Here is a 112,256-nt window from a genome sequence, read left to right as displayed (position 1 = left end):
TGCCGCACCGACGGCCACGGGACGGTGTGCCGGATGATCAGGTCGAAGATCGGGATCTCGATCGCGGAGAGCCCGATGAAGACACCGAGGATCGGCTTCACCACCCCGACGTAGCTGAACGCCTCGGCCCCCGGCGCGACCACGAGGGGCCGGCGCAGCAGCCAGCGGCCGAGGCTGCGCCACATGCCCACCTCGTACGCGACCGCGCGCCGCAGCAGCGTGACGGGACGACTCTGCTTCGGCACGGCCACCTCGCCCTCCAGGTCTTTTGCATTGCAGTTGCAACGTAACCAACGGGCGGCGGCGTGTCAATGCAGTCGTATTGTGAAAACATGGGGGCATGCCGAAACGGGTCGACCACCGGGAGCGCCGCAAGCTGATCGCCGACGCGCTGATGCGGGTGGCCGCCGAGCACGGGCTGGAAGCGGTCAGCCTGCGTCACGTGGCGACCGAGGCGGGCGTCTCCTCCGGGATGGTGCAGCACTACTTCCGCACCAAGGACGAGATGATGACCTTCGCGCTGTCGGTGGTCCACGAACACTCCGAGGCCCGGGTGACCCGGGCGGTCGCGGCGCTCGGCGACGCCCCCTCCCCGCGTACCCTGCTGCGGACCATGCTGGTCGAGCTGCTGCCCCTCGACGAGTCGCGCCGGGCGGACGGGCGGGTGGCGCTGGCGTTCCTGGCCTACACGGCGGTCCGCCCGACCGTCGCCGCCGCGCTGCACCAGGAGACCGCCGGGCTGCTCGCCTTCGTCGCCGGGCAGATCCGCCTCGCCCAGGCGGCCGGGACGGCCGACCGCCGCGTCGACCCGGACCGCGCCGCGGTCGGGCTGCTGGCGATCATGGAAGGGCTGGGGGTCTACCTGCTCGGCGGACACTACTCACCGGAGACCGCGCTCGCCGCGCTCGCCGCCCAGCTGGACCTGGTCCTCGGCCCCGACGAACCGGGGAAATGACCGGCGCGGCCGGCCGCTCAGCCGAGCCGGGTCAACCCGCCGGCCGCCCGCTCCACGATGAGACACCGGTCCTCGACGTAGTCGATGCCGGCCTCCTCGGCGATCCGCCGCGCCTCGGCCGAGACAATCCCCAGCTGCAACCACACCGCCGGGGCGCCGATCGCGACTGCCTGCCGCACCACGTCGACCGCGTCCCGCGCCGGGCGAAACACGTCGACCAGGTCGACCGGGTGCGGGATGTCGGCCAGCGACGGGTACGCCTTCTCCCCGAAGAGCTCGTCCACCGTCGGGTTGACCGGGATGATCCGCCAGCCGTACCGCTGCATCTGCAACGGCACGCGGTGCGCGGCCTTGGCCGGGTCGCGGGACGCGCCCACGACGGCGATCACGGCGGCATCGGCGAGGATCTGCTGGGCGGAACGCATCAGCCAACTCTAATCCCGCGACCGCCCCGCGTGCCGGCTCCGGCCGCGGTCGACCCGGCGGTGCAGCCGGGGTGAGTTCCAGCCCGGTTCCGATCGCCGCCCGCGCCGCCGGGCTGACCAGGTAGCGGCCAGGTCCAGTGCATCCCAGGGGACGTCCACCTGCGGATGTGGACGCCGGAGCTCGTCGGTCGTCGGCCGGTGCCACCGCCGGACCAGCGTGCAGCCGACGAGGACGGCGACCGGCAGGTACGCAAGCACGCCGAGCGGCGGGTGCCGGTGCCGTAGCCACGGGACGACCGGCCAGCCCCAGAGCAGACCGATGGCAGCGGCAGCCACCGTGGTGACCCGCTGGCGGCGCAGCGACGCGCGTCGATGATCTCCCGCGGCGGCAGCGTAGACCCGGCCGGTCAGCCGCCCGTCGCGAGCGCCTGCCGCAGTCGCGCGTACTCCTCATGGGTGCCGATGGCTGCCCGGTGCTCGGGGTGCGCGGCGTAGTGCCCGATCGCGGCGGCCAGTAACGCCGGCGCCACGGCCAACTCCCGGACCGGCAGCTGGACCCGCCGACGGGTACCCCCCCATCCCCGCCTCCTGACCAGGTCGGGGCGGGCCACCGGCAGCCGCAGGGCGAACGCCGGCGTCGACCCGAGCGGCGCGGCCCGGTCCAGCGCTTCCCACGGGACGACGACCAGCGGGTGCGGGGCGCCGGAGGCCACGCCCTCCGGGGTCAGCTCGACGAACGGCGCCCGCCGCCAGTACGCGGCGATCAACAACACGGCGGCCACCGGGTAACAGACGACGAACGGCCAGCGAAGCGGGTCCTCGACCGCCCGGTGCGCCGTGTCGACTCCCATGTAGGCGAACCAGCCACACAGGAGCGGCAGGACGTCGAGCGCGGTCCGCGGCGGCGCGAAGAACGCCCGCTCGCTCCCGTCGACCCGCAGGCCCTCGGTGCCGGGTCGCCGGAACAGCCCGCGGAGCAACGCCCCGAGGAAGAGGAGCGGCGGGAACAGGGTCAGCAGTTCCAGGGCGCCGCCGACCGACCCGGCCCAGATGGACAGCAGGCCGGAGCCCAGGCCCACCGTCACCGCGACGAGGACGGTGGTCCGGTGGCGGCGCAGCGCCACATCGATGATCTCCCGCACGCGGGGCAGCGTAGTGCGGCCCGGCTACAGAAGCGACAGCTGCTCGGCGGCGGGCGGCGCGGGGGGTGGGATGGGCAGGCGGCGGTTGTCGCCGACCTCGGCCCGGTGCAGCCCGTGCCGGCGGGCCGCGATCCGCACCCGCGCGGTCAGCTCCCGTTGGTACGCCTGCGGCGCGTACGCGCCCGCCTGGTAGAGCTGGCGGTAGCGGGGGACCAGGTGCGGGAACTCCCGGGCCAGCCAGTGCGCGTACCACTCGCGGGCGCCGGGGCGCAGGTGCAGGGCCAGCGGGGTCACGCTGGTCGCCCCGGCGGCGGCGGTCGCCGCCACGGTGGCCTCGATCGAATCGTCGTCGTCGCTGAGCCCGGGCAGGATCGGCGCCATCAGCACCCCCACCTCGAACCCGGCGTCGGTCAGCTGCCGGACGGCGTCCAGCCGTCGGCGTGGGCTCGGGGTGCCCGGCTCGACCGTGCGCCACAGCGCCTCGTCGACGAAGCCCACCGAGAAGGAGAGGCCGACCCGGGTCACCTCGGCGGCCTGGCGCAGCAGCGGCAGGTCCCGCAGGATCAGCGTGCCCTTGGTGAGGATCGAGAACGGGTTGGCGAAGTCGCGCAGCGCCTCGATGATCGGCGGCATCAGCCGGTAGCGCCCCTCGGCCCGCTGATAGCAGTCCACGTTGGTGCCCATCGCGACGTGCGCGCCGCGCCAGCGCGGGGCGGCCAGCTCGCGCCGGACCAGCTCACCGGCGTTGACCTTGACGATCACCTTCCGGTCGAAGTCCGCCCCGGCATCCAGGTCGAGGAAGGTGTGAGTGTTTCTCGCGTAGCAGTACACACAGGCATGTGAGCAGCCGCGATACGGGTTGATCGTCCACTCGAACGGGACGCGGGACTCCCCGGGCACCCGGTTGATGATCGACTTGGCCCGTACCTCGTAGAAGGTCATCCCGGCGAAGCCCGGAGTGTCGAAGGTGCGGGCGATCGCGCCGGGGAGCGCCAGCGGCAGGGGTGGAGCCGCTGGCGCTGCCCCGTCGGGAATCCCCTCGTCCGGGGGAGCGGAGAGGTTCTCCCAGCGCATGACCCTCATTCGAACATGCGTACTAAGGATGTGCAAGTGACCCGCCGAACACCGGTGCCCGGCACGCGTCCGGTGGGTGGAGGATGGGGGCATGGAGACGTCGACCTTCGTGTATGACGGCGACTGCGCGTTCTGCAGCCGCTGCGCCGAGTTCATCGAGCGCCGGATCCCGACCGGCGCCCGCGTGCTGCCCTGGCAGTTCGCGGACCTCGCCGCGCTCGGCCTGACGGAGGCCGAGTGCGAGGAGGCGGTGCAGTGGGTCGGCGCCGACGGCTTCCGCGCGTCGGGCCCCGACGCCATCGCCAAGCTGCTGGGCGCCAGCGCGCCACTGTGGCGGGTCGCCGGGGCCGGCCTGCGCTTCCCGCCGGTGCGGGCCGCCGCCTGGCCGGCGTACCGGTGGGTGGCACGGAACCGGCACCGGCTGCCCGGCGGCACCGCGGCGTGCTCGCTCCCTCAGGAGGCCCGCGAACGCCTCTACGGCCCGACCGCCCGGCCCACCGCCGGCTCCTGACCGGCTACGGCGTGGCCGGTCCCACCGCCGGCTCGGGGCCGATCAGGGCGGCCGGCGGCGATGCCTCGTCCTCCGGCGCGGTGGGCCGGCCCCGGTGGGTGAGGAGCTGGCGCGCCCACACCACCGGGCGGACCTTCTCCAGCGGCAGGAAGCTGGTCATCGCCACCAGGTGCGGGGCGAACGAGATGGTGATCGTCGCGACGGTGACCAGGTGGAACGAGTAGAAGTAGCCCACCGTCGCCAGCCGCCACCGTTGGGGCAGCACGAACACCACCGGGCTGAGCAGTTCGAAGGCGAGGATGCCGAACTGGGCCACGATCAGCAGGTGCGGCACCTGGGCGATCACGTCCGCCAGGTCGGTGCCGCGTCGGATGATCGCGCGGGCCAGCACCGAGCCGGTCGCCCAGTCCAGGCCACCGAAGCGGAACTTGGCCCAGGCCGCGAGGAAGTAGGTGCAGATCACCCCGATCTGGGTGACCCGCAGCGCCCAGCCGCCCGCCTCGGTGCGGGTCGGGTCCCCGTGCCGGGCCCGACCGGCGGTAGGGAGCGCGGCCAGCGCGACGAGCAGCCCGATCCGGTCGTGGTCCACCTTGCCGTAGCTCATCGCGACGATCATCCACTCGAAGTAGAGCGCGAAGACCGTCCAGCCGAGCAGCCGGGGCGCCCGTCCGGTCGCGGCGAGCAGGGCCAGCACGAGCAGCGCCCAGAAGATCGTGCCGACCAGCGCCGGGGTGGGGGTGGGCAGCGGGAGCAGCCGGCCGATCAGCAGCGGGTGGTACAGCTCGCCGGGCACGTCGACCCGGGTGCGGACCCACGGGGTGAAGACGACCAGGTCCGCGGCGACGAACAGGTAGACCAGGGTGCGGAAGGCGGCCACCCGGCCGCGGGGGACCGCCTCGGTCAGCCAGTCGGTCATCGGGTTGCCTGCCAGCGTACGGCCGTCTCGTCGGTCCACCGGCCGGTCGGTCGGCCGCCCCGGATGCCGTACCAGCGGATCACGATCCGCACCTCTACCAGCGCGGGCGCGGCGGGGTGGCGTTCGGCGTACGCGTCGGCGACCTGACGCAGCAGCGTGGGGTCGGCGCTGTAGCGGCCCTGCTGGCCCTCGATCTCGGCGCGCCGGATGCCGGTGGCGTCCTGGCCCAGTTCGACCACCGTGCCGGTGCGGTCGACGCCCTCGACGCGGGTGTCCGGGGCGGGTGCGTTCGGCGGGTCGGAGGTGGAGTACATCCGGAACGGCCCGAACGGGAAGTCGTCGTCGGTGCCCCGAACGGTGCCGACGAGAAGCAGTGCCAGCCCGAGCCCGGTCACGCCCAGCCGGACCGCGCGCCCGCGGGTGGTCAAGGTCTCCATCGGTTGGGGACGATACGGGATCCAGGCCGCCGAACGGTGTCCTTCCGTCGTCCACTCCTCGCTGACCGTGTCGCTGACCGGGAGGAGTCCGGGGTGGTAGGCGTGAGCCTCCGGAAACGGCGCCGGCCGGGCCCCCGAGCGGGGACCCGGCCGACGCCGGAGCGGTGGTGGATCAGTGCTTGTGTTCGGCCATCTGCTTGCGAACGTCGTCCATGTCGAGCTGCTCGACCTGCTCGATCAGGTTCTCCAGCGCGGACTCCGGCAGGGCGCCGGGCTGGTTGTAGACGATCACGCCGTCCTTGATCGCCATCACTGTCGGGATCGAGCGGATGTCGAACTTGGCGCCCAGTTCCTGCTGCGCCTCGGTGTCGACCTTGCCGAAGACGATGTCCGAGTGCTTCTCCGATGAGCGCTCGTAGACGGGGGCGAACCGCTTGCACGGGCCGCACCAGTCGGCCCAGAAGTCGAGCAGGACGATGCCGTTGCTCTCGGTCACCTCGTCGAAGTTGGCCGTGGTCAGCTCAACCGTTGCCATTGCACTCTCCGATCAGCGCGGATTACCTACGTCCACTGGAACCAGGGCGGGTGTCGTCGAATTCCCGACGGCGCCCCGTCGAAACACCGGGTGGCGGAACGGTGACCTGCGGCGGCATCGAGTGGGATCTGTCTATCCCGATCTGCGGAACGCAAGTGCACGACGCAGTTGCGTGACCAGATGTGATGGGAGCGTTTCCACGGAGATCAACCCGGTCGGGCGCTACGTATCGGTAACTTGGGCCTTGACAAGGAGTGATTAGCCCCGTGGAGATCGCTCCTATGGGCGGCCTCGGTCACGCTAGGTAATGTTACAAAAGGATAAATGTGACGCCCGTCTCTGTCCGACCGGCGTCGGTGTACGGCAGAATCTCTCGCATCAGAGCGTGGGCGGCGGGTGCCGGGGAGGGCCCCGCCGCTCATTGCGTCTCCCCCCGGTTGTGGCCGGTGTGACATTTCCTCGCCACCAGCGCCCCGGCGGTCCCCTTAACAAGCGGTAAGGCATGCTGTCCCGAACTCCATCGCCGCCCGTCGAAGGGGACAAGGATGCAGTTCGGCCGCTACTACGAGGAGTTCGAGGTCGGCGCGGTCTACCGGCACTGGCCGGGCAAGACGGTCACCGAGTACGACGACCACCTCTTCTGCCTGCTCACCATGAACCACCACCCGCTGCACATGGACGCCCACTACGCCGAGACGGCGAGCCAGTTCAAGCGCAACGTGGTGGTCGGCAACTACATCTACTCGCTGCTCCTCGGCATGTCCGTGCCGGACGTCAGCGGCAAGGCGATCGCCAACCTGGAGATCGAGTCGCTCCGGCACGTGGCCCCCACCTTCCACGGCGACACCATCTACGGCGAGACGACCGTGCTCGACAAGCGGGAGTCCTCCTCCAAGCCCGACCGGGGGGTGGTCGCGGTGGAGACCCGGGGCTACAACCAGGACGGCACGATGGTCTGCGTCTTCCGCCGCAAAATCATGGTCCCCAAGAGGGAGTACGCGGCCGCCGCCGTGCCCGAGGGCGTCGACCCGGAGCGGCCGAGTTTCCCCGAGCCGCGCTGACCCCACGCGTACGCCGAAGGACCTCTTCCCCGCCAGGTTCTGCCAGGGAAGGGGTCCTTTCTCCAGATCCGGGGCATATGCTGGCGCCGGAGGTCCCCATGAGCCACTCCGTCGCCGGAGAGCCGCCCTCTGCCGGACGCCGTGCCGCACCGCTGACCACCGCCGTCTACTCCACGGCGGAATGGGACCTGCTGACCGGCCTGCCGGGTCGGGTTCTCGTCGCCGCCGCCTCCCCGGGCCCCGGGCGCCTGCCCCGGGGGGTGACCGCCGGGCTCGCCGGTCTGGACGCCGTGGCGGCCGGCCGGGCCTTCGACAGCGACCTGGTCCGGGCCGTGGTCGCCGCCATCTACGCCCGCCACGACGGGGCTTCCACCGGGCGTGAGCGGCTCACCGACGTGGTCGACCTGCTGGCCGCCTGCCGGGCGGCGGCCCGCGTGCTCGAACGCCGCGCCGACCCGGCTGACTCGGCGGCGTACCGGCAGTGGGTGGAGTCGGTGGCGGCCCGGGTCTGCCGGGCCACGGCCGGCGAATCGAGCCCGGCCGACCGGCGGTTCCTCGACCGGCTCGCCGGTGCCCTCGGATTGCGGTGAGCGGGGTCCCGCCGGGCATGGCGGGCCCGGGCCGTACCCTCTGGAAACCGTGACCGGTGACCAGCTCGACGTGGGTGTGGGGCCGTGGCCCGGCGACCTGCCGGACGACCCGCGGTACGACCCCGACCTGCTCGCCGAGGGCGACCGGCGCAACGTGGTCGACCGCTACCGGTACTGGCGGCGGGAGGCCGTGGTGGCCGACCTGGACCGGCGTCGACACGACTTCCACGTGGCCATCGAGAACTGGCAGCACGACTTCAACATCGGCACGGTGGTCCGCAACGCCAACGCCTTCCTCGCCGCCGAGGTGCACATCGTCGGCCGCCGCCGGTGGAACCGGCGGGGCGCCATGGTGACCGACCGCTACCAGCACGTCCGGCACCACCCGACCATCGAGGAGTTCGTCGACTGGGCGACGGGCCAGCGGCTGCCGGTGGTCGGCATCGACAACCTGCCGGGCTCGAAGCCGCTGGAGAGCAGCACCCTGCCGCGTCGCTGCGTCCTCCTCTTCGGTCAGGAGGGCCCCGGCCTTTCGGACGCCGCCCGGTCCGCCTGCGACCAGCTCTTCTCCATCGCCCAGTACGGCTCGACCCGCTCGATCAACGCCGGCGTGGCCAGCGGCATCGCCATGCACGCGTGGATCCGCGCCCACGCCGCCCCGCCGCCGGACTGAATCCGCCGGCCGGCCCGCCGGCTCCGCTTGACGGACCGCCCGCGCGGGGTGACGGTGGGGGTGTGAGTGTCGCGATGAGTTGTCCGAGATGTGCGGGCCCGGTACGGGAGCCGGACCTGATGCACGGTGAGTCACGCTGCCTGCGGTGCGGCCCGGTGTCCCCACTGTACGTGCCCGAGCACATCGGCGCCGAGATCGTGGCGAGCGTGGTCGAGCAGGTGACGGCGGCCGCCGATCCGCCCGACCGGCCGGGCGTCCCGCTCTGGTGCCCCTGGCCGCTCCCGCCCGGCTGGACGCTGACCGGGGTGGCCTGGGCCGGGGACGAGCGCAGCGGCGTGCGGGCCACGGCGGTGTCCTGCGCCGGTCCGGCCCCGCTCGACGGTGGACCGGCCGACCTGCTGTTCGTGGCGGAGGAGCCGGGCGTCGGCCTGGGCTCCCGGTTCGCCGGCCTGCCGGGCCCGGACCCGGGGCCCGAGCTGGTGGCGGCGTTGACCGATCCGGGCCCTGGCCACGCCGAACGCGTACCGCACGCCAAGATCCGGGTGGGCGGCCATCCCACTCCACTGTGGCTGGTGAATTCCCCGACAGATCGAAGCGCATACGCCGGCGAAGCTCGGGGAATGTGGCTGCATGCGATAGCCTGGCCGGCGAGTGCGGGTCACCTCCTCGCGGAAGAAGTCGTGCTGCACGACCTCGCCGAGTGGACTCCGCCCGAACTCGTGTACGGCGCACCATCTCCGTACCTTCACGGAGCGGCCTGACAGGCCGGTCCGGGTGGGGCCGGAGTACGAACCGCAGATATTCACTGTACGACACCATACTGGTACTCTGGGTACCCCCGGTGATAATGGGGCCCGGCGCCGCGCGAGAGGATGGCCCGCCATGGTCAAGAAGGTCCTCACCTGGGCCCTGGTCGCATTCTTGATCTTCTTCGTCGCGTACCGGCCGAACTCCGCCGCGGACGTCGCCAAGTCGCTCGGCGGCGGCATCATGGACATCGCTCAGGGCTTCGGCGACTTCTTCACCAGCCTCGTCGCCTAGCCGCCGATGGGAAGCCCCTCCGGTCCACCCTTCGACCCCGACGATCCCGACCGGGAACGCCGGGAGCGCGACACCGAGCCGATCCCCCGGATCGGGCCCGACGACGGTCCCGGCTACGGCTCCGGCGCGGGCCTCGGCGACGGTCCCTCCCTTTCGGACGATGTCGGCTACGGCCCGGGCCCCGGCTACGCCGGCCAGGGACAGTCCGGCCGCACCTGGATCCGCGACCCCGAGGCCGGCTACCAGCAGCCGCAGATCTCCGAGGATGAACTGGCCGGCCTGCGGGCAGGCGCGGGCGGCATGGCGCCCCGCCGGGTGCTGCCGCTCGAGGACGAGCCGAGCGTGCTGGCCGCCCGCTACCTGTTCCCCACCGAGCGGTTCCGGGGCGAGTGGAAGCGGCACTGGATCTACATCGCCAAGCCGCTGGTGGTCGGCATCGCGGCGACCTTCGTGCTCGGCTACCTTTCCGGCTTCCTCGCCGGGCGGGACGTGGGCACGCTGACCACCGTCGCGGTGCTGCTCTGGTTCGTGGTGATCGGCTGGGTCGCGTGGCAGGTCGCCGAATGGTGGTACAACCGGTTCATCCTCACCAACAAGCGGGTGATGGTGGTGGACGGCATCATCACCCGGCGGGTGGCGATGATGCCGCTGGTCCGGGTCACCGACATGAAGTACGAGCAGACGCCGAGCGGCCGGGCGCTCAACTACGGCACCTTCGTGCTGGAGTCCGCTGGCCAGGAACAGGCGCTCCGCGAGATCAAGCACCTGCCCAACCCGAACGAGCTCTACCTGCGTGTGGTCGAGGAGATGTACGAGCCGCAGGCGGTCGAGGCGCGGTTGGGCAAGGAGGCGGACGAGGCCAAGGCCGACGACGGGGCGTGAAACTTTTCGTCCGAACATCGGAGGAACTGCGCACCATTTGCCGTCGACCCGGCCCTCGCGGCCGTGGCAGCCTGCTCTGAAGGACGGGGCGCGGAGGTGAGCGGTGGCGAGCAGGGACCAGCTTGAGGAGGAGTTCCGCGAGTTCGTCGCGGCCCGCTCCGGCGCGCTCCTGCGCACCGCCTACCTGCTCGCCGGGGACTGGGCGACCGCCGAGGACCTGCTCCAGACCGCGCTGACCAAGACCTACCTGGCCTGGAAGCGGCTCGGCGGGATCGAGGCCATCGAGCCGTACACCCGCCGGGTCCTGGTCAACACCTCCACGAGTTGGTGGCGGCGCCGCTGGCACGGTGAGCGCCCCACCGACGTGCTGCCCGAACGGGCCGGTGTCGACGAGATCGAGCAGCAGCTCGACCGGGACGCGCTCTGGCGGCACCTGAGCGCGCTGCCCGCCCGGCAGCGGGCCGTCCTGGTGCTCCGCTTCTACGAGGACATGTCCGAGGCGCAGACCGCCGCCCTGCTGGAGATCTCGCCGGGCACCGTCAAGAGCCAGACCTCGCGGGCGCTGTCCACCCTGCGCCGTCGGCTCGGTTCCCAGGCCGCCCTCGGCCTGCCGGCCGAGCCGGAGACGTCGCTCGCCCGGCCGGCACCGGGTACCCCGGAGCGCCCCCGACCGGCGGCGGCCCCGAACCCCACCACCGCCCCGACCCGCGCGGTGGCCCAGCCCGCGCCCGCGGCCCGGCCGCCCGCCCGCACCGGCCGCCCGGCCGCCGCCCGGGCCGCCACCGTCCCGGCGGAGACCCGATGAGCCGGACACCGAACCCCTGCGACAACCAGACCGAGGGTCCGAAGCGTCCATTCGCCGTGACGCAGGACGAGCTGGAGCGGGCGCTGCGGGAGACCTTCGCCCGCCGGGTCGCCGCGTCCGGGCCGCTCGCCGCCGACCCGGCCGCCCTGGCCATCCGCCGGGCCAACCGGACGGTACGCCGACGCGCCCTGACCGGTCTCGCCCTGGCCGGCGCGGCCACGGTGCTGGTCACCACGGGCATGGCCCAGCTCGACGACCGGCCCAGCCAGCAGGGCACGCCGACGGTGGTGCTCGGCGATCCCGGCAACCCGTCGGCGTCGCCACTGCCGACCGCGTCGGTGCCGGCGCCGCCGCTGAGCGGGCCGGTCCGGGCCGAGCTGGATCTGATCATCGGCTCCTGGCTCGACGGCAGCGGCGGCGAGCGGCGGGACCTCACCGGCGTGGGCCCCGTCGACCGGGCGCAGCGGGTCGCCGACCACGGGGGTTGGCTGGTCACCTCGGTGGAGACCGCCGCCGGTCGTACCCTCTGGTGGGTGTCGCCCAACGGCAGCGCGCCGCAGGTGCTGCTGGCCGGCGCCGACGCGATCGCGCTGGCCCCGGACGGACGGCAGGTCGCCTGGCGCGACGGCCCGGACGTGCTCGCCGCCGGCCTGGTCGGCGGCCAACTCGTCGCGACGGTCCGCACGCCCGCCCCGGACGGGACGGTGCCGGTCGGCTTCGCCGGCGACGCCGTCCTGATCCGGCAGCCCGGGCAGGGTGGCTTCACCGTCTGGCGCCCGTCGGCCGGCGTGCTGCCGGACGCCGCCGAGCGGAGCGTGCTGAACGTCTACGGCGTGCTGCCCGACGGTCGGGTGGTCGCCCAGGTCTCCGCCGGCACGCCCGGCCGGCCCTGCCTGGCCCTGCTCGACCCGGCCCGCGGCCTGGCCCCGGCGCGCACCGGCTGCGGTCCGGAGCTGGGCACCGACGGCCGCGGCGGGGTCTCGGCCGACGGGCGGTGGCTGCTGGTGAACGGCGTCGGCAAGGGTGCGCTCCTGGTGGACCTGCGCACGCTAGGCGCGACCGTGTCGGCCCGGGCTGCCGGGCCGGCGGTGACCGGCGTCGTGGCCTGGACGCCGACCGGGACCGCGCTCCACGTCGACGGCGCCGGCGGGCTCGTCCGGGTGCGGGCCGAGCGGGTGCTGGCCGGCGAGCGGCCCGGCGCCACGGCGGTCGCCGGCGTCGCGCCCGGCGACCGGCCGGTCCTGGTCAGCGACACCGTCTCCTGACCCGTCGGCCCGCCCGGCCGGGGGTGGCCGGGACCGGTAGCGTCGACGGATGACCGCGGCCCCCAGGATCGACCTGCACACCCACTCCACGGCCAGCGACGGCACGCTCACCCCCGCCGAGCTGGTCCGGGCCGCCGCCGACGCCGGGCTCGACGTCGTGGCCGTCACCGACCACGACACCACCGCCGGCTGGGACGCCGCGGTACGCGCGCTGCCGCCCGGGCTCACCCTGGTCCGCGGCGCGGAACTCTCCTGCCGCTGGTACGGCGTCGAGTCGGCGATCCCGCTGCACCTGCTCGCGTACCTCTTCGACCCGACCGAGCCGGAACTGGTCGCCGAGCTGGCCCGGGTACGGCTGGCCCGGGAGGTGCGCGGCGAGCGGATCGTGGACCGGCTGCGGGCCGACGGCATCGACGTGAGCTGGCCGGAGATCCTGGTCGGCGCGGGCGGCGGGACGGTGGGCCGGCCGCACATCGCCCAGGCGCTGATCCGGGCCGGATTGGTGGCGACCACCACCGAGGCGTTCGGGCCCGAGTGGCTGGGGGAGCGGTACCGACTGCCCAAGGAGGACATCGAGGTCTTCCGGGCGGTGGCGCTGGTGAGGGCGGCCGGCGGTGTCCCGGTCTTCGCCCACCCCCGGGCGACCCGCCGGGGTCGGATCGTGCCGGACGAGCTGATCGTCGAGCTGGCGGCGGCCGGGCTGGCCGGCCTGGAGGCCGACCACGAGGACCACTCGCCGGCCGAGCGGGCCCACGTGCGCGGGCTCGCCGCCGAGCTGGGCCTGCTGGTCACCGGGTCGTCGGACTTCCACGGCACGCACAAGACCGTCCGGCTCGGCGCGCACACCACCGATCCCGAGGCGTACGAGCGGATCGTCGCCGCGGCCGGCGGAGTGACCCCGGTCGCTTCGGGCTGACCCCCCTGGACGGCACGGCTACCGTGTCCGGGTGGATCTCAAGCTGTTCGGCGAGGTCTTCGTGACCCTGCTGGTGATCGTCGACCCGCCGGGCATGATGCCGATCTTCCTCGCCCTGACCGGGCCGCTGCCCGCCCGGGACCGGAACCGGGCGGCCTGGCAGGCCGTCGCGCTGGCGCTCGGGGTGATCGTGATCTTCGCGGTGGCCGGGCAGACGATCCTCGCCTACCTGCACGTCGACCTGCCGGCGTTGCAGGCCGCCGGCGGCCTGCTGCTGATCCTGGTCGCCCTGGAGCTGCTCACCGGCAAGGCGGACGACCCCAGCCAGCAGGTGACCTCCAACATCGCGCTGGTGCCGCTGGGCACCCCGCTGCTGGCCGGACCGGGCGCCATCGTCGCCACCATGCTCTTCGTCCAGCGGGCCGGCGGCCTGGCCGACTACACCGCCATCGCCGCCGCGATCGTCGCGGTCATGGTGGCGGTCTGGGTCGTGCTGCGCTTCTCCGGCGTGATCGTCAAGATCCTCCGGCCGGGCGGGATCGAGGTGCTGACCCGGATCGCCGGCCTGCTGCTGGCCGCCATCGCGGTGCAGCTCATCGCCGACGCGATCGCCGCCTTCGTGACCCAGTACCTCACCATGACCTGACCGGTCCGGCCCGCCGCCGCCCGGTGTCGTACCGGGGTGGCAGGATCTCAGGCGTGCGACGACCCTCCCCGACCGGACGACCGGGCACCGGCGGCCGGCCACCCCGGCCCCGCGCCGAGCAGGCCGAGCAGCTCGGCTTCGATGGCATGCCGGAGCGGCTCTTCGTCTGCACCCCCAGCAAGCTCGGGGCGTACGCGGACTGCCCGCGTCGCTACCGCTACTCCTACGTCGACCGTCCGGCGCCGCCGAAGGGCCCGCCGTGGGGGCACAACTCGCTCGGCGCCAGCGTGCACACCGCCCTGAAGAACTGGTACGCGCTCGCCCCGGAGCGCCGCCGGCCGGAGGCGCTGGCCGGGCTGCTCAAGGGCACCTGGGTGCGTGAGGGCTACCGCGACGACGAGCAGGAGCGGGCGGCGTACCGCCGGGCGCTGGCCTGGCTGGAGTCGTACGTCGCCGGCCTGGAGCCGGGGGACGAGCCGGTCGGTGTGGAGCGGGTGGTGGCGGTCAAGACCGGGGTGCTGGCCTTCAACGGCCGGGCCGACCGGATCGACTCCCGCCCCGGCGCGGAGGGCCCGGAGCTGGTCATCGTCGACTACAAGACCGGCCGCACCGGCCTGGACGCCGACGACGCCCGCGGCTCGCAGGCCCTCGCGCTCTACGCGTACGCGGCCGAGCGGGTCTTCCGCCGGCCCTGCCGCCGGGTCGAGCTGCACCATCTGCCCACCGGCACGGTCGCCGCGCATGACCACACCACCGAGTCGCTGGCCCGCCAGGTCACCCGGGCCGAGGAGACGGCCCGCGACATCATGGCCGCCGAGCGCGCGGTCGCCGACGGCGCCGACCCGGACGGGGCCTTCCCGGCCACCCCCGGCGCGCGCTGCGGCTGGTGCGACTACCGCCGCAGCTGCCCCGCGGGTGCGCAGACGCCGGGCAAGGACCCGTGGGCGGCCGTCGAGCGGGCCACCGAGCCCGGCGACCAGGGCTGACCCCCGCTCAGGCGGCCTCGGTGGTGGCGGCGCGACGGGCCGCCCGCTCCTTGGCGGCCTGCTTTGCCGGCCCCTCCCGGTAGCGGCGGGGCAGCGCCGCCAGGGCGAGCCGGAGCGCGCGGACGCTCAGGTCCGCCGAGAGCGCGGTGGTGGGCAGCCCCAGGCCGCCGTACATCCGGCGCGCCCAGGCCGGCAGCAACCCCAGCGCGGTGCCGGCGATCCCGAAATACGCCCACCGGGGCGGACCGAGGTGCAGCCCGAGCTTGACCGGCAGGCTGAGCTTCCACGGGATCGGCGGCGCGGTGAGGAACAGGGCGGTCTCCGCGGCCTCTTTCGTCATCCGCAGGTCGCCGCGGATCCGCCGGTAGTAGTCGTCCACCTCGGCGGCGGTCCCCGGCACGTCCGCCGGATCCAGCCCGACCAGGGCGGCCGCCCGGCGCTGCTCGGTGTAGTAGCCGTCCACCTCGTCGTCGGTCAGGGGCAGCCCGGCCCGGCGGGCGGTGCTGACGAAGGACTCGACCTCGGTGACGTGCACCCAGCGCAGCAGCTCCGGGTCGTCGACCCGGAACTCCTCGTCGGTGAACGGGTCGCGGGCCCGCAGCCGGGCGTGCAGCGTACGCAGCCGGCGGCCGGCCGCCTCCGCCTCGGCCGTGGTGCCGTAGATGGTGGTCGCCACGTAGGTGGAGGTGCGGACCAGGCGACCCCAGGCGTCGGTCTGGTAGCTGCTGTTCTGGGCGACCCCCGCCATCGCTCGCGGATGCAACGCCTGCAGGTAGAGCGAACGCAGGCCGGCGACGATCAGGATCGGCTCCTCGTGCACCTTCCACGTGACCGATCCGGGACCGAAGAGGCCGAGGTCATCGGAGTCCACCGCCCAAGAGTGCCACGCTTCCGGACCCTGCCCGTGCCTGGTGTGCGCGGGCGGGTCGGGACCACGTCAGTCGTCGGCGGAGCGGCGTGCCTGGCAGGTGGGGCAGAGGCCCCAGAAGGTCACTTCCGCCTCGTCCACCTCGAAGCCGTGGGCGGTGTTCGGGTCGAGGCAGGGTGCGCTGCCGGTCGCGCAGTCGATGTCGGCGATCTCGCCGCAGCCCCGGCAGACCACGTGGTGGTGGTTGTCCCCGGCCCGGGCCTCGTAGCGGGCGGGACTGCCGGCCGGCTCGATCCGGCGGGACAGCCCGGCCCGGGAGAGCGCGCCGAGCACGTCGTAGACGGCCTGGGTGGAGACCGAGTCCAGCCGCTCGCGGACCCGGCGGGTGATCTCTTCGACCTCCAGGTGGCCCCCGGCGGCGAGCACGTCCAGCACGGCGAGGCGCGGCCGGGTGACCCGTAGACCCCTCGACCGGAGCAGGTCCTCACCACTGGACATGGAGGTAATGACAGCACGGGTCCGTCGGGGCGACAAGCGAGCTGCGGCAGGGGTGGCCCGGGCCACAGCGGACCGGTGGACGCGGTCTCCGGTGAACCTCGACCCCGGCTCCCGCGTGTACGGGGATGACAAACAGCGACGGCCGTCACAGCGTCGTACGCTGATCGCCCGCGGTACCCGTCCACTCGCCGGAGGTGTCGGTGTTCAGGGAAGTCAATGGTCTGCCGGGTCACGTGCTGGTCATCCACGCCGTCGTGGTGCTGGTGCCGCTGCTGGCGCTGCTCTCCGTCGCGTACGGGGTGCTGCCCGGCTGGCGGTCCCGCTTCGGCTGGGCGGTGGCCGTCCTCGCCGTGCTGACCCCGATCGTCGCCTTCGTGGCCACCCAGTCGGGCGAGGAGCTGGAGGACGCGCTCAGGAAGCGGGGCTACCCGCCGGAGGGCCTCCAGAAGATCCACGAGCATTCCGAGTACGGCGACAAGCTGCTCTGGCTCACCGTGGGCCTCGCCGTGGCGGCGCTCCTGCTGCTGCTCCTGACCAGCGGACTCGAGCGGGTGCGCGGGCTGCCCTCCTGGCTCGTCTGGGCGCTCACCGCGGTGGTCGCCGTCCTCGCGGTGTTCGCGCTGGTGTACGTCTATCTCACCGGGGACAGCGGCGCCAAGATGGTCTGGAGCAACATCGTCTGACGCCGGGCCGCCGGCTCAGAGGATCACCCGTGAGCAGAGCAGGCAGACCAGGAGGACCAGCACCACCGCGACCACCGCGCCGATGCCGTAGGTGAACCGCTGGGCCTGCTGCTCGGCGCCGTCCATGCCGGCCACGTCCTGCGGCGGGAGCTGTCGCGGCGGCGGCATCTGCAGGTGTACCGGCGGTCGCCAGCCGGGCGGCGGTGGCGTGGTCGGCGGGGGACCGGTGTAACCGCCCGGCCCGGCGGCGGTCGCGCCGGGCGTGGGCCCGTCACCGGCACCCGCGCCCGCGGTCGGCTGGCTGGTTTCGTCCGTCGGCGGCTGGTTCGGCGGGCGCCGCCAGAACTCGTCCCCGGGGCTGGCTCCGCTCGGCGTCGTCACGTCGTCCGACGCTACCAACGGCTCGGCCGGCCGGCCGCCCGACTCGACGGGGGCGTTGCGGCGGTATCCTTGCCGCTCGTGAGCACCGGAGACCCCGGCGTGCCGGACGCACGCGGCGACGACGACCGTACGGTCGACCTCAGCGACGACTTCGTGGTGCTGCCCGAGCAGACGGCGGACGACACCGACCGAGGCTGGGGCGAGCGGTCCGGCGGCAACGACGACTGGCTGCTCGCCGAGCGCCCGCCGCACTGGGACTGACCCGGTCGTCACGGGGTCGACGCGACGCGGCCGGTTCAATCCCGGACGACCACGGCGAACCTGCTCCCCTCGGGCAGGCCGACGGCGCGCTGGGCCTGCTCGGGCCGGAGCGCCAGGTAGAGCGCCGACGAACCGTCGACCGTGTCCCCGCCCACCACGTCGAGCACCAGCGCCCGGGTGGCGAGGAGGACGGCCGCTCCGGCCGCCCCGCCGCCCGGCACGACCAGCAGGTCCACCCGGGCGCCCGGGCGGAGCACCGCGAGGGCGGCCGGCTCGGCCAGCCGGACCGGTACGCCCACCGAGCCGCCGGGCAGCGGCAGCGCGCCGCCCCTCGCCCCCGGAGCGGCGGCGGTGGGGCTGGCGGGCGGGGTCGGACCGGAAGCGGCCGGAGTCGTCCCGGGTGGGCAGCCGGACGGCGTCTGCAGGACGGCGGCGGCCAGGCCGAGCAGCATCGCGACGAGCGCCACCCGGAGCAGGGTGCCGCCCCGGGGCAGCCCGCGCCAGCGCACCGCACGCAGTGATCCCTCGCTCGCCGTCACGCCAGCGCCTCCCGCCTCGCCGCCCCGGCGCCGCCGTCCGGACAGCGCCCGGTCAGCAGGTTAGGAGCGGGAGACCCGGGAATCAGGCCCTGGCCGGGCCGTGGACAACCGGCCGCCTGTGGACAACCCCCGCGTCGGCGGGGCGTGTGCTACGTCCGAGCGGATCCGGGGCTGGCGCCGGGGGCGAACCGGCGTGCCGCCGGCCGGCCCGGCCGGGTCAGGACGAGGAGCTGGAGGTGCTGGCGGCCGGGGTCTTGGTGGATCCGCCGCCGGTCGAGCCGGACGAGCCGGTCGACGTGCCGCTGGAGGAACCGGAGTCGCCGCCGGTGGAGGACTCCGACTTCGCCGGCTTGCTCGGCGCGGCGTCCGAGCCGGCAGACCGCGAGTCGGTGCGGTAGAAGCCCGAACCCTTGAACACGATGCCGACCGAGTTGAAGACCTTGCGCAGCCGCCCCTCACACGCCGGGCACTCGGTCAGCGGCGCGTCAGAGAACGACTGCACCGCCTCGAGCTGGTGGCCGCACGTGGTGCAGGCGTACTGGTAGGTGGGCACGTTCTCCTCCGGATCTGGCACGGCCGATTGGCACTCGACGTATTCGAGTGCCAATGGTGCGTCATCGGACCCGGGTTCGTCCAGTGGAAGCGGGCGGTCCCGCACCGGGTGCCTCCGCAAGGGTACGCAGCCCGTCGACGGGCCCGATCACGGCGCGGACCGGGCGGTCGTGCGGCTGGGCGGGCACGCTCTCCACCAGCTCCCCGTCGTGCAGCAGCGCCACCGTGACGGCCGTCACGGGCACCCGGGCCAGCGCCCGGTCGTACGAGCCGCCGCCGCGGCCCAACCGCAGCCCCCGGTGGTCCACCGCGAGGGCCGGGACGACCACCAGCCCGGCGTCGGCCACCGCCGACCGGCCCAGCAGGGGGCCGGCGGGCTCCCGCAGCCCACGCCCGGCCGCCACCAGCGACCCCGGGTCCGTGTACGCCGCCCAGTCCAGGTCCAGGTCGTCGCGGAGCACCGGCAGCAGCAGCTCGGCCGCCGGCTCCAGCGCCGCCCGCAGCACCGCCGGCAGGTCCGGGCCGCCCGGCTCCGAGCCGACCGGGACGTACGCGGTCATCCGGGCCGGGCGCAGCCGGCGTACCAGGGAGACCAGCTCGGCCTGGACGCGCGCCGCCGCTTCCGCGCGCTCGGCATTGGTCAACGATCGGCGGTGGGCGAGAAGTGCGATCCGCAGGTCCCGCTTCGCCTCATGCGTCACATCCGCTCCATCAGAAAATTCCGGCACGCAACACTCCTGACGCAACGCTTGTCTCTCCGTCGCTCTGTGTCAGCATCGCAGCATCGGGCGCGGAACTTCCGGGGGGAAGCTTGACGCTACGCGGGCGGTTGACGGGGGCGTTCCTCACGGTGGTGCTCGGCCCCGTCCTGCTCGGCGCGTTCTTCGTCGGCTCCACCATGTCGGCCGTCGACCGGGGCCGCTCCACCGAGCGGCTCGGGCTGGCCGCCGCCGGGGTGCGTACCTCGGTGGACGCCCTCTGCCAGCAGCTGCGCGCGGCGGCCGACGCGGTCGCGCTGGTCACCGACCCGGCGGCCCGACCCGGCGCGGCGACCCAGGTGGTCAGCCGCGGCCTGGCCGCCGCCGTCCGGGTCGCCGACACCGCCGGCCGGACCACCTACGCCACCCCCGGCGGCCCGGCCGAGCCCTGGCAGGACTGCTCCGGAGCGCCGCCGGCCACCGGACCGGTCCGCGCGCTCGCCGCCCGGGTCCAACTCCGCGATCCCGCCGGCGCCGACCTGGGCACGGTCGCCGCCGCCCAACCCGTCGACCCGGCGTTCGTCGCGCGCCTCGCCGCGGTGACCGGCGTCGCGGTCACCCTCCTCGACGCCCGGGCCGGCCCCGTCCGGCTCGCCCACACCACCGAGAACCGGGGGGTACGTGCGGCGGTGCTCGCCGCCGCCGACCGGGTCGACGGGGACCGGGTCACCGAGACCGCCGACGGCCGGTACGTCCGCCGGGTCGGCCCGTCCCCGGGGCAGCCGCTGCCGCTGGTGCTCTCGGTACCCGGGGAGCGACCGCCCGGCCTCTACGCCGCGCTGGTCGGCGCGGTGGTGCTGGCCGCGCTGCTGGCGGTGCTGGCCGCCTGGCGGCTGGCCCGGGCCACCACCCGGCCCCTCGTCGAGCTGGCCGGCGCGGTGGACCGGGTGGCGCACGGCGACCTGACCGCCCGGGTGCCGGTGCGCAGCCGGGACGAGATCGGCCGGCTGGCCCTCGCGTTCAACCGGATGACCCGGGAGACCGGCACCTACGTGACCGCGCTGACCAGCAGCCGCGATCAGCTGCGCGGGCACCTGGCCGTGCTCGGCGACACCCTGGCCAGCACCCACGACCTGCAACGCATCCTGCGGGTGATCCTGCACAGCGCGATCGCGGCGACCGGCGCCCGGGCCGGGGCGGTGCTGCTGCTCGACGCCGGCGGTGTGCTGGTCGGCCAGTGCGCCGAGGGGCTGGAGGGGCGCTGGCCCGTGGCCGACCCGGCCGACCCGGCGACGCTGCGGGTGCCGGTGGGCGCCGGAGTGGTCGGCGCGGTGTTCGCCACCGGGGAGCCGCCGCGCGGCCGGTGGGAGCCGACGACCGAGCCGACCGGGGAACCGCTCTGCGAGACGTACATCGCGGTGCCTTTCGCGGCGCCCGGGGCGGCGGAGTTGGGCGGGCGCGCCGGCCCCGACCGGCCGGGACACCCGCCGGCCGGGGCGGACGGTGACGGCGGCCCGGCCGGTGGCGGGACGCTGGGGGTGCTGGCCCTCTACGACCGGCTCGGCGCCGACGAGTTCGACGACGACGACCTGGAGACGCTGCGCACCTTCGCCGGGCACGCCGCGGTCGCGGTGGACAACGTGCGGGTGCACGAGGAGGCGCAGCGGCTGTCGCTGACCGACCCGCTCACCGGACTGTGGAACTACCGCTACCTGCGGGAGTCGATCCGGCGTGAGGTGGAGCGGGCCAACCGGTTCGGCCGGATGCTCAGCGTGCTGGCGCTGGATCTGGACCGGTTCAAGGACGTCAACGACACCTGGGGCCACACCGCCGGGGACGTCGTCCTGGTCGAGTTCGCCCGCCGGGTACGCGGGGAGATCCGCGAGATGGACCTGGCCTTCCGGCACGGCGGCGAGGAGTTCGTGGTGCTGCTGCCGGAGACCGACGCCCGCGGCGCGGCCATCGTCGCCGAACGGCTCGGCGCGGTGGTCCGGGACAGCCCGGTGCCGGTGGACGGGCACTCGGGCGAGCCGTTGCTGGTACCGGTGACCGTCTCCATCGGCATCGCCGTCTACCCCGACCATGCCGCCACCGGCCAGCAGGTGCTGGACGCGGCGGACGATGCCCTGTACGCGGCCAAGGCCGCCGGCCGGGACGGCTACCGGCTGGCGCAGCCGCCGGACCCGACACCCGCGCAGGAGATCCCGGTGGTGGCCGGGGCGGTCAGCCCGCCCGACGGACTGCCCCGGGCCGGCGCCGTGGAGGCCGCGGGCGGGGGCCCGGGCGGCGCGTCTTCCGGTCCTCACCCGCCGCGGCAGAGCCGTGGCCGATAGTCTCGCGACATGTCGGAGCACTCAGCGAACCTCTCAACGGCCGCCGCGACCGGTCGTCCGCGCGCGGTCAAGGCCGTCATCCCGGCCGCCGGCCTGGCCACCCGGTTCCTGCCGGCCACCAAGGCGGTGCCGAAGGAGCTGCTGCCGGTGGTCGACCGACCAGTGCTGCAGTACATCGTCGAAGAGGCCACCCAGGCCGGCCTCGGCGACGTCCTGCTGATCACCGGGCGCGGGAAGACGTCGATGGTGGACCACTTCGACCGCCGCCCCGACCTGGAGGCCCGGCTGGAGGAGAAGGGCGACACCAAGACGCTGGAGGCGGTGCGCCGCCCCAGCGAGCTGGCCGAGATCTACACCTGCCGCCAGCCCGACCAGCTGGGCCTCGGCCACGCCGTCGGGTACGCCGAGTCGCACGTCGGCGACCAGCCGTTCGCGGTGCTGCTCGGCGACGAGTTCGTCAAGCCGTCCGAGCCGCTGCTGCCCGCGATGCTGGAGCTCCAGGCCCGCACCGGCGGCGTCGTGCTGGCCTTCTTCGAGGTCGACCCGGCCGACACCAAGCGCTACGGCATCGCCTCCGTCGAGCCGGCCGAGGCCGAGCTGACCGACGTCGGCGAGGTCGTCAAGGTCACCGGCATGGTGGAGAAGCCGAAGCCGGAGGACGCGCCGAGCAACCTGGCCGTCCTCGGCCGGTACGTGCTGCCGGGAAAGATCTTCGACGCGATCCGGCGGACGAAGCCGGGCAGCGGCGGGGAGATCCAGCTGACCGACGCGATGGAGCTGCTACGCACCGAGGGGGTGCCGGTGCACGCGATCGTCTACCGGGGCACCCGCTACGACACCGGCATGCCGCTGGGCTACCTCCAGACGGTCGTGCAGATCGCCGCCGAGCGCGAGGATCTCGGCACCGAGTTCCGCAAGTGGCTGGCCGAGTTCGTCAACTCCGACGCGTCGGGCGGTCCCCGTACATGACCGCGACGGCCGACGCCGAGGCGGCCGCGAACGAGTTGACGCCGCTCGCCGACTACCTGGGCAGCGTGCTGCGCAGGTTACGCGCGCTGCCTCCGCTCGACCTCGACCTCACCCAGGCGTACGGCAACGTCCTCGCCGAGGACGTCGTCGCGCCGCACTCGTTTCCCGCCTTCGACCAGTCGGCGGTGGACGGGTACGCCGCGCGCTGGGAGGACATCTCCGGAGGGAGCCGGGGGCCGGGATACGTCCCGGCCCCCTCCGGTACGCCCGGCGGCCACAGCATCCGGCTGAACGTGGTGGGCGACCTGGGCGCGGCGAGCTGGCGGCCGGTCCGGCTCACCCCGGGCTCGTGCTTCTCGGTGGCCGCCGGCGCGCCGCTGCCCATCGCCGCGGACGTGGTGGTCCCGGTGGAGTGGACCGACCAGGGCATGGCCGCGGTGGAGATCTTCCGCGCCCCCAATCGGGGGTACGGCGTCCGCCGCGCCGGTGAGGAACTGCCCGCCGGCACCCTGCTCGCCCGGGCCGGCACGTACGTCTCGCCGGCGCTGGTCGCCGTCTTCGCCGCCACCGGCATCGGGCACGTGGTGGTCCGGCCCAGCCCCCGGGTGGTCATCGTGGCCACCGGCGACGAGCTGGTCGACGTGGGTCGGGGCAGCCAGCCCGGGCAGGTGGTGGACGCGAACTCGCACGCGCTGACCGCCGCCGCGGCCGAGGCGGGCGCGCTGGCGTACCGGGTGGGGATCTGCGACGACGACCCGGACGGGCTGCGCGGCCTGCTGGAGGACCAGACGCTGCGGGCCGACCTGATCGTCACCACCGGCGGCACCGGCACCGGGCCGGGCGACATGGTCCGTCGGATCCTGTCCCGCCGGGAGGGCGGCCGGGCCGGCCCGGTGGCCTTCACGGAGGTCGCCCTCTATCCCGGAACGGCCCTCGGATTCGGTACGGTCGGCGCCGAGGAGGTGCCGGTGGTGTGTCTTCCTGGTGAGCCCGGTGCGGCGCTGATCGGCTTCGAGGTGCTGGCCCGGCCGGCCATCCAGCTGCTCGCCGGGGCGGAGCCGGTGTTCCGGCCCAGCGTCCGGGCGCACCTGCTGGAGACCCTCTCCTCCCCGGTGGGGCTGCGCGAGTTCCGCCCGGCGCACGTGGCCGAGCGACGCGGCGGCGGGTACACGGTGCAGCCGCTGAGCGGGGGGCCGTTCACCCTCTCCGGCCTCGCCGAGGCGAACGGGCTGCTGGTGCTCGGCGAGCGGGTCACCACCGCCGCCGCCGGTTCGACTGTGGACGTTCTTCTGCTGGACCGGCGTCGGTGAGCTGGTTCCAGCGGCCGCCCGGTTGGCCGGCGGTGCTGGTGGACGGTCCGGTGGTGCTGCGGCCGTACCGGCGCTCGGACGCGGCCGCCTGGTCGGAGATCCGGCGCGCCAACCGGGCCTGGCTGTCCCCTTGGGAGTCGTACCTGCCCGGGAGTTGGGACGAGCTGAACTCGCCGGCCGCGTTCCGTTACGTCAACGCCGACCAGCGCCGCTCGGCGCGCACCGGTGACGGCATGCCGTTCGCCGTCTGCCTACGGGAGAACGGGCAGGAGCGGCTGGTCGGCCACCTCAACGTGGGCAGCATCGTCCGGCGGGCGTTCTGCTCCGGGTACGTCGGCTACTGGGTGGACTCCCGGGTGGCCGGTCGCGGGGTGATCCCCACCGCGGTGGCGCTCGCCGTGGACCACGCGTTCGGCCCGGGCGGGCTGCACCGGGTCGAGGTGAACATCCGGCCGGAGAACCGGCCGTCCCGGCGGGTGGTGGAGAAACTCGGCTTCCGCGAGGAGGCGTACCACGTGCGCTACATGCACATCGACGGTGCCTGGCGGGACCACATCGGATATGCGATGACCAGCGAGGAAGTGGCCGCCGAGGGCGGGCTGCTGGCCCGCTGGCACCGCGTACGTGACGCGGGGTGAAGCGTCCCACCCTCGGCGCCCGGCGCGGCGCACGGTCAACTCGGTCGGCGGCCCGTAACCTCAAGTAACTGCAAGCTGTGGCAAGCGCTGCCCGCCCGCAGGATCTGCGCCGTGAACGACCATCCGGGGAAGATCCTTCGGCCGACCTGCGGTTGCCCCGAACTCGGTGACGGGAGGGGTGAGGGTGCCGACCTCGGTGCTCCTCGCCGTCCTCGCCGCCGCCGGCCTGCTCGCCCTCGCCCCGGCGCTGGTCCGCCGGTACGACGCCACCGAGCGGCTGGTGGCGGAGCGGGCGCAGTCGACGGCGCGGGTGCTCCAGCGCCGCCGGCGGCGCCGCACTGTGCCGGGACGGCGCCCGGTCAACCCGTCCCGCTCCCTCGTCGTCACACTCAGTGAGGATTCGGCCACGGGGGGTCTGGCCGCCCCGGTCTCCACGCCGCCCGCGCCGCGCCGCTCGAACCGGCTGCGCGCCGTGCCGCCCGCCCCGAACAAGTCCCGCCGACGGCACCCGCCGAAGCGGCGCCACCACACCCCGGCGATCTACCGCCGCCGTCGGGTGCTCGCCGGGCTGCTGCTGCTCAACTTCGTCGAGCTGATCGGCGTGGTCCTGGTCAGCCCCGGATTCTGGATCAGCGTCTCGGTCACCGGGATGCTGCTCGTGGCGTACGTCGTACACCTGCGGCAGCGCGCCCTCGACGAGCGCCGGCGGCGGCGCGCGGAGGCCCGCGAGGCGGCCTGGCTGGCCGCCCGGCAGGCCGAGGTGCGCCGCGAGCAGGCCCGCCGCGCCGCGGCCCGCCGGGAGGCCCAGCGCCGACTGGCCGCCCAACGCGAGGCCGTCCGCCGTACGGCCATGGGCCTGGACCGCCCGGCGGACCTCCCGGCTGCGGCCGCCGGCGGCTCCGTCTCCTACCGCCGCACCGGCGGCCTCCGCGGCCGCCCCTACCAGTCCGGCCGAGGCTCTCACCCGGCCTGACCGGGCTGCGTCCGGTTGATCCACTCCGTTTACGGGGCATCGGGGCGTCCCGGTGCCAGGAACACCGCAACGTGCCGCACACCGAGTGGATCAAGGTAGACGTGGTCGGAGGGGCGATTCGCGGCGAGGGCCGCTGACCTGTTAGCCTTGTCGCCGGCCCGCCCGGTGAAAGCCGGGTGGGACCGACGCCGGTCCGCCGGTGGAGGGGCTGTGGCGCAGACTGGTAGCGCACCTCGTTCGCATCGAGGGGGTCAGGGGTTCAAATCCCCTCAGCTCCACCCCAGGTCAAAGGCCGTTTCCCGCAGTGGGAGACGGCCTTTTTCGATCTTTTACAGCAGCTAGCTACAGCAGCGCCCCCGGGCATCCAGACCGGGGGCGTCGCGTCGTGCCAGGTCAGCTCGTGAAGCTCTCCTTCGCGTTCCGGGCATCCTCCTGGACTCGCTCGCCGGGCTGCCTGCCCTGGGCCTTATCTCGCTGCAAAACCCGCTCCGCCTGGGACCGCTCGTCCTGGGTCATGTCGCCCATTCGCGCCCTGGCGGCGCCGGCCACCCGCTCGACCTTGTCCTGCGCCCTTTCGGTGGAGCTCATGTCGCCTCCCTGCCTTCTGGCGGATGTCCGCCCCTCCTGACTCGCGTCCCCGCCGGTCCGCGGGTGAAACCTGGTCAGCTCCCGAAGGATCTGCATGGTGACGCGGGGGTGGACGTCCAGCGCCACCAGCAGGGAGGCGCAGGTCCGGCGGGTGGTGTGCACGGAGATCTCCCGCACGCCCGCCGTCCGACAGTCAGCTGCGCCGGCTGCAGTTTGGGACCGCTAGATCGGCACACCCCGATGCAGCCTGCCGTTTGGTTGCGGTACGTCGTAGGTTGGGCGTGTGACGGGAGAGCTGATGCCGAGGCCCGAGATGCGACTGTCTGATGCCGAACGGAACCGGGTAGTCGAGCGGCTGAACCAGGCGGTAGGCGAGGGGCGGCTCACGCTCGCCGAGTTCGAGGACCGGATCGGGGGGGTGCTGGCCGCTCGTACCCACGCTGACCTGGTGCCCTTCACCGCGGACCTACCGGTAACCGTCGAGCCCCAGGTGCTCCAATTGCGGTCCCGCGCCTCGTCGCTCAAGCGGGCCGGACGGTGGGTCGTGCCCCGCCAGGTGGAGGTTGAGGCCCGGTCGTCGAGCCTACGGCTGGACCTCACCGAGGCGGTGATCGCTTCGCCGACGGTGCAGGTGTCGCTCAACGTCCGGTCTAGTGCGGTGACGTTGGTGCTGCCGGACGGGGCGTCTGCCTCGCTGCATGAGGTTGAGATGTCGTCCAGCTCGGCCAAGGCGAGGGTGCCTGACTCGGGCGGCCTGCACATAGTGGTGCGTGGCAAACTTCAGTCCTCGAGCCTGAAGGTGCGGTACCAGCGCCGATTCCTGCGCTGGCGGTGGTGACCGGCGCGCCGGCAAGGCCAGCCAGACCGAGTGCCATCGACTGACAGCAGCGATCTTGTAAGCGGGGCGTCCGGCTGCGGTGGGGCAGCGACGGCTGGCGGCACGTGCGCACCGGCTAAGGACGACACCGGCCGGCACGGGTCGACAAGATGTGTCCGGCTCCCCGACGGGGTCGCCGATGCGCGGACGAGTCAGCGGCCGACGCGCATTCGGTCGGCGGCGTACAGCTCACGGGAGCCGTCGGCGCGGAAGACCACCAGGACCGGGGCGCCCTCGCCGATCTCCAGCTCGCGTCGCTCCGCAGGCGTGGGCATACGGGCGGTGGTGAGCGGGCAGGTGCGGCGGTCGGATGACCAGATGAGGCCCGGCCGTGCCGTCGACCATGGCTGGGGGAGATCCGGGGTTGAGCAGCTCGAACGTGCCATCGCCTCGTCCAGGAACGCTATGTGACGCAGGTCACATACAATGTCGGGTCGTCGTGTCGAATTGGTGGTCAGCCCGGCCGTGGACATGGTGAAGGCCGGCGCGAGGCTGGCGACCCCAAGGAGGAACCGTGCGACTCACGCTCACCACTTTTCTGACCGTGGACGGCGTCATGCAGGGGCCCGGCGGCGCGGACGAGGACCGCAGCGGCGGGTTCGACCTGGGCGGCTGGCTGCCGCCGCACTTCGACGACACGGTCGGTCAGTACATGACCGAGATCCTCGACCGGGCCGACGCGTTCCTGCTCGGCCGCCGGACGTACGACATCATGGCCGCCTTCTGGCCGCACGTCACCGACCCGGCGGAGGGTGGCCCCGACAACCCGCTCAACCGGCTGCCCAAGTACGTCGCCACCAACCGGACCGACGAGCTGACCTGGTCCGGCAGCCAGCGCCTGGAGGGCGACCTGGCGAAGGCGGTCACCGAGCTGAAGGACCGCCCCGGCCGCGAACTGCAGGTGCACGGCAGCGGCGCGCTCGCCCAGTCGTTGATGCGGGAAGGGCTGATCGACACGTACCACCTGTTGGTCTTTCCGGTGGTCCTGGGCCGCGGCCGGCGGCTCTTCGCCGACGGCCTGCCGCCCGCCGGGCTGCGGTTGGCGGACAGCCGGACGTCCGCCAGCGGCGTCACGATGCTGACCTTCGAGAACGCCGGCGCGCCGGTCTTCGGCACGGTGGAGGGATGACGATGGCACCGACCAAGTACCTGCTGTCCGTGTACGGCGTCGAGGACGCGCCCGTGCCGACGGCCGAGGAGATGCAGCGCGCCTTCGCGGCGGTCGACGCGTTCAACGGACAACTGCAGGAGAAGGGCGCCTGGGTGTTCGCTGGCGGGCTCTGCCCGCCGGACACCGCCACCGTGGTGTCGATGTCGGAAGGCCAGGTGATGACCACCGACGGGCCGTTCGCGGAGAGCCGGGAGCACCTCGGCGGCTTCTGGGTGATCCAGGCCGCCGACCTCGACGAGGCGCTGGAGTGGTCCCGCCAGGCGAGCGTGGCCTGCGCCAACCCGGTCGAGGTGCGTCCGTTCCAGTCCGACGTCTGACGGTGGCCGACCGCGCCGACATCGGCGACACCATCGCCGCCGTCTTCCGCGAGGAGCACGGGCGGGTGGTGGCCACGCTGGTCCGCCTCCTCGGCGACATCGACCGCGCCGAGGAGGCGGTCCAGGACGCCTTCCTGGTGGCCGCCGACCGGTGGCCCCGCGACGGACTGCCGCCCAACCCGGGCGGCTGGATCGTCACCACCGCCCGCCGCCGCGCCATCGACCGCCTCCGCCGCGACGCCATGCGCGAGGACCGGCAGGAGCAGGCGGTACGGCTCGAAGAACGCCTCATCGACCAGCCGGAGGAGGACATTGCCGTGCCGGACGACCGACTTCGACTGATGTTCACCTGCTGCCACCCGGCGCTCGCCCAGCCGGCCCAGGTGGCGCTCACCCTGCGGCTGCTCGGCGGCCTGGACACGCCCACGATCGCCCGGGCCTTCCTGGTGCCCGAGGCCACCCTGGCGCAGCGGCTGGTCCGCGCCAAACGCAAGATCCGCGACGCCCGAATCCCGTACCGGGTGCCCACCGACGCGGACCTCCCGGACCGGCTCCGGCCGGTGATGGCGGTCATCTACCTGGTCTTCAACGCCGGCTGGATCGCCGAGGGCGGCACGCTCGTCGACGACGACCTGTGCGGTGAGGCGATCCGGCTGGCGCGGCTGCTCGTCGAACTCATGCCCGACGAGCCGGAGGCCGCCGGCCTGCTCGCGCTGCTGCTTCTGCTCCAGGCCCGGCAGCCGGCCCGCACCGCCGCCGACGGCACCCTGGTGCTGCTGCCCGACCAGGACCGCACCCGCTGGAACCAGGCGCTGCTCGCCGAGGGCCGCACGCTCGTCCGGGCCTGCCTGCGCCGCGGGGCCCCGGGCCCGTACCAGATCCAGGCCGCGATCAACGCCGTGCACAGCGACGCCGCCCGCGCCGACCAGACCGACTGGGCGCAGATCCTGGCCCTCTACGACCACCTGCTCGCGCTCCAGCCCACGCCGGTGGTCGCCCTCAACCGGGCGGTCGCCGTGGCGGAACTCCACGGCCCGCGGGCCGCGCTCGACCTCCTCGACCAGCTCGACCTTCCCGCGTACCAGCCGTTCCACGTGGTACGGGCCGAGTTGCTGGCCCGTGCTGGGCGAAGCACGGAAGCGCGGGCCTCCTACGACGCGGCCCTCGCCCGCACCACCAGCGAGGTGGAACGCGTCCACCTCACCCGCCGCCGCGCCGAGCTGCCGGACCACGGGTCCCGTGTCGACGTCGACTGGGATGCGTGACCCGGTCGGGCGGGATGTCAGACTGCGCCCATGCAGCAGCCACCCGCCGTTCCCCCGGAGACCGCCGACTGGACCTTTGTCATCACCGAGGGCTGCACGGAGTGCGGCTTCTCCCCGCAGGAGGTCACGTCCACGGGGGAGCGGCTGCGCGCCACGATCCCGACCTGGCGGGCCGCGCTGGCGCGGGACGACGCCTCCGTACGGCCGTCACCGACGGTCTGGTCGCCGGTGGAGTACGCCTGCCACGTCCGCGACACCTGCCGGATCTTCCGCAACCGCCTGGAGCTGATGCTGCGGGAGGACGATCCGGTCTTCGCCAACTGGGACCAGGACGCGACGGCTGTCGACGAGGGGTATTTCCATCAGGTCCCGGCCGAGGTTGCCGACCAGTTGGCCGCGGAGGCGGCGGCGACGGCGGCGGCGTTCGATGCGGTCCGGGCGGACCAGTGGGAGCGACCGGGCCGGCGCAGCAACGGCTCCGCGTTCACGGTGGGCACCTTCGCTGTGTACTTCCTGCACGACATCGCGCACCACGTGCACGACGTCACCCGCTGACGCCAGGTTGGCTGCGAGCGGTAACCAGGAGCGACAGCGGGGACCGGTCCCCGCTGGGACCGACCCCCGTCGACTGTGTGTCGTCGCGGCTCAGGGCTTCCAGGAGCCGGCCGTCTTCAGCCGGTGCTCGTACTCCACCGTGCCGTTCTTGTCCTTCACGTCGAAGATCAGCTGGCCGGTCCGCTTGCTGCCGGCCGGGAGGTCGTTGCCCGGGGGGAGCAGCTTGCCGCAGCCGGAGAGCGCTCCGCCCATTCCGCTGGCCTCCGTCCCGTCGCCGCTGACCCAGCGGAAGAAGAACGGGTTGAACGAGCCCTTCCCCTTGGTGACCTCCACGGTGACGTCCGCGATCAGGTACATGCCCTCGTCCGGCCCGGGCATGTACGTCCTGCAGGCCGTGGCCGAGGTGCGGAAGTTGTCGACGGTGAGCTGGATGGTGGCGTCCTCGTCGTCGATGACCAGCGTGTCGCCCGGCTCCATGTTGGACGTCTCGCCTCTCGTCCGGTCGGCGTCCGGCGTCGGGTCCGCGGCGCCGCTGGGCGGCTCGTCGACCGGCGCGTTGGTCAGCGCCGGGGTGGGCAGGCTCTCGGCGGCCTTCTCCACCTTCTTGGCGCCCGCGTAGATCGCGAAGATGCCGCCGCCGCAGCAGAGCAGGAGGAGCACCGCGGCGACGATGCCGATGGTCAGCCAGACCTTCTTCCTCGACCGGGGCGGGGCGGCCGGCGGCGCGCCGAACGGCTGGCCCGGGGCCGGCGGGTACGGCCCACCCGGCACGGGCGGCATCGGCGCGGTGGGGAACGGCTGCGTCGGCGGTTCCGAGGGCTGCTGGCTCGGGTCCGGCGGTCCGAACGGAGGCTGAGGGTGGCTCACCGTACTCCTAGGGCGCCTTCGAAGATTTTTCAGTCGGACCGACGGTACCGGTGCCGGGCGAGCCCGCCCCTCACGGCCTCAGGGTGGCGGCAGCACGGCGGCGGTGCGGACCAGGTCGGCGTCGACGGTGAACCGGCCGGTCACCAACGCCGGCGGGTCAGCGACCGGGGCCGCGTGGAGCCGGGCCGGCGCGATCCGGGCGGTGAACGTCCCGGCGTCCGGGTCGAGGGTCACCCGGGCGTCGTGGAAGTCCAGCCAGGTGCCGGCGACCGGATGCCAGAGCTTGTAGACGGTCTCCTTGGCGCTGAACAACACCGCCGGCCAGGAGACCCCGGCCGGCAGCGCCGCAAGGTCGGCCTCCTCCTCCGGCAGGCAGATCATCCGGCGTACCCCGGAATTGAGTTCCCTGTGCCGCTCGGCGTCCATGCCGACCGAGCGGATCTCGCCGGACCGGGCCGCGGCCGCCGCGCAGTAGCCGTGGGTGTGGGTGATGGTGCCGACCACCCCGGCCGGCCAGACCGGGGACCGGTCGGGCGCCGCGGGCACCGGCGCCGCCGGCAGCCCGAGCGCGGCCAGCGCCCGCCGGGCGCAGACCCGGCCCGCGGTGAAGTCGCGCCGGCGGCTCGGCACCGCGCGGTCGCTCAGGCAGGCCAGCTCGGCGGGGAGCAGGTCGCCGGCCCAGTCGTCGGGGCCGGCCACGGCGACCGCGACCGTCGCCGGCAGCAGGTCACGCATCACCCACCTCCTTCAGGTACGACCGCAGCCGCGCCGCCCCGGCGCAGAGCCGGTCGGCCGGCGCCGGCGGCGCCTCCGGCCAGAACCGGACCACCAGCTCGCCGTCCCGAGCATCCCAGGTGCCGACGCCCGGGCTGGACGGTGAACGTACCGCAACGACGTAACGCCGGAGAGTTCCGTTGCGCTGTTCGGGCGTCAGCGTGGGAATTGCGGTCTACTCTCGACGGCGGCGCCACGCCCAGCGTTGGCCCGGTCGTCCCAACCTTGTGAAGGGAAGTGCGATGACGGGTGGTGCGGAAGCTTACGGCTCGCGGCCGGACGAGCACGCTCCGGTTACTCCTAACTGGACCTGTGGCACCTGCGGCGACGAGTGGCCGTGCACCACCAAGCGGACCAGGCTGCTCGAGGAGTACCAGGTGGACAGGGCCTCACTGAGCGTCTACCTCGGAGCGTGTCTCGCCGCCGCCAGCCAGGACCTGCGCGCCGCGCCGGTGTCGTCCCTGCAGAACCGGTTCATCGGCTGGGTGCCGCGCAGCCCGCGGACCGCCTGACCTCCGCCGCGTGGTGGCCGCTCCGCACCTGCGGAACGGCCACCACGGGCAGTTCACCGGCGGCGGGGCCGCCGGGTCAGGGCGAAGCCGACCACCCCGGCCACCGCGGCGAGGACGCCGCCGGCCGTGGTCCAGAACCAGCGCGAGCCGGGCTCGGGGAGCCAGCCGGTGAGGCTGCTCCCCTCCTCCGCGACCGGCTCGGCGGTCGGCTCGGCGGTCAGCACCGTCCCGGCCCGGCCATTCGGCACCAGCGGCGCCGTCAGCTCCCCGTCGTCGCCCGACGCCCCGCCCTCGCCGTCCGCCGTGACCAGCAGCTCTACGTCGATCGGTAGGCCCAGGTCCGGCTCCGGCAGGTCGACCACCGAGAGCCGGACGTAGTAGGTGCCTGGCAGCGGGTCGGCGGACCACGGCTCGGCCCACGGCCGGACCTGGCGCAGCGTGCAGCCGAGGGTCACGCTGGTCGCCGACGCCGGCACGGTCGGCGTCTGCGCGCCGGCCGTGCACGCCTGCCGGCGGCGCAGCCCGTCGAAGACGTCGACGGTCCAGGTGGAGGCGCCGCTACGGACCTTCGGGAAGGTGACCGTGGCGTTGACCTGGTGGACCTGCCCGGCCTCGGCGGGGAACGCCCAGTAGAGGTGGTCACCGGTCGAGGCGCCGACCCGGACCGGCTGGCCGGCGGTGATCGCGGTGGCGGTGAGGAAGGACGTGCCGGCCTTGGTGACCGTGGCCGCTCCCGGCGAGGGGGTGGGCGTCGGGGCGGCCGAGGCGGCGGCCGGGGCGAGGATCAGTCCGGCGGCGACCAGCGCCGCGGCGGATCTCAGCAGGGTACGCATCCTCAGTTCTCCCTCCAGGTGGCGACCCACCAGCGGGTGAGCAGCCCGGCGACCAGTCCGGTGAGCAGCCCGGCCAGGGTGAGCAGGAGCAGCAGGGCCCAGCCGCGGCCCAGGTCCGGGCCGTCCGGGGCGGGGGAGGAGGCGACCACGTCGACGGTCAGCTCCACCGGCATGCCGGGCGTGGCCTCGGTGCCGGGGCGGGGCGCGAAGGCGTTGCTGACCACCAGGCAGACCGTCCGCGCGGGCTGCGTACCGCTCGGCTCGGGGGTCGGCGTCGCGGCGTCCTCCGCCGCCGACCAGCGCAGGCCGGCGGAGATCACGTCGGTGCGTCCACTGCCGGCATCCACGCCGCGGACGAGTTCCCGGCCGTCCGGCGCGGTGGCCCGCAGCAGCACCCCGTAGTCCGGGTTGACCGGCCGGTCCAGCGCCACGCTGACCGAGGCGCGCAGCTCCTGCCCGGCCCGGACCGGCACCCGGTACCAACGGTGCTCGGAGAACGCCTCCCGGTCGGTGTAGACGCCGGGGGCGAGCAGCGGGGCGTTCCCGCACTCCGCCGCGCCGCCGACCACGGTCGGGGTGGCCGTGTACGTGTCCCCGGCCCGGTCCACCAGCTGCTTGATCCGGCCGGTCAGCTCGTCGGCGCTCTCCGCCGCGGTGTACGTCCCGCCGGTCGCCCCGGCGATGCAGAGCAGCTGCCGGCGTACCTTCTCGTCGGGGGCCAGTCCGAGGGTGTCGACCACCAGCCGGGTGCCCTGCGCGGCCAGTTCCCGGGCCACCTCGCACGGGTCCGGCGGGGCGCAGGTGTCCTCGCCGTCGGTGATCAGCACGATCCGGCGGGCGGTGGCGCCGGTGCCGAGGTCCTGAGCGGCGGAGCGGAGTGCCAGCCCCACCGGGGTGAAGCCGGTCGGCCGCAGGCTGGCCACCGCCGCCTTCGCCCGGGCCCGGTCGACCGGGCCGACCGGCACGATCTGCTGGGTGTCCTGGCAGCCCTTCTTCTTGTCCTTGCCCCGGTAGGTCGCGCCGAGCACCCGGATGCCGAGCTGGGTCTCGTCCGGCAGGGCGTCGACCACCTCGTTGAACGCCTGCTGGGCGACGGAGATCCGGCTGCGCCCGTCGATGTCCCGGGCTCGCATCGAGCCGCTGACATCGAGCACCAGCTCGACCTTGGGTGGCTCGGCGGGGGGTGCGGTGGTCTCGTCGTCGGCCGCGGCGGGCGTCGGACCGATCAGCGCGGTCGCGGCCAGCAGTCCCCACACGACGGCCGTCGATCGTCTCTTGTTGATCACCGGCGGAAGTGTAGCGAGATCCACTTTAGATGATCATCCGGGTCGGCCCGCCCGTTCGTCCCCGCGTGACGAGGGCGCCCGCCGGCCGCCACGAATTCGTAAGGTTCCCGTCGGATAACCTACCGTTAGCTGCCGGATGTGAACCATTCAGCCGCTGGTGCACCCATCGGGAATCTGACCCAACTCCACCCGTTGTGAACGTGCTGGAGTGTGGTTAAGCTCTTCATGCGCGCCCCAATCGCCCGCTTCCCCCGTGGCAGGCGATCGGGGCGCGCTTCTCTTTGCCCGGGAACCCGCCGCCGGCCCGATCCGGCCACGCCGCCCCGGGGCCTCAGATCCAGCGACCGTCCAGCCACATCCGGGCCGACCAGTCCGCGTACGGCAGCAGCCGGCCGACGAAGATCGGATAGAAGTACCCGAAGCAGAGCGCCACCAGCAGCACGTACGAGCCGGCGATGATCCCGCCGACCAGCCGCCGGTCGGAGACCTCCTCGGCCGCGGGAGCGTCCGCCGTGCCGCCCGACGCGACGGGCGCGCCGGCCGGCGAGATGATCGCGCCGAGCACGTAGACCACCGCCAGCACCAGGAACGGCAGCGCCGGGGCGGCGTAGAAGGAGAACATCGTCCGCCCGTCCAGGGCGAACCAGAACCAGGGCAGCAGGCCGGCGGCCACGCAGAGCAGGATCGCCCCGGCCCGCCAGTCCCGTCTGGCCGCCCCGAGCCAGGCCGTGGCCGCCAGCGCCGGCAGGAACGACCACCAGAGCAGTGGCGTGCCGAGCAGCAGGATCTCCGAGGCGCAGCTCGGCGCGCCGCAGGCGCCCTTGCCCGACCAGTAGAAGGCCACCGGCCGGCCGAGCAGCAGCCACTGCCACGGCCAGGACTGGTACTTGTGCGGGTCGTCCAGATGGGTGTGGAAGCCGTATGCGGCCTTGTGGTACTCCCACAGGTTGATCAGCGGGCCGATGACCGGGGCGTCGCTCAGGCCCCGGGTGTTCGGGTAGCGGCTGGCCAGGCGGTAGTAGCCGTCGTCGCTGAGCAGCCAGCCCGACCAGGTGACCAGGTAGGTGCCGACCATCAGCACCCCAGCCAGCAGCAGCCAGGGCAGCTCATCGAGGAGGGCGTCCCGCCACGGTCGGCGTACCCCGGCGGAGCGGCGGACGCCGACCTCCCAGAAGATCACCAGCAGCGCGAAGGCCGGCACGAAGTAGATCCCGCTCCACTTGACCGCGCAGGCGCAGCCGAGCAGCACCCCGGCCAGCAGCCGCCACCACGGCCAGTCCCGCCAGCCCGACGACGACGGCCGGCCGGCCCGCCCCGGACGGGACGGGTCCAGCCCCGCGTCCAGCGCGCGGGCCCAGCGGCGCCGCCGGGCGTCCCGGTCCAGCACCAGGGCGCCGAAGCCGGACAGCACGAAGAGCAACAGGAATATGTCGAGCAGGGCGGTGCGGGAGAGCACCAGATGGAAGCCGTCCAGGGCGAGCAGCAGCCCGGCCGCGCAACCCAGCGTGGTGGAGCGGAACAGCCGCCGGCCGATCCGGACCAGCAGCAGCACCGACAGCGTCCCGGCGACGGCCGCCGCGAAGCGCCAGCCGAACTCGGGGGCGGTGGTCATCAGGTGCCCCGGGACGGAGATCCTGGTCTCGGCGTCCTGGTAGCCGAAGGCCCACTCACCGGCCCCGATCAGCCACTTGCCCAGCGGCGGGTGCACCACGTACGACGGGCCGTTGTCCTTGTAGTTCCACTCGACGCCCCGGTCGATCAGCCCGTACCCGTCGCGGGCGTAGTAGATCTCGTCGAAGATCTTGCCCTTGGGGCCGCTCAGGCCGACGAACCGCAGGATCGCCGCGATCAGCACGACCACCCCGGTGGCCAGCCAGGCGTGCCCGTCGAGCCGGGCGTCGACGGTGGCGAGCCGCCGCCGGACGATGGCCGGGACGCCGCGCCCGTCCGTCGCCGCGGACTCGCCGGCCGGGTCGGCGGCGGGGTGCCCGGTCGTTGTCAGGTCCGACCCGGACCGGCCCGCGCTCTGTGCTGTCGACGCACTCGTCACCCGGCGATCGTAGGCTGCGAAGGTGCCCGGTGGCGCCAGTCGTCTCCGAGGTTCGTGCCGCCGTCGATGAAGGAGCATCTTTCGTGGGTGAAATGTCCGAGGTAGGGCGCCTGATCCTGCTCGGCGCGCCGCTGGGCAACCCGGCCGACGCCTCGGCCCGGTTCCGCGAGGTGCTCGCCACCGCCGACGTGGTCGCCGCCGAGGACACCCGGCGGCTCACCCGGTTGGCCCGGGACCTGGCCGTCACGGTCCCCGGCCGGATCGTCTCCTACTTCGAGGGGAACGAGGAGCGGCGTACCCCGGAGCTGGTCGAGGTGCTCACCGCCGGGTACGTGGTCGCCCTGGTCACCGACGGCGGCATGCCCAGCGTCTCCGACCCCGGGTACCGGCTGGTCCGGGGCGCGCTCGACGCCGGCGTCCCGGTCACCGCCGCCCCCGGGCCCAGCGCGGTGACCACCGCCCTGGCGCTGTCCGGGCTGCCCAGCGACCGGTTCTGCTTCGAGGGCTTCCTGCCCCGCTCCCCGGGCACCCGCCGGTCCCGGCTGCGGGCCCTGGCCGCCGAGGAACGCACCCTGGTGCTCTTCGAGGCACCGCACCGGATCACCGGCGCGCTGGCCGACCTGGCCGCCATCTTCGGCCCCGACCGGCCCGCCGCGCTCTGCCGCGAGCTGACCAAGACGTACGAGGAGGTGGTCCGCCGGCCGCTGGGCGAGCTGGCCGACTGGGCCGCCGAGGGCGAGCCCCGAGGCGAGATCACCCTGGTGGTGGCCGGCGCGCCGCCCAAAGCCGCGGCCCGGCCCGACGACGACACGCTCCGCGCGGCCGTGGCCGAGCGGGAGTCCGCCGGCCTGTCCCGGCGGGACGCCATCACCGAGGTCGCGACCGAGTACGGGCTGCGGCGCCGCGAGGTCTACGGCGTCGTGCACAGCTGACCGGCGTGTCGGCGACAAATCGGACGGAGTGTCGCGGTCCCGGACCGCCCGCCGACACCCCGGCGCGCCTATTGATTCGCCGGCACCCCGAGGCGGTCACTACGCTTGCTGGTCATGAGTCACGTTCTCGCCGCGGTCGCCTGGCCCTACGCCAACGGCCCGCGCCACATCGGCCACGTATCCGGATTCGGCGTTCCCTCCGACGTCTTCGCCCGGTACATGCGGATGGCCGGACACGACGTGCTCATGGTCTCGGGCACCGACGAGCACGGCACGCCGATCCAGGTGCAGGCCGACGCCGAGGGGGTCACCCCGCGCGAGCTGGCCGACCGGTACAACCGGGTGATCGTCGAGGACCTGCACGGCCTCGGCCTCTCCTACGACCTGTTCACCCGCACCACCACCCGCAACCACTACGCGGTGGTGCAGGAGCTGTTCGAGGGGATGTACCGCAACGGCTACATCGTCCCGAAGACCACCATGGGGGCGATCTCCCCATCCACCGGCCGGACCCTGCCCGACCGCTACATCGAGGGCACCTGCCCGATCTGCGGCTACGACAGCGCCCGCGGCGACCAGTGCGACAACTGCGGCAACCAGCTCGACCCGGTCGACCTGATCAACCCGAGGTCGAAGATCAACGGCGAGACGCCGAAGTTCGTCGAGACCGAGCACTTCTTCCTCGACCTGCCCGCCCTGGCCGACGTGCTGCGGCAGTGGCTGGACAGCCGGGAGGGCTGGCGCCCCAACGTGCTGCGGTTCTCCAGGAACCTGCTCGACGACCTCCAGCCCCGGGCCATCACCCGGGACCTGGAGTGGGGCGTGCCGATCCCCCTGGACGGCTGGCGGGACCGCAACGACAAGCGGATCTACGTCTGGTTCGACGCGGTGATCGGCTACCTGTCCGCCTCGATCGAGTGGGCCCGCCGCTCCGGCGACCCGGAAGCCTGGCGGAAGTACTGGAATTCGAAGGACGGCGAGGGCAGCGTTCCGACGGCCGACGGAGTCGGCGGTGACGCGCGCAGCTACTACTTCATGGGCAAGGACAACATCGTCTTCCACTCGGTGATCTGGCCGGCGCTGCTCTCCGGCTACTCCGGCGAGGGCAGCCGGGACGGCGAACCGGGCGAGCTGGGCCGGCTCAACCTCCCCACCGAGGTGGTCTCCAGCGAATACCTGACCATGGAGGGGCGCAAGTTCTCCTCGTCCCGCAAGGTCGTCATCTACGTCCGGGACTTCCTGGCGCGGTACGACGCGGACGCGCTGCGCTACTTCATCGCCGCCGCCGGCCCGGAGAGCAACGACACCGACTTCACCTGGGCCGAGTTCCTCCGCCGCAACAACGATGAGCTGGTCGCCGGCTGGGGCAACCTGGTCAACCGGTCCGTCTCCATGGCCGCGAAGAACTTCGGGGCGATCCCGCCGGTCGACCCGGCTGGCCTCACCGAGGCCGACGAGGCGCTGCTCGCCACCGCCCGAGCCGGCTTCGCCGTCGTCGGCGACCTGATCGCCAAGCACCGGCAGAAGCAGGCCATCGGCGAGGCGATGAAGGTGGTCGCCGAGGCCAACCGGTACCTGTCCGACCAGGCGCCGTGGAAGCTCAAGGGCGAGGACGACAAGCCGCGGATGGGCACCGTCCTGCACGTCGCCCTCCAGGTGATCAGCGACGCCAACACGCTGCTCACCCCGTTCCTGCCGCACTCCGCGCAGCAGGTCCACGAGTTGCTCGGCGGCACCGGCGTGCACGCGCCGATGCCCTCGATCGTGGAGGTCGACGACCTCGACGGCGGGCCGGGATACCCGGTGCTGACCGGGGACTACACGGTCGGCGCGCGCTGGGAGTCCGTACCGCTGGAGGCCGGCCGGCCACTGACCGCGCCGACGCCCGTCTTCCGCAAGCTCGACCCGTCCATCGTCGACGAGGAACTGGCCCGGCTCGGCGGCTGACCCCGAACCGACCACGAACGCGGCCCCCGGGGTGACCCGGGGGCCGCGAGTCCATGCCGGCGTCGGCTCAGGCGCGGGCCATCGACGGCGCGCTGACGAACTCCATGATCGCCTGGTTGACCTGGTCGGCGTTCGTCCACGGGGTGCCGTGCGGCGCGCCCGGAAGCGTGACCAAGTGGCTGTTCGGCAGCATCGGCTGCAACCGCTGCCCGGTCTTCGGGTACGGCAGCACGTTGTCCTTGTCGCCCTGCACGATCAGCACCGGTACGTCGATGCGCGGCAGGTCGCCCCGGAAGTCGGTCTGCCAGGCCGTCACGGAGTCGTAGGTGCCCTTCGCCGACGCCCGCGCGCCGATCTCCCAGTGCGCCCGGTGCGCCTCCTCGCTGACCAGCTTGCCCTTGTTCTCCTGATAGTTGAAGAACGCCTCGCAGAAGGTGGTGAGGTAGGCGAAGCGGTCGGCGAGAATCGCCTGCTGGAAGCCGTCGAAGAGGCTCTTCTCGACCCCCTCCGGGTTGTCCGCGGTCTTCAGCAGGTACGGCGCCAGCGGGGCCAGCAGCACCGCCCGGTCCACCCGCCCCGAGCCGTACGCCCCCAGGTAGCGGGTCACCTCGCCGGTGCCCATCGAGTGCCCGATCAGGAGCGCGTTGCGCAGATCCAGCTCGTTCATCAGCACGTCGAGGTCGGCGGCGAAGGTGTCGTAGTCGTACCCCATCGCCGGTTGGGCGGACGCGCCGAAGCCGCGACGGTCGTACGTGATCGTCCGGTAACCGGCGTTGAGCAGGGCGGTGGTCTGCTTCTCCCAGGTCGCCCCGTTGAACGGGAAGCCGTGGATCAGCACCACCGGCTGCCCGGAGCCATGGTCCTCGTAGTACAGATCGATGGGGGCGGAGTTCTCCGTCCCCACGGTGATGAACGGCATGATCGTCTCCTGATGCGCGGCGTCTCGGACCTGCCGCGCATTCCCGGGCCGTCCCCCGTTATGCCACCGGATAGGGCAGGTCCACCACCCGGTCGTCGGTCACCTCGGCACCCGGCGCCCAGGTCTCGTAGACGCCCCGTTCGTGGCACTGTGCCCCGGTCGTCAGCACCGTGTCCGCATCCGGGCGACACAGTCGCAGCCGCAGCCAGCCCGCCTCCTCCCGGAGCACCAGGCAGGGCACGCCCCGCCAGGTGGCGTGGCGCAGCCGGCGGGCCGCCGAGTCCACCGGGTACCGGGCCGCCCGGGTCATCGCCAGCACCCGGAACCCGCCGGGCTGGTCGGCCACCGCCTCGTACTCCCCGCCGGCGTACGCGCCGACGAGCTGGGTGGAGCGCGGCGCGTCGCCGGTCGGCACGTACTCCTGGTCGGGGGAGAGGCCGGGCACCGCGGCGAGCAGGTGCCGCCACTGCGGGCCGACCATCCGCAGCCAACCGCGCTGCTCCGCCTGGTAGGTGTAGAGCACCATCTCCACCCCCTCGGCCGGGTAGGCGAGCAGGGTGGCGTTGGCCGGCATCGGCAGGTCCGCGAAGTCCCGGGTGATGTACTCCGGGATGAGCTGGGCGTTGCTCGGCACGAACCCGGTACCCAGCACCGGCGGCCCGAGCCGGTCCCGGGGCGGCAGCGCGCCCAACCCCAGGTGCGCCGCGCCGATCGGCACGTCGTAGTCGCCCGGGCCGGCGGCCCGCCACCGCAGCGCGTACGCCACGTCGGTGCCGTCCCGGCCGCCCTCGCCGTCCCCCCGCAGCACGGCCATCCCGGCCGGTGTCCGCAGGTGCGCGACGTCGTGCTCCCGGTAGCAGAAGCCGTGCGGCAGCCAGCCCCGCACGTACCCGCCGAGCTGGCGGGCGGAGAGCACCTTGACCATCCGGGTGCCCGGCCGGATCACCGCCGAGGCGCGGACCCTGGTGAGCACCGGATCGCCGGCCGCCGCCGGTTGCTGGCTGAGCTGGTGCACCTGCGCCCAGCCCCGATCCCGGTGCACCGGCATCAGCAGCGGCGACTCCGCCTCCTCGGTCGGCTCGGTCGCCCCGTGCACCGCGGTGACCTCGGTGACGTGCACGAACCGCCGCCAGGGGTGGGTGGCGCCGGGCCGGGGCGCCCACTCGAAACCGGGTACCTCGTCGGCGCTGAACAGCTCGTACGCCGCGCCCCGGGCGATCTCCTCCGCCGGGTGGTCCCGGCCGTCGTACGTCACGTGCAGCCCGGCCCGCTCCGACGCGGTGCCGCTGGCCTGAGGGGTGACCGTCACCTGCGGCACACTAAGCGTGACAGATGTTGTGTGAGTGAACAGTCGATGGCGCTCCGGGAACGCGCCCCGGCAGTGGTGTGTGATGCTGGCCGCGATGACCGAGCAGACCGAATCCCGCAAGCAGCGCGCCGCCCGTCGGGCCGGTGAGTTCCCGCCCGCCCCGGAGGCGCTGCCCCGGCCCGTGCTGGACAGCCACACCCACCTCGACATCACCGTCAGCGAGGCCGGCGTGCCCGGCGGCGGTCCCGCCGACGACCCGGTCGCGGCGGCGATCGAGGTGGCGGCCCGCGTCGGCGTGGACCGGCTGGTCCAGGTCGGCGTCGACCTGGCCTCCTCCCGCTGGGGCGCCGACGTCGCCGAGAAGTACCCAGCGGTGCTGGCCACCGTGGCGCTGCACCCGAACGAGGCGCCCCGGCTGACCGACCTCGACGAGGCGCTGCGCCGGATCGAGGCCCTCGCCGCCCGGGACCGGGTCCGGGGCGTCGGCGAGACCGGGATGGACTTCTTCCGTACCGGCGACGAGGGGCGGGCCGCGCAGGAGGTGAGCTTCCGCGCGCACATCGCCATCGCCAAGCGGTACGGCAAGGCGCTGGTCATCCACGACCGGGACGCGCACGCCGAGGTGCTGCGCATCCTCGACGACGAGGGCGCCCCGGACACGGTGGTGCTGCACTGCTTCTCCGGCGACGCGGACTTCGCCGCCGAGTGCGTCCGCCGGGGCTACCTGCTCAGCTTCGCCGGCACGGTCACCTTCGGCAGCGCGGGGGCGTTGCGGGAGGCCGCCGCGCTCACCCCGCTCGACCAGATCCTGGTGGAGACCGACGCGCCGTACCTGACCCCGATGCCGCACCGGGGACGGCCGAACGCGTCGTACCTGATCCCGCTGACGGTCCGGTCGCTCGCCGCGACCACCGGCGCCGACCTCGACGAGCTGTGCGCGGCGATCTCGGCGACCGGCGACCGCGTCTTCGGCCCGTGGTGAGCGGGGCGGACCCCGCCGCTACGCTACGGGGCGTGACCGGTCTCCTCGGCCCGGCGGAGATCCGGGAACTCGCCGCCCGCCTCGGCGTCGCCCCCACCAAGAGGCTCGGCCAGAACTTCGTGCACGACCCGAACACGGTCCGCAGGATCGTCACCACCGCCGGCCTGGCCCCGGACGATGTGGCGTTGGAGGTCGGCCCCGGGCTCGGCTCGCTCACCCTGGCCCTGCTCCCGGTCGCCGCGCACGTGCACGCCGTGGAGATCGACCCGACGCTGGCCGGCGCGCTGCCGGAAACCGCCGCCCGGTTCGCCGGCCCGGACGCCGCCCGGCTCACCGTGCACCGCGCCGACGCGCTGCGCGTCCGCGCGGCCGAGCTGGCCGAGCCGCCGCCCACCGCGCTGGTGGCCAACCTGCCGTACAACGTCGCGGTGCCGGTGGTGCTGCACCTCCTCGCCGAGCTGCCCACCCTCCGGCACGGCCTGGTGATGGTGCAGAAGGAGGTCGCCGACCGGCTCGTCGCCGGTCCCGGCTCCAAGGTGTACGGCATCCCGTCGGTCAAGCTGGCCTGGTACGCCCGCGCCCGGGCCGCCGGGAAGGTGCCGCCGAACGTCTTCTGGCCGGTGCCGAACGTCGACTCCGGCCTGGTCGCCTTCACCCGCCGCGAGCCGCCACGCGCCGACGTCGCCCGGCAGGCGGTCTTCGCCGTGGTCGACGCGGCGTTCGCGCAGCGCCGCAAGACCCTGCGCGCCGCCCTCGCGGGCTGGGCCGGCGGCGCGGACCGGGCCGCCGCCGCGCTCACCGCCGCCGGGGTCGACCCCGGCGCCCGCGGCGAGTCGCTCACCGTCGAGCAGTTCGCCGCCATCGCCGCGTCGGCCCCGACCGCCGCGCCGGCCGCGCAGTAGGCTGGCGCCGTGCCCGACCCCGCCGAGGAGTTGATCGTGGAGAAGCCGTTCGACATCCGCCTGCGCCTGCGGGACATCGCCCCGTGACCGAGGCCTGGCGACCGGACGACGAGGACGAGCAGCGGCGGCGTGGGGCCAGCGGACCGGTGAAGGTCCGGGTGCCCGCCAAGGTCAACCTGCATCTCGGGGTGGGCCCGCTGCGCCGTGACGGCTACCACGAGCTGAACACCGTCTACCACGCGATCTCGATCTACGACGAGCTGACCGCCCGGCGGGGCGACACCCTCACCCTGACCATGGAGGGGGAGGGGGCCGGCGAGCTGGCCCTGGACGACACCAACCTGGCGATCCGGGCCGCCCACGCCCTCGCCGGGTACGCCGGCGTCCCCCCGTACGCCCGGCTGCACCTGCGCAAGCAGATCCCGCTCGCCGGCGGGCTGGCCGGTGGCAGCGCCGACGCGGCCGCCGCCCTGGTCGCCTGCGACGCCCTCTGGGGCACCGGGCTGTCCCGCGACGAGCTGGCCGGCATCGCCGCCGACCTCGGCTCCGACGTGCCCTTCCTGATCCACGGCGGCACCGCGCTCGGCACCGGCCGGGGCGAGGCGGTCAGCCCGGTGCTGGCCCGCGCCACCTCCTGGCACTGGGTGGTGGCGGTCGCCGACGGCGGCCTCTCCACCCCCGCGGCGTACCGCGAGCTGGACCGGCTCCGCGACGCCGGCACCGCGGGCGAGGCGCTGGGCAGCACCGACGCGCTGCTCGGCGCGCTGCGCCAGCGTGACCCGCGGGTGCTCGCCGCCGCCCTCGGCAACGACCTCCAGGCCGCCGCGCTGAGCATGCGCCCGGCGCTGGCCGACACCCTGAAGGCGGGGGAGGTGGCCGGGGCGCTCGCCGGTATCGTCTCCGGGTCCGGCCCGACCTGCGCCTTCCTCGCCGCCGACGCCGCCGACGCGGCGCGGATCGCCGCCGAGCTGGAGGCCGCCGAGGTGTGCCGGGAGGCCCGGGTCGCCCACGGCCCGGTCGCCGGAGCGCGCATCAGCTGAGCCGGCCGGGGCCACCCTGGCAGCCCCCCGTCGTCGGGACTGCCGACGGCCGCCGCCCCGGCGGGCACGTCACGCCGCGGCCGGAACGGAACAATCGGGCGCCGGGGTCGGTTGACCTGAGGGGCCCGGCGCCCGGCCGGACGGCCAGGTGCCCGCGTACCCTGAAACGTCGCAGGCGTCCCACGTGCCCCCGGCACCGGGACGCCTTGATTATGGGAGGTAGGTGAGGTCGTGGCCAACATCGTCAACCTGGACCGGGTGTCCAAGGGGTACGGCGCCGCCGGGCCGCTGCTCACCGACGTCTCGCTCGGCCTCGACGACGCCGACCGGATCGGCGTGGTCGGCCTCAACGGCGCCGGCAAGTCCACCCTGCTGCGGCTGCTCACCAAGCAGGAGGAGCCCGACGACGGCCGGGTCACCCACCGTCGCGACCTGCGCGTCCTCTGGCTGCCGCAGAGCCTCACCCTCGCCCCCGAGGCCACCGTGCGGGACGTCGTGCTCGGCACCGCCTGGCTCGGCCAGAGCATGGGCGCCGAGCACGAGTGGGCCGGCGACGCCGGCGTACGGGCCATCCTCGACGGCCTCGGCATGCCGTACCTCGGCCTCGACCAGCCGGTCGGCCCGATGTCCGGGGGCGAGCGGCGCCGGGTCGCCCTGGCCGCCCTGCTGGTCCGCGAATCCGACCTGCTGATCCTCGACGAGCCCACCAACCACCTCGACGTCGGCGGCGTCGACTGGCTGGCCAGGTACCTGGTCGGCCGCAAGGGCGCGCTCGTCGTGGTCACCCACGACCGGTGGTTCCTCGACGAGGTCTGCACCGACACCTGGGAGGTCGCCGACCGGGCCGTCCGGGCGTACGAGGGCGGCTTCGCCGCCTGGATCCTCGCCCGCGCCGAGCGCGAGCGGGTCGCCGCCGCCACCGAGGCCCGCCGGCAGAACCTCCTCCGCAAGGAGATCGCCTGGCTGCGCCGCGGCCCGCCCGCCCGCACGTCCAAGCCGCAGTTCCGCATCGACGCGGCCAACGCGCTGATCGCCGACGTCCCGGAGCCGCGCGACACCATGTCGCTGCAGCGGCTCGCCACCGCCCGGCTCGGCAAGCAGGTGTACGACCTGGAGCACGTCAGGCTGCACGCCGGCCCGAAGGAGATCCTGCACGACACCACCTGGCAGGTCGGCCCCGGCGACCGGATCGCCGTCCTCGGGCGCAACGGCTCCGGCAAGACCACGCTGCTGCGGATGCTCGCCGGACTGAGCCGCCCCGAGAGCGGCCGGTTCGCCACCGGTTCGACCGTCAAGCCGGCGTTCCTCTCCCAGGAACTCGCCGAACTCCCCGGCCACCTGCGGGTCCTCGAAGCCGTCGAGGAGGTCGCCCGCCGGGTCCAGTTCGGCGACCGGGAGATCTCCGCCGCCCAGCTCGCCGAGATCTTCGGCTTCGACGACCGGCGGCTCTGGACCCCGGTCAGCAACCTCTCCGGCGGGGAGCGCCGTCGGCTGCAGATGCTCCGGCTGCTCGCCGGCGAGCCCAACGTGCTCCTCTTCGACGAGCCCACCAACGACCTGGACACCGACACCCTCGCCGCGCTCGAGGATCTCCTCGACTCCTGGCCCGGCACGATCATCGTGGCCAGCCACGACCGGTACCTGATCGAGCGGGTCACCGACGTCGCGTACGGGATGTTCGGTGACGGGCGGCTGGTGCACCTGCCCGGCGGGGTCGACGAGTACCTGGCCCGGGCCGCGGCCGACGGGCCCGGCCTTGCGCGCGGCGCGGTCGCGCCCGGCCCGGCGACGCCGGCCACCGTCCGGAGCGGGATGTCCGCCGCCGAGGTCCGGGTGGCGAAGAAGGAGCTGAGCCGGCTGGAACGGCAGGTCGGCAAGCTTGATCAGAAGGAGGCCGCCCTCCTCGACCAGCTCGCCGCCAACGCCACCGACTATGCCACGGTCGCCGAGCTGGACGCCCAGCTCAAGGAACTGCGGGCCGAGCGGGAGCGGACCGAGGAGACCTGGCTCGCCCTCGCCGAGGACCTGCCGACCGGCTGAACGCGCCACGGGTGGGGGGTGTGCGGCGTCACTTCCCCCGCGTGCGGGACAATCGCCGGCGACCCCTCACCCGAACGGTCTTGGAGACTCAGACATGGCCCACACCCCCGTCAACCACCCCGCGCGGCCGATCTACCGGGCGATCGGCGGGCTCGTTGGTCTGTACTTCGTGGTCTTCGGCGTGCTCGGCATCATCGCGAGCGCCGGCAACGACGTCCTCGCCCAGGACGGCACCACGGTCCTCGGCCAGGGCACCAACACCGGTTACTCGCTGCTCGCCGTCCTGTTCGGCCTCATGATCCTGGCCGGCACCGCCATCGGCCGGAACCTCGACGTGGCGGTCAACCAGTGGCTGTCGTACGCGCTGATGGCCCTCGGCCTGGCCGAGCTGGCCTTCATCCGGACCGACGCGAACATCTTCAACTTCTCCATCATCACGGTCATCGTGACCTTCACCCTCGCCCTCGTCCTGCTGATGGTCGGCATGTACGGCAAGGTCGGCACCGACGAGGAGAAGAACGCCTGGGAGAAGGCTCGTCTCGTCCTGTAGATCCTGCTGCGCTCGCGGGGCCCGGCTGGTTGCCGGGCCTTCGGCGTTTTCGGGGACAGGCCCCACCCGGTCAAGTGACAATGTGGCGAGATCGGTCACTTGGCTGGAGGAGCTCATGCCGCACTTTCCGGTGAACCACCCCGCGCGGCCGCTCTACCGGGTCCTGTCGGGGCTCGTCGGGCTCTACATCCTGGTCTTCGGGGTGTACGGGGTGGTCGAGACGTGGGGCGACGGGCTCTTCGCCCGGGGCTCGGACTACGCGCTCGGACTCCGCACCAACCTGGCCTTCTCGCTGGTCTCCGTGGTGTTCGGCATCGTGCTGATGGTCGGGGCGTCCCGCCGCGGCAACCTCGGCCACTACATGAACCTCACCGCCGGGGCGGTCTTCCTGGTCACCGCCATCCTGATGATGGCGGTGCTGCAAACCTCGGCGAACTTCCTCAACTTCTCGATGTCCACCGTCATCGTGTCGCTGCTGTTCGGGCTGGTCCTGCTCGCCACCGGCCTCTACGACAAGGTCGGCAGCGAGGAACACGCCGAGGCCGAGCGCCGCCGCCGCAACCACTCGATCTCCGAGGCCGGCGCCCGCTGACCCGCCCGCCGGTCAACCCGGCTTGCGGACCGTGATCAGGCCCGGCTTGGCCTCCAGGTGCGACAGCCCGCTCCAGGCCAGGTTGACCAGGTGGGCGGCGACCGTCTCCTTGCGCGGCTTGCGCACCTCCAGCCACCAGCGGCCGGTCAACGCCACCATGCCCACCAGCGCCTGCGAGTAGAGCTCGGCCAGCTTCGGGTCGTACCCACGGCTGGAGAACTCCGCGCCCAGGATATGCTCCACCTGGTGCGCGACGTCGTTCATCACGCTGCTGAAGTTGCCCGTCGCCGACATCAGCGGCGACTCCCGGACCAGCACCCGGAACCCGCTGGTCTCCTCCTCGATGTACGTCAGCAGGGTCAGCGCCGCCTGCTCCAGCAGCTCCCGGGGGTGCCCCGCGGTCAACGCCGTCGTGATCCGCTCCAGCAGCGAACGGACCTCCCGGTCCACCACCACCGCGTAGAGCCCCTCCTTGCCGCCGAAGTGCTCGTAGACCACCGGCTTGGAGACCCGGGCCCGGGTGGCCACCTCCTCGATCGAGGTGGCGTCGAAGCCGCGCTCGGCGAAGATCTGCCGGGCGATCGCGATCAGCTGCTCGCGCCGCTGCGCCGCGGACATCCGTACCCGCGAGGAGGACTTCGCCGCCGAGACGGCCCGCCGTTTTGCGGTGCTGGCGTCGTTGCCGGGAACCTCGGTCATCTCGTCACCTCGCTGGCGCTCGGTGACGCCCTGCCGTGGGATTGGCGTGCTCACGTCATGGCCGTGCCGGCCCGGTGGCCGGTGCCGTGGCGACGCCGGATTCGCCGGCGGTGTTCAAGCTCGATCATCTGGCCATCCTGCCAGGCGGGTGCGCGACCCACCGCCCGGTTTCACCGCTCCGGCTCCACCGACCCGGCCGTGAGCCGTTCGGGACCGACCAGCTTGGCCGTGATGCGTTCCGGCTTCGGCCAGCGCACCGCCCGGGCGGCGCCGGTCTTCTCAAGCAGCCAGATCACCCGCGCCGACGGCGTGGTGGATGGCCTGGTGGCAGCCGGCGCCACGATGCGAGCGTCCAGGGATCGGGGCCGAGGCGCTAAGCTGTGGGCGACCTTTCGGCCGTGGTGTAATTGGCAACACCCGGGTCTTTGGTACCCGTGTTTCAGGTTCGAACCCTGGCGGCCGAGCTTTCCTATTGCGTCCGGATGCTGTCTGACTGGGGTAACGGGCGAACGGTCCGGGCCACGTGGTTAGCATGGCCGCGAGACTGTCGCCATCCCGACGGGAGCCACGTCGTGCCCGAGCCCCACCTCCGCACCGTTGTCGTGCTTGCCGCCGGTGAGGGCAAGCGGATGAAGTCGTCCCTGCCCAAGGTGCTGCACCCACTGCTCGGTCGTACCCTGCTGGGCCACGTGCTGGCCGCGGCCGCGCCGCTACGCGCGGACCGCTCGGTGGTGGTGGTCGGGCACGGCGCCGACCAGGTCCGTGCCCACCTGGCCGAGATCGCCCCGGAGGCCACCCCGGTGCTCCAGGCCCAGCAGCTCGGCACCGGGCACGCCGTCAGGATCGCGCTGGAGGCGGTGCCGGACGCCGCCGGCACCGTCGTGGTGATCAACGGAGATGTGCCGCTGCTGCGGCCGGAGACCGTCGCCGCCCTCGTCGAGGCGCACGAGGGCGCGGGCGCGGCGGCGACCGTGCTCGCCGCCGAGGTGCCCGACCCGACCGGCCTGGGCCGGATCGTGCGGGACGCCGCCGGTCGGCTCGAGCAGATCGTCGAGGAGCGCGACGCGACCCCGGACCAGCGGGCGCTGCGGGAGATCAACGCCGGTATCTACGCCTTCGACCTGGCGCGGCTGCGCGAGGCCCTGGGCAAGCTCTCCACCGACAACGAACAGGGCGAGGAGTACCTGACCGACGTGTTCGGGCTGCTCCGTGACGCCGGTGAGCCGGTAGCGGTGCACGTCGCCGCGGACCACGTGGAGACGCTGGGCTGCAACGACCGGGTGGAGCTGGCCGCGCTGCGCCGGCTGCTGCGCGACCGGGTCAACGAGGGCTGGATGCGCGCCGGGGTGAGCATCCTCGACCCGGACACCACCTGGATCGACGTGACGGCGGCGGTCGAGCGGGACGCGGTGATCGACCAGAACACCCAGCTCCAGGGTGCGACGACGGTCGGCGCCGGAGCGCTGGTCGGTCCGGACGTCACGCTGATCGACACCACCGTGGGCGAGGGCGCGACCGTGCTGCGCAGCCACGCGGTGGGCGCCGAGGTGGGCGCGGGCGCCAGCGTCGGCCCGTACGCGTACCTGCGGCCGGCCGCGAGGCTGGCGGAGAAGTCGAAGGTCGGCACGTTTGTCGAGGTGAAGAACTCCGAGCTGGGTGCGGGCGCCAAGGTGCCGCACCTGACGTACGTGGGTGACGCGACGATCGGGGCGAAGGCGAACATCGGCGCCGCGACGATCTTCGTGAACTACGACGGGGTGAACAAGCACCGCACCACGGTCGGCGAGGGGGCTTTCGTGGGCTGTGATACCAGCCTGATCGCCCCGGTCGAGGTGGGTGCCGGGGCGTACGTGGCGGCGGGCAGCGCGATCGCCCAGGACGTGCCGCCGGGGGCGCTGGGGGTGACCCGGGCGCCGCAGCGCAACATCGAGGGCTGGGTGGCTCGCAAGCGCCCGGGAACCGTTTCTGCGGCGGCGGCCGAGCGGGCGGGACGGGCCGGTGAGGGTGCGTCGGGGAACCCCGGATCGGCAAGCGAAGGTGAGCCACTGCACGGGGGTGCGGAGACCGTGGGTGGACCGTCCGGCGCGGGGGATACTGCAACCGAATAGTCCCCGGCCCCACACCGCCGCCGGGAACGACCGACCAACGGGAGCAGACGGGCCCATGGGCAGCATCGTCGCCGAAAACCGCAAGAGCCTGATGCTCTTTTCCGGACGTGGCTTTCCGGAGTTGGCCAAGGAGATCGGTGAGGTGCTCGGCATCGCGCCGACCCCCTCCGACTCGTACGACTTCGCGAACGGTGAGATCTTCGTACGGTTCAAGGACTCGGTGCGCGGTTCGGACGCCTTCGTGGTGCAGTCCGTGACGCACGGGGTCAACACCTGGGTCATGGAGACCCTGATCATGATCGACGCGCTGAAGCGCGGTTCGGCCAAGCGGATCACCGTGGTGCTGCCGTTCTACCCGTACGCGCGGCAGGACAAGAAGCACCGGGGCCGGGAGCCGATCTCGGCCCGGCTGATCGCCGACCTGTTGAAGACGGCGGGGGCGAACCGGATCCTCACGGTCGACCTGCACACCGCGCAGATCCAGGGTTTCTTCGACGGCCCGGTGGACCACCTCTTCGCGATGGACATCCTCGCCGAGTACGTCGAGCGCAGGTACGCGGGCCGGCCGATGACCGTGGTGGCGCCGGATTCGGGCCGGGTGCGGGTGGCCGAGCGCTGGACCGACCGGCTGGGCGGCTGCCCGCTGGCGTTCATCCACAAGACCCGTGACCCGCTGAAGCCCAACCAGGTGGTGGCGAACCGGGTGGTCGGTGACGTCGAGGGTCGGGTCTGCCTGATCGTGGACGACATGATCGACACCGGTGGCACGATCACCAAGGCCGCCGACATCCTGAAGGAGTCCGGGGCGGCCGAGATCGTCGTCGCCGCCACCCACGCCCTGCTGTCGGACCCGGCGACCGAGCGGCTGAAGAACAGCCCGATCAGCGAGGTCGTAGTGACGAACACCCTGCCGATCACGCCGGAGAAGCAGCTCGACAAGCTCACCGTGCTGTCGATCGCGCCGCTGCTGGCCCGGGCGATCCGCGAGGTCTTCGACGACGGTTCGGTGACCACCCTCTTCGGTGGCCTGAGCTGATCTTCCGCGGCGCGGTGAGCGCGTCGCACGGCGGCACCGTTCCCGTCGGCCCGCAGGCCGACGGGAACGGTGATCTGGGGACTGCCGGAAAGCGCGGAATCCGCTCGGGTAGACTGGTGCGGTTGCCACGGCGAGGGTGCCCGGCGGGCCGCTGAAAAGCACCGCACGGAGGCGCCGTCATCGACGCGGTGCTCCGGGCAGTCGTTCATGACGCATGAGCCCCAGCGAGCCCCTCGCCCAGCACCGCAAGACGACAAGCCGCCGCAGCGAAAGCATCAGGAGTTTCCCCGTGTCCGAGGTAAAGATCAGCGCCGAGCCCCGTACCGAGTTCGGCAAGGGTGGTGCCCGTCGTACCCGCCGGGCCGGCAAGGTGCCCGCCGTGCTGTACGGCCACGGCGAGAAGCCCAAGCACATCGCGCTCCCGGCGCGTGAGTTCGCCGCCGCGATCCGCAAGGGTGGCGCCAACCAGCTCTTCGCGATCGAGGTGAGCGACGGCACCCAGGTGCTGGCGCTGCCGAAGGCGATCCAGCGTGACCCGATCAAGGACTCGTTCGAGCACGTCGACCTGCTGCTGGTCCGTCGTGGCGAGAAGGTCACCGTCGAGGTTCCGGTCCAGCTGACCGGTGAGGCCGCGCGGGACACCCTGATCGTGCACGACCACGACACCCTCTCGGTGATCGCCGACGCCACCAAGGTGCCGGACCACCTGGAGGCCTCGATCGACGGCGCGGAGCCGGGCGTCCAGATCACCGCCGCCGACGTCGAGCTGCCGGCCGGTGTCGAGCTGGCCACCGACCCGGAGATGCCGGTCGCCACGGTGACCGCCGCGCCGACCGCCGAGCAGCTCGAGGCGACCCTCCCCGAGGTCGAGGAGGCCGCCGAGGAGGCCGAGGCCGAGGTCGGCGAGGAGACCACCGCCGCCGAGGGTGCCGAGACGCCGGCCGCCGAGGGCGAGGCCCCGGCCGAGGCGCGGACCGAGGCCTGATCGGTCCGCAAGCTGTGCGGCAGGCGCTCCCGGGGTTCGGGGGCGCCTGTCGGCGTATCGGGACGTCCGCCGGGTGGCGGCGGCGCGGGAGGGGCGTGGCGTGACGGACGAGGCAGGGCCGTGGCTGGTGGTCGGCCTGGGCAACCCCGGTCGGGAGTACGCGGGTAACCGGCACAACGTCGGCTTCATGGTGGCCGAGCTGCTCGCCGGCCGGGTGGGCGGGAAGTTCGGCCGGCACAAGCGCGCGGTGGCGGAGGTCGCCGAGGGGCGGCTCGGCTTCGGCGGGCCGAAGCTGGTGCTGGTGAAGCCGCTGACGTACATGAACCTTTCCGGTGGCCCGGTGGCCGCGCTGGCGCAGTTTTACAAGATCCCGCCGGGCCGGGTGATCGCGGTGCACGACGAGCTGGACATCCCGTACGGCCAGCTGCGGGTGAAGTGCGGCGGCGGCGAGGGTGGGCACAACGGCCTGCGGTCGATGTCGAGGTCGCTCGGCACCAAGGAGTACGTCCGGGTCCGGTTCGGCGTCGGCCGGCCGGCGGGGCGGCAGGACCCGGCCGACTACGTGCTGTCGGACTTCTCCACGGTCGAGCGTAAGGAGCTGGAGTTCCTGGTCGACCGGGCGGCGGACGTGGTGGAGTCGGTGATCACCCGTGGGGTGGAGCCGACGCAGAACCTCTACCACGGCGGCTGACCCGGGCGGGGCGTGCGTGGACCGGCCGGTTCGGGCCGGTAGTCTGCCCCTTCTGACGTGGCGGGAGCCGACGACGCGGGTCGTGGCGGGGCGACGGGAGCGGTACATGGGCAGTCCTCCGATGATCGACGGCGCGTTCGCCCGGTGGTTGGCGGCGCGGGCCGGGCAGGCGCTGGTCAACCTGCGCGCGGAGATGGGTTTCGCGGACGCGGGGGCGTTGAGGTCGGCCGGGGACAAGGTCTCGCACGACCTGATCCGTACCGAGCTGGCGAAGTGGCGCCCGGCCGACGCGGTGCTCTCCGAGGAGGACGAGGGTTCCCGGCTGGCCTGGGCGGCCGAGGTGAGCAGCGACGCGGTGTCCCGGCTGAACGCCGACCGGGTCTGGATCATCGACCCGTTGGACGGCACCCGGGAGTTCGCCGAGGAGGGGCGCTCGGACTGGGCGGTGCACGTGGCGCTCTGGGCGCGCCAGGCGCCGACCCCGCACGGCCTGGTCGCTGGCGCGGTGGGCCTGCCGGCGCAGCACCGGGTGCTGGGCACGGACTACCCGCCGGCGTACCCGCCGATGACGTTGGAGGCGGCGACGTCGGGCGGCGGCCGAACCATCCGGTTGGCGGCCAGTCGTAGCCGTCCGCCGGTTTTCCTGACCGATCTGGCGGAGGAGGTCGACGCTCATCTGGTCCCGATGGGCTCGGCGGGCGCGAAGATCGCCGCTGTGGTCACCGGTGAGGTCGACGCGTACATCCACGCCGGCGGCCAGTACGAGTGGGATTCGGCCGCTCCGGTCGCTGTGGCGACGGCCACCGGACTGCATGCTTCCCGGATCGACGGTTCTGAGCTGAAATACAACGAGGCCGACCCACGTCTGCCCGACCTGCTGGTCTGCCGCAAGGATCTCGCCAGTCGGTTGCTTGCAGCGTTGCAGCGGCATTCCGGGTAACCTGTCGTTCTTCCTCACGTGTCCGACCGGAAAGGTCTGGAATCCCCATGAGCGGATCCGAGCGAATCGAGGCCGTGTCATGACCGCCCCCGCCGCGTATCAGGTCTCGCACCTTGAGGCGCTCGAGGCCGAGAGCATCTTCGTGATGCGCGAGGTGGTCGCGGAGATGGAGCGCCCGGTGCTGCTCTTCTCCGGTGGCAAGGACTCGATCGTGATGCTCCGGTTGGCCCAGAAGGCGTTCGCCCCGGCCAACATCCCCTTCCCGGTGATGCACGTCGACACCGGGCACAACTTCCCCGAGGTCCTGGAGTACCGCGACAAGCGGGTCGCCGAGCTGGGCCTGCAACTGATCGTGGCCAGCGTGCCGGAGGCCCTGGCCAAGGGGATGGTCCGCGAGGCGGCCGACGGGACGCGCAACCGCATCCAGACCCCGGTGTTGCTCGAGGCTGTGGAGAAGCACCGCTTCGACGCGCTCTTCGGCGGCGCCCGCCGGGACGAGGAGAAGGCCCGGGCCAAGGAGCGGGTGTTCAGCTTCCGCGACGAGTTCGGCCAGTGGGACCCGAAGAACCAGCGTCCCGAGCTGTGGTCGCTGTACAACGGCCGGCACCACCCGGGCGAGTCGATCCGGGTCTTCCCGCTCTCCAACTGGACCGAGCTGGACGTCTGGCACTACATTGCCCGCGAGCAGATTCCGCTGCCGTCGATCTACTACGCGCACGAGCGCGAGGTGATCGAACGGGACGGCATGCTGTACGCGGTCAACGAGTTCCTCCGCCCCCGGGCGGGCGAGGAGCGGTTCAAGGCGCAGGTGCGCTACCGCACGGTGGGTGACGCCTCCTGCACCGCGGCCGTCCGCTCGGACGCCGACACGGTGGAGCGGGTAATCGAGGAGGTGGCCGCCACCCGGATCACCGAGCGTGGCGCGACCCGCGGCGACGACCGGGTCAGCGAGGCCGCCATGGAGGACCGCAAGCGGGAGGGCTACTTCTGATGAGCGTCGACACCGCGGCTTCGGCCGCCGACACCGGGCTGCCCGAGGGGCGGCCGATGGACCTGCTGCGGTTCGCCACCGCGGGCAGCGTGGACGACGGCAAGTCGACCCTGATCGGGCGGCTGCTGTACGACACGAAGTCGCTCTTCACCGACCAGCTCGCCGCGGTCGAGGCGGTCAGCGCGGCCCGGGGCGACGAGTACACCAACCTGGCGCTGCTCACCGACGGCCTGCGGGCCGAGCGGGAGCAGGGCATCACCATCGACGTGGCGTACCGCTACTTCGCCACCCCCCGGCGCAAGTTCATCATCGCCGACACCCCGGGGCACATCCAGTACACCCGGAACATGGTCACCGGCGCCTCCACCGCCGACCTGGCGCTGATCCTGGTGGACGCCCGCAAGGGCCTGGTGGAGCAGTCCCGCCGACACGCGTTCCTCTGCTCGCTGCTGCGGGTGCCGCACCTGGTCCTCTGCGTCAACAAGATGGACCTGGTCGACTGGTCGCAGGAGGTGTTCGAGCGGATCTCCGACGAGTTCACCGCGTTCGCCGCGAAGCTCGACGCTCCCGACCTGACCGTGGTGCCCATCTCCGCGCTGCGCGGCGACAACATCGTCAGCCGTTCGGAGAACATGCCCTGGTACGACGGACCGTCGCTGCTGCACCATCTGGAGCGGGTGCACATCGCCAGCGACCGCAACCTGGTCGACGTGCGGTTCCCGGTGCAGTACGTGATCCGGCCGCAGTCCACCACCGTCACCGACTACCGCGGCTACGCCGGTCAGGTGGCCTCGGGCGTGCTGAAGGCGGGCGACGAGGTGATGGTGCTGCCGTCCGGCTTCACCAGCCGGATCGCCTCGGTGGAGACGGCCGACGGCCCGGTGGACGAGGCGTTCCCGCCGATGTCGGTGACCGTCCGACTGACCGACGAGATCGACATCTCCCGCGGTGACCTGATCTGCCGGCCCAACAATGCCCCGACTGTGGCGCAGGACATCGAGGCGATGGTCTGCTGGATGGACGAGACGCGCCCGCTCCAGGTCGGCGGCAAGTACGCGATCAAGCACACCACCCGTTCGGCGCGGGCGATCGTCCGGGGACTGCACTACCGGCTGGACATCAACTCCCTGCACCGGGACGAGTCGGCCACCGAGCTGAAGCTGAACGAGATCGGCAGGGTCCGGCTGCGCACCACGGTGCCGCTGCTGGCCGACGAGTACCGCCGTAACCGCACCACCGGCGGCTTCGTCATCATCGACGAGACCACCAACCGCACGGTCGGCGCGGGCATGATCGTCGAGGCCGACTGACCCGTCGTCCGCCACCCTGCGACCCGGAAGGCCCCCGTCACCTGCTGACGGGGGTCTTCCGGGTGTCACGGGGCGGGCGCATCAGCGTGCGCTGCGGCCGGGAGCGAGGTGGGAAGGCCCGCCGGTTCAGTCGAGGCGGGTGACGCCCGCGGCCGGGAGGACGGTCACGGTCCCCGGGGCGGCGAAGCCCCGCTCGGCGTACGCCTCGACGACGGCCCGCGCCGTGGCGTCGGCGGCGGACGCCTTGACCAGGGCGAGGACGCAGCCGCCGAAGCCGCCGCCGGTCATCCGGGCCCCGTACGCCCCGGCGGCCAGCGCCGCGTCGACCGCGGTGTCGATCTCCGGCACGGTGATCTCGAAGTCGTCCCGCATCGAGACGTGCGAGGCGGTCAGCAGCGGTCCGATGTCGCGGATCCGGCCGGCGCGCAGCAGCGCCATGGTGTCCAGCACCCGCTGGTTCTCGGTGACCACGTGCCGCACCCGGCGGCGAGTCTCGTCGTCGTCGAGCCGGGCCAGCGCGGCGTCCAGGTCGTCGGGGGAGACGTCGCGCAGCGCGAGCACGCCGAGTTCCTGGGCGGCCCGCTCGCAGGACTTCCGGCGGGAGGCGTACTCGCCGTCGGCGTGCCGGTGCGGGGCGCGGCTGTCGATCACCAGCATGGCCAGTCCGGCGGCGTCCAGGTCGAACGGGATCTGTTCGACGGACTCGGTGCGGCAGTCCAGGAAGAGCGCGCGCCCCGCCTGGCACCGGATCACCGCGGACTGGTCCATGATTCCGGTCGGCGCGCCGACGTAGTCGTTCTCGGCGCGCTGGGCGAGCCGGGGTCGCCGATCGGCGGGCAGGTCCAGCCTGCCGAGGTCGACCAGGGCGGCGAGCGCCGCGGCCTCGATGGCCGCCGAGGAGGAGAGCCCGGAACCGACCGGCACGTCGGAGGCGATGGCCAGCCGGGCGCCGGGCACGCGGTGGCCGGCGGCCCGCAGCGCCCAGACCACCCCGGCGACGTACGCGGCCCAGCCGGTGACCCGGCCGGGCTCGTCGGCCTCGGCGGGGCCGAACTCGACCGGGGAGTCGGAGAGTTCCGACCAGACCGACCAGCGCTCGTCGTCGCGCGGCGCGGCGGCGACCACGGTACGCAGCGGCAGCGCGAACGGGAGCACGAAACCGTCGTTGTAGTCGGTGTGCTCGCCGATCAGGTTGGCCCGCCCTGGGGCCGCCCAGCGGCCCGCCGGCTCGGCGCCGTACCGCTGCCGGAAGCCGGCGGTGGCGCGCTCCGCGACGGCACCGACCGGCGTGCCTGGCTCGGTCAACGCTGCTCCAGGACGTGCGCGCGGTAGAAGGCCCAGGCATCGCCGACCATGTCGTGCAGGGTGGGCTTCGCCGGCACCCAGCCCAGTTCCTCGCGGGCCAGCGCGGAGGAGGCGACCAGTTCGGCGGGGTCGCCCTCGCGGCGCGGCGCCACCTCGACCGGCAGCGGGTGCACGGTGACCTCGCGGACCACCTCGACCACCTGCCGGTTGGTGAAGCCGTTGCCGTTGCCCAGGTTGTAGATCTGGTGCCGGCCGGGCGTCGCGGCGGCCAGCGCCAGCAGGTGGGCGCGGGCCAGGTCCTCGACGTGGATGTAGTCGCGCACGCAGGTGCCGTCGACGGTGGGGTAGTCGTCGCCGAAGAGCTGGAGCTTCTCCCGCCGGCCGGCGGCGACGTCCAGCGCGATCGGGATCAGGTGGGTCTCCGGGTCGTGCCGCTCGCCGATGGCGTGGCCGCCGTGCAGGTACGCCCCGGCGACGTTGAAGTAGCGCAGCGAGACGGCGGCCAGGTCGTGCGCGATCGCCTCGGAGGTGAGCGCCATGTCGACGGCCAGCTTGGTGGCCCCGTACGTGTTGGTGGGGGCCTTGACCGCGGTCTCTGGGATGGGCAGCTCGGTGGGGTTGCCGTAGACGGCGGCGGTGGAGGAGAAGACCAGCCGGGGCACCCGGGCGGCCCGGACCGCGTCGATCAGGGCGAGCGAGCCGATGGTGTTGGTGTGCCAGTACAGCTCCGGCTTGACCATCGATTCGCCGGCGGCGATCAGCGCCGCGAAGTGCAGCACGCCCTCGAAGCCGGCGTCCGGGGTGAGCACCCGGGCGGCCTCGTGGATCGGCAGGTCGATGTGGGTCGCCTCGGGGGCGAGGGCCTCCCGGTGCCCGGTCCGAAGATCGTCCAGGACCGTCACGTCGTGGCCGTTGTCGAGCAGCATCCGGGTCACCACGCTGCCGATGTAGCCGGCGCCGCCGGTGACGAGCAGTTTCACGTCGGTTCCTCCTGCCTGGCCGCTCCCGCCGCGGCCGTCCGTGATCACCCTACGGCCGTCGGCCGGGCCCGCGCTCTCCGCGTTCCACCGTCATTCCACCACGATCCGCCAGGATTGAACAGATTCGAACATTGGCCGGGGTGCCGAGCCAGCGCTGTCTACCATCCTTGTCATGCGGGAAGCAGGCGGTCCCGGGCCCCGGCGACGACCGCCGGGGCGGCCCCGACGCGAACCGGGCCCGCTCGCCCGGACCGTCGCCCGGCTCGTGGTCCGCGCCGCCGACGGCGCCACCCGTCTCGTCACCGACCTGCTGGGGGCCAGCCCCACCGCCGGCCGGGAACGGATCAGCGAGGCCGAGCTGCGCGACCTGGTCGCCGCCAACACGCTGCTCGACCCCGACGAACGCCGGATCATCGACGAGGTGCTGGTCGCCGGGGCGAGCCTGGTCCGCGAGGTGATGATGCCCCGCACCGAGGTCGTGTTCCTCTCCGCCCGGCTCACCATCGCCGAGGCGGAGCGGCTGGTCCGGGCCGAGACGCACACCAGGTACCCGGTCGTCGACGGCACCCACGACGACGTGGTCGGCTTCGTCCACCTGCGGGACGTGCTGCTCCGCCCCGACCGCGACCCGTGCACCACCGTCGGCGAGCTGACCCGCGAGGTCAAGCAACTGCCCGGCAGCAAGCGGGTGCTCGCCGCGCTCACCGAGATGCGCCGGGAGGGCCACCACCTCGCCGTCGTCGTCGACGAGTACGGCGGCACCGCCGGCATCGTCACCTGCGAAGACCTGATCGAGGAGCTGGTCGGGGAGATCCACGACGAGTACGACGCCCCGCCCGACCCGGCCCACGCCGGCCTGCCCGCCGTCGTCGACGGTCGGCTCAACCTCGCCGACTTCGCCGAACGCACCGGCGTGCCGCTGCCCGGAGGGCCCTACGAGACGGTCGGCGGCTTCGTGATGGCCGCCCTGGGCCGACTCCCGGTCGCCGGGGACGAGGTGCCGGTGGCCCTGGAGCCGGACGGCGCCGGCGCACCCGACCCGGACGACCCACCCGGCGGCTGGCTGCTGCGGGTGCTCGCCCTCGACGGGCGGCGGGTGTCCCGGCTCGTGGTCTCCGCGGCGCGTCTGCCGGAGCAGCGGCGCGAGGTGACCGCCCCGGCGGTGCCGGTGGAGAGCCGACCCGCCGGCCCGTCATGACGTACGCCATGCGTTGCTGACAGAATTGCCGGCATGTCCGACGTACCCGCCCGCCCGCGCGTCTTCTCCGGCATCCAGCCGACGGCCGACTCGTTCCACCTCGGCAACTACCTGGGCGCGGTACGGCACTGGGTGGCCCTGCAGGACACCCACGACGCGTTCTACTGCGTGGTCGACCTGCATGCCATCACCGCGGGACACGACCCGAAGGTGCTCAAGCAGCGGTCCCGGGTCGCCGCGGCCCAGCTCTTCGCGGTCGGGCTCGACCCGGAACGCAGCACCCTGTTCGTCCAGTCGCAGGTGCCCGAGCACCCGCAGCTGGCCTGGGTGCTCGGCTGCATCACCGGCTTCGGCGAGGCCGGCCGGATGACCCAGTTCAAGGACAAGTCGCAGAAGCAGGGCAGCGAGCGGGCCAGCGTGGGCCTCTTCACGTACCCGATCCTGCAGGCCGCGGACATCCTGCTCTACCAGGCCAACGCCGTGCCCGTCGGCGAGGACCAGCGCCAGCACCTGGAGCTCTCCCGCGACCTCGCCCAGCGGTTCAACTCGCTGTTCGGGCCGACCTTCACGGTGCCCGCGCCGCACATCGTCAAGGACACCGCGAAGATCACCGACCTGCAGGACCCGACGGCCAAGATGTCGAAGTCGTCCTCCTCGCCGGCTGGCATCATCGACCTGCTGGAAGATCCGGCCCGCTCAGCCAAGAAGATCCGCTCGGCGGTCACCGACACCGGCCGCGAGATCGTCTTCGACACCGCGACGAAGCCCGGCATCTCCAACCTGCTCACGATCTACTCGGCGCTCTCCGGGCGGGGCATCGACGACCTGGTGGCCGCGTACGCGGGCAAGGGGTACGGCGACCTGAAGAAGGACCTCGCCGAGGTGGTGCGGGACTTCGTCACCCCGATCCAGGAGCGCACCCGCGCCTACCTGGACGACCCGGCCCAGCTGGACAAGCTGCTCGCCCACGGCGCGGAGAAGGCCCGCGCGGTCGCCGCGGCGACGCTGCGGACGGCGTACGAGCGGGTCGGGTTCTTCCCGCCGGTCCGCTTCGAATAGCGGCCCGGGCGCGACAGGAACGGGTGGGGACACAGTCGGTGGCCGGAGGGGTGGCGCGGAGCGTGGATCGCAGGGACGGGGCGCCGGACGCCGGCGACACCATCCAGATCGGGATCGCGGTGGACATCCCCGAACCCTGGGGCGGGACGCTGACCCGCCGCCGGATCGAGGCCGGCGACCCGCAGGCCGTCCCGGCCCACGTGACGCTGCTCGGGCCGACCGAGATCCCGGTGACGGCGCTGCCGGCCGTCGAGAAGCACCTCGCCGAGGTGGCCACCGCCCACCTGCCGTTCACCCTGCACCTGCGGGGCACCGGCACGTTCCGGCCGGTGACCCAGGTGGTCTTCGTGGCGGTGGCGGCCGGGATCAGCGAGTGCGAGCTGCTCGCCGCGGCGATCCGCTCGGCGCCTGAGCTGCACCGCGACGCCCGCTTTCCGTACCACCCGCACGTCACCGTGGCGCAGGACGTCGCCCCGGAAGCCCTGGACAAGGCTTACGAGGACCTGGCCGACTTCTCCGCGCTGTTCGAGGTGGTGGCCTTCACCCTCTTCTCGCACAGCGGAGAGACCCGGTGGCAGCCCCGCCGGGACTTCCGGCTCGGCGGCTGAGCTGACCACACGGCTCGGCTGCCCTCGGGCCGCCGACGGATCGGCGAGGATGACGTGGTGAACGTGATCGGCCGGATCGAGGCCAGTCTGGGCCGCCGGGTGGACGCGGTGCGGCAGCGCTCGGCGGCCTTCGACCACCTGTGGCGGGCCGGGACGCTCTACGGCGACGTGCTGGGTGGCCGGCTCGCGGCGGCGATCGCCTACTACGGCTTCTTCGCGGTCTTCGCGCTCGCCCTGGTCGCGTACTGGGTCTTCGGCGCGATCCTGCAGGACAACGACGAGGTCAGCAAGGCGGCGGGGGACTTCCTCAAGGAGAATCTGCCCTTCCTCGACGCGCAGCAGATCGCGCAGAGCAGCAACACCGTCGGGGTGATCGGCCTGGTCATCCTGGTCTTCACCGGGATCGGCTGGGTGGAGGCGATCCGCTCGTCGCAGCGGCTGATGTACGGCTTCAACCAGCAGCCCGGCAACCTGCTGGTCCGCCGCCTGGTCGACCTGGGCGTGCTGGTGGCGGTCTTCGTGCTGCTCGGCCTGTCGGTGGCCGCCGTGGACACGCTCGAGTCGCTGCTGCGCTTCCTGCTGCGCAGCACCGGGTCGGTCGGGCTGACCACGGTCAGCGCCGTGCTCAGCGTCCTGATCAACGCGGTGCTGGCCACCGCGCTGCTGGCGGCGGTGCCCCGGCTGCGGATGAGCCGCCGCCGGCTGCGGCCGGTCGTGCTGGCCGTCGCCGTCGGCATCACCCTGCTGAACACCGTCGGGCGCTACTACGTGGTACGGACCGAGCGGAACCCGGCGTACACGGTGGTGGCGACCGCGGTCGGGCTGCTGCTCTACCTCTACCTGCTCAACCAGATGCTGCTGTTCGGCGCCGCCCTGGCCGCCACCAGCCGGTACGGCCGGGTGGTCGACCTGGCCGAGGGTGGCCCGGCCGCGGAGGTGGACGTGGAGGCGGACGAGATCGACGCGGACACCGACCCGGGTACGCCCGGAGGGGCGGGCTGACATGCGGATCCGGATCGACCAGACCTCGGCCGTGCCGCCGTACGAGCAGGTGCGCGGGCAGCTCGCCAGGATGATCGGGGACGGCCGGCTGCCGGTCGGCACCCGGCTGCCCGCCGTCCGGCAGCTCGCCACCGACCTCGGCCTGGCGGTGAACACGGTGGCCCGGGCGTACCGGGAGCTGGAGACTGCCGGTCTGGTGGAGACCCGGGGCCGGCACGGCACGGTGGTGGCCCCGGGGCGCGACGACGCGACCGACCGGCTGCACCGCGCGGCGGCCGGGTACGCCGCCGAGGCGCTGCGGCTCGGCGTGCCGCCGGACCGGGCGCTCGCCCTGGTCCGCGCCGCCCTCGACGCCACCCAGGGGGCCTGACCCCCACGCCGCCGCCCCCGCGCGGGGCGGGGCGCGGGCGAGGGGCGCGGCGGCGTGTGGGGTGAAGGAGGGGATGGTGAGGGGTTGTCATGAGGGTGGCAGGCGGAGAAACGCATTTGGGGTGAATGACCCACGCGTCCACGCCGCGAACGACCATGATGAGCGCGTGGGCGCTCTCGTGACACTGGACCTGCCGGACGACTCGCCGATGCTCGGCCTGCCGTGGATCATCACCTTCGGCCCCCTCGGCGACGTCGACGAGTGGGAGCCGGTGGTCTGCGGGCCGTACGAGCGAACGCACGCGCTCGCCCTGGCCGAGGCGGTGGTCGCCGAGGAGCAGCTGATGGCGGTGGTCGAGCCACTGCTGCCCGCGCTGTCGGCGGAGGAGATCCGGGGTGAGATCGCCGCCGCGCAGATCGCCGCCGAGGACGAGGTCGCCCAGATCGACCAGGCCGACCTCTATGGCGACTGCGAGGACACCATCGACGAGGAGCTGGAGCTGGCCGCCGAGCAGGAGCCGGCGGCGGAGCCGCTCACCGCGCCGAGCGAGGCCGAGCTGCGGGCCGGGTTCGCCCGGATCGCCAAGCTGCTGACCAGCAAGGGGTCCTGAGTCGTCCCGGATGGACACCGGCGCCTCGGGAAGCGGACTCCCCGAGGCGCCAGCGCCACCTCACCCCCCACCACAAGGGGTCGGTAGCCCAGCCGCCCGTCGGCGCGGGGCGCAACGGACGACCAGGTCAATGGCGGGTTACCCGGCTCAGCGCCGTTCGAACCACGCAGCTGCGTCAACCGGCAGGACGTGTCCGGCGCCCTGCTCGGTGAGGTCGGCGCTGGCGACGATCGGGCGGCCGTGCCCGTCGATCGTGACCTCGGCGCCGCTGATGTTGACCACGCAGGTCAGCACGGTGTCCCCGGCGGTCCGGCGGAACGCCAGCACGCCGGGTTCGGTCTCCAGCCAGGTGACGCCGCCGGTGGTGCCGGCCAGCGCCGGGTGCTCGTGCCGGATCCGCAGCGCCGCGCGGTAGAGCTCCAGCGTGGAGCCGGGCATGCCGGCCTGGGCGGCCACCGAGAGGGCACGCCAGGTCGCCGGGGCCGGCAGCCAGCTCAGCTCGCCGCCCTCCGGGCCGAAGCCGTACGGGGCCAGCTCGCCGCTCCACGGGATCGGCACCCGGCAGCCGTCCCGGCTCTCGCCGGTACGCAGGAACGCCGGGTCCTGACGCAGCTCGTCGGGGAGGTCCAGTACCTCCGGCAGGCCCAGCTCCTCGCCCTGGTAGACGTAGGCGCAGCCGGGCAGGGCCAGCATCAGCAGGGCGGCGGCCCGGGCGCGGCGCAGGCCGACCTCGCCGTCGCCGTACCGGGTGACGTGCCGCTGCCGGTCGTGGTTGGAGAGCACCCAGGTGGTCGGGGCGCCGACGATGGTCGACTCGGCCAGCGCGGTGTCGATCACCTTGCGGAACGAGTCGGCCGACCAGATGGCGTCGAGGAAGTCGAAGCTGAACGCCTGGTGCAGCTCGTCCGGGCCGATGTAGCGGGCCAGGCGCTGCGGGGTTTCCGCCCAGGCCTCGGCCACCGCCATCCGCCCGCCCGGGTAGCTGTCCAGGATCGGCCGCCAGGCGCGGTAGATGTCGTGCACCTCGTCCTGGTCGAAGTAGGGGAGCCGGCCCTTGCCGAGCAGCTCGGACTGGCGCTGGCCGGTGGTCATCGAGTTGAAGCCGACGTCCGGCAGTCCCTCGGCCTTGATCATGCCGTGGGCCACGTCGATCCGGAACCCGTCCACACCCCGGTCGAGCCAGAAGCGCAGCACGTCCTCGAACTCGGCGCGCACCTCGGGGTGGCGCCAGTTCAGGTCGGGCTGGGCCGGGTCGAACAGGTGCAGGTACCACTGGCCGTCCGCCACCCGGGTCCAGGCCGGGCCGCCGAAGATGCTCTCCCAGTCGTTCGGGGGCAGCTCGCCCTGCTCGCCCCTGCCGTCGGCGAAGAGGTAGCGCTCGCGCTCGGCCGAGCCGGGGTCGGCAGCCAGGGCCGCGGTGAACCACGGGTGCGCGCTGGACGTGTGGTTCGGTACCAGGTCCACGATGATGCGCAGGCCCAAGGCGTGCGCGTCGGTGATCATCGCGTCGAAGTCGGTGAGCGAGCCGAAGAGCGGGTCCACGTCCCGGTGGTCGGCCACGTCGTAGCCGGCGTCGATCTGCGGCGAGGTGTAGAAGGGGGTCAGCCAGAGCGCGTCCACGCCGAGGTCGCGCAGGTACGGCAGGCGTTCCCGGATGCCCCGGAGGTCGCCGACGCCGTCACCGTTGGCGTCGGCAAAGCTGCGGACGTAGACCTGGTAGACGACCGCGGATCGCCACCAGTCGTCGTCGGAGGTCAGCGGCGTGGGGTGGGTGGCGGCGGTCATCGGTGACGATCCCCGTTCTGTGGCGCGGGACGGCGGCACGCCGCGCGGGTGTGGGTGATGGGCACGGGTGCCTGAGCAGAATGCCGTCCCAGCGCTGCAAGAGTCAAGCATTCCTTGCGCAAGAAATGACGCCCATCACGCCGGGACAGGGTCAGATCACGCCGACGGCCGTCCCACCAAGCGGACGCGACCACCGCCCAGGCAGTCGGCGAGCCGGGTGTCCGGCAGGTGGTCAGGCCGGGACGGCCAGGGCGGGCGGCGTCGGGCGCGGCCGCATGGGGCCGTCGGGGGTGGACGTGGCGCCGGCCTGGCGCGCCACCGCGGTGGAGCCGCGGACCACCAGCTCCGGACGGAACAGGTACTCCGAGTCCGGCGCGGCGTGCCCGTTGATCTCCTCGACCAGCGCCCGGACGGCGGCGACCGCCATCGCGGCCACCGGCTGCCGCATGGTGGTCAGCGGCGGGTCGGTGAAGGCCATCAGCGGGGAGTCGTCGTAGCCGACCACGGAGACGTCGCCGGGGACGGTCAGCCCGCGCTGCCGGGCGGCCCGGATCGCGCCGAGCGCCATCAGGTCGGAGCCGCACACGATGCCGGTGACGCCGCGCTCGATCAGCCGGCCGGCGGCCGCCTCGCCGCCCTCGACGCCGAAGAGGGAGAGCTCGGCCAGCTCGTCCAGCTCGCTCTCGGGCACGCCGGCCAGCCGGGGGATCGCCGCCCGGAAGCCGGCCACCCGGCGCTGCACCGGCACGAACCGGTCCGGGCCGGTGATCAGGCCGATCCGCCGGTGGCCGAGCGCCACCAAATGGGCGACGGCCAGCTCGGTGGCCTCCCGGTCGTCACAGGAGACGAAGGGGGCGGCGATCCCGGGCGCGTACCCGTTGATCATGACCACGGGCAGCGGTCGGGCGATCAGCGCGCGGTACCGGTCGTGGTTGGCCGCGGTGTCGGCGTGCAGGCCGGAGACGAAGACGATCCCGGAGACCTGCCGGTCCAGCAGCATCTCCACGTACTCGTCCTCGGTGACGCCGCCCGGCGTCTGGGTGCAGAGCACCGGGGTGAACCCGCTCTGGGCCAGGGTCGACTCGATGACCTGGGCGAACGCGGGGAAGATCGGGTTCTCCAGCTCCGGTACGACCAGGCCGACCAGCCCGGCGCTGCGCTTGCGCAGCCGGGCGGGGCGCTCGTAGCCGAGCACATCGAGGGCGGTCAGGACGGCCTGCCGGGTCTCGGGGGCCACACCGGGGCGGTCGTTGAGCACCCGCGACACCGTGGCCTCGCTGACTTCGGCCTGTTGGGCGATGTCGGACAGTCGAGCGCGCATGGCGGCACTTTAGCTCAAGGGCAAGTTCTTGCGTACAGCCCTGCAATCTCTTCCATTCTCTGCAACCTCTTGCTAACGTCCCCGCAACATGCGCAACACGCGCAACAGGCGCAAGCAGCGGCGCAGAACCTTAGCGCCGGTTGGCAAGAACTTGAAGACGTTTTCCACTGGCGGGCCGCCCTTCCCCCGGCGGACCCGCCATGACGACAGGAGTACCGATGCGCATCCGTACCGCGGGTGTGGTCGCCGTTCTCGGCCTGGCGCTCGCCGCCTCAGGCTGCGGCAGCAGCAACGACAAGCCAGCCGCGAAGGAGTCCGCCAAGGCGGCGACCGGCGGCAAGCTGGTGATCTGGGCCGACGACAAGCGGACCGCCGCCCTCAAGCCGTTCGCCGAGCAGTTCGGCAAGGAGAACGGTGTCACCGTCGAGGTGCAGGCCGTCTCCAAGGACCTGCAGACCAACTTCGTCACCGCCTCACAGCAGGGCAGCGGCCCGGACGTCGTGGTCGGCGCGCACGACTGGATCGGCAACCTGGTGCAGAACGGCGCCATCGACCCGGTGCAGCTCGCCGCCGAGCAGAAGAGCGGCTTCAACGAGACCGCGATCAAGGCCGTGACCTTCAACGGCCAGCTCTACGGCGTCCCCTACGCCACCGAGAACGTGGCGCTCATCCGCAACACGGAGCTGGCCCCCGAGGCGCCGAAGACGATCGAGGACCTGGTCGCCACCGGCAAGAAGCTCAAGGCCGAGAAGAAGGCCAGCGAGATCCTCTGCCTCCAGTCCGGCCAGAACGGCGACGCGTACCACGTCTACCCGCTGTACACCTCGGGTGGTGGCTACCTCTTCGGCACCACGGCCAACGGCGACTACGACCCGAAGGACCTGGGCGTGGGCAAGCCGGAGTCGATCGCGGCCTTCCAGAAGATCGCGAAGCTGGGGGAGAAGGGCGACGGTGCGCTGAAGCGCTCCATCACGGGCGAGAACTCCATCGCCACCTTCACCGGCAAGAAGTGCGCCTTCCTGGTCTCCGGCCCGTGGGCCATCGCCGACGCCAAGAAGGCCAACATCAAGTACGACATCTCCCCGGTCCCCGGCTTTGCCGGTGGCAAGGAGGCCCAGCCGTTCGTGGGCGTCCAGGCGTTCTACGTCGCCGCCAAGGGCAAGAACAAGGCCCTGGCCCAGGAGTTCGTCACCAACTACGTGACCAAGCCGGAGCTGGCCGTGGCCCTGTACCAGGCCGAGCCGCGTCCGCCGGCGCTGACCGCCGCGTACGACCAGGTCAAGGGCACCGACCCGGACCTGGCCAAGTTCTCGGAGGCCGGTAAGAACGGCCAGGTGCTCCCGGCGATCCCGGCCATGGCCGCGATCTGGGACCCGTTCGGCAAGGCGGAAGCCGCGATCATCGGTGGCGCCGACCCGGCCAAGACGATCACCGGCGCTGGCAAGACCATCGCGGGTCAGATCAAGTAATGAGCACGTCGCTGTCCGGCCCGGAGCCTGCCATGCAGGCTCCGGGCCGGGAGCCCGTTCGCTCCGGGCTCCCGCGCACGTCCCGTACCGCGCGGAACCACGCGCCGATCACCGCGACCGGCCTCGTCGTCAAGGTGGTCCTGCTCGGCCTGGTGGCCGGCATCGCGATCTGGGTGGCCTTCCCGCTCATCGAAGCCAAGCTGTGGGTCGGCCTCGCCATCCTGCTGGCGACCACCGCCGGCCTCTTCTACCTCTACCTGACGCCGCGACACATCCCGGCGAAGTACCTGGTCCCCGGCACGCTCTTCCTGATCGCCTTCCAGATCTTTCCGGTGCTGTACACCGCGAGCACCGCCTTCACGAACTTCGCCGACGGCCACCGCGGCAGCAAGGACGACGCGGTCGTCGCCATCCAGAGCTCCTCGGTGAAGCAGGTCGCCGGCTCCGCCGAGTACGCCCTCTCCATCGCCACCAAGGGCGACCCGACGACGGGCCCGCTGGTCTTCCTGGTGACCGACCCGAAGACCGGCGCCGCCTCCGCCGGCGACGGCGAGGGGCTGCGCCAGCTCGACGCCGGCTCGGTCACGGTCGCCCCGGGCGGCAAGATCACCGCCGCCGACGGCTACACCGTGCTGAACTTCGGCCAGGCCAGCGTCCGGAGCAAGGAGATCACCGACCTGGTGGTGCCGACCCCCGGCGGCGCCCTGCGCTCCAACGGCCTGTCCCGCGCCTACGAGGGCAAGGCCATCCGGGCGTACGACGCCGGGTGTGACTGCATCAAGGACAGCGAGACCGACAGGACCTGGACCGCCGACGAGGCGGACGGCTCCTTCGTCGCCGCCGACGGCGAGCGGCTGACCCAGGGCTGGAAGGTCAATGTCGGGCTGCGGAACTTCAGCCGGGTGCTGACCGACCCGAACATCTCCGGCCCGTTCTTCGGCACCCTGGTCTGGAACTTCGCCTTCGCGATCGGCTCGACCGGGCTCACCTTCCTGCTCGGCATGGCCATCGCGCTCGCGCTGCACTCGCCCCGGATGCGCGGCACCAACCTCTACCGGGTGCTGCTGATTCTGCCGTACGCCATGCCGTCGTTCGCGATGCTGCTGGTCTGGCGGGACATGTTCAACACCGACTTCGGCCTGGTCAACAACCTGTTCGGCCTCGGCGTCGACTGGTTCGGCGAGGCCTGGTCGGCGCGGATCGCGGTGCTGCTGGTGCAGCTCTGGCTCGGCTATCCGTACATGTTCCTGGTGGCCACCGGCGCGCTCCAGGCGATCCCGCGCGAGCTGACCGAGGCCACCTCGGTCGATGGCGCATCGCCCTGGGCGTCCTTCAAGGCGGTCACCCTGCCGCTGCTGCTGGTGGCGCTCTCGCCGCTGCTGATCGCGTCGTTCGCGTACAACTTCAACAACATCAACGCGATCTGGCTGACCACCGAGGGTGGGCCGTTCCCGGCGGACAACCCGACCAACGGCGCGACCGACCTGCTCATCACCTACACCTACCGGCTGGCCTTCGGCGCTCAGGGCGCGGAGTTCGGCATGGCGGCGGCGGTCTCGATCTTCATCTTCGCGATCGTGGCCACGGTGTCGGCGATCAGCTTCCGCAGTACCCGCAAGCAGGAGGAGGTGTACTCGTGACGACCTACGCGGACGCTCCCGTCGCCAACCGCGACGCGAAGGGGAAGTCGAGGAGCCGCTGGTTCGCCCAGGTGGGCTGGCGGCACGTCGTCGGGGTGCTGGCGGTGGCGTTCAGTCTCTTCCCGATCCTGTTCGTGCTCTCCGCGGCGCTCAACCCACTCGGCACGCTCTCCTCCACGGAGCTGTTGCCGACCGGAGCGTCGTTCGAGAACTTCACGAACCTCTTCGAGAAGACGGCCTTCGCCCACTGGTTCGTCAACTCGCTGCTGATCGCCGGGACGGCCGCCTTCGTGTCGATCTTCCTGTCGTCGCTCGCGGCGTACGCGTTCTCCCGGATGCGCTTCGCCGGCCGGCGGTTCGGGCTGCTCACGCTGCTGCTGATCCAGATGTTCCCGCAGTTCCTGGCGATCGTGGCGATCTTCCTGATCTTCACCACGGTCACCGACCTGTGGCCCTCGATCGGCTTCAACACGCCGTGGGGTCTCTTCCTGCTCTACATGGGTGGCGCGCTCGGCGTGAACACCTGGCTGATGAAGGGCTTCTTCGACACCCTGCCGAGGGAACTGGACGAGTCGGCGACCATGGACGGCGCCACGCACGCCCAGGTCTTCTTCCGGATCATGCTGCCGCTGGTGGCGCCGATCCTGGCGGTGACCGCGCTGCTCTCGTTCATCGGCACGATCAACGAGTTCATGATCGCCAACGTGTTCCTCACCAACACCAACTCGAAGACCCTCGCGGTCGGCATGTTCGGCCTGGTGGCCGGTGAGCGCAACAACAACTTCGGGATGTTCGCGGCGGGCACCCTGCTCACCGCCATCCCCACGGTGCTGGTGTTCCAGCTCCTCCAGCGCTACATCGTCTCCGGCCTGACGGCTGGAGCGGTCAAGGGATGAATCGGAGGGGTTGCCGCTCACCGTCGTGCGCGAGGTGAGCGGTGCCACTCCGCACGCCTGGCGCCGGGCCACCGGAGCAGTCACGGGCTGGCCGCCGCGGCGGCGGACCCCTTCCTCCTCCCCCGTCCGACGACGTGAAAGGCCCCCGTCATGTCCCTGCAGTCGCACCATGATGGATCCGCGACCTACGTACCCGAGCAGGAGCCCGTGCTCGGGCAGACCGTGCCGGTCTTCGTCCGGGTCCCCGAGGGTGCCGACGTGCACCAGGTGCACGTCCGGACCACCGGCGACGGCGAGCCCCGCTTCGCCGAGGCCACTGTGGACCGACGCGACGGCGGCGACGTGTGGTGGCGGGCCGACGTCGAGGTCCGCAACCCGGTCAGCAACTACCGGTTCATGCTCGCCGGCGGCAGGGGCCACCGCTGGCTGAACGCGGCCGGCCTGGTCGACCACGACGTGCCGGACAACGGCGACTTCAAGCTGGTCAGCTACGCGCCGCCGCCGACCTGGGCGCGGGACGCGGTGATCTACCAGATCTTCCCGGACCGGTTCGCCCGGTCCGCCGCCGCCGACGGCCGGACCGCGCCGGACTGGGCCATCCCCTGTGACTGGGACACCCCGGTGATCGGGCGCGGCCCCGAGACGCCGTACCAGTTCTACGGCGGCGACCTGGACGGCATCACCGAGCGGCTGGACCACCTGGACCGGCTCGGCGTGAACACCGTCTACCTCACCCCGATCTTCCCGGCCCGCTCCAACCACCGGTACGACGCGGCCAGCTTCGACACCGTCGACCCGCTGCTCGGCGGGGACGCGGCGCTGGTCCGGCTCGCCGACGCGGTCCGCGCCCGGGGTTGGCGGCTGCTCGGCGACATCACCAGCAACCACACCGGGGACGCGCACGAGTGGTTCACCACCGCCGCCTCCAACGTGCGCGCGCCCGAGCGGGAGCTGTACTACTTCGACGAGGCGACCGGCGACCACGAGTCCTGGAACGGGGTCAGGTCGCTGCCGAAGCTGAACTGGGGCAGCGCGGAACTGCGCCGGCGCTTCGCCACCGCCGAGGACTCGCTGCTGCGCCGCTGGCTGCGCCCGCCGTACGGACTGGACGGCTGGCGGGTCGACGTGGCCAACATGACCGGCCGGCGGGGCGCGGACGCGTACACCCACGAGGTGGCGCGACTGCTGCGCGAGGTGGTCGTCGACACCCGGCCCGACGGGCTGCTGCTCGCCGAGCACGGCCATGACCACACCGGCGACCTGGACCGGGACGGCTGGCACGGCACGATGAACTACGTCGGCTTCACCGACCCGGTCTGGTCCTGGCTGCGGCTTGGTGACGCCCCGGTGCCGAACTTCCTGGGCACTCCCGGCGGGGTTGCCCGGCGGGACGCGGGCGCGGTGCTGGCCACCATGAACACCTACCGGTCGCTGATCTCCTGGCGGTCGTACGCGCACTCGTGGCAGCTGCTCGGCTCGCACGACTCGGCGCGGATCCGGACCGTGGTCGGTGACGCCGCCCGGCAGGAGGTCGCCGCCGGTCTGCTCGCCGCCATGCCGGGCACTCCGGTGATCTTCGCCGGCGACGAGCTGGGCCTGACCGGCACCAACGGGGAGGGCTCGCGGACCCCGATGCCGTGGCACCGGCCGGAGAGCTGGGACCAGCGGACCTTCGCGGCGTACCGGTCGCTGTTGGCGCTGCGCCGGGGCGAGCCCGCGTTGCGTCACGGCGGCCTGCGCTGGGTGCACGCCGACGCGGACACCCTGGTCTTCCTGCGGGAGGCGCCGACCGGCTCGGTGCTGGTGCTGGCCCGCCGTGCGGCCGGTGCCCCGGTCCGGCTGGCCGGCCTGCCGGCCGGGGAGAACGTCCATGGCGGCGCGCCCGCTCTGCGCCCCGACGCCCAGGGCGCGGTCACCCTCCCCGCCGACGGCCCCACCTTCCAGGTCTGGCGCCTCGCCTGACCCGGGCGGGCGGCCGGCCGAGGTCACGGTATGAGCTCGGCTCGGCGGGCCGCCTACTACAAACCGTCGTTGATGGGGGAGGATGGCCGCCGTGGAAGCTCTTCGGCTGGTACTTCTCTACGTCCATCTGATCGGGTTCGCGCTGCTGCTCGGCGGCTCGATCGCCCAGTACGTCAGCGGTCGGCTGCGGATCAACCCGGCCATGCTGTGGGGCTCGGTGATCGGTCTGCTGACCGGCCTGGGCCTCTCCGCCCCGCTGCGCGACGGTCACGAGCCGGCGCCCGCCAAGCTTGTTACCAAGTTGGTGCTCGCGCTGCTCATCTTCGTCATGGTCTTCTTTTCCCGTAAGCGGGAATCGGTCAACCGTGGCCATTTCCTCGCGATTGTCGGGTTGACCCTGGTCAACGCGGCGGTGGCGGTCTTCTGGCGGTAGCTTCGGAAGCAGTGGGAGGGCACGGGAACCGGACGTTCGCGACACCGCGCCGGGATGATAGCGACACGAATAGTGACCTGCCCCACGCAAGGGTTACGTAGGGGTAACAGGCACTCAACGTTCGTGCACGATTGTCGGTCGGTGGGTGGGCGCGGGCGTACGCTCCCGTCCGTAACGTGGGACGCCGGCGGCAAGAGCAGGCCGGCTCAAGGGCTGCCACCGCTGAGAACGCGGTGTGCAATGGGAAGGAGACGTCTTGCGCTCTGTGCGTGGGATGCGGATCGCCTCCGCTTTCGTGGCGGGTGGACTCGTGCTGGGCGCCGCCGCGTGTGGTGAGGCCCCGAAGAAGGACAACAACGCCGGTGGCAACGGCGCCAAGAAGTACAGCGCCTGCATGGTGACCGACATCGGCGGCATCGACGACAAGTCGTTCAACACCTCGGCCTGGAAGGGCCTGCAGGAGGCCAAGCAGGCCAACGACAACATCGACATCAAGTACGTCGCGTCGAAGGCCGAGGCGGACTACGAGGTCAACCTGACCGGGTTCGTCAACCAGAAGTGCGACTTCATCCTGGCCGTCGGCGGCCTGATGTCGGACGCCACCAAGAAGGCCGCGACCGCGAACCCGAACCAGCAGTTCGGCATCGTCGACTCCAACCCGGGCATGGACAACGTCTACCCGATGCAGTTCGACACCGCGCAGGCCGCCTTCCAGGCCGGTTACGTGGCTGCCGGGATGAGCAAGTCCGGCAAGGTCGGCACCTACGGCGGTCTGCCGATCCCGCCGGTGACCATCTTCATGGACGGCTTCGCCGACGGCGTCGCGTACTACAACAAGGCCAAGGGCAAGAACGTCCAGGTCCTCGGTTGGAACAAGGCGACCCAGAAGGGTTCCTTCACCAACGACTTCGTCAAGCAGGACGAGGGCAAGAAGGTCTCCGACGCGCTGGTCGCCCAGGGCGCGGACATCATCATGCCGGTCGCCGGTGGCTCGGGCCTCGGCACCACCGACGCCGCCCAGAAGTCCGGCGGCAAGTACTCGGTGATCTGGGTGGACGTCGACGGTTGCGACAGCACCCCGAACTGCCCGGCGCTGGTGACCACGGTCGTCAAGAACATCCCGGACGCCGTCAAGGAGGCCGTGCTCAAGGCCGCCGGTGGTGAGAAGCTCCAGGCCAAGCCGGGCTTCGTCGGCACCCTGGCCAACAACGGCGTCTCGATCGCCCCGTACCACGACTTCGACAGCAAGGTCCCGGCGGACCTCAAGGCCGAGGTCGACAAGATCAAGGCGGACATCGCCGCCGGCACCATCACGGTCACCTCGAAGGCCCAGCCGACCAAGTGACCTGTCCGCCGACCGCCGCGGTGAGATCATCGGCAGCGGAGGCCGGCGGGCACCAGGCATTACGATCCGGCCGCCTCGGCGTACGCGGGGACACCCGCGCCGCCGGGGCGGCCGATCCGCTCCACCCCGGGCCGGGGCCGGCTCGGCGTCCCGCGGCAGCAGCTACGCTGCACCATCGCTCGCACTCCAGGAGGTTGCGCTGAGACTCGAACTGCGCGGCATCACCAAGCGGTTCGGTGATCTGGTCGCCAACGACCACATCGACCTGACGGTGGAGCCTGGAGAGATCCACGCCCTGCTCGGCGAGAACGGCGCCGGCAAGTCGACCCTGATGAACGTGCTCTACGGGCTCTACCAGCCCGACGAGGGCGAGATCCTGGTCGACGGCAAGCCGCTGAAGCTGAAGGGCCCGTCGGATGCCATCGCGGCCGGGATCGGCATGGTGCACCAGCACTTCATGCTGGTGCCGGTCTTCACCGTGGCCGAGAACGTCATGCTCGGCGCCGAGCAGGTCCGGGGCGGCATCGCCGGCTTCCTGGACCGGCGGCGCGCCCGGCGCGAGGTCGCCGAGGTCTCCGAGCGGTACAACCTCCGGGTCGACCCGGACGCGGTGATCGAGGACCTCCCGGTCGGCATCCAGCAGCGGGTGGAGATCGTCAAGGCGCTCACCCGCGACGTCGACCTGCTGATCCTGGACGAGCCGACCGCGGTGCTCACCCCGCAGGAGACCGAGGAACTGCTCACCGTCATGCGGTCGCTCAAGGCCGCCGGCAAGTCGATCGTCTTCATCACCCACAAGCTGGGCGAGGTGAAGGCGATCGCGGACCGGATCACCGTCATCCGGCGCGGGAAGACCGTCGGCACCGCCTCGCCGACCGCCAGCCGGGACGAGCTGGCCGCGCTGATGGTCGGCCGCAGCGTCCGGCTGACCGTGGACAAGCAGCCCGCCACCCCGGGCCGGCCGATCCTGGAGGTCGCCGGCCTGGTCGTCGACGACGACCGGCAGATCCGTGCGGTCGACGGCGTCGACCTGACCGTGCACGCCGGCGAGGTCCTCGGCGTCGCGGGCGTCCAGGGCAACGGCCAGACCGAGCTGATCGAGGCGATCATGGGCCTGCGGCCGGCGCTCGCCGGGACGGTGACCCTCGACGGCGAGGCCGTGCACGGCTGGTCGACCAAGAAGGTGCTCCGCGCCGGCGTCGGCTACGTGCCCGAGGACCGCAGCGTCGACGGCCTGGTCAAGGAGTTCTCCGTGGCGGAGAACCTGGTGCTGGACATCTACGACCGGCCGCCCTTCGGCAAGGGTCTGTCGCTGAAGCCGGACGCCATCGCGAAGTCGGCGAAGGAGCGGATCGAGCAGTTCGACATCCGTACCCCCTCGGCCGAGGCCGCGGTGGGCACCCTCTCCGGCGGCAACCAGCAGAAGGTGATCGTGGCCCGGGAGCTGTCCCGGCCGCTGAAGCTCTTCATCGCCGCCCAGCCCACCCGTGGCGTCGACGTCGGCTCGATCGAGTTCATCCACAGCCGGGTGATCCGGGAGCGGGACGTCGGCACCGCGGTCATGGTCGTCTCCAGCGAGCTGGACGAGGTGATCGGCCTGGCCGACCGGATCGCGGTGATGTACCGGGGCCGGATCATCGGCATCGTCGGCCCGGACACCCCGCGCGAGGAGATCGGCCTGCTGATGGCCGGCATCACCCCGGAGACGGCCGGCGAGCCCGGCGGCACGGCCCCCGAGGGCCCTGGTAACGAGGACGAGGCATGAGCAACCCGAACCCGGTGTCGGGCTCCCCGGACAAGGAGCCGGCGACCGAGTCCCAGGCGGCGCAGAACGCGGTCGGCAACACCGACCGCGCGGCGACGACCGCCACCGCCCCGAAGCGGCCCGAGGAGCAGCCCCGCCCCTCGTTGGGTCGGCTGTTCCTGGACAACCTCTGGGCCGCCAACACGGTCACCGTCACCGTGCTCGCGGTGGTCCTGGCGATGCTTGTCGGCGCCGTGCTGATCATCGTCTCCGACCCGGAGGTGCTGGCAACCTACAGCTACATCACCGCCCGGCCGGCCGACGCGCTCACCTCCAGCTGGACCGTGGTCAGCGAGGCGTACGCGAACCTGTTCAAGGGCGCGATCTTCGACCCGGAGGCGTCCGGCTTCACCGCCGCGATGGGCCCGATCTCGGAGACGCTCACCTACACCGCGCCGCTGGTCTTCACCGGCCTCTCGGTCGCGCTCGCCTTCCGCGGCGGCCTGTTCAACATCGGCTCCCAGGGCCAGGCGACCATCGGCGTCATCCTCGCCGCGGTTGCCGGCTTCGCGCTGCCGCTGCCGCCGGTGCTGCACCTGCTCGTCGCGCTGATCGCCGGCGCGGCCGGCGGCGCGCTCTGGGGCTTCATCCCCGGCATCCTCAAGGCGCGGACCGGCGCCCACGAGGTGATCAACACGATCATGCTCAACTACGTCGCGGTCTACTTGCTGTCCTGGATCATCGTCCAGAACGGGGTGCACAACCCGAACCGCGCCGACGCGATCAGCAAGCCGGTCGAGTCCTCCGCCCAGCTGCCCCGGCTGCTCGGCGACAACCTGCGGGTGCACGCCGGCATCCTGCTCGCGGTGCTGGTCACCTGGTTCGTCGCCTGGCTGCTGACCCGCTCCACGCTCGGCTTCGAGCTGCGCGCGGTCGGGGAGAATCCGGACGCCGCCCGGACCGCGGGCATCAGCGTCACCAAAACGTACGTGCTGGTCATGGTGATCTCGGGTCTGCTGGCCGGCCTCGGCGGGTCGAACATGGTGCTCGGCTCGACCGCGGACGCGCTGACCCCGCAGGTGGTCGCGCAGATCGGCTTCGACGGCATCCTGGTCGCGCTGCTCGGCCGGGTGAAGCCGTGGGGCGTGCTGCTCGCCGCGCTGCTCTTCGGGGCGCTGCAGGCCGGCGGCAACCGGATGCAGTCCTACTCGGGGATCTCCCTGGAGCTGGTCACCGTGCTCCAGGCGCTGATCGTCATCTTCATCGCCGCACCGGCCCTGGTGAAGGCGATCTTCCAGCTCCGGGCCGCCCGCGCCGCCCGGTTGCAGACGAGCCTGGCGAAGGGCTGGTAAGGCATGTCCACCACGGCTGTCCCCGACGTCGCCGTCACAGGAGTCGACGAGGGCTTCTGGACGCGGACCCGCAAGACGGGTGCCGTCCTGCTGGCGCTGGGCGTGCTCGCGGCGGTGCTCTTCGGGGCGCTCGCCACCGACCAGCAGGCCCGGTTCACGCTCAGCGAGACCGAGGGCGGCGCCGCCCTGGAGATCAACGGCACCATCGGCGCCATCCTCTTCGGGATCATCGCCGCCGCGGCCGGCGGCGCGCTGCTGGCCGGCGTGCCGAAGCGCTGGTTCGGCCTGCTGCTCGGCGTCGGGCTGGTCGCCTTCGTGCTGAGCTTCCTCTGCTGGCAGGTCTCCGCCGCTCCCGAGGGCCGCAACTTCATGCCGCTGGTCAACATCGTCCGGGGCACCTTCATCCTGGCCCTGCCGCTGATCTTCGGCGCGCTGGCCGGGGTGCTCTGCGAGCGGACCGGCGTGGTGAACGTGGCGATCGAGGGCCAGCTGCTGATGGGCGCCTTCGCCGGCGCCCTCTTCGGCAGCCTCTCCGGCAACGTCTGGGTGGGGCTGGTCGCCGCCGCGATCGGCGGCGCGTTCATCTCGCTGCTGCTCGCCGTCTTCGCCATCCGCTACCTGGTCGACCAGGTGGTCATGGGCATCGTGCTCAACCTGCTGGCGGTCGGCATCACCGGCTTCCTCTACGAGCGGCTGATGCAGACCGACGCGCAGAAGTACAACAGCGCGCCCCGGTTCGGCAACTGGGAGATCCCGCTGCTCAAGGACATCCCGCTGATCGGCCCGGCGCTCTTCCGGGGCAACATCTTCCTCTACCTCGGCCTGCTGCTGGTGCTGGTCATCCACATCGCGCTGTTCCGGACCCGGTGGGGCCTGCGGACCCGGTCGGTCGGCGAGCATCCCACCGCCGCCGACACCGTGGGCGTCAAGGTGCTCGGGTTGCGCTACCGAAACGTGATCATGGCCGGGATGGTCGCCGGCATCGGCGGCGCCTCGTACACGCTGGCTTTCTACTCCTTCACCAAGAACATGATCGGCGGTAAGGGCTTCATCGCCCTGGCCGCGCTGATCTTCGGCCGGTGGAGCCCGACGGGCGCGCTGCTCGCGGCGCTCTTCTTCGGCTTCGCCGACCAGCTCGCCACCTACCTCGGCGCGATCGGCAGCAGCATCCCCAGCCAGTTCCTGGCGATGCTGCCGTACCTGGCGACGATCCTGGCGGTGGCCGGGCTGGTCGGCCGGGTCCGGGCGCCGGCGGCGGACGGCAAGCCGTACATCAAGGGCTGACGGGGGTAAGCACGTGGAGATCGACTGGGAGCGACTGCGGGCCGCGGCCACTGAGGCGATGCGGCACGCGTACGCGCCGTACTCGAAGTTCCCGGTCGGGGCGGCCGCCCTGGTCGACGACGGCCGGGTGGTGGTCGGCTGCAACGTGGAGAACGCCGCGTACGGCGTCACCCTCTGCGCCGAGTGCGGGGTGGTCACCTCGCTGCACGCCACCGGCGGTGGCCGGCTGGTCGCCATGTCCTGCGTCGACGCCAACGGTGAGCCGCTGATGCCCTGCGGCCGGTGCCGGCAGTTGCTCTGGGAGAACGGTGGCCCGGAGTGCCTGGTCGAGACGAAGGGCCGGCCGCTGCGGATGGCCGAGCTGCTGCCGCACGCCTTCGGCGTGGAGGACCTGGAGGCCGTCGTCGGCGAGACCCCGGTGCCGGTGGTGCCGGAGCGGCTGGCCGCCTGGCGGGGGCGGGGCACCGTCTTCGTCCACCCGGACCTCTCCGCCGGGCAGCAGGTCTGGACGGGGTACTGGGAGCGGTCCGCCGGGGACACCGAGGGCGCCCAGACCGGCGTGCTGGAGGAGGGCCCGACCTGGGACGACCCGGCGGAGGCGATCGCCTGGGGGCTGGCCCGTACGCCCCGGGTGGTGGTGGTCGACGCGGCCGGCGCCATCTTCTGGGCGGGCGAGGGTGAGCCGCCGATGGAGATACCTGATCGCTGGGGTGGCTGAGCTTGGGGGCTGGGGCCGACCGTGCCCGGCTCCGGGCGGTCAGGCTTGATCCCTCCGCCGGTCACGGTCGGCCCCAGCCCTCGGTGGTCGCGGTCCGTGGGTCGGTATCGCAACGACTTGAGAAGGAACTCAAAGGTGAGTGCTTTTAGGGCGGTTGACGTCATCCGGGCCAAGCGGGACGGGGGCGTGCTGAGCGACGGCCAGATCGACTGGGTGGTCGACGCGTACACCAAGGGGCTGGTGGCCGACGAGCAGATGTCGGCGCTGGCCATGGCGATCCTGCTGCGCGGCATGACCGCGCCGGAGATCGCCCGGTGGACCGCCGCAATGATCGCCAGCGGGGAACGGTTGGACCTGTCGTCGGTGTCCCGGCCGACCGTGGACAAGCACTCCACCGGCGGCGTCGGCGACAAGATCACCCTGCCGCTCACCCCGCTCGTCGCCGCCTGCGGCGGCGCGGTGCCGCAGCTGAGCGGGCGCGGGCTGGGCCACACCGGCGGCACCCTCGACAAGCTGGAGTCGATCCCCGGCTGGCGGGCCGCGCTGAGCAACGACGAGTTCATCGACCAGCTCCGCGACGTCGGCGCGGTGATCTGCGCGGCCGGTGATGGACTGGCCCCGGCGGACCGCAAGCTGTACGCGTTGCGCGACGTCACCGCCACCGTCGAGGCCATCCCGCTGATCGCCAGCTCGATCATGAGCAAGAAGATCGCCGAGGGCACGGGCGCCCTGGTGCTCGACGTGAAGGTCGGCTCCGGCGCGTTCATGAAGTCCGTGGGCGACGCCCGCGAGCTGGCCCGGACCATGGTCGAGCTGGGCGGCGCGCACGGGGTGAAGACGGTCGCCCTGCTCACCGACATGTCCACCCCGCTCGGCCTGACCGTCGGCAACGCGCTGGAGGTGACCGAGTCGGTCGAGGTGCTGGCCGGCGGTGGCCCGGCCGACGTGGTGGAGCTGACCCTGGCCCTGGCCCGGGAGATGCTGACCGCGGCCGGCCTGCCGGACGCCGATCCGGCGGCGGCGCTGCGCGACGGCCGGGCGATGGACGCCTGGCGGGCGATGATCCGGGCGCAGGGTGGCGACCCGGATGCGCCGCTGCCCACGGCCAACGAGATCGAGGTGGTCCACGCCACCGAGGACGGCTTCGTAGCTGCCGTCGACGCGTACGCCATCGGGGTGGCCGCGTGGCGGCTCGGCGCCGGGCGGGCCCGCAAGGAGGACCCGGTGAGCATCCCGGCCGGGGTGGTGCTGCACAAGCGTCCCGGCGACCCGGTGCGCGCCGGTGACCCGCTCTACGAGCTGCGCGCCGAGCACGCGGAGCGGATCCCGGCGGCGCTCGCCGAGGCGGAGCGGGCGGTGCGGATCGCGCCGGACGCGCCGACGGCGGCGCCGTTGGTGATCGAGCGCATCGGCTGATCAATTCCGGTCGGGAGGTGCCGTGGTGCCGGCCACCCGGAGCCGCTATCCTCCCTGCCCAGGGGGGACAGACCGGCGATGAGCCGTTGCGAGCAGACAGGGACCTGAGCCGTGCGCGTATCCGCCCCCGATCCCCGGGCCGTCCGTGAGGCGAGCCTCGACGAGCTGTCCCGGCTGGGCCTGCCCCTTCCGCCGTCCCAGTTCCCGCTGGTGTGGGAGCCGGGCGACGAGATCGAGCTGCGACCCACCGTCGAGATCGAGGCCCGGATCGCGGTGCTGCATGTGATCCTCGCCCGGTGCTTCGGGATGCCCCCGCAGGCGGCGATGAGCTGGCTGCTGGGCTCGCACCTGGTGGACATGGTGACGCCGCCGGAGTGGCAGTTCGTGATGGGCGGCAAGGGCGACCACCGGTCGTTCGTGCTGCACCACGACGCGCTCTTCTCGCTGTGCTGGGTGCTCGGGCTGACCAAGCAGCTCGACCCGACGGTGCCGGTGGACGAGCGGCTGGTGGAGCGGATGCCGCACGTCGCCGGGGGGGAGACGTTCGCCGGGTGGCGGTCGCGGATCCTGGCCGCCCCGCAGCACCCCGCCGACGCGGCGGCCCTGCTCGATCTGCACTACTGCCTGGACTGGGCGTACCTGGAGACGGAGCGGGCCGGCCGGCGGCCGCCCGGGCTGGTGGACGCGAACGCGATCGGGCAGCGCCGCTGGGCGCTGGAGTGGGCGGTGATCCTCCGCGGCCCGTACCACGACGAGCCGCCCGGCTGGGAAGAGGTCGACCTCTCCACCTGACCGGGTCAGCGTGGCCGGTGCACGCCCAGCCGGACCGCGACCGTCACCGGGATCGGCTCGGGCAGGGCGGCGATCCGGTCGGCGAGCCGGGCCGGGTCGGTGTGCCAGGCGCTCGGGCCCATCCCGACCAGGGTGGCCACCTCCGTCCGGGTGAGGGCGAGCCGGGTCCGGCGCTCGCTGCTCGACTCCTGCGTGAAGTGTCCGGCCAGGCTGCCGGCGACCCGGTCGGCCTTGGCCGGGTCCACCCTGAGCAGGTCCAGGGCGTCGACCAGTTCGACCAGGTGGTCCTCGGCCGGGGTGACCACCAGCAGCGCGCCCGCCGGGTCGAGCACCCGGTGGAACTCCGCGCCGTTGCGTGGGGCGAAGACGTTCAGCAGCACGGTGGTGGAGGCGTCGGCCAGTGGCAGCCGTTGCCACGTGTCGGCGAGCGCCGCGACCGCGCGCGGGTGGGCCCGGGCCGCGCGGCGCAGCGCCGGCTTGGAGACGTCCAGAGCCAGACCGACGGCGTCGGGCAGCGCCGCCAGCACCGCCGCGAGGTAGCGGCCGGTCCCGGCGCCGGCATCCACCACCAGCGGGTACGGGGTGCCGCCACCGTCCGCCGGGCCCCGGCCCGCGGCCGGCGCGGGTGTTACTGCGGGAACCACCTCCGGCGCGGACGGCGACCAGCCGGACACGATCTCGCCGGCGGTCGTGGCGAGGGCGGCGGCGATGGTGTCGTAGGGGCCGGCGGCGAGGAAGTCGGCGCGGGCGGCGACCATCTCGGCGCTGTCCCCGGCGTGCGGGGCGCGGCCGGCGCGCAGGTTGACGGACCCCTGGCGGGCGAGGTCGAAGCTGTGCCGGCGCGGGCAGCGCAGCGCGCGGGCGGTACCCGCGGTGACCTCGGCCAGGGGATCGCCGCAGACCGGGCAGCGCAGCCGGTCGAGGATGCGGGCGTCCATGTCAGGCCTCCGGGCCGGCGGAGGTCGGGGCGACGCGACGGCCCTGGTCGTCACCGGCGGGCGCGGTGAGGTGTTCGACCACCCGGTGGGTCAGCGCGCCGAGCGCCTCGACCTCCTCGGGGGTGAGCAGGTCGACCAGGTGCCGGCGGACGGCGGCCACGTGCCCGGGGGCGGCGGCCTCGATGGCCTGCCGCCCGGCGGGGGTCAGCGCGACCACCGAGCCGCGGCCGTCGGACGCGCACTCCTCGCGGGTGACCAGGCCGCGCTGCTGCATCCGGGTCAGGTGGTGGGAGAGCCGGCTGCGGGACCAGAGCATCCGGTCGGCCAGTTCGCTGAGGCGCAGCCGCTGGTCGGGCGTCTCGGAGAGGTCGGAGAGGACGTCGTAGTCCGGCTCGGAGAGCCCGGCGTCCTGCACCAGCTCGCGGGCCAGTTCCAGGTCGAGCAGGCGACGCATCCGGCGGTAGCCGCGCCAGGCCCGCTCCTCCCGCTCGTCCAACCAGCGTGGGGCGTCCATGCCGACGATCCTAACCCAGTTGTTGACATGTCATCGAAACCGCCCTAAGTTCGGTGACATGTCGACAAGATCGCCCGTACGGCTGATCCGCCCGCTGCTCGGGCTGGTCCTCTCCGGCGCCAGCGTGGCACTGATGGTCCGCGCGGACGCCGCCCTCGCGCCGCTGCGGGTGGCGGCGTGAGCGCCCGGCTGTGGGAGCTCTTCGGCGAGCGGGGGCGCGGGGTGGTGGTCACCCTGCGCCGGGACGGCCGGCCGCAGCTGTCGAACGTCGACTACCTCGCCGAGCCCGGGCTGATCCGCTGCTCCACCACCGGCGACCGGGCGAAGGTCCGCAACCTGCGCCGCGACCCCCGGGCCAGCTTCCACGTGACGACCGCCGACGGCGGGGCGTACGCGGTGGCCGAGGGCACGGTGACCCTCACCCCGCCCGCCGCGGCCGTCGACGACGCCACCGTCGACGAGCTGGTGGAGGTCTACCGGCGGATCCGCGGCGAGCACCCCGACTGGGCGGAGTACCGGGCGGCGATGGCGGCCGACGGTCGCCTGGTGATCCGCCTCGCGGTCGAGCGGGTGTACGGCTGGCGCCCCTGACCCGCCCGCCCCGGTCCCGTCCCGCCCCACAGCCAGCGGTGACTAATGTCTGAGCATGGTCGCAATCCGGTACGAGGACATCGTCAAGGTCCCCAAGGCGCTGCTGCACGATCACCTGGACGGCGGTCTGCGGCCCGCGACGATCGTCGAGCTGGCCGCCGAGGTCGGCCACGAGCTGCCCGCCACCGAACCGGATGCGCTGGGTCGCTGGTTCGTCGAGGCGGCCAACTCGGGCTCGTTGGAGCGCTACCTGGAGACCTTCGCGCACACCGTGGCGGTGATGCAGACCGCGTCGGCGCTGCGCCGGGTCGCCCGGGAGTGCGCGCTCGACCTGGCCGCCGACGGGGTGGTCTACGCCGAGGTCCGGTTCGCCCCGGAGCAGCACCTCGAACAGAACCTGACCCTGGACGACGTGGTCGAGGCGGTCGTCGCCGGGTTCGTGGAGGGAAGCGCGCAGGCCGCCGAGGCGGGCACGCCGATCCGGGTCGGCACCCTGCTCACCGCGATGCGGCACGCGGCCCGCTCGCAGGAGATCGCCGAGCTGGCCGTCCGGCACCGGGACGCCGGCGTGGTCGGCTTCGACATCGCCGGCGCGGAGGCGGGCTTCCCGCCCACCCGGCACCTGGACGCCTTCGAGTACCTCCAGCGGGAGAACTTCCACTTCACGATCCACGCCGGTGAGGCGTTCGGGCTGCCGTCGATCTGGCAGGCGATCCAGTGGTGCGGCGCCGACCGGCTCGGCCACGGGGTGCGGATCGTCGACGACATCACCCCGGGCCCGGAGCCGGTGCTCGGCCGGCTGGCCGCGTACGTGCGGGACAAGCGGATCCCGCTGGAGCTGTGCCCGTCGTCGAACGTGCAGACCGGCGCGGCCCCCTCGATCGTGGAGCACCCGATCGGGTTGCTGCGGGACCTGCGCTTCCGGGCAACGGTCAACACCGACAACCGGCTGATGAGCGGGACGTCGATGTCGCGGGAGATGGCGCTGCTGGTGGAGGCCTTCGGCTACGGCTGGAAGGAACTCCAGTGGTTCACCATCAACGCGATGAAGAGCGCCTTCATCCCGTTCGACGAGCGGCTGAGGATCATCGACGAGGTGATCAAGCCGGCATACGCGAAGCTGGTCGGCTGATCAGTGCTGGTGCGGGTGGCCGGCGAGCAGCGCGGCCACCCGGTGCAGCACATCCCGGGCCCGGGCCGCCTCCGCGCCCAGCCCGGTCTGCCGGCGCAGCACCGCCGGCTCGGCGCGGAGCAGGGCCACCCCGCGGCTCAGCACCACCCGGGGCGCCTTGCGCTGCTCGGCCAGGTCGCGGGCGAGCCGGCGGAGGAAGGTCGCCCCGCGCGGCCGGCGCAGCGCGTACGCCCCGGCCAGAAGGCCGCGGCGTCGGCACTCCTCGACGATCTCGGCGGCGAAGATCCCTTCGGCGACGAAAAGTGGCGATCCGGCGACATCGAATGGCCGGGTGGTCACCCGACGGTCCGCGCCGATCGCATAAACCGGCACTTCGGCCTTGCCGTACCGGGCAAGTCGGGCAATTGTTTCCACTGCCGTCTCGGCGTCCCAGGAACTGGGTGACTCCCAGTCCACCTGTCCGTTCCGATGCGGCAACGTAGGGTCATCGCCGTCCTTGTAGAAGTCGTCCAGGCAGAGGACAGGAAGTCCGGTTCGATGCGCAATATACGACTTTCCGGAACCGGAAGGGCCGGCAAGCAGGACGACGCGGTGACGATTTTCCATTACTTTGAGCGACTCCGGACGGACGGATTGCTATCAAATTGCATCAACATCTCATCACACCTCCGGCGAGGGAGAACCTGGGCTTTCTCTTTGCGGGGCGGCGTGATGGAATCTCGGAGGTCCGACCCGCCGGGTCGGTCGCTCCGCGTTGCTCTAGGGCGACGCGCGGACTTGTGATGCGAGGGCGGTGACGTGAGCAAACGGCCACAGACGGCGGGCTCCTTCCTGTCGCGTCTGCGCCGGCCGGCCAGCCGGCTCCGCGACATGCCGATCTGGTCCAAGCTCGGTCTGATCATGATCGTGCCGACCATCGCCACGGTCGTGGTCGGCGCCACTGGTCTGGTGGACCACCTGGGGACGCTCAACAATGCCAACCGAACCGGAGACCTGGCCACCCTGGTCAGCTACTCCGGTGACCTGGTCGACAGGCTGCAGGACGAGCGGACCGCCGCCGTGCTGCTGCTGAGCGCCGACAAGGGGGACAAGAAGCGGCCCGACGCGTACCAGCAGGTGAACGAGGACGTCGACCAGGTCAAGGACCGGTACTCGCAGCAGCGCGGCCAGCTGAACGGCCTGCCCGCCACGCTGCAGAACCTCCTCGACGGGATCGACCAGAAGCTCGAAGAACTGCCCGGCACCCGCAGTCAGGTCTTCAACGGCAAGTTCACGCTCACTCAAGCGAACCAGGCGTACGACGGCCTGATCAGCGACCTGCTGGCGATCCGCGACTCGAGCTCCCAGCTCGCTGGCGACAGCGACCTGAGCGACCGGATGCGCGCCGCCGCCGCCATCGCCCACAACAAGGAGTTCGTCTCCCAGCGCCGGGTGGTCGTGCACCGCGCACTTATCCTCCACAAGCTCAGCCCGACCCTGCGCAAGGACTACATCAGCAGCGTCACCGCCGAGCAGCAGGCGCTGGAGTCCTTCACCGCCATCGCCAATCGGTCCGAGGCCGAGTTCTACCAGCAGACCGTCGCCGGGGCCGACCTGCGCGAGGTGCTCTCCTACCAGGGCCAGATCAGCGGCAACGAGACCGGGGACCTGTCGACCATCTCCTTCCTGCCTGACCAGTGGGACACCGCGATGGTCGACAACGCCAAGCTGATCCGTACCGTCGAGTCGAAGCTCGACGGCGAGGTGGTCAAGCAGGCCGACGGCCTCCGCTCGGACGTGCAGCGCCAGGTCTTCCTGGAGACCGGCCTGCTGCTGAGCGTGCTGCTGCTGGCGATCCTCTTCGCGTACCTGGTCGCCCGCTCGATGGCCCGGTCGCTGCGCGACCTGCGGCAGGGCGCCCTCTCGGTGGCCCAGTACGGCCTGCCGCAGGCGGTGGCCCGGCTGCGCGACCCGCAGGTCGTCGGCCAGCTCTCCCCGGTGCAACTGGCCAACCAGATCGCCGAGCCGCTGCCCGTCCGGAGCAGGGACGAGTTCGGCCAGGTGACCGAGGCGTTCAACGCCGTCCACCTGGAGGCGGTCCGGACCGCCGCCGAGCAGGCCGCGCTGCGCGCCTCCGTCGCGACGATGTTCGTCAACCTGGCCCGCCGTTCGCAGATCCTGGTCGACCGGCTGATCGGTCACCTGGACCGGCTGGAGCGCGGCGAGGAGGACCCGGACCGGCTGGCCGAGCTGTTCCAGCTCGACCACCTCGCCACCCGGATGCGCCGCAACGACGAGAACCTGCTGGTCCTCGCCGGTGCCGACTCGACCCGTGTGCAGCGGGAGCCGGCCGCCCTGATCGATGTGTTTCGCGCCGCGCAGTCCGAGGTGGAGCACTACACCCGGATCGAGTTCGGCGTGATCGACCGGGACATCGAGGTCGCCGCGCACGCGGTCAACGACCTGGTGCACCTGGTCGCCGAGCTGTTCGACAACGCCACCGCCTTCTCCCCGCCGGACTCGCAGGTCATGGTGGAGGCCCGGCGGGTGGGCGACCGCGCCTCGCTGTACGTCGAGGACCGGGGCATCGGCATCAGCGGCGAGCAGCTGCGTGACCTCAACGAGCGGCTCGCGACGCCGCCGCAGGTGGACGTGGCCGTATCCCGGATGATGGGTCTGGTCGTGGTCGCCCGGCTGGCGTCCCGGCACGGCGTCAAGGTCGAGCTACGGCCCGGCGCCGACCGGGGCACCCTCGCCGACGTCACGCTGCCCTCCTCCGTCCTGGTGCCGCGCGCCCTCTCCGGGCGGGGGCAGCAGCCCCCGGCGCTCCCCGCGGCGACCGGCCCGGCGCCGGCCTTCGGCGGTCCCCAGGCGGTCGGCCCGGCTCCCACCCTCGGCGCCCTGGCGGCTCTGGGCCACGCCCCGAACACGCCGCCGGCCCCGCGCCCCGGCGAGTCGGGCAACCAGGTGACCCTCGGCGGTCGCCCGTTCGACCCGGCCCCGCGCAACGGCTCCGGCGCCCCGGCCCCGGCCGGGGGAATGCCCTCGATTCCCGCCTGGTCGGACCTCACCGGCGCCAGCGGGACCAACGGCGGAGACTCGTACACGCCACGGAACTCCAACGGCCAGCCGATCGACCCGCTGCCCCAGCGACGCAACGGCGGTGACGGCGACCCCGCCGGCACCGGTACGCAGCCGGCGATCCCGCGGCAGCTGCCCAGCAGCCCGGAGACGCGTCCGTACAACCCGCCGCCGGTCTCCGCCCCGCCGCTGCCGCCGGTCTCCGGCGTGCCGGTGTCGGCGTCCCCGGTGTCCGGTTATCCGGTGTCCGGCCAGCCGGTCTCCGGCCAGCCGGTGTCGGCGGCGCCCGCGCCGGGTCGGCCCGTCTCCGCGTCGCCCATGGGCCAGTGGTCGCCGCAGGCTCCGCCGGCCCCCGCGCCGAGCGCCGCCGCGCCGCCGGTCTGGCCGCCGGTTGCCGCGCCCGACCGGGACGCGGCCACCCCGCCGGTGCCGGAGCGGCTCGCGGCCGCCCTGGACATGACGACCGAGCTGCCCCGGGTGCCGCGCCCGGAGGCCGCTCCGCCGGCCGCCATGCCGCCCGCAGTCAACCGGCCGCCGGCCGTCAACCGGCCGCCGGTCGCGAACCGGCCGCCGACTCCGCAGCAGGCCGGGAACCGCCAGCGGTACGCGGACGAGACGATGGAGCTGCCGATCTTCCGGGAGCTCGAGTCGGCGTGGTTCCGCACCCGCCGGCCCGGGCCGGAGGAGGCCGCCGCCGCCGCCGCTCCGGCCGCCCCGGCGAACGGCGCCGCGACCCAGCAGTTCGCCAAGGTGGACGTCGTCGGTCGGGCCGTCCAGCAGACACCACCCGGGACGACAGGTAGCGCACCGATGGCACACACTCCGACGGCCGGTGGAGCGCCGCGCGACACCGGCACGGCCACGAACGGTGGTGCCCGCCCCGGTCCCGCCGAGGCGCTGCCGACCCGTCGACCGCAGCAGCCGCCAGCCGGTGGCTGGCAGACCGCGGCCGACGACGGCTGGCGGGCCGCCTCGGCGGCCACCGAGGTGCCGGTGGAGGAGACCACCCAGAAGGGGCTGCCCAAGCGGACGCCGATGGCGCAGCTGGTCCCGGGCGGCCTGGACAAGCCGTCGGCCTCGGTGCAGCGCCGGACGCCGGAAGGCGTACGGGGCCTGCTCTCGGCCTACCATCGGGGCGTGCAGCGGGGGCGTACCAACCCGACCGACAGCAACTCGACCGGCCCGGCGGCGACCCCGGGCGGGCAGCAGTCCTCGCAGTCTGGCTCAGGCCCGGTGGCCGGGAGCGGGCAGAAGGAGCAACAAGGATGACTACTACGCAGGATCTCGGATGGCTGTTGGCCAACTTCGCCGACCGGGTGCCCGGTGTCGCGCACGCGGTCGCCGTCTCCGCGGACGGCCTGCTCCTCGCGTCGTCTCGTGACCTTCCGCGGGACCGGGCGGACCAGCTGGCCGCGATCTCGTCCGGACTGGTCAGCCTGACCCAGGGCGCCGCCCGCTGCTTCGAGGGCGGGGCGGTCCTGCAGACCGTCGTGGAGATGGACAACGGCTTCCTGTTCCTCATGTCCATCTCGGACGGCTCGTCGTTCGCGGTCCTGGCCGCGCGGAGCTGCGACGTCGGGCAGGTCGGCTACGAGATGGCCCTGCTCGTCGACCGGGTGGGCGACGCATTGACCCCGCAGCCGCGTACGGCTGTCGGAATGATGGGCTGACCGAGCTGACCAGCGGGTCGGCACCGCAGGAACGACACAACAACAACGACGGGAACCACCGGGCGAGAGCCGGTGCCGGGTGCGAAGGAGGTGAGCGGCGACATGGTCGATCGTGACGAACCGACCGGAGCATTGGTCCGTCCATACGCCGTGACCCGTGGTCGTACCCGTCCCCGGCTCGACATCGCCTTGGAGGCGCTCGTCGAGACGACGGTGCGCGGCCGGACTGCTGCCAGTGGTAATGGCGGCCAAGGTCGAGAGCACCAGTACATTGCCGCGCTGTGTGACGGTCGTGTGCAGTCGCTCGCCGAAATCGCGGCGCGGCTGCAACTTCCGCTCGGCGTGGCCCGGGTGCTCATCGCCGACATGGCGACGGATGGCCTGGTCGCGGTCCACGAGCCGACCATTTTGGACGACTCCGACGACGCGGTGGGCACTGAACTGCTGGAGAGGGTGCTGAGTGGACTTCGCAGGCTCTGACATGTCGCACCGGCCGTCGGCCCCGAGCGGGCGCGTGACGTCGGCGAAGATCGTTATCGCCGGTGGATTCGGCGTCGGCAAGACGACGCTGGTCGGCTCGGTCTCGGAGATCACGCCGCTGACCACCGAGGCGATCATGACTTCCGCCGGCGTGGGCGTCGACGACACCCGGCAGGTGCCGGGCAAGACGACGACCACGGTGGCGATGGACTTCGGTCGTATATCGATCGACCGGGATCTGATCCTGTACCTGTTCGGTACGCCGGGTCAGACGCGTTTCTGGTTCATGTGGGACGAGTTGGTCCGCGGTGCCATCGGCGCCGTAGTGCTGGTGGACACCCGTCGGTTGGCCGACTGTTTCGCCGCGATCGACTTCTTCGAGCACCGGCGGCTGCCGTACCTGGTGGCCATCAACTGCTTCGACGGCATGCAGTACCACGACCCGCAGGACGTCCGGGACGCGCTGGCCATCTCCAGCCACGTGCCCGTGGTGGCCTGCGACGCGCGGAACCGCGAGTCGACCAAGCACGTGTTGATCTCGCTGGTCGAGTACGTCCTCACCATGCGTCGCACGCGGGCGGTCGCACCCGCCTGACCGGCGTCAGAACGCGCCCGGTGACAGCCTCGGCCGTCACCGGGCGTTTCTCGCTGTCCGGCGGGGATCGCGGCCCGCCCCCCGCCGGGGATCGGGCCGCCGGTCGTCAGGCGTACGGCGTCCAGGTGCCCTGGGAGTCCCGCTCCACGCCGATGTGCCGGATCGGCGCGAAGGTGTACCCGCCGGCGATGCCCTCGGTCACCTTGGGTCTGCAGTTACGCGCGCAGCCGTCAACGGTCCACGCTGCCGGCGGGCGAGCGCCGCGACGGTGGTTGTTGGTGAGCGTCGAGCCACCCAGGCAGGCGGGGCGGACGGCGTACGCGCCCCTCCACGGCGGCGGCGTTGCCGCAGGCGAGGTTTCTTCGGCGACCGCGCCGGCGTCCAAGAAGATCGGGCCCCGGTAGCCGGCCCGGCGCAGCGCCCGGGCGGCGACGCCGGAGTCCGGGGCGGTGCCCCAGACCACCACGCCGTCCGGCTCGTCGGCCACCGCCCGTCGGGCGGCGGAGGCGAAGCTCTCCCGGCCGCCCGGACCCGGCGTCGAATTATCTGGGTGTGGGCAGGAACACGCAGGGGGCAGGCGGTGGGCGCCCGGTCAGGACCGGTAGCCCGCGGAGCGGAACTCGTACTCCCGGTCGTCGTCCCGGTCGCCGGTGTCGCGGCTGAAGTCCCAGCCGCCGGCCGACTCCCGGCCCGGGCGACCGCCGACCGCGAAACCGCCGATCTCCTGGCCGCGCCGCCAACCGCGGAAGTAACCGGTGGTGTTCTCGGCGAGGCTGGCCGCGTCCCGGACGATCCGCAGTGGACGCTCCTCGCCCATCGGCGAGCCGGGCACGAGGTTGGCCTGGGGGACACGTTTCGGCAGACCCGCTGTCGTCTCGGCACCCACCGCCGGGCGGGCCGCCTGCTCGGCGGCCTGCCAGCCGGTGTCCGCCGTGGCCGCCCAGTCCAGTTCGGACTCCTCGGTGTGACCGACGAACCAGGCGGACTTCGCCTGGGCGAAGATGAGCAGGTCACCGTCGCCCTCGTCGGAGACCGGCGAGGGCCGGTGCTCCTTCGGCGCGGGCCTCCGCTCCAGCGGTGGTGCGGGTCGCCGCTCCAGCGGTGGTGCGGGCCTCCGCTCCAGCGGTGGAGCGGGAAGGTCGGCACGGGGACCGGGTCGGCTGGCGCGGTCCGCCTCGGCCCGCTCGACCAGCCGCAGCGGCGGGGCGTCCAGACCGGGGTCGGTCTGCGGGTTCAGGCCCTCCCGCAGCGCCCGGTCGGCCAGCTGCGGTGGCTCGACCAGCCGCAGCATCGGGGGCTCCTGGGGCAGGTCGTCGGCGAGCCAGGGCGGGGTGACCCGACCCTTGCCCGGATCGGTCGGCGCGTCGATCTGCCGCCCGCCCCGGTCGCCGTACGAGTAGGCGGCCGGCGCGTCGGCGGAGCCGTCGGCGAGATCGTCGCCGTTGTTGACCAGCGGCCAGTTGGCCCGGGAGCCCGGGGGCGCGGACTCCTGGCCGGGACGGGGGGTCGGCACCGGGACGCTCAGGTCGGTCGTGCTGAAGCCGCCGGTGGGCGGCGCCAGCTCCGGGGTGGTCTTGGGGCGCGGCGGGATGATCGTCCGATGCCGTTCGGCGCGGGCACTGTTGATCGCCGCAGTGGTCAGCGTCGGCCGGAACGGCTCGCCGGCCTCTGCCGGCGGCACGTTGCCCCGCTGCGCCGGGGCGATCGGGGTGATGCCGGGCGGCGGTGGGGGCGGCGCGGAGACCGGACGGTTGGTCGGCGCGTCCACCCGGTGCGGCATCGGCGGGACCGGTTCGTGGCGTGAGGGCGGCGCGGAGATCGGCGTACCGGCGGCGGCCGGGGCGACCGGTGCCGGAGCGACGGGCGGCGGCGCGACCGGGGCCGGGGCGACCGGCGGCGGGCCGAGCGGCCGCGGCGGTAGTGGCGCCACGCCGCCGGTGAGCGGCTCGGGACGGCTGCGGCGGCCCACCGGCTCGGGCTCCGTGGGCCGGATCGCCCGCAGGCCGGTTCCGGTGCTGCTCAGGCCGGGAATCTCGCCGACCTGCTCGCCCCGACGGGCGGCGGCCCGCCGGCCGGGGACCGGCGCCGGCGTGGTGACCCGGGCGCTGAGGGCGCCGACCAGAGCCTCGCAGCCGGCGTCGCAGGCCCGGACGGAGGCGACCGCCTGCCGCACGGTCTCCGCGACGGCCGAGGTGAGCACCCGGTTGACCGTGGCCCGGCGGGGCGTCTCGGAGATGGCGACCCGCAGCGCGGTGACCGCGTCGTTGATCCGGTCGACGCTCGCGACGCCCTCGGCGGCGAGGTGCGCGGCGACGGCGTCCGCGGTGACCGAGACCTCCCCGCCCCGGGCGACGGTGCCGCCGAGCATGCCGGGCTCCGGCAGCGCGTCGAGCACCGCCAGCGAGACCGGCTCGGCCGGGTCCGGGTAGGCCCGGAGGGCGGCCGGGTAGAGCTCCCGGAGTACCTCGCGCAGCGCCACCGCGGCGGAGTGCCGCCCGTTGGCCAGGGCGGCGTGCGCGGCCAGGACCTGCTTGTAGTTCGCCAGGTCACGGGGGGCCGGCAGGGTGACCGCGGAGAGCGCGCCGGCCTGCAGGGCCCGGGCCAGCCCGACGGCGCGGCGCTCGGCCGGCGGGGACTGCATCTCCTCCAGGGAGTCGTCGTCGGCGAACCGCTCGGCGAAGTCGTCCACCAGGTCGTCGTCCGCGATCGCCAGTGGACGACCGGCGGCGCTGAGCAGCGAGGTGACCGTGTGGTCGTCGCTGTCGGCGGCGATGGCCGCACCGCTCGGCCCGCCCGACCGCTCCACGAGCAGCGCGACCAGCTGGGCGTAGCCCGCCGGGTCGTCGCTGATCTCGCAGACATGCAGCAGACGGCCTGCGTCATCGACCACAGCGGACGTCAGCGCCGAACCGGCCGAAGCCGGTCGGTCGGCTGAATCCGCCGAGGCCAGACCGCAGTACACGCGGACGAGCGCCACGGCGTCGTCCTCCTCCCGGGACACAGATCGTTACTTCTGCCAGAGACTGATGGTCCCCGTTACGGGTCAGTCGCGCCAGTCCACGACAGCAGAGATCTTGCCGACAATGGTGCGCCAACCCAAACTTGCGGTTTGTGCCCCGATTTTCCTCAGGCGCCGCCGCCCGAGGAAAGCACCGATTCCGCCGTTGACAGTGGCCCGCAGGGCCTCGTCCAGGTCGTCGAGGCTGGAGCCCGCGGAGAGCATGTCCAGCACCGCCGGTAGCCGCAGGCCGTACGCAAGGTCACGAGCGACCTCGCCGGCCTCGATCAGCAGCGTTGGGTCCCACGTGTCGTGGCCGCCGCGGAGGTTCTCCACCACCAGGTCGAGCTCGTAGGTGTCCTCGTCCAGCGGGGCGATGTCGGCCGGTTCGACCCGTTCGGACAGTTCGTTCCAGCTGTCCAGTTGGGACAGGTCGTTGGGCGCACCGGATCGGACGAAGCTGACCAGCGACTCCGGGGTCTTGAACAGCAGCAGCCGGCCGCGGTGGCTGAGGAAGACGGGCACTTCCTCGTCGCCCGCGGCGTCCTCGTCCTCGTCCTCGTCGGCCTCCTCGTCCGCCGCCTCGGTGGCGCCGTGCCGGCGACCCTCGGGCCGCTCGTCCTCGGCGTCCTCCTCCGCGGACAGGGCGGCGAACTCCTCGTCGAGGATCACCATCTCTCCGTCCTCGGCCTCGGCCTCGACGGCCTGACGGCGGGCCAGGAAGGGGTCGTCCTCGTCGCGCTCGGTGACGTCGGTCGGGGTCAGCTCCCGCGCGGTCCGGTACGCCCGCAGGGTGAAGCCGGTGCCGGCGGGCAGGGCGATCTCCACCGGGTCGATCCGCAGCTCGTCCCAGAGCGCGCGGTCGGCCGCCGGGCGGTCGACGTCGACCTCGTCTGCTGCGGCCGACGCGGTGCTGTCGTCGAGCTCGGGCTCGTCGGCATCGGGCCGTTGGGGCGACTGGCGGGCCACGCTGACCTCCGGGTGCTTTCGGGTTTGCCCACCCGGCGACACCTTCGGCCGCCGGGTGACTCTGCGCACATACCCTAGTGGGCGACCCGATGAGGCCGGGACCGCACCCCGGTGGCGTCCCGGCGGACGGACAAGTAGCGTTGCTACGCATGAAGGCCCAGGCGCTGCACGGACATCTGGACGCGCTGCTGCTGGCGGTGCTGGAGCAGGGCGAACTTCACGGGTACGCGATCATCGAGGCGCTCCGGGCGCGCAGCGACGGGGCGCTGGACCTGCCCACGGGCACCATCTATCCGGCGCTGCGCCGACTGGAACGGGCCGGTTACGTCGCCAGCTCCTGGAGCACCGTCAACGGCCGGGAACGACGGACCTACCAGCTCACCGACGCCGGCGGGCGCGCGCTGGCCGGCGAGCGGGCCGGCTGGCGCGAGTTCAGCGCGACCGTCGGCCGGTTCCTCGGCGCCGACCACCCGCCGACCGCACCCGCCTGACCCCGGACGGCCGCTCGCCGCCCGGGTCCCGCTCGCCGGTCCGACGCCCGCCGCGGGCGGCCGGACCACCGCCCGCGCCGGCGGCGGGCAGGCGGCGTCACCGGGCGGTAAGCAGCCAGCAGCGGGCGGCCCGGGCCAGCGCGAACCAGCCCACGCCCACCAGCACCGTCCCGACGATCATCGGCGGCCAGGTCAGGGCGGCCTGCCAGAGCCCGATCGACCAGGCCAGCAGGGCGCTGGCGGCGAGCGCACCGAGGCCCAGCGCGCCGGTCAGGCCGAAACCCACCGCGCGCCCCAGGCGGGGCAGCCGGGCCGACCCGTACCGCGCGGCGAGGAAACCCAGCAGCAGCCCGGCCAGCGCCAGCCCGGCGACCAGGCCCCAGATGCCGTTCAACGAGGCGGAGAGCAGCTGGTAGCCCTCGGGCGGCGGACCCCCACGCCAGTGGGAGCCTCGCCAGGTCAGATCGCCTCCGGCCATCAACGCCACCGCCACCGCCAGCGCCCGCAGCGCCAGCCGGCGCAGCGCCCCGGCCGCCAGCTCGGCCTGGTAGCCGGGGACGAGCTGGGCGGCGCTGCCGAACTCGGCGACCGCGCGCCGCTCGGCCTCCACCGCCGGCAGGCCGCCCTCCCGGTAGGCCGCCGCGGCGTCCAGCAGCGCGTGCCGCGCCTCGGTGAGCAGGTCGGTCTTCAACCGGGCCGGCCCGCGCAGGTGCCCGGCCAACTCCCGCAGGCGATCCTCCATCAGCACGCCGTCGTACCCCCGCATGGCCTCACCCTGCCACCCGGCATGGCCCGGCGCGTCCGGGGATTTCCCGGAGACCGCTCAGGGGGTCAGGGCCAGGTAGCCGCGCTCCGCGGCCTCCTGGAGGAGCCACTGCTCCCGGTACCAGCCGGGCCGGGCCACCAGCTCGGCGTGCCGGCCGCGCTGGACCACCCGACCGGCGTCGAGCACCACGATCTCGTCCAGCTCCGCCAGGCCGCTGAGCCGGTGGCTGATCAGCAGCACGGAGTGCCCGGCCGGCGTGGCGGCCAGCGCCGAGGCGAGCACCGCGTCGGCGGCGGCCGGGTCGAGACCCTCGGTGGGCTCGTCCAGCAGCAGGACGGCGGGCGCGGCGAGCAGTGCCCGGGCCAGCGCGAGCCGCTGACGCTGCCCGCCGGAGAGCTGCCCGCCCTCCTCGCCGACCACGGTGACCCAGCCCGCCGGCTGGGCGCGTACCCAGTCGAGCAGGCCGGCGGCCCGGGTCGCGGCGGCCAGCTCCGCCTCGTCCGCGCGGGGGCGACCGAGCAGCAGGTTCTCCCGTACCGAGGCGTGGAAGACGTACGCCTCGGCGAGCAGCCCGCCGATCGCCCGAGGCAACTCCTCGGCCGGGTACGCGGACACGTCGACCCCGTCGAGGGTGACCCGGCCGGCGTCGGGGCGTATCGCGCCGGTGAGTACCGCCGCGACGGTGCTCTTGCCGGCGCCGCTCGGCCCGACCACGGCGACCCGACGACCAGCCGGCAGGTGGAGGGTGACCCGGTCCAGGGCGGGCGCCATTCCCGCCCGGTACCGGACGGTCACCTGGTCGAACCGCACGTCGTGGCCCGCCGCGCCGGCTCCGGTCCCCGTGCCGGCCCTGGTCGGGACAGGCGTCCCGGCCGTGCTCGCGGCGGTCCCGATGCCCGTCCCCGTCGGCGGGGCCGCGCCGGTCACCGGGACGGGCCCGGTGAGCAACGCGGCGACCCGGTCCAGGCCGGCGCGGAGCTGGGTGCGCTGGCGCGCCGCGCCGACCAGGGCCAGCGCGATCTCCACGGCGGCGAGGGTGCCGACGGCCAGGACGCCGACCAGCACCCCGCCGACGCCGGCGCGGAGCGCGACGAACACCACGGCGGCGGCGGTGAGCCCACCGACCAGCACCCCGGTCGCGTCGACCGCGAAGCCGGTCGCGGCGAGCCGGCGTTCCAGTTGGGCGAGGCGTCGGGCGCGCCGGTCGGCCGCCGTGAGTGCCGCGTCGGTGGCGCCGAAGGCGGCCAGGTCGGCGGCGCCGTGGGTGAGGTCGACCGCGTCCACGGCGAGCGCCCCGCGCAGCGGGGCCACCTCGTCGGCGGCCCGCCGGGTGAGCACGGTGGCCAGCGCGGGCAGCGCCACCCCGGCGACCAGCAGCCCGGCGGCCAGCACCCCGGCCGCGGGGAGCGAGATCAGCGCCGCCCCGCCGACGGCGAGCACACTCACCAGCGCGGCGGCCGCTCCCGGCACGAGCACCCGCAGGAGCAGGTCCTGCACGGCCTCCACGTCGGACACCAGTCGGCTGAGCGCGTCACCGGAGCGCTGCGAGGCGGTGTCCCGGCGGGCGGCGAGGGTGCCGAACACCCGGGCCCGGACGTCGGTGATCATGCGGAGCACGGCGTCGTGCCCGGCGAGCCGTTCGGTGTAGCGGAACACGCCCCGGCTGATGGCCAGCGCCCGGACCGCGACGATGGCCACGGTCAGCCGGTCCAGCGGGGGCCGGCCGGCGGCGCTCATCAGCAACCAGGTGGCGGTGGCCATCAGGGCCAGCCCGGCGAACTCGGTGGCGGCGGCGAGCAGCCCCGCCCCGACGAGCCGGCCCAGGTACGGCCGCGCCAACCGCAGCACGGTCCGCTCCGCCCGGGCGCCTGCGGCCCCGGCAGGCAGGTGCCGCGCGCCGGCCGCGTCGGCCGGTGGGACTCCGGCGGGTGCGGCCTCGGCGGCCACCACCCCGGTGGGGACGTCGGCGGGGGCCGGCCCGGTGGGGACGACCTCGTCGGGGGCCGGCCAGGTGGGTACGGCACCGGACGCCAGCTCCGGCGGGCCCGCCTCCGCCGGCGTGGGCGTCCCCGGGTCGCGCGCGGCCGGGGTGGTCCCGTCGGCCGAGACGCCACCTGGCACGGCCCGTCCGGCCTGGTCGGGGCGGTCGGGAATGGTCGGTCCGGTGGTCATCAGGTCGCCTTCCCGACCGGCGTGGGGGTCAGCTCGGTGACCCGGCCGTCCTCGACGCGGAGGATCCGGTCGGCGTCCTGCAGCAGTGCGGGGCGGTGCGCGACCAGCAGCGCCGTCCGCCCGGTGACCAGCCGCTGGGTGGCGGCCAGCACCACCGCCTCGCTGGCGGTGTCCAGCCGGGCGGTCGGCTCGTCGAGGAGCACCACCGGGGCGTCCCGGAGGAACGCCCGGGCGAGTGCCACCCGCTGCCGCTGGCCGCTGGAGAGGCCGTACCCGCGCTCGCCGAGCACGGTCGCCAGACCGTCGGGCAGGGCGGCGACCACCTCGGCCAGCGCGGCGTCGGTGACCGCTGTGGCCAGCGCCGCGTCGGTGGTGTCCGGCGCGCCGAGGCGGATGTTGTCGGCCAGCGAGGCGGCGAAGAGGTGCGCCCGCTGCGGCACCCAGGCCACCTGGCGGCGCCAGGCGTCGGGGTCGACGTCGGCAAGGTCCATCCCGGCCACGGTGACCCGGCCGGCGGTCGGCGTGACGAAGCCGAGCAGCAGGCCGAGCAGGGTGCTCTTGCCGGCGCCGCTCGGGCCGATGACCGCGATCCGCTCGCCGGGTCGGATGGTCAGCGTGACGTCGCGCAGCGCGGTGGTCCGCTCGTACTCGACGGTCACCGACTCGAAGCGGATCTCGCCCCGGCCGTCGGGTGCCGGAAGCGGCGCGGCGGTCGGCGCGGTGGCGGCCGGGGCGGCCGAGACGGTCAGCGCCTCGTCCAGCGCGGTGAGCCCCTCCATGCTGGCGTGGAACCGGCTGCCGGCGGCCCGCAGCGGCAGGTACGCCTCGGGGGTGAGCAGCAGCACCAGCAGCGCGGTGGAGAGGGTGATGCCGCCGCCGAGCAGCCGGATGCCCACCGGCACGGCGACCAGCGCCACCGCGAGGGTGGCGACCAGCTCCAGCACGAGCGCGGAGAGGAAGGCGATCCGCAGCGTCCGCATGGTGGCCTGCCGGTGGCCGTCGGCCATTCGGCGGACCACGTCGACCTGCGCCCGCGCCCGGCCGAAGGCGCGCAGCGTCGGCAGCCCGGCTACCATGTCGAGGAAGTGCCCGCCGAGCCGGGACAGCCGCCGCCACTGCCGCTCGGTGGCGGCCTGCGCCTGCCAGCCGAGCAGCGCGCCGAAGACCGGGATGAGCGGGAGGGTCAGCGCGATGATCAGCGCCGAGCTCCAGTCGGCGAGCGCGATCCGGGCCAGCACGGTGAGCGGCACGGTGACGCTGAGCACGAGCTGCGGGAGGTAGCCGGTGAAGTAGGCGTCCAGCGCGTCGAGCCCGCGCCCGGCGAGGGTGGCCAGCTGCCCGGCCCGCTGCCCGGCCACCCAGCCCGGGCCGTGCCGGCCGACGGCGCGGAGCAGGTCCGCGCGGAGCGCCGCCTTCACCGTCGCCGCCGCCTGGGCCGCCACCGTGCCCTGGGCCCAGCTGACCAACGCCCGGGCGGCGACCGCCGCCACGAGGCCGGCCAGCGCCGGCCGGTGCAGCCGCCCGTCGACCGCGGTCGCCAGCAGCGTGGCCAGCGCGGTGGCCTGCGCGACCACCAGCAGCGCGGTGAGCCCGCCGAGGACCGCGAGCACGCCGAGATCGCGCCGGGCCGCGGGGACCCGACGCAGCAGACGCGGGTCGAACGGGCGGCGGTTCACCAGTACACCGGTGCCCTGCCGTCGGTCCGTCCCCGGAACACCCACCAACACATTGCCTGGAAGCCTAGTAGGGCCGGCAGGAGCGGCAGCGCGAGCCAGCCCAGCAGTCGCAGGGTCGGCCCGCTCGCCGCGGCGTCGGCCACGGTCAGCCCGGCTCCCGGCTCGACCGTGGAGACCAGCGCCCAGGGCCAGAGCGCCGCCCCGACCAGCACCACCGGCAGCGCCAGGGCCGCGCTGGTGGCGGTGAAGGCCAACCCGGGCCGCCGCCGGACGAGCGCCGCTCGTGCCGCCAGCAGCGCCGCCAGCAGCACCAATGGCAGCAGTACGGCCGCCGCCGGCTGGGCCACCGCGGCGCGTACCCGGTCGGAGAGCAGGCCGAGGACGGTGGCCGCGCCGACCGTGGTGAGCGCCACCGGGACCAGCCGGCGGGCCAGCCGGGCGACCGGGGCGACCTCGACGGCCGGCAGCCGGAGCGTGAGGAACGTCGCTCCCTGCACCGCGACCAGCGACAGCATGGCCAGCGCGGCGGCGGCGACGAACGGGGTGAAGAGGTGGGTCATTCCGGTGACGTGGCCGTCGGCCCGCAGCGGTACGCCCTGGAAGAGCCCGCCGAGCAGGGCGCCCCAGCCCAGCGCGGCGAGCGCGCTGCCGCCGACGACCACCCGGTCCCAGCCGGCCCGGGCCCGCTCGCCGGACGGTCGGCTGCGCAGCTGCACCCCGGCGGTCACCAGGACCACCCCGGCCAGCGCGCCGGCCACGGCCGGGTAGAGCCCGGAGAGCAGCTCGCCCTCCAGGGTGGGGAAGGCGCCGAAGAGGATGCCGACGGTGGCTACCAGCCAGACCTCGTTGCCGAGGAAGAAGGGCCCGACCGCGGTGAGCGTCGCCCGCCGGGCGGCCGGGGTGGCGCGCCGGGCCAGCAGCAGCCCGACGCCGTAGTCGTAGCCGCCGAGCACGAGGTAGGTGGCGAAGAAGAGGCCGAGCAGGGCGTACCAGGCGAGTTCCACGGCGGGCTCCCTCAGGCGAACGCGGGTTCGGGACGGATGTCGGGGTCGGGCGCGGGCGGGCGACCGAGGGCGGGGTCGGCCGCGCCGCGGGCGGCGTGCCGGGCGAGCAGCACCCAGTTGCTGACGGCGAGGGCGCCGAGCAGCAGGCTGAAGCCGATCAGCGAGGTGAGCATGGCTCCGGCGCCGACCGGGGAGACCGCCTGCCCGGTCGGCAGCAGCCCGTACGCCACCCAGGGCTGGCGGCCGACCTCGCGGGCGATCCAGCCGAGGAGCACCGCGACGAAGGGCAGCGGCAGGGCGAGCAGCACCAGCCAGAGCGGGAACCGAAGCCGGATGAGCCAGTCGCGCCAGAGCAGCGGCAGCAGCAGCCACACGCAGGCCAGGAGGAAGCCGATGAGGATCATGAAGCCCAGCGCGGCGTCGGAGAGGGCCGGCGGGTCGTAGTTGCCGGGGCCGAACTTCGCCGTCCACTCGGCGACCAGCGCGTCCCGGTCGGGGCCGCCCGCGAACTTGGTGGGCTGCAGTTGGCCGATCGGCCCGAACTGGGCGAAGCCGAAGCCCAGGAGGACGGGCACCGCGAGGGCGACCGTGACCAGGCCGAGCCGCAGCGACTTCCGGAACAGGACGAAGTCCGGCGTGCGCCGGAGCAGGTGCCAGGCGCTCACCGCGGCCATCAGCGTGCCGCCGGCGACCAGCCCGGCCGAGAGCACGTGGCCGAAGGCGAAGCGGAGGGTGGGGTTGGTGAGCAGCGCGCCAAAGTCGGTGAGGTGGGCGATGCCGTCCCGCACCTCGTACCCGACCGGGTGCTGGAGCCAGGAGTTCGCCACCATGATCCAGAACGCCGAGGCGTACGCGGTCAGGGCGACGCCCCAGAGCAGCGCGAGGTGTACGCCGCGGCGAAGCCGGTGCCAGCCGAAGATCCACATGCCGAGGAACGTGGACTCCAGGAAGAACGCCACCAGCGTCTCGATGGCCAGCGGGGCGCCGAAGACGTTGCCGACGTAGCGCGACAGGCCGCTCCAGTTCAGCCCGAACTGGAACTCCATCACGATGCCGGTGGCGATGCCGAGCACGTAGTTGATCACGTACAGCTGGCCCCAGAAGCGCGTCAGCCGCTCGTAGATCGGCTTGCCCGTGAGGAATCCGGCGGTCTGGAGGCCGACCAGCAGGGTGACCAGGCCGAGGGTGACCACCACGAAGAGGAAGTGGATCGAGGTGGTGGTGGCGAATTGCAGACGGGCGAGGAGCAGGGTGTCCATGGCTGCCCTCCAGCGGGTTGGCTCGCTTGTCGTAGCGAGCCTACACGTAGATTATCTACGCATGACTACTACGTTGTGTCGTAAAGGATGCTACGACACAACGTAGTAGTTTGCCGTCGAGGGTGCCGCCGCCGATCGCGGACGGGTGAGAAACCCAGATGAGCTCGGGGAACGGCTCAGCTCAGGAACATCGAGATCGGCAGGGCGACCAGGGTGGCCGCCACCGCCAGCGCGGCGGCCCCGATCAGTCGCGGCGGCCGCTCCGCGACCAGCAGCCTCTGCACCCGGACGTCCAGGTCGCGGTCGCCCATGCCGAGCGCCCCGGCCGGGGTGATCCGGTCACCGCAGGCGGCGAAGCGACGCAGCGCGCCGGCCAGTGGGGCCTCGGCGTGCAGCTCGCGGGCCTTGTCGTCGGCGCGCATCTCGACCAGCAGGGCCACCCGCTCGTGTGCGTCGCGGACCCACCGGAACCAGGGCAACGCCCGGCAGAGCGCGGTGAACGGCAGCAGCACAAGGTCGTGCCGCTCCTGCGCGTGTGCCCGCTCGTGGGTGAGCACCGCCGCCAGCTCGGCGCGGTCGAGCAGGCTCAATGTCCCGGCGCTGACCACCACCCGCGGCCGCACCCCGGGCAGGCAGTACGCCGCCGCGCTTGGGTGGTCGAGCACCAGCGCGCCGGGCACGGTGGGGTCGCGGCGGGCGACCAGGGTGAGCAGGTCCCGGTGCCGGCGCTGGGCGCGAACGGTGGCGTGGACGCTGCGGACGGTCGTGGTGACCAGCACCGCGCCGATGCCGAAGCCGACTCCCACCAGCCCGAGGTGCACGGCGCCCAGCCCGGTCGGGAGGGTGCCGTGGATGAGATCGGTGGCGAGCGCCAGCAGCGCGCCGCCGGTCGGCCGGTCGTACGGGACCAGACCGAGCGCCATCGGCACGCCCATCGCGGAGAGCCCGAGCGCCAGTCCGACCGCCTGCCAGCAGACGATGGCGACCCGGGGAGCGGCCCACGTCCAGGTCGAGTGGGAGAGGGCCTGCGCGGTGAGATAGCAGGCCAGCATCGACGCGGCGAAGTGCAGGGCGAACGCCACGGCCGCCGCCCTACCGGTCCGTCGCCTCGTCGACGCGCCGCGCCCGGCCGGCGCGAGAGTCGGCGACCCGGTCGGTCAGCCCGGCCTCGCGGTCGGCGGGCCCGGTCAGCCCGGCCTCGGCGCCCAGCGCGGCCCGGAGCACGTCGGCCTCGGTGCCGGTGACCGAGCGGGCGAAGCGCACCAGCGCGGCGTCCCGGCTGCCGCCGAGATCCAGCGCGTCGAGCATGAGCTGGGCGATGTGCGCCTCGCGGCTGGCGGCGGCGCGGTAGCGCCAGGCCCGCCCTTCCCGCTCGCGCTGCACCATGTCCTTGCCGGCGAGCCGGTCCAGGACCGTCATCACCGTCGTGTAGGCCAGCTCGCGGCCGTCCAGCGCGTCCGCGACCTCCCGCACGGTGACCCCGTCCGACGTGCCCGGGACCACGTCCCACAGCACGTCCATCACCGCACGTTCCAGATCCCCAAGCCGCCTCACGCCCGCAATCCTACCCCCCGTAGTAGAGCCCTCCCATGGCAGCACGCACCCCTGAGCTCGACCCCGCGCGGACCCCAGGCCGGGAACAGACTCACACCCCCTTCGGGTGCCAGACCGTCTTCGTCTCCAGGAGCCTGGTCATCCGGGTCAGGCCCGGGTCCGCGGACCAGTCGTGGTCGACCGGCGCCGGCCGGAGCACCCGCTTCAGGTTCTGCGCCGCCTTGACCTCCAGGTCGGCCGCCAGCTCGGCGTCGGCCATCCCGGTCAGGTCGATCGCGTTCACGTCCATGTGCGCGGCCAGTGTCGGGACGGTCTCCGCCAGCCGGCCGGTCAGGATGTTGACCACGCCGCCGGGCAGGTCGGAGGTGGCCAGCACCTCGGCCAGGGTCACCGCCGCGAGCGGCTGCGCCGGCGAGGCCGCCGCCACCACCGTGTTACCGGTGACGATCGCCGGGGCGACCACGCTGACCAGGCCGAGCAACGCCGGCTGCTCCGGGGCCACCACGGCGACCACGCCGGTCGGCTCGGGCGCCGACAGGTTGAAGTACGGCCCGGCGACCGGGTTGGCCCCGCCGTACACCTGGGCGAGCTTGTCGGCCCAGCCGGCGTACCAGACCCAGCGGTCGATCGCCGCGTCCACCTCGTCGCCCGGCACGCCGAGGGCGACGAACTGCTCCCGCCGGCCCTCCAGCATCTCGGCGACCCGGTAGAGGATCTGACCCCGGTTGTACGCGGTCGCCCCGGCCCACCCCTTCACGGCGGCGCGGGCGGCGACCACCGCGTCCCGGGCGTCCTTGCGGGAGGCCAACGACACATTCGCGTCCTGCACGAGATACGACCGTCCCGACTCGCTGCGTGGGAACTTCCCGCCGATGAAGAGCTTGTACGTCTTGCGTACCGCGACCCGCTCAGACATTGAGGTAGCCCTCCAGCCCGTGCCGGCCGCCCTCGCGACCGTAGCCCGACTCCTTGTACCCGCCGAACGGCGAGGTGGGGTCGAACTTGTTGAACGTGTTGGCCCAGACCACGCCGGCGCGCAGCCGGTCGGCCATCCAGAGGATCCGGGAACCCTTGTCGGTCCAGATGCCGGCCGACAGCCCGTACGGCGTGTTGTTGGCCTTCTCGACGGCCTCGGCCGGGGTGCGGAAGGTGAGCACCGACAGCACCGGGCCGAAGATCTCCTCCCGGGCGATCCGATGCGCCTGGGTGACCCCGGTGAAGATCGTCGGCGCGAACCAGAAACCGCGGTCGGGCAGCTCGCACGGCGGCGACCAGCGCTCGGCGCCCTCGGCGGAGCCGGCGTCCGACAGCTCGCGGATCCGCGCCAGCTGGGCGGCCGAGTTGATCGCGCCGATGTCGGTGTTCTTGTCCAGCGGGTCGCCGACCCGCAGCTGGGCCATCCGGCGCTTCAGCGACTCCAGCACCCGGTCGGCGACGTTCTCCTGGACCAGCAGTCGGGAGCCGGCGCAGCAGACGTGCCCCTGGTTGAAGAAGATGCCGTTGACGATCCCCTCGACCGCCTGGTCGATCGGGGCGTCGTCGAAGACGATGTTGGCGGCCTTGCCGCCCAGCTCCAGGGTGAGCTTCTTGCGGGTGCCGGCGACCGACCGGGCGATGGCCCGGCCGACGTCGGTGGAGCCGGTGAAGGCGACCTTGTCCACGCCCGGGTGCTCGACCAGCGTCCGGCCCGTGTCGCCGGCGCCGGTGACGATGTTGACCACGCCGGCCGGCAGATCGGCCTGCTGGCAGATCTCGGCGAAGAGCAGCGCGGTCAGCGGGGTGGTCTCGGCGGGCTTCAGCACCACCGTGTTGCCGGCGGCCAGCGCCGGGGCGATCTTCCAGGCCAGCATCAGCAGCGGGAAGTTCCACGGGATGACCTGCGCGGCCACGCCGACCGGCTTCGGGTCCGGCCCGAAGCCGGCGTGGCCGAGCTTGTCGGCCCAGCCGGCGTAGTAGAAGAAGTACGCGGCGACCAGCGGCACGTCGACGTCGCGGGACTCCCTGATCGGCTTGCCGTTGTCCAGCGACTCCAGCACGGCCAGCTCGCGGGAGCGCTCCTGGAGGATCCGGGCGATCCGGAACAGGTACTTGGCCCGGTCCCGGCCCGGCATCGGACCCCAGACCTGCTCGTACGCCGCCCGGGCGGCGCGGACCGCGCGGTCCACGTCCTGCGGGCCGGCCTCGGCGACCTCGGCGAGGACCTCCTCGGAGGCCGGGTTGATCGACTTGAAGCTGCCGCCGTCGGTCGGGTCGACGAACTTCCCGTCGATGAACAGCCCGTAGGAGGCTTTCAGGTCCACCACCGAGCGGGACTCGGGGGCGGGTGCGTATTCGAACATCGCTCTCAGTCCAGGGTGAAGTAGTCGGGACCGGAGTAGACGCCGGTCGTCAGCTTGGTGCGCTGCATGAGCAGGTCGTTCAGCAGGCTGGACGCGCCGAACCGGAACCAGTCCGGGTCGAGCCAGTCGGCGCCGACGGTCTCGTTGACCATGACCAGGTACTTGATCGCGTCCTTGGTGTTCTTGATGCCGCCGGCCGGCTTCACGCCGACCTGCCGCCCGGTGGCGGCGCGGAAGTCGCGGACCGCCTCCAGCATCACCAGCGTCACCGGCAGGGTGGCCGCGACCGGGACCTTGCCGGTGGAGGTCTTGATGAAGTCGCCGCCCGCCAGCATGGCCAGCCAGGAGGCCCGCCGCACGTTGTCGTAGGTGGCCAGCTCGCCGGTCTCCAGGATCACCTTGAGGTGGGCGTCCCCGCAGGCGGACTTGGTGGCCACGATCTCGTCGTAGACCTCCTGGTAGCGCCCGGCGAGGAACGCGCCCCGGTTGATCACCATGTCGATCTCGTCGGCGCCGGCCGCGACGGCCGCCCGGGTGTCGGCGAGCTTGACCTCCAGCGGCGCCTGGCCCGACGGGAAGGCGGTGGCCACGCTGGCCAGGTGCACGCCGGAGCCGCGGAGCACCTCGGCCACGTGCGGGACCATCGCCGGGTAGACGCAGACCGCGCCGACGTGCGGGCAGGACGGGTCGGCCGGGTCGGGGCGCAGCGCCTTGGCCGCGAGGGCCCGCACCTTGCCGGGGGTGTCCGCGCCTTCGAGGGTGGTCAGGTCGATCATCCGGATGGCCAGGTCGATCGCCTGGGCCTTGGCGGTGGTCTTGATGGAGCGGGTGCCGAGCTGTGCCGCCCGCTGCTCCGCGCCGACCTGGTCCACGCCGGGTAGGCCGTGCAGGAAGGTCCGCAGAGCGGTCTCGGATCGTCCCAGCTCGGAGAGGTCCGACCGGGCCGACGTCGCTGTCGCCGTCATGCCTCGAATACTACGCATCCGCGCACCGAGTGATCATGGTCACAGGGAGCCTGTCGGCGGCGCCACACGTGAGCGGCGTCGCTGGTCGCCCCGCACCCGCAGTGCGGCCGCGCCCCGGCCGGTAGGTTGAGCGATCGTGGACGTACACGTCATTGACCACCCGCTCGCCCAGTCGCGGCTGACCGCCATGCGGGATGCCCGGACCGACTCGGCGTCGTTCCGGGCCGCACTGCACGAACTCACCACCATGCTGGTGTACGAGGCGGCGCGCTCCTTCCCCGTCGAGAAGTACCCGATTCAGACCCCGGTCACTGCCACCGAGGGCACCCGGCTGGCCAACCCGCCGCTGCTCGTGCCGGTGCTGCGGGCCGGTCTCGGCATGGCCGATGCCGCGCTCGGCCTGCTGCCCGAGTCGTCCATGGGCTTCGTCGGCCTGGCCCGTGACGAGGTGACGTACCAGCCGCGCGCCTACATGGAGTCGCTGCCCCGCGACCTCAGTGGCCTGCCGGTGCTGGTGCTCGAGCCGATGGTGGCCACCGGCGGCTCGCTGGAGCACTGCTGCCGGCTGCTCGCCGACCGGGGCTGCACCGACATCACCGTGCTCTGCGTGCTGGCTGCCCCCATGGCCATCGAGCGGCTGGAGCGGTCCGGGCTGCCGCTGCGCCTGGTGACCGCCTCGATCGACGAGGGCCTCAACGACCAGATGTTCATCGTCCCGGGCCTCGGCGACGCCGGGGACCGCCAGTTCGGCGGCATGCCCCGCTTCTGACGGACCGGACGGCCCGCCGGTCACCCGGCGGGCCGAACGGGTCGGCCGGGCGAGTTGCCGCGCGGGGGGATGCGAACTACAGCTACCGTCTCGGGCCATGACTGGTGTTGCGCTCGCCGAAGAGCTGCTGCTCCTCGCCTATGACGACGAAACTGGCAAGGCGACCATGCCGCGGATCAGCCTGGACCTCGGGATGGCCGCCGCAGTGCTGATCGAGCTGGCCCTGGCCGGCCGGATCGCGTACGCCGAGGGAAACCTGGCGGTGACCGACCCGGCGCCGACCGGCGAGCCGGTCGCCGACGAGGTGCTCGCCCGGATCGCCGCCGACACCCCGCACACGCCCTCCTCCTGGGTGCAGCGGCTGCGGCACGGCCTGCGTGACCGGATCCTCGGCGACCTGTGCGGCCAGGGGGTGGTCCGGGACGTCGACGAGACCGAGCTGGGCTTCATCCACGTGCACCGCTACCCGGTGACCGACACCTCGGTGGAGGCGGACATCCGCCGTCGGCTGGCGGAGGCGCTGACCAACGGCCAGCCGCCGGACGAGCGGACGGCCGCGTTGGCCACCCTGGTCGCGGTGCTGCGGATGGAGCCGGCGCTGGGGCTGACCGGCGACGACGCCAGGGACGCCCGCCGCCGACTGGAGGAGATCGCCGGCGGCGCCGGCTTTTCCGGCAACGTCAGCCTGGACGACTCCGTGGTCCGCCCGTCGGTCGGCCTGGTCGTCGCCGCCCTGGGCCAGGCCGTCGACGCCGCCCTCGGCAAACGCGACTGACCCCGCGCCCCTCGCCTCGACCGAGGGGACGGGTGGCGGTCAGAGGCCCAGGACGCTGGCGATCTCGGCGCGGAGCGCTGAGATCGCGGCAACCGCGCGCAGCCGGGCCGTGGGAACATCACCGTCCGTGACCGGCGCCACCACCTCCAGGTACGCCTTGAGCTTCGGTTCGGTGCCGGAGGGACGGATCACCACCCGGGCCGCGTCGCTCCGCAGGATCACCACGTCCGCCTCCGGGAGCAGGTCCGTCGACTCGGTGACCTGGTGGCCGAGCAGGGTCGTCGGGGCGTTCGCCCGGATCCGGGACATCATCCGGTCGATCATTCGCAGGTCCTCGACCCGCACCGAGAGCTGGTCGGTGTGGTGCACGCCGAACTCGGCGGCCAGCTCGTCGAGCCGGTCGCCGAGGGTACGGCCCTGCGCCTTCAGGCCGGCGGCCAGCTCGGCGACGGTCAGCGCGGCGGTGATGCCGTCCTTGTCCCGGACGTGCTCCGGCGCCACGCAGTAGCCGAGCGCCTCCTCGTACCCGAACACCAGCGGCGTGGTCCCGCCACCGGCCCGGACGATCCACTTGAAGCCGGTCAGCGTCTCGCCGTACGGCAGGCCGCGGGCCGCGCACATCGCCCCCAGCAGCGACGAGGAGACGATGGTGGTGGCGTACAGGCCGGTCACGCCCCGGCGCATCAGGTGGTCGGCGAGCAGCACCCCCACCTCGTCCCCCCGCAGCATCCGCCAGCTGCGCCGGCCTTCGCTCCCGACTGCGAGTCTCGCAAGCTCACTTTTCGCGCTCGCCGAACCCACCCCGCCGCAGAAGACCACCGCGCAGCGGTCCGCGTCCGGGTCGTTGGCGATGGCGATGTCCGCGCCGGTCGAGTCGGCCAGCGCGATCAGCCGGTCCACCGCGCCCGGCTCCTCCGGGTTGGGGAAGCTAACCGTCGGGAAGGCCGGATCCGGCTCGGCCTGGTCGGGCACAACGCCCGGCACCGGGAAGCCAGCCCGGGCGAAGGCGGCGGTCAGCACCGCCCCGCCCACCCCGTGCAGCGGCGTGTACGCCACCTTCAGGTCCCGGGAGCCGTCCGGGTCGATCACCGCGGCGGCCCGCTCCACGTACGACGCGACCAACTCGTCGCCGAGCACCTCGCCGGGCGGGCCGAGCGGCACCCGCGCCAGCGGGCCGACCGCCCGGATCGCCGCCTCGATGCCGGCGTCGGCCGGCGGCACGATCTGCGCGCCCGCGCCGAGTTCCCCGCCGAGCTGTGCGCCCAGGTAGACCTTGTAGCCGTTGTCCTGCGGCGGGTTGTGACTGGCGGTGACCATCACCCCGGCCACCGCGTCGAGGTGCCGCACCACGTACGCGAGCACCGGCGTCGGTAGCGGTCGGGGCAGCAGCAGCGCGGGACGCCCCGCCCCCGTGGCCACCTGCGCGGTGCGCTCGGCGAAGGCCCGGGAACCGTACCGGGCGTCGTACCCGATCACCAGCGGACCGGTCCCGCACTGGTCGGCGAGCCAGCCGACCAGCCCGGCGGCGGCCTGGGTGACCACCGCGAGGTTCATCCCGTTCGGGCCGGCGCGCAGCGGGCCGCGCAGCCCGGCGGTGCCGAAGGTCAGCGGCCCGGCGAACCGGTCGGCCAGCTCCGGCGCGCTGGCCGGCAACCCGTCGAGGATCGCGCGCAGCTCGTCCCGGCTGATCGGGTCGGGGTCGTCGTCGAGCCACCGCCGGGCCCGCTCGCGAAGTTCGTCAAGGTCAGTGGTTTCCGCCGCCATTGCCTCTTGATAGCACGGCGGCGGATCACCACTGGCCGTTGGCCTCGACTCAGTTGGCTCCGGTGAGCTGGAAGGAACTCGCCATCGCGTCGAAGATCGGCTTGCTCTCCGCGAAGTTGGCCTCGTTCGCGGTCAGGTAGAACGAGTAGATCTTGCCTTCCTTCACCACACCGCGCCACACCCCGTGTCGCTTGGTCGCGCCGTCGCCGCAGGTGTACTCGAACTCGGCCGCCGGCTCGCCGGCGAGCTTCGCCTCCGACATCGAGAGCTCCTCGTAGGGCTTGGCGCAGGACTTGCTCTTCTCCCGCAGGTTCCGGGAGGCGAACTCCGCCCAGGTGACCGGGGTGCCGTTCCACTGCTCGGCGAGGATCCGCACCTTGCGCCCGCTCTCCTGCGGGTCGATGTAGTCGACGAAGACCCCGCCGGTCTTCCGGTCCCAGCCCTTCGGCACCTGGACAGTGACGCCCTTGGCCGAGTGCTGCTGCATCTCCACGCCCGGCCCGGCCGGCGCCGTCGCGGTCGGCAGCGACGTCACGATCTGCCGGTTCGGCTCCTTGTCGTCGCCGAACAGGACGACCGCGCCGATCAGCAGCAGCACCGCCAGGCCGCCGGCCACGGCGAGCTGCACCGTGCGCGGCCAGCCCTTGACGGTGCCGGCCACCTTGCCGCCGGCGCCCTTCACCGCGCCCAGCGCGCCACCGGAGCCCGACCCGCCGGGGGCGGTGGCCGGCGCGGTCCACGACTGCCCGGTGCCCGGCACCGACCACTGGCCGCCGCCGTACACCGCCTGGGTGGCCTCGGGGGCGCGGCCGTACACCGGCTGGGTGGCGTCCGGGTAGATCCGCTGGGTCGCCTCGGGCGTGCCGTACGGCGTGCCCGCGCGTCCCGGCGGGGGCATCGCCCCGGTCGGGGTGTGCAGCGGACCGGCCAGCGCGTCCGCGCTGGTCTCGTCGAGCGCGGCGGCACCCGCGGCGGCCGCCGGCCCGGGGCGCCTACCCCGGCGCAGCGCGGCGAGCCGGTCGGTCAGCGACTCACTGGGCCCGATCATGGCCCGGCCACCGATCTGGCCGCTCGGCTTCGGCTCCGGCGCGGCCGGGGGCGGCGCGGACGGCCGTTGTACCGGCACCACGGCGTACGGGTCGGTGACCGAGTTGACCGCGGTGGCGGTGCTGGTCAGCGGGCCGGCGAGCAGCTCCCGCAGCATGGCCCGGGCGGTGTGCACGTCCAACCGGCGGGCCGGGTCCTTCTCCAGCAGCCCCATCAGCAACCGGGTCAGCGGGCCGCTGCGCTGCGGGGTGGCCGGCGGGTCCTCGACCACGGCGTGCATGGTCTCGATGGGGTCACCCTTGTCGAACGGCGGACGCCCCTCCACCGCGGTGTAGAGCGTGACGCCCAGCGAGAAGAGGTCGCTCGGCGGCCCGAAATCCTGGCCCAGAGCCCGTTCCGGCGAGATGAAGTGCGGCGACCCGAGCACCATGCCGGGCGTGGTGAGCTGCACGTCGGTGGGCACCCGGGCGACCCCGAAGTCAGTCAGCACGCACCGACCGTCGGAACAGATCAGCACGTTGGCCGGTTTGACGTCCCGGTGCAGCACGCTCATCGCGTGCGCGACCTCCAGCGCGCCGAGCAGGGCGATGCCGATCTTGGCGACCGCGCGGGGCGCCACCGGCCCGTCCTCGATCACCATGTCCGCGAGGCTGCGGGCGTCCAGCAGCTCCATCACGATCCACGGCCGGCCACCCTCGGTGACCACGTCGTACACCTGGACCACGGCGGGGTGCTGGATCGCGGCGGCGGCCCGGGCCTCGCGCAGGGTCCGTTCGTACATCGCGTCGCGGTCGCTCGGGGCCAGCCC

Annotated in this window: 113 protein-coding genes, 2 tRNA genes and 4 pseudogenes (2 of these 119 only partly in view); 71 read left to right on the top strand and 48 right to left on the bottom strand. The window is 73.2% G+C overall.

Going from position 1 to position 112,256, the window contains the following annotated elements:
• Window positions 1-245, bottom strand: the 5' portion of a protein-coding gene (locus SLP03_RS04020) for a hypothetical protein (protein ID WP_319459127.1). Its footprint begins 412 nt before the window's first position; the window shows 245 of its 657 coding nt (coding positions 1-245); it begins with the start codon at window positions 243-245; the stop codon falls past the left edge of the window.
• Between the two features lie 95 nt (window positions 246-340).
• On the opposite strand from SLP03_RS04020, the gene SLP03_RS04015 reads away from it, so the two are divergent.
• Window positions 341-955 carry a TetR/AcrR family transcriptional regulator gene (locus SLP03_RS04015; protein WP_319459126.1) on the top strand — a complete coding sequence of 205 codons (615 nt, stop codon included), beginning with the start codon at window positions 341-343 and terminating at the stop codon, window positions 953-955.
• Window positions 956-972: 17 nt separating this feature from the next.
• Here the strand turns inward: SLP03_RS04015 and SLP03_RS04010 are convergent, their stop codons facing one another.
• The 3 genes from SLP03_RS04010 to SLP03_RS04000 all read right to left on the bottom strand — a co-directional run bounded on the left by SLP03_RS04010 (window position 973) and on the right by SLP03_RS04000 (window position 3,596).
• On the bottom strand, window positions 973-1,380 hold the full coding sequence (locus SLP03_RS04010; RefSeq protein WP_319459125.1) for a CoA-binding protein: 408 nt from the start codon (window positions 1,378-1,380) through the stop codon (window positions 973-975).
• Between the two features lie 407 nt (window positions 1,381-1,787).
• Window positions 1,788-2,522 carry a hypothetical protein gene (locus SLP03_RS04005; RefSeq protein WP_319459124.1) on the bottom strand — a complete coding sequence of 245 codons (735 nt, stop codon included), beginning with the start codon at window positions 2,520-2,522 and terminating at the stop codon, window positions 1,788-1,790.
• Between the two features lie 24 nt (window positions 2,523-2,546).
• Window positions 2,547-3,596: an Rv2578c family radical SAM protein gene (locus SLP03_RS04000; RefSeq protein WP_319459138.1), complete on the bottom strand. Its 1,050-nt coding sequence runs from the start codon at window positions 3,594-3,596 to the stop codon at window positions 2,547-2,549.
• Between the two features lie 91 nt (window positions 3,597-3,687).
• Between SLP03_RS04000 and SLP03_RS03995 the strand changes: the two genes are divergently transcribed.
• Window positions 3,688-4,107 (top strand): DUF393 domain-containing protein, encoded by a 420-nt coding sequence (locus tag SLP03_RS03995; RefSeq protein ID WP_319459123.1) that lies wholly within the window; start codon window positions 3,688-3,690, stop codon window positions 4,105-4,107.
• Between the two features lie 4 nt (window positions 4,108-4,111).
• On the opposite strand, the gene SLP03_RS03990 is transcribed toward SLP03_RS03995, so the two are convergent.
• The 3 genes from SLP03_RS03990 to trxA all read right to left on the bottom strand — a co-directional run bounded on the left by SLP03_RS03990 (window position 4,112) and on the right by trxA (window position 5,995).
• A complete protein-coding gene (locus tag SLP03_RS03990; protein ID WP_319459122.1) occupies window positions 4,112-5,023 on the bottom strand; it encodes an MFS transporter permease in 912 nt (303 codons plus the stop codon).
• A complete protein-coding gene (locus SLP03_RS03985; protein ID WP_319459121.1) occupies window positions 5,020-5,460 on the bottom strand; it encodes a hypothetical protein in 441 nt (146 codons plus the stop codon). Before SLP03_RS03985 ends, SLP03_RS03990 begins: the two co-directional genes overlap by 4 nt.
• Window positions 5,461-5,632: 172 nt before the next feature.
• The gene (trxA, locus tag SLP03_RS03980; protein ID WP_319459120.1) at window positions 5,633-5,995 is read right to left on the bottom strand and encodes a thioredoxin; all 363 of its coding nucleotides are present in this window, start codon (window positions 5,993-5,995) and stop codon (window positions 5,633-5,635) included.
• Between the two features lie 545 nt (window positions 5,996-6,540).
• Between trxA and SLP03_RS03975 the strand changes: the two genes are divergently transcribed.
• The 11 genes from SLP03_RS03975 to SLP03_RS03925 all read left to right on the top strand — a co-directional run bounded on the left by SLP03_RS03975 (window position 6,541) and on the right by SLP03_RS03925 (window position 14,860).
• On the top strand, window positions 6,541-7,056 hold the full coding sequence (locus SLP03_RS03975; RefSeq protein WP_319459119.1) for a MaoC family dehydratase: 516 nt from the start codon (window positions 6,541-6,543) through the stop codon (window positions 7,054-7,056).
• A 98-nt stretch (window positions 7,057-7,154) separates the two neighbouring features.
• On the top strand, window positions 7,155-7,646 hold the full coding sequence (locus SLP03_RS03970; protein ID WP_319459118.1) for a hypothetical protein: 492 nt from the start codon (window positions 7,155-7,157) through the stop codon (window positions 7,644-7,646).
• A 49-nt stretch (window positions 7,647-7,695) separates the two neighbouring features.
• Window positions 7,696-8,319: an RNA methyltransferase gene (locus tag SLP03_RS03965; RefSeq protein WP_319459117.1), complete on the top strand. Its 624-nt coding sequence runs from the start codon at window positions 7,696-7,698 to the stop codon at window positions 8,317-8,319.
• 74 nt (window positions 8,320-8,393) lie between these two features.
• Window positions 8,394-9,080, top strand: a complete 687-nt coding sequence (locus SLP03_RS03960) for a DUF6758 family protein (RefSeq protein ID WP_319459116.1) — start codon at window positions 8,394-8,396, stop codon at window positions 9,078-9,080.
• Between the two features lie 121 nt (window positions 9,081-9,201).
• Entirely contained in the window at window positions 9,202-9,360 is a 159-nt protein-coding gene (locus tag SLP03_RS03955; RefSeq protein WP_172875759.1) for a hypothetical protein, read from the top strand.
• Window positions 9,361-9,366: 6 nt separating this feature from the next.
• Entirely contained in the window at window positions 9,367-10,242 is an 876-nt protein-coding gene (locus SLP03_RS03950) for a PH domain-containing protein (RefSeq protein ID WP_319459115.1), read from the top strand.
• 103 nt (window positions 10,243-10,345) lie between these two features.
• Window positions 10,346-11,047, top strand: a complete 702-nt coding sequence (locus SLP03_RS03945) for a SigE family RNA polymerase sigma factor (protein WP_319459114.1) — start codon at window positions 10,346-10,348, stop codon at window positions 11,045-11,047.
• A complete protein-coding gene (locus tag SLP03_RS03940) occupies window positions 11,044-12,312 on the top strand; it encodes a hypothetical protein (protein ID WP_319459113.1) in 1,269 nt (422 codons plus the stop codon). The genes SLP03_RS03945 and SLP03_RS03940 overlap by 4 nt, the downstream gene beginning before the upstream one ends.
• Before the next feature lie 49 nt (window positions 12,313-12,361).
• Window positions 12,362-13,228, top strand: coding sequence for a PHP domain-containing protein (locus tag SLP03_RS03935; RefSeq protein ID WP_319459112.1), 867 nt, complete (start codon window positions 12,362-12,364; stop codon window positions 13,226-13,228).
• 31 nt (window positions 13,229-13,259) lie between these two features.
• Window positions 13,260-13,874, top strand: a complete 615-nt coding sequence (locus SLP03_RS03930) for a MarC family protein (protein WP_319459111.1) — start codon at window positions 13,260-13,262, stop codon at window positions 13,872-13,874.
• 146 nt (window positions 13,875-14,020) lie between these two features.
• Window positions 14,021-14,860, top strand: a complete 840-nt coding sequence (locus tag SLP03_RS03925) for a PD-(D/E)XK nuclease family protein (protein ID WP_319459137.1) — start codon at window positions 14,021-14,023, stop codon at window positions 14,858-14,860.
• A gap of 7 nt (window positions 14,861-14,867) precedes the next feature.
• Here SLP03_RS03925 and SLP03_RS03920 read toward each other — a convergent pair whose 3' ends face one another.
• Together SLP03_RS03920 and SLP03_RS03915 are read right to left on the bottom strand one after the other, a co-directional pair.
• Complete coding sequence (locus SLP03_RS03920) at window positions 14,868-15,731, bottom strand: oxygenase MpaB family protein (protein ID WP_319459110.1); 864 nt, start codon at window positions 15,729-15,731, stop codon at window positions 14,868-14,870.
• Between the two features lie 66 nt (window positions 15,732-15,797).
• Window positions 15,798-16,226, bottom strand: a complete 429-nt coding sequence (locus SLP03_RS03915) for a Fur family transcriptional regulator (RefSeq protein WP_319459109.1) — start codon at window positions 16,224-16,226, stop codon at window positions 15,798-15,800.
• Window positions 16,227-16,426: 200 nt separating this feature from the next.
• Between SLP03_RS03915 and SLP03_RS03910 the strand changes: the two genes are divergently transcribed.
• Window positions 16,427-16,909, top strand: a complete 483-nt coding sequence (locus SLP03_RS03910) for a DUF2231 domain-containing protein (protein ID WP_319459108.1) — start codon at window positions 16,427-16,429, stop codon at window positions 16,907-16,909.
• Window positions 16,910-16,924: 15 nt separating this feature from the next.
• Here the strand turns inward: SLP03_RS03910 and SLP03_RS03905 are convergent, their stop codons facing one another.
• Window positions 16,925-17,290, bottom strand: coding sequence for a hypothetical protein (locus SLP03_RS03905; protein WP_319459107.1), 366 nt, complete (start codon window positions 17,288-17,290; stop codon window positions 16,925-16,927).
• A 78-nt stretch (window positions 17,291-17,368) separates the two neighbouring features.
• Between SLP03_RS03905 and SLP03_RS03900 the strand changes: the two genes are divergently transcribed.
• Window positions 17,369-17,551, top strand: coding sequence for a hypothetical protein (locus SLP03_RS03900; protein WP_319459106.1), 183 nt, complete (start codon window positions 17,369-17,371; stop codon window positions 17,549-17,551).
• A 35-nt stretch (window positions 17,552-17,586) separates the two neighbouring features.
• Here the strand turns inward: SLP03_RS03900 and SLP03_RS03895 are convergent, their stop codons facing one another.
• From SLP03_RS03895 to SLP03_RS03885, 3 genes are all read right to left on the bottom strand, one after another.
• Window positions 17,587-18,090, bottom strand: coding sequence for a flagellar biosynthesis protein FlgA (locus tag SLP03_RS03895; protein ID WP_319459105.1), 504 nt, complete (start codon window positions 18,088-18,090; stop codon window positions 17,587-17,589).
• Window positions 18,091-18,307: 217 nt separating this feature from the next.
• The gene (locus SLP03_RS03890) at window positions 18,308-18,664 is read right to left on the bottom strand and encodes an FmdB family zinc ribbon protein (protein WP_319459104.1); all 357 of its coding nucleotides are present in this window, start codon (window positions 18,662-18,664) and stop codon (window positions 18,308-18,310) included.
• A 40-nt stretch (window positions 18,665-18,704) separates the two neighbouring features.
• Window positions 18,705-19,370 carry a 5-formyltetrahydrofolate cyclo-ligase gene (locus SLP03_RS03885; RefSeq protein WP_319459103.1) on the bottom strand — a complete coding sequence of 222 codons (666 nt, stop codon included), beginning with the start codon at window positions 19,368-19,370 and terminating at the stop codon, window positions 18,705-18,707.
• A gap of 83 nt (window positions 19,371-19,453) precedes the next feature.
• Here SLP03_RS03885 and SLP03_RS03880 point away from each other — a divergent pair, with 83 nt between their 5' ends.
• The 6 genes from SLP03_RS03880 to SLP03_RS03855 all read left to right on the top strand — a co-directional run bounded on the left by SLP03_RS03880 (window position 19,454) and on the right by SLP03_RS03855 (window position 25,841).
• Complete coding sequence (locus tag SLP03_RS03880) at window positions 19,454-21,673, top strand: diguanylate cyclase (protein WP_319459102.1); 2,220 nt, start codon at window positions 19,454-19,456, stop codon at window positions 21,671-21,673.
• Window positions 21,674-21,682: 9 nt separating this feature from the next.
• Window positions 21,683-22,642: a UTP--glucose-1-phosphate uridylyltransferase gene (locus SLP03_RS03875; protein ID WP_319459101.1), complete on the top strand. Its 960-nt coding sequence runs from the start codon at window positions 21,683-21,685 to the stop codon at window positions 22,640-22,642.
• Window positions 22,639-23,952, top strand: a complete 1,314-nt coding sequence (gene glp / locus SLP03_RS03870) for a gephyrin-like molybdotransferase Glp (protein ID WP_319459100.1) — start codon at window positions 22,639-22,641, stop codon at window positions 23,950-23,952. Before SLP03_RS03875 ends, glp begins: the two co-directional genes overlap by 4 nt.
• Window positions 23,953-23,984: 32 nt before the next feature.
• The gene (locus SLP03_RS03865; RefSeq protein ID WP_413644320.1) at window positions 23,985-24,590 is read left to right on the top strand and encodes a GNAT family N-acetyltransferase; all 606 of its coding nucleotides are present in this window, start codon (window positions 23,985-23,987) and stop codon (window positions 24,588-24,590) included.
• 178 nt (window positions 24,591-24,768) lie between these two features.
• Entirely contained in the window at window positions 24,769-25,563 is a 795-nt protein-coding gene (locus SLP03_RS03860) for a hypothetical protein (RefSeq protein ID WP_319459098.1), read from the top strand.
• A 204-nt stretch (window positions 25,564-25,767) separates the two neighbouring features.
• Window positions 25,768-25,841, top strand: a tRNA-Ala gene (locus SLP03_RS03855).
• Window positions 25,842-25,956: 115 nt separating this feature from the next.
• On the opposite strand, the gene SLP03_RS03850 is transcribed toward SLP03_RS03855, so the two are convergent.
• Window positions 25,957-26,151 (bottom strand): general stress protein CsbD, encoded by a 195-nt coding sequence (locus SLP03_RS03850; RefSeq protein WP_319459097.1) that lies wholly within the window; start codon window positions 26,149-26,151, stop codon window positions 25,957-25,959.
• A gap of 298 nt (window positions 26,152-26,449) precedes the next feature.
• On the opposite strand from SLP03_RS03850, the gene SLP03_RS03845 reads away from it, so the two are divergent.
• Entirely contained in the window at window positions 26,450-26,989 is a 540-nt protein-coding gene (locus SLP03_RS03845) for a DUF1707 domain-containing protein (protein ID WP_319459096.1), read from the top strand.
• 191 nt (window positions 26,990-27,180) lie between these two features.
• Here the strand turns inward: SLP03_RS03845 and SLP03_RS03840 are convergent, their stop codons facing one another.
• Entirely contained in the window at window positions 27,181-27,303 is a 123-nt protein-coding gene (locus SLP03_RS03840) for a hypothetical protein (protein WP_319459095.1), read from the bottom strand.
• Window positions 27,304-27,542: 239 nt separating this feature from the next.
• On the opposite strand from SLP03_RS03840, the gene SLP03_RS03835 reads away from it, so the two are divergent.
• From SLP03_RS03835 to SLP03_RS03820, 4 genes are read left to right on the top strand one after another with little or no spacing between them, the layout of a single operon-like run.
• Complete coding sequence (locus SLP03_RS03835; RefSeq protein ID WP_319459094.1) at window positions 27,543-28,157, top strand: dihydrofolate reductase family protein; 615 nt, start codon at window positions 27,543-27,545, stop codon at window positions 28,155-28,157.
• Window positions 28,154-28,516, top strand: a complete 363-nt coding sequence (locus SLP03_RS03830) for a YciI family protein (RefSeq protein WP_319459093.1) — start codon at window positions 28,154-28,156, stop codon at window positions 28,514-28,516. Before SLP03_RS03835 ends, SLP03_RS03830 begins: the two co-directional genes overlap by 4 nt.
• Window positions 28,517-28,518: 2 nt before the next feature.
• Window positions 28,519-29,781: an RNA polymerase sigma factor gene (locus tag SLP03_RS03825; protein ID WP_319459092.1), complete on the top strand. Its 1,263-nt coding sequence runs from the start codon at window positions 28,519-28,521 to the stop codon at window positions 29,779-29,781.
• Window positions 29,782-29,811: 30 nt separating this feature from the next.
• The gene (locus SLP03_RS03820) at window positions 29,812-30,336 is read left to right on the top strand and encodes a DinB family protein (protein ID WP_319459091.1); all 525 of its coding nucleotides are present in this window, start codon (window positions 29,812-29,814) and stop codon (window positions 30,334-30,336) included.
• Between the two features lie 90 nt (window positions 30,337-30,426).
• Here the strand turns inward: SLP03_RS03820 and SLP03_RS03815 are convergent, their stop codons facing one another.
• On the bottom strand, window positions 30,427-31,203 hold the full coding sequence (locus SLP03_RS03815; RefSeq protein WP_319459090.1) for a DUF4352 domain-containing protein: 777 nt from the start codon (window positions 31,201-31,203) through the stop codon (window positions 30,427-30,429).
• A 78-nt stretch (window positions 31,204-31,281) separates the two neighbouring features.
• Complete coding sequence (locus tag SLP03_RS03810) at window positions 31,282-31,938, bottom strand: 4'-phosphopantetheinyl transferase family protein (protein WP_319459089.1); 657 nt, start codon at window positions 31,936-31,938, stop codon at window positions 31,282-31,284.
• 416 nt (window positions 31,939-32,354) lie between these two features.
• Between SLP03_RS03810 and SLP03_RS03805 the strand changes: the two genes are divergently transcribed.
• Window positions 32,355-32,489 carry a hypothetical protein gene (locus SLP03_RS03805; protein ID WP_319459088.1) on the top strand — a complete coding sequence of 45 codons (135 nt, stop codon included), beginning with the start codon at window positions 32,355-32,357 and terminating at the stop codon, window positions 32,487-32,489.
• Window positions 32,490-32,542: 53 nt separating this feature from the next.
• On the opposite strand, the gene SLP03_RS03800 is transcribed toward SLP03_RS03805, so the two are convergent.
• The 3 genes from SLP03_RS03800 to SLP03_RS03790 all read right to left on the bottom strand — a co-directional run bounded on the left by SLP03_RS03800 (window position 32,543) and on the right by SLP03_RS03790 (window position 36,658).
• A complete protein-coding gene (locus tag SLP03_RS03800; protein ID WP_319459087.1) occupies window positions 32,543-33,322 on the bottom strand; it encodes a peptidase in 780 nt (259 codons plus the stop codon).
• A 2-nt stretch (window positions 33,323-33,324) separates the two neighbouring features.
• Complete coding sequence (locus SLP03_RS03795) at window positions 33,325-34,608, bottom strand: VWA domain-containing protein (RefSeq protein ID WP_319459086.1); 1,284 nt, start codon at window positions 34,606-34,608, stop codon at window positions 33,325-33,327.
• Window positions 34,609-34,939: 331 nt separating this feature from the next.
• Entirely contained in the window at window positions 34,940-36,658 is a 1,719-nt protein-coding gene (locus tag SLP03_RS03790) for a dolichyl-phosphate-mannose--protein mannosyltransferase (RefSeq protein WP_319459085.1), read from the bottom strand.
• 92 nt (window positions 36,659-36,750) lie between these two features.
• Here SLP03_RS03790 and rsmI point away from each other — a divergent pair, with 92 nt between their 5' ends.
• Window positions 36,751-37,590, top strand: coding sequence for a 16S rRNA (cytidine(1402)-2'-O)-methyltransferase (rsmI, locus tag SLP03_RS03785; RefSeq protein ID WP_413644318.1), 840 nt, complete (start codon window positions 36,751-36,753; stop codon window positions 37,588-37,590).
• Between the two features lie 114 nt (window positions 37,591-37,704).
• Window positions 37,705-39,537 carry a methionine--tRNA ligase gene (metG, locus tag SLP03_RS03780; RefSeq protein ID WP_319459083.1) on the top strand — a complete coding sequence of 611 codons (1,833 nt, stop codon included), beginning with the start codon at window positions 37,705-37,707 and terminating at the stop codon, window positions 39,535-39,537.
• A gap of 67 nt (window positions 39,538-39,604) precedes the next feature.
• Here the strand turns inward: metG and SLP03_RS03775 are convergent, their stop codons facing one another.
• A complete protein-coding gene (locus SLP03_RS03775; protein ID WP_319459082.1) occupies window positions 39,605-40,456 on the bottom strand; it encodes an alpha/beta hydrolase in 852 nt (283 codons plus the stop codon).
• A gap of 58 nt (window positions 40,457-40,514) precedes the next feature.
• Window positions 40,515-41,765 carry a hypothetical protein gene (locus SLP03_RS03770; protein ID WP_319459081.1) on the bottom strand — a complete coding sequence of 417 codons (1,251 nt, stop codon included), beginning with the start codon at window positions 41,763-41,765 and terminating at the stop codon, window positions 40,515-40,517.
• Window positions 41,766-41,847: 82 nt separating this feature from the next.
• Between SLP03_RS03770 and SLP03_RS03765 the strand changes: the two genes are divergently transcribed.
• The 6 genes from SLP03_RS03765 (at window position 41,848) to SLP03_RS03740 (ending at window position 47,871) form a co-directional block, all read left to right on the top strand.
• Window positions 41,848-42,747 carry a TatD family hydrolase gene (locus SLP03_RS03765; protein WP_319459136.1) on the top strand — a complete coding sequence of 300 codons (900 nt, stop codon included), beginning with the start codon at window positions 41,848-41,850 and terminating at the stop codon, window positions 42,745-42,747.
• 32 nt (window positions 42,748-42,779) lie between these two features.
• Window positions 42,780-43,649: a 16S rRNA (adenine(1518)-N(6)/adenine(1519)-N(6))-dimethyltransferase RsmA gene (rsmA, locus tag SLP03_RS03760; RefSeq protein WP_319459080.1), complete on the top strand. Its 870-nt coding sequence runs from the start codon at window positions 42,780-42,782 to the stop codon at window positions 43,647-43,649.
• Between the two features lie 83 nt (window positions 43,650-43,732).
• Window positions 43,733-44,689, top strand: coding sequence for a 4-(cytidine 5'-diphospho)-2-C-methyl-D-erythritol kinase (locus SLP03_RS03755; RefSeq protein ID WP_319459079.1), 957 nt, complete (start codon window positions 43,733-43,735; stop codon window positions 44,687-44,689).
• A gap of 231 nt (window positions 44,690-44,920) precedes the next feature.
• On the top strand, window positions 44,921-46,729 hold the full coding sequence (locus SLP03_RS03750) for an ABC-F family ATP-binding cassette domain-containing protein (RefSeq protein ID WP_319459078.1): 1,809 nt from the start codon (window positions 44,921-44,923) through the stop codon (window positions 46,727-46,729).
• 94 nt (window positions 46,730-46,823) lie between these two features.
• The gene (locus SLP03_RS03745; protein WP_319459077.1) at window positions 46,824-47,279 is read left to right on the top strand and encodes a DUF4383 domain-containing protein; all 456 of its coding nucleotides are present in this window, start codon (window positions 46,824-46,826) and stop codon (window positions 47,277-47,279) included.
• A gap of 115 nt (window positions 47,280-47,394) precedes the next feature.
• The gene (locus tag SLP03_RS03740) at window positions 47,395-47,871 is read left to right on the top strand and encodes a DUF4383 domain-containing protein (protein WP_319459076.1); all 477 of its coding nucleotides are present in this window, start codon (window positions 47,395-47,397) and stop codon (window positions 47,869-47,871) included.
• A gap of 12 nt (window positions 47,872-47,883) precedes the next feature.
• Here SLP03_RS03740 and SLP03_RS03735 read toward each other — a convergent pair whose 3' ends face one another.
• Window positions 47,884-48,570 (bottom strand): TetR/AcrR family transcriptional regulator, encoded by a 687-nt coding sequence (locus tag SLP03_RS03735; protein WP_319459075.1) that lies wholly within the window; start codon window positions 48,568-48,570, stop codon window positions 47,884-47,886.
• Between the two features lie 170 nt (window positions 48,571-48,740).
• Window positions 48,741-48,911: a hypothetical protein gene (locus SLP03_RS03730; protein WP_319459074.1), complete on the bottom strand. Its 171-nt coding sequence runs from the start codon at window positions 48,909-48,911 to the stop codon at window positions 48,741-48,743.
• Between the two features lie 51 nt (window positions 48,912-48,962).
• Between SLP03_RS03730 and SLP03_RS03725 the strand changes: the two genes are divergently transcribed.
• The 8 genes from SLP03_RS03725 (at window position 48,963) to cysN (ending at window position 56,631) form a co-directional block, all read left to right on the top strand.
• Window positions 48,963-49,034, top strand: a tRNA-Gln gene (locus SLP03_RS03725).
• A gap of 108 nt (window positions 49,035-49,142) precedes the next feature.
• Window positions 49,143-50,678: a bifunctional UDP-N-acetylglucosamine diphosphorylase/glucosamine-1-phosphate N-acetyltransferase GlmU gene (gene glmU / locus SLP03_RS03720; RefSeq protein ID WP_319459073.1), complete on the top strand. Its 1,536-nt coding sequence runs from the start codon at window positions 49,143-49,145 to the stop codon at window positions 50,676-50,678.
• Between the two features lie 55 nt (window positions 50,679-50,733).
• Entirely contained in the window at window positions 50,734-51,714 is a 981-nt protein-coding gene (locus SLP03_RS03715) for a ribose-phosphate diphosphokinase (RefSeq protein ID WP_319459072.1), read from the top strand.
• Between the two features lie 289 nt (window positions 51,715-52,003).
• Window positions 52,004-52,699: a 50S ribosomal protein L25/general stress protein Ctc gene (locus tag SLP03_RS03710; protein ID WP_319459071.1), complete on the top strand. Its 696-nt coding sequence runs from the start codon at window positions 52,004-52,006 to the stop codon at window positions 52,697-52,699.
• A gap of 100 nt (window positions 52,700-52,799) precedes the next feature.
• Window positions 52,800-53,390, top strand: a complete 591-nt coding sequence (gene pth / locus SLP03_RS03705; protein WP_319459070.1) for an aminoacyl-tRNA hydrolase — start codon at window positions 52,800-52,802, stop codon at window positions 53,388-53,390.
• A gap of 106 nt (window positions 53,391-53,496) precedes the next feature.
• The gene (locus tag SLP03_RS03700) at window positions 53,497-54,330 is read left to right on the top strand and encodes an inositol monophosphatase family protein (RefSeq protein ID WP_319459069.1); all 834 of its coding nucleotides are present in this window, start codon (window positions 53,497-53,499) and stop codon (window positions 54,328-54,330) included.
• Between the two features lie 79 nt (window positions 54,331-54,409).
• Window positions 54,410-55,321, top strand: coding sequence for a sulfate adenylyltransferase subunit CysD (gene cysD / locus SLP03_RS03695; RefSeq protein WP_319459068.1), 912 nt, complete (start codon window positions 54,410-54,412; stop codon window positions 55,319-55,321).
• On the top strand, window positions 55,321-56,631 hold the full coding sequence (gene cysN / locus SLP03_RS03690; RefSeq protein WP_319459067.1) for a sulfate adenylyltransferase subunit CysN: 1,311 nt from the start codon (window positions 55,321-55,323) through the stop codon (window positions 56,629-56,631). Before cysD ends, cysN begins: the two co-directional genes overlap by 1 nt.
• A gap of 126 nt (window positions 56,632-56,757) precedes the next feature.
• On the opposite strand, the gene galK is transcribed toward cysN, so the two are convergent.
• On the bottom strand, window positions 56,758-57,936 hold the full coding sequence (gene galK / locus SLP03_RS03685) for a galactokinase (RefSeq protein ID WP_319459066.1): 1,179 nt from the start codon (window positions 57,934-57,936) through the stop codon (window positions 56,758-56,760).
• On the bottom strand, window positions 57,933-58,862 hold the full coding sequence (galE, locus tag SLP03_RS03680; RefSeq protein WP_413644316.1) for a UDP-glucose 4-epimerase GalE: 930 nt from the start codon (window positions 58,860-58,862) through the stop codon (window positions 57,933-57,935). The genes galK and galE overlap by 4 nt, the downstream gene beginning before the upstream one ends.
• Before the next feature lie 226 nt (window positions 58,863-59,088).
• On the opposite strand from galE, the gene SLP03_RS03675 reads away from it, so the two are divergent.
• The 6 genes from SLP03_RS03675 to SLP03_RS03650 all read left to right on the top strand — a co-directional run bounded on the left by SLP03_RS03675 (window position 59,089) and on the right by SLP03_RS03650 (window position 63,763).
• Entirely contained in the window at window positions 59,089-60,114 is a 1,026-nt protein-coding gene (locus tag SLP03_RS03675; protein WP_319459064.1) for a hemolysin family protein, read from the top strand.
• A 33-nt stretch (window positions 60,115-60,147) separates the two neighbouring features.
• Window positions 60,148-61,173, top strand: coding sequence for a tryptophan--tRNA ligase (gene trpS, locus SLP03_RS03670; RefSeq protein ID WP_319459063.1), 1,026 nt, complete (start codon window positions 60,148-60,150; stop codon window positions 61,171-61,173).
• Between the two features lie 23 nt (window positions 61,174-61,196).
• Window positions 61,197-61,781, top strand: coding sequence for a 2'-5' RNA ligase family protein (locus SLP03_RS03665; RefSeq protein WP_319459062.1), 585 nt, complete (start codon window positions 61,197-61,199; stop codon window positions 61,779-61,781).
• A gap of 57 nt (window positions 61,782-61,838) precedes the next feature.
• Complete coding sequence (locus SLP03_RS03660) at window positions 61,839-62,783, top strand: YihY/virulence factor BrkB family protein (protein ID WP_319459061.1); 945 nt, start codon at window positions 61,839-61,841, stop codon at window positions 62,781-62,783.
• Window position 62,784: 1 nt separating this feature from the next.
• A complete protein-coding gene (locus SLP03_RS03655; RefSeq protein ID WP_319459060.1) occupies window positions 62,785-63,153 on the top strand; it encodes a GntR family transcriptional regulator in 369 nt (122 codons plus the stop codon).
• A 166-nt stretch (window positions 63,154-63,319) separates the two neighbouring features.
• The gene (locus SLP03_RS03650) at window positions 63,320-63,763 is read left to right on the top strand and encodes a hypothetical protein (protein WP_319459059.1); all 444 of its coding nucleotides are present in this window, start codon (window positions 63,320-63,322) and stop codon (window positions 63,761-63,763) included.
• A 147-nt stretch (window positions 63,764-63,910) separates the two neighbouring features.
• On the opposite strand, the gene SLP03_RS03645 is transcribed toward SLP03_RS03650, so the two are convergent.
• A complete protein-coding gene (locus tag SLP03_RS03645) occupies window positions 63,911-65,548 on the bottom strand; it encodes a glycoside hydrolase family 13 protein (RefSeq protein WP_319459058.1) in 1,638 nt (545 codons plus the stop codon).
• 232 nt (window positions 65,549-65,780) lie between these two features.
• Entirely contained in the window at window positions 65,781-66,869 is a 1,089-nt protein-coding gene (locus SLP03_RS03640) for a LacI family DNA-binding transcriptional regulator (protein WP_319459057.1), read from the bottom strand.
• A 218-nt stretch (window positions 66,870-67,087) separates the two neighbouring features.
• Between SLP03_RS03640 and SLP03_RS03635 the strand changes: the two genes are divergently transcribed.
• The 12 genes from SLP03_RS03635 (at window position 67,088) to SLP03_RS03580 (ending at window position 81,920) form a co-directional block, all read left to right on the top strand.
• Window positions 67,088-68,338 (top strand): maltose ABC transporter substrate-binding protein, encoded by a 1,251-nt coding sequence (locus SLP03_RS03635; protein ID WP_319459056.1) that lies wholly within the window; start codon window positions 67,088-67,090, stop codon window positions 68,336-68,338.
• Window positions 68,338-69,978 (top strand): ABC transporter permease subunit, encoded by a 1,641-nt coding sequence (locus tag SLP03_RS03630; protein ID WP_319459055.1) that lies wholly within the window; start codon window positions 68,338-68,340, stop codon window positions 69,976-69,978. The genes SLP03_RS03635 and SLP03_RS03630 overlap by 1 nt, the downstream gene beginning before the upstream one ends.
• On the top strand, window positions 69,975-70,874 hold the full coding sequence (locus tag SLP03_RS03625) for a sugar ABC transporter permease (protein WP_319459054.1): 900 nt from the start codon (window positions 69,975-69,977) through the stop codon (window positions 70,872-70,874). The genes SLP03_RS03630 and SLP03_RS03625 overlap by 4 nt, the downstream gene beginning before the upstream one ends.
• Before the next feature lie 150 nt (window positions 70,875-71,024).
• Window positions 71,025-72,836: a glycoside hydrolase family 13 protein gene (locus SLP03_RS03620; RefSeq protein ID WP_319459053.1), complete on the top strand. Its 1,812-nt coding sequence runs from the start codon at window positions 71,025-71,027 to the stop codon at window positions 72,834-72,836.
• 91 nt (window positions 72,837-72,927) lie between these two features.
• Window positions 72,928-73,269: a hypothetical protein gene (locus tag SLP03_RS03615; protein ID WP_319459052.1), complete on the top strand. Its 342-nt coding sequence runs from the start codon at window positions 72,928-72,930 to the stop codon at window positions 73,267-73,269.
• A 274-nt stretch (window positions 73,270-73,543) separates the two neighbouring features.
• Window positions 73,544-74,614, top strand: coding sequence for a BMP family ABC transporter substrate-binding protein (locus tag SLP03_RS03610; RefSeq protein WP_319459135.1), 1,071 nt, complete (start codon window positions 73,544-73,546; stop codon window positions 74,612-74,614).
• Between the two features lie 199 nt (window positions 74,615-74,813).
• A complete protein-coding gene (locus SLP03_RS03605; RefSeq protein ID WP_319459134.1) occupies window positions 74,814-76,379 on the top strand; it encodes an ABC transporter ATP-binding protein in 1,566 nt (521 codons plus the stop codon).
• Window positions 76,376-77,710, top strand: coding sequence for an ABC transporter permease (locus SLP03_RS03600; RefSeq protein ID WP_319459051.1), 1,335 nt, complete (start codon window positions 76,376-76,378; stop codon window positions 77,708-77,710). Before SLP03_RS03605 ends, SLP03_RS03600 begins: the two co-directional genes overlap by 4 nt.
• Before the next feature lie 3 nt (window positions 77,711-77,713).
• Window positions 77,714-78,994: an ABC transporter permease gene (locus SLP03_RS03595; RefSeq protein ID WP_319459050.1), complete on the top strand. Its 1,281-nt coding sequence runs from the start codon at window positions 77,714-77,716 to the stop codon at window positions 78,992-78,994.
• A 13-nt stretch (window positions 78,995-79,007) separates the two neighbouring features.
• Entirely contained in the window at window positions 79,008-79,712 is a 705-nt protein-coding gene (locus SLP03_RS03590; protein ID WP_319459049.1) for a cytidine deaminase, read from the top strand.
• 135 nt (window positions 79,713-79,847) lie between these two features.
• Window positions 79,848-81,128, top strand: a complete 1,281-nt coding sequence (locus SLP03_RS03585) for a thymidine phosphorylase (protein WP_319459048.1) — start codon at window positions 79,848-79,850, stop codon at window positions 81,126-81,128.
• Between the two features lie 111 nt (window positions 81,129-81,239).
• Window positions 81,240-81,920 (top strand): DUF4272 domain-containing protein, encoded by a 681-nt coding sequence (locus SLP03_RS03580; RefSeq protein WP_319459047.1) that lies wholly within the window; start codon window positions 81,240-81,242, stop codon window positions 81,918-81,920.
• A 5-nt stretch (window positions 81,921-81,925) separates the two neighbouring features.
• Here SLP03_RS03580 and SLP03_RS31510 read toward each other — a convergent pair.
• The 3 genes and pseudogenes from SLP03_RS31510 to SLP03_RS03570 all read right to left on the bottom strand — a co-directional run.
• Window positions 81,926-82,498 (bottom strand): annotated as a pseudogene (locus tag SLP03_RS31510) (methyltransferase domain-containing protein); the annotation flags it as partial.
• A gap of 104 nt (window positions 82,499-82,602) precedes the next feature.
• Window positions 82,603-82,858, bottom strand: a pseudogene (locus SLP03_RS31505) (putative RNA methyltransferase); the annotation flags it as partial.
• 1 nt (window position 82,859) lies between these two features.
• Window positions 82,860-83,372 (bottom strand): MarR family winged helix-turn-helix transcriptional regulator, encoded by a 513-nt coding sequence (locus SLP03_RS03570; RefSeq protein WP_319459045.1) that lies wholly within the window; start codon window positions 83,370-83,372, stop codon window positions 82,860-82,862.
• Window positions 83,373-83,430: 58 nt separating this feature from the next.
• On the opposite strand from SLP03_RS03570, the gene SLP03_RS03565 reads away from it, so the two are divergent.
• From SLP03_RS03565 to SLP03_RS03555, 3 genes are read left to right on the top strand one after another with little or no spacing between them, the layout of a single operon-like run.
• A complete protein-coding gene (locus tag SLP03_RS03565) occupies window positions 83,431-83,553 on the top strand; it encodes a hypothetical protein (RefSeq protein WP_319459044.1) in 123 nt (40 codons plus the stop codon).
• The gene (locus SLP03_RS03560; RefSeq protein ID WP_319459043.1) at window positions 83,550-83,963 is read left to right on the top strand and encodes a PPOX class F420-dependent oxidoreductase; all 414 of its coding nucleotides are present in this window, start codon (window positions 83,550-83,552) and stop codon (window positions 83,961-83,963) included. Before SLP03_RS03565 ends, SLP03_RS03560 begins: the two co-directional genes overlap by 4 nt.
• A gap of 55 nt (window positions 83,964-84,018) precedes the next feature.
• Entirely contained in the window at window positions 84,019-85,095 is a 1,077-nt protein-coding gene (locus tag SLP03_RS03555; protein ID WP_319459042.1) for an adenosine deaminase, read from the top strand.
• On the opposite strand, the gene SLP03_RS03550 is transcribed toward SLP03_RS03555, so the two are convergent.
• Entirely contained in the window at window positions 85,096-85,551 is a 456-nt protein-coding gene (locus tag SLP03_RS03550; protein WP_319459041.1) for an ATP-binding protein, read from the bottom strand.
• A gap of 342 nt (window positions 85,552-85,893) precedes the next feature.
• Between SLP03_RS03550 and SLP03_RS03545 the strand changes: the two genes are divergently transcribed.
• The 4 genes from SLP03_RS03545 (at window position 85,894) to SLP03_RS03530 (ending at window position 90,900) form a co-directional block, all read left to right on the top strand.
• Entirely contained in the window at window positions 85,894-89,424 is a 3,531-nt protein-coding gene (locus SLP03_RS03545) for a nitrate- and nitrite sensing domain-containing protein (RefSeq protein WP_319459040.1), read from the top strand.
• Window positions 89,421-89,825, top strand: a complete 405-nt coding sequence (locus tag SLP03_RS03540; RefSeq protein ID WP_089011242.1) for a roadblock/LC7 domain-containing protein — start codon at window positions 89,421-89,423, stop codon at window positions 89,823-89,825. Before SLP03_RS03545 ends, SLP03_RS03540 begins: the two co-directional genes overlap by 4 nt.
• A 102-nt stretch (window positions 89,826-89,927) precedes the next feature.
• Window positions 89,928-90,305: a DUF742 domain-containing protein gene (locus SLP03_RS03535; RefSeq protein WP_319459133.1), complete on the top strand. Its 378-nt coding sequence runs from the start codon at window positions 89,928-89,930 to the stop codon at window positions 90,303-90,305.
• A gap of 1 nt (window position 90,306) precedes the next feature.
• Window positions 90,307-90,900, top strand: coding sequence for an ATP/GTP-binding protein (locus tag SLP03_RS03530; RefSeq protein WP_319459039.1), 594 nt, complete (start codon window positions 90,307-90,309; stop codon window positions 90,898-90,900).
• A gap of 106 nt (window positions 90,901-91,006) precedes the next feature.
• Here the strand turns inward: SLP03_RS03530 and SLP03_RS03525 are convergent, their stop codons facing one another.
• The 3 genes from SLP03_RS03525 to SLP03_RS03515 form a co-directional block, all read right to left on the bottom strand.
• Entirely contained in the window at window positions 91,007-91,387 is a 381-nt protein-coding gene (locus SLP03_RS03525) for a hypothetical protein (protein WP_319459038.1), read from the bottom strand.
• 105 nt (window positions 91,388-91,492) lie between these two features.
• Window positions 91,493-93,901: a transposase gene (locus SLP03_RS03520; RefSeq protein WP_319459037.1), complete on the bottom strand. Its 2,409-nt coding sequence runs from the start codon at window positions 93,899-93,901 to the stop codon at window positions 91,493-91,495.
• 42 nt (window positions 93,902-93,943) lie between these two features.
• Window positions 93,944-94,867: a DNA primase gene (locus SLP03_RS03515; protein ID WP_319459036.1), complete on the bottom strand. Its 924-nt coding sequence runs from the start codon at window positions 94,865-94,867 to the stop codon at window positions 93,944-93,946.
• Between the two features lie 149 nt (window positions 94,868-95,016).
• Here SLP03_RS03515 and SLP03_RS03510 point away from each other — a divergent pair, with 149 nt between their 5' ends.
• Window positions 95,017-95,358, top strand: coding sequence for a PadR family transcriptional regulator (locus tag SLP03_RS03510; protein ID WP_319459035.1), 342 nt, complete (start codon window positions 95,017-95,019; stop codon window positions 95,356-95,358).
• A gap of 97 nt (window positions 95,359-95,455) precedes the next feature.
• Here SLP03_RS03510 and SLP03_RS03505 read toward each other — a convergent pair whose 3' ends face one another.
• From SLP03_RS03505 to deoC, 10 genes are all read right to left on the bottom strand, one after another.
• A complete protein-coding gene (locus SLP03_RS03505) occupies window positions 95,456-96,124 on the bottom strand; it encodes a permease prefix domain 1-containing protein (protein WP_319459034.1) in 669 nt (222 codons plus the stop codon).
• 57 nt (window positions 96,125-96,181) lie between these two features.
• A complete protein-coding gene (gene cydC / locus SLP03_RS03500; protein WP_319459033.1) occupies window positions 96,182-98,296 on the bottom strand; it encodes a thiol reductant ABC exporter subunit CydC in 2,115 nt (704 codons plus the stop codon).
• On the bottom strand, window positions 98,296-99,972 hold the full coding sequence (cydD, locus tag SLP03_RS03495) for a thiol reductant ABC exporter subunit CydD (RefSeq protein ID WP_319459032.1): 1,677 nt from the start codon (window positions 99,970-99,972) through the stop codon (window positions 98,296-98,298). The genes cydC and cydD overlap by 1 nt, the downstream gene beginning before the upstream one ends.
• Window positions 99,969-100,976 carry a cytochrome d ubiquinol oxidase subunit II gene (gene cydB / locus SLP03_RS03490; RefSeq protein ID WP_319459031.1) on the bottom strand — a complete coding sequence of 336 codons (1,008 nt, stop codon included), beginning with the start codon at window positions 100,974-100,976 and terminating at the stop codon, window positions 99,969-99,971. The genes cydD and cydB overlap by 4 nt, the downstream gene beginning before the upstream one ends.
• A gap of 11 nt (window positions 100,977-100,987) precedes the next feature.
• Window positions 100,988-102,235: a cytochrome ubiquinol oxidase subunit I gene (locus SLP03_RS03485; RefSeq protein ID WP_319459030.1), complete on the bottom strand. Its 1,248-nt coding sequence runs from the start codon at window positions 102,233-102,235 to the stop codon at window positions 100,988-100,990.
• Between the two features lie 176 nt (window positions 102,236-102,411).
• Window positions 102,412-103,317: a M56 family metallopeptidase gene (locus tag SLP03_RS03480; protein WP_319459029.1), complete on the bottom strand. Its 906-nt coding sequence runs from the start codon at window positions 103,315-103,317 to the stop codon at window positions 102,412-102,414.
• A gap of 10 nt (window positions 103,318-103,327) precedes the next feature.
• Window positions 103,328-103,789 carry a BlaI/MecI/CopY family transcriptional regulator gene (locus tag SLP03_RS03475; protein ID WP_319459028.1) on the bottom strand — a complete coding sequence of 154 codons (462 nt, stop codon included), beginning with the start codon at window positions 103,787-103,789 and terminating at the stop codon, window positions 103,328-103,330.
• Between the two features lie 91 nt (window positions 103,790-103,880).
• The gene (locus tag SLP03_RS03470; RefSeq protein WP_319459027.1) at window positions 103,881-104,705 is read right to left on the bottom strand and encodes an aldehyde dehydrogenase family protein; all 825 of its coding nucleotides are present in this window, start codon (window positions 104,703-104,705) and stop codon (window positions 103,881-103,883) included.
• Window positions 104,698-106,128 carry an aldehyde dehydrogenase family protein gene (locus SLP03_RS03465; RefSeq protein WP_319459026.1) on the bottom strand — a complete coding sequence of 477 codons (1,431 nt, stop codon included), beginning with the start codon at window positions 106,126-106,128 and terminating at the stop codon, window positions 104,698-104,700. The genes SLP03_RS03470 and SLP03_RS03465 overlap by 8 nt, the downstream gene beginning before the upstream one ends.
• 5 nt (window positions 106,129-106,133) lie before the next feature.
• Complete coding sequence (deoC, locus tag SLP03_RS03460) at window positions 106,134-107,093, bottom strand: deoxyribose-phosphate aldolase (protein ID WP_319459025.1); 960 nt, start codon at window positions 107,091-107,093, stop codon at window positions 106,134-106,136.
• A gap of 136 nt (window positions 107,094-107,229) precedes the next feature.
• Between deoC and upp the strand changes: the two genes are divergently transcribed.
• Entirely contained in the window at window positions 107,230-107,862 is a 633-nt protein-coding gene (gene upp / locus SLP03_RS03455) for a uracil phosphoribosyltransferase (RefSeq protein WP_319459024.1), read from the top strand.
• Window positions 107,863-107,959: 97 nt separating this feature from the next.
• Window positions 107,960-108,637 carry a GOLPH3/VPS74 family protein gene (locus SLP03_RS03450; protein WP_319459023.1) on the top strand — a complete coding sequence of 226 codons (678 nt, stop codon included), beginning with the start codon at window positions 107,960-107,962 and terminating at the stop codon, window positions 108,635-108,637.
• Window positions 108,638-108,676: 39 nt separating this feature from the next.
• On the opposite strand, the pseudogene SLP03_RS31500 reads toward SLP03_RS03450, so the two are convergent.
• The 3 genes and pseudogenes from SLP03_RS31500 to SLP03_RS03440 form a co-directional block, all read right to left on the bottom strand.
• Window positions 108,677-109,372, bottom strand: a pseudogene (locus SLP03_RS31500) (phospho-sugar mutase); the annotation flags it as partial.
• Between the two features lie 75 nt (window positions 109,373-109,447).
• A pseudogene (locus SLP03_RS31495) lies at window positions 109,448-110,401 on the bottom strand (phospho-sugar mutase); the annotation flags it as partial.
• Window positions 110,402-110,450: 49 nt separating this feature from the next.
• On the bottom strand, window positions 110,451-112,256 hold the 3' portion of the coding sequence (locus SLP03_RS03440) for a serine/threonine-protein kinase (RefSeq protein WP_319459021.1). It continues 192 nt past the right edge of the window; the window shows 1,806 of its 1,998 coding nt (coding positions 193-1,998); its start codon lies off the right edge, out of view — the gene reads right to left on this strand; it ends in the stop codon at window positions 110,451-110,453.

This window comes from Micromonospora sp. RTP1Z1 (genome assembly GCF_033804685.1).
Taxonomy (GTDB): domain Bacteria; phylum Actinomycetota; class Actinomycetes; order Mycobacteriales; family Micromonosporaceae; genus Micromonospora.
This window is presented reverse-complemented; position numbering and strand designations above follow the sequence as displayed.

Excerpts from the sequence above, each read along its gene's own strand:
- SLP03_RS03675 (WP_319459064.1), top strand. The coding sequence starts at position 59,089 with ATGCGGGAAGCAGGCGGTCCCGGGCCCCGGCGACGACCGCCGGGGCGG.
- SLP03_RS03530 (WP_319459039.1), top strand. The coding sequence starts at position 90,307 with ATGTCGCACCGGCCGTCGGCCCCGAGCGGGCGCGTGACGTCGGCGAAG.
- SLP03_RS03830 (WP_319459093.1), top strand. The coding sequence starts at position 28,154 with ATGACGATGGCACCGACCAAGTACCTGCTGTCCGTGTACGGCGTCGAG.
- SLP03_RS03555 (WP_319459042.1), top strand. The coding sequence starts at position 84,019 with ATGGTCGCAATCCGGTACGAGGACATCGTCAAGGTCCCCAAGGCGCTG.
- SLP03_RS03745 (WP_319459077.1), top strand. The coding sequence starts at position 46,824 with ATGGCCCACACCCCCGTCAACCACCCCGCGCGGCCGATCTACCGGGCG.
- galE (WP_413644316.1), bottom strand. The coding sequence starts at position 58,862 with ATGCTGCTCGACAACGGCCACGACGTGACGGTCCTGGACGATCTTCGG.
- SLP03_RS03600 (WP_319459051.1), top strand. The coding sequence starts at position 76,376 with ATGAGCAACCCGAACCCGGTGTCGGGCTCCCCGGACAAGGAGCCGGCG.
- SLP03_RS03645 (WP_319459058.1), bottom strand. The coding sequence starts at position 65,548 with ATGACCGCCGCCACCCACCCCACGCCGCTGACCTCCGACGACGACTGG.
- SLP03_RS03940 (WP_319459113.1), top strand. The coding sequence starts at position 11,044 with ATGAGCCGGACACCGAACCCCTGCGACAACCAGACCGAGGGTCCGAAG.
- SLP03_RS04015 (WP_319459126.1), top strand. The coding sequence starts at position 341 with ATGCCGAAACGGGTCGACCACCGGGAGCGCCGCAAGCTGATCGCCGAC.
- SLP03_RS03850 (WP_319459097.1), bottom strand. The coding sequence starts at position 26,151 with ATGAGCTCCACCGAAAGGGCGCAGGACAAGGTCGAGCGGGTGGCCGGC.
- SLP03_RS03740 (WP_319459076.1), top strand. The coding sequence starts at position 47,395 with ATGCCGCACTTTCCGGTGAACCACCCCGCGCGGCCGCTCTACCGGGTC.
- glp (WP_319459100.1), top strand. The coding sequence starts at position 22,639 with ATGACCGCGACGGCCGACGCCGAGGCGGCCGCGAACGAGTTGACGCCG.
- cysD (WP_319459068.1), top strand. The coding sequence starts at position 54,410 with ATGACCGCCCCCGCCGCGTATCAGGTCTCGCACCTTGAGGCGCTCGAG.
- SLP03_RS03800 (WP_319459087.1), bottom strand. The coding sequence starts at position 33,322 with ATGCGTACCCTGCTGAGATCCGCCGCGGCGCTGGTCGCCGCCGGACTG.
- SLP03_RS04010 (WP_319459125.1), bottom strand. The coding sequence starts at position 1,380 with ATGCGTTCCGCCCAGCAGATCCTCGCCGATGCCGCCGTGATCGCCGTC.
- SLP03_RS03620 (WP_319459053.1), top strand. The coding sequence starts at position 71,025 with ATGTCCCTGCAGTCGCACCATGATGGATCCGCGACCTACGTACCCGAG.
- SLP03_RS03990 (WP_319459122.1), bottom strand. The coding sequence starts at position 5,023 with ATGACCGACTGGCTGACCGAGGCGGTCCCCCGCGGCCGGGTGGCCGCC.
- rsmI (WP_413644318.1), top strand. The coding sequence starts at position 36,751 with ATGTCCGAGGTAGGGCGCCTGATCCTGCTCGGCGCGCCGCTGGGCAAC.
- SLP03_RS03485 (WP_319459030.1), bottom strand. The coding sequence starts at position 102,235 with ATGGACACCCTGCTCCTCGCCCGTCTGCAATTCGCCACCACCACCTCG.
- SLP03_RS03535 (WP_319459133.1), top strand. The coding sequence starts at position 89,928 with ATGGTCGATCGTGACGAACCGACCGGAGCATTGGTCCGTCCATACGCC.
- SLP03_RS03820 (WP_319459091.1), top strand. The coding sequence starts at position 29,812 with ATGCAGCAGCCACCCGCCGTTCCCCCGGAGACCGCCGACTGGACCTTT.
- SLP03_RS03700 (WP_319459069.1), top strand. The coding sequence starts at position 53,497 with ATGGGCAGTCCTCCGATGATCGACGGCGCGTTCGCCCGGTGGTTGGCG.
- SLP03_RS03540 (WP_089011242.1), top strand. The coding sequence starts at position 89,421 with ATGACTACTACGCAGGATCTCGGATGGCTGTTGGCCAACTTCGCCGAC.
- SLP03_RS03565 (WP_319459044.1), top strand. The coding sequence starts at position 83,431 with ATGTCGACAAGATCGCCCGTACGGCTGATCCGCCCGCTGCTCGGGCTG.
- SLP03_RS03635 (WP_319459056.1), top strand. The coding sequence starts at position 67,088 with ATGCGCATCCGTACCGCGGGTGTGGTCGCCGTTCTCGGCCTGGCGCTC.
- SLP03_RS03985 (WP_319459121.1), bottom strand. The coding sequence starts at position 5,460 with ATGGAGACCTTGACCACCCGCGGGCGCGCGGTCCGGCTGGGCGTGACC.
- metG (WP_319459083.1), top strand. The coding sequence starts at position 37,705 with ATGAGTCACGTTCTCGCCGCGGTCGCCTGGCCCTACGCCAACGGCCCG.
- SLP03_RS03595 (WP_319459050.1), top strand. The coding sequence starts at position 77,714 with ATGTCCACCACGGCTGTCCCCGACGTCGCCGTCACAGGAGTCGACGAG.
- deoC (WP_319459025.1), bottom strand. The coding sequence starts at position 107,093 with ATGACGGCGACAGCGACGTCGGCCCGGTCGGACCTCTCCGAGCTGGGA.
- SLP03_RS03450 (WP_319459023.1), top strand. The coding sequence starts at position 107,960 with ATGACTGGTGTTGCGCTCGCCGAAGAGCTGCTGCTCCTCGCCTATGAC.
- SLP03_RS03765 (WP_319459136.1), top strand. The coding sequence starts at position 41,848 with ATGCTGGCCGCGATGACCGAGCAGACCGAATCCCGCAAGCAGCGCGCC.
- SLP03_RS03630 (WP_319459055.1), top strand. The coding sequence starts at position 68,338 with ATGAGCACGTCGCTGTCCGGCCCGGAGCCTGCCATGCAGGCTCCGGGC.
- SLP03_RS03935 (WP_319459112.1), top strand. The coding sequence starts at position 12,362 with ATGACCGCGGCCCCCAGGATCGACCTGCACACCCACTCCACGGCCAGC.
- SLP03_RS03465 (WP_319459026.1), bottom strand. The coding sequence starts at position 106,128 with ATGTTCGAATACGCACCCGCCCCCGAGTCCCGCTCGGTGGTGGACCTG.
- SLP03_RS03810 (WP_319459089.1), bottom strand. The coding sequence starts at position 31,938 with ATGCGTGACCTGCTGCCGGCGACGGTCGCGGTCGCCGTGGCCGGCCCC.
- SLP03_RS03925 (WP_319459137.1), top strand. The coding sequence starts at position 14,021 with ATGCCGGAGCGGCTCTTCGTCTGCACCCCCAGCAAGCTCGGGGCGTAC.
- SLP03_RS03655 (WP_319459060.1), top strand. The coding sequence starts at position 62,785 with ATGCGGATCCGGATCGACCAGACCTCGGCCGTGCCGCCGTACGAGCAG.
- trxA (WP_319459120.1), bottom strand. The coding sequence starts at position 5,995 with ATGGCAACGGTTGAGCTGACCACGGCCAACTTCGACGAGGTGACCGAG.
- SLP03_RS03470 (WP_319459027.1), bottom strand. The coding sequence starts at position 104,705 with ATGTCTGAGCGGGTCGCGGTACGCAAGACGTACAAGCTCTTCATCGGC.
- SLP03_RS03960 (WP_319459116.1), top strand. The coding sequence starts at position 8,394 with ATGAGTTGTCCGAGATGTGCGGGCCCGGTACGGGAGCCGGACCTGATG.
- SLP03_RS03950 (WP_319459115.1), top strand. The coding sequence starts at position 9,367 with ATGGGAAGCCCCTCCGGTCCACCCTTCGACCCCGACGATCCCGACCGG.
- SLP03_RS03995 (WP_319459123.1), top strand. The coding sequence starts at position 3,688 with ATGGAGACGTCGACCTTCGTGTATGACGGCGACTGCGCGTTCTGCAGC.
- SLP03_RS03975 (WP_319459119.1), top strand. The coding sequence starts at position 6,541 with ATGCAGTTCGGCCGCTACTACGAGGAGTTCGAGGTCGGCGCGGTCTAC.
- SLP03_RS03775 (WP_319459082.1), bottom strand. The coding sequence starts at position 40,456 with ATGCCGTTCATCACCGTGGGGACGGAGAACTCCGCCCCCATCGATCTG.
- SLP03_RS03610 (WP_319459135.1), top strand. The coding sequence starts at position 73,544 with ATGCGGATCGCCTCCGCTTTCGTGGCGGGTGGACTCGTGCTGGGCGCC.
- SLP03_RS03640 (WP_319459057.1), bottom strand. The coding sequence starts at position 66,869 with ATGCGCGCTCGACTGTCCGACATCGCCCAACAGGCCGAAGTCAGCGAG.
- SLP03_RS03915 (WP_319459109.1), bottom strand. The coding sequence starts at position 16,226 with ATGTCCAGTGGTGAGGACCTGCTCCGGTCGAGGGGTCTACGGGTCACC.
- SLP03_RS04000 (WP_319459138.1), bottom strand. The coding sequence starts at position 3,596 with ATGCGCTGGGAGAACCTCTCCGCTCCCCCGGACGAGGGGATTCCCGAC.
- SLP03_RS03840 (WP_319459095.1), bottom strand. The coding sequence starts at position 27,303 with ATGCCCACGCCTGCGGAGCGACGCGAGCTGGAGATCGGCGAGGGCGCC.
- cysN (WP_319459067.1), top strand. The coding sequence starts at position 55,321 with ATGAGCGTCGACACCGCGGCTTCGGCCGCCGACACCGGGCTGCCCGAG.
- SLP03_RS03875 (WP_319459101.1), top strand. The coding sequence starts at position 21,683 with ATGTCGGAGCACTCAGCGAACCTCTCAACGGCCGCCGCGACCGGTCGT.
- SLP03_RS03570 (WP_319459045.1), bottom strand. The coding sequence starts at position 83,372 with ATGGACGCCCCACGCTGGTTGGACGAGCGGGAGGAGCGGGCCTGGCGC.
- SLP03_RS03845 (WP_319459096.1), top strand. The coding sequence starts at position 26,450 with ATGCCGAGGCCCGAGATGCGACTGTCTGATGCCGAACGGAACCGGGTA.
- SLP03_RS03510 (WP_319459035.1), top strand. The coding sequence starts at position 95,017 with ATGAAGGCCCAGGCGCTGCACGGACATCTGGACGCGCTGCTGCTGGCG.
- SLP03_RS03735 (WP_319459075.1), bottom strand. The coding sequence starts at position 48,570 with ATGACCGAGGTTCCCGGCAACGACGCCAGCACCGCAAAACGGCGGGCC.
- SLP03_RS03970 (WP_319459118.1), top strand. The coding sequence starts at position 7,155 with ATGAGCCACTCCGTCGCCGGAGAGCCGCCCTCTGCCGGACGCCGTGCC.
- cydC (WP_319459033.1), bottom strand. The coding sequence starts at position 98,296 with ATGACCACCGGACCGACCATTCCCGACCGCCCCGACCAGGCCGGACGG.
- SLP03_RS03715 (WP_319459072.1), top strand. The coding sequence starts at position 50,734 with ATGGGCAGCATCGTCGCCGAAAACCGCAAGAGCCTGATGCTCTTTTCC.
- trpS (WP_319459063.1), top strand. The coding sequence starts at position 60,148 with ATGTCCGACGTACCCGCCCGCCCGCGCGTCTTCTCCGGCATCCAGCCG.
- SLP03_RS03955 (WP_172875759.1), top strand. The coding sequence starts at position 9,202 with ATGGTCAAGAAGGTCCTCACCTGGGCCCTGGTCGCATTCTTGATCTTC.
- SLP03_RS03505 (WP_319459034.1), bottom strand. The coding sequence starts at position 96,124 with ATGCGGGGGTACGACGGCGTGCTGATGGAGGATCGCCTGCGGGAGTTG.